Origin of the sequence: Saccharicrinis fermentans DSM 9555 = JCM 21142, assembly GCF_000517085.1 — a bacterium.
Classification (GTDB): Bacteria; Bacteroidota; Bacteroidia; order Bacteroidales; family Marinilabiliaceae; genus Saccharicrinis; species Saccharicrinis fermentans.
The window spans coordinates 2,992,447-3,107,789 of sequence record NZ_KI912107.1 but is presented as its reverse complement, the minus strand read 5'-3'; the positions used below and the strand labels follow the sequence as shown (position 1 = coordinate 3,107,789).

At 37.7% G+C, this 115,343-nt stretch carries 87 protein-coding genes (1 of these 87 running past the window's edge); 61 read left to right on the top strand and 26 right to left on the bottom strand.

Annotated elements, in window-relative coordinates; all coding sequences use genetic code 11:
• Both CYTFE_RS0112510 and CYTFE_RS0112505 read right to left on the bottom strand, forming a co-directional pair.
• On the bottom strand, positions 1-807 hold the 5' portion of the coding sequence (locus CYTFE_RS0112510) for an IS701 family transposase (RefSeq protein ID WP_027470370.1). Its footprint begins 501 nt before the window's first position; the window shows 807 of its 1,308 coding nt (coding positions 1-807); the start codon lies at positions 805-807; the stop codon falls past the left edge of the window.
• A gap of 544 nt (positions 808-1,351) precedes the next feature.
• On the bottom strand, positions 1,352-1,819 hold the full coding sequence (locus CYTFE_RS0112505) for a Dps family protein (RefSeq protein WP_027472072.1): 468 nt from the start codon (positions 1,817-1,819) through the stop codon (positions 1,352-1,354).
• A 164-nt stretch (positions 1,820-1,983) separates the two neighbouring features.
• On the opposite strand from CYTFE_RS0112505, the gene CYTFE_RS0112500 reads away from it, so the two are divergent.
• The 16 genes from CYTFE_RS0112500 (at position 1,984) to CYTFE_RS0112425 (ending at position 20,129) form a co-directional block, all read left to right on the top strand.
• The gene (locus tag CYTFE_RS0112500; RefSeq protein ID WP_027472071.1) at positions 1,984-2,931 is read left to right on the top strand and encodes a hydrogen peroxide-inducible genes activator; all 948 of its coding nucleotides are present in this window, start codon (positions 1,984-1,986) and stop codon (positions 2,929-2,931) included.
• Between the two features lie 155 nt (positions 2,932-3,086).
• Positions 3,087-3,893, top strand: coding sequence for a patatin-like phospholipase family protein (locus CYTFE_RS26335; protein ID WP_052343178.1), 807 nt, complete (start codon positions 3,087-3,089; stop codon positions 3,891-3,893).
• 52 nt (positions 3,894-3,945) lie between these two features.
• A complete protein-coding gene (locus CYTFE_RS26330) occupies positions 3,946-4,737 on the top strand; it encodes an O-methyltransferase (RefSeq protein WP_052343177.1) in 792 nt (263 codons plus the stop codon).
• Between the two features lie 63 nt (positions 4,738-4,800).
• The gene (locus CYTFE_RS0112485; RefSeq protein ID WP_027472070.1) at positions 4,801-5,511 is read left to right on the top strand and encodes an ABC transporter ATP-binding protein; all 711 of its coding nucleotides are present in this window, start codon (positions 4,801-4,803) and stop codon (positions 5,509-5,511) included.
• Positions 5,512-5,628: 117 nt separating this feature from the next.
• Entirely contained in the window at positions 5,629-6,189 is a 561-nt protein-coding gene (locus CYTFE_RS0112480; RefSeq protein WP_027472069.1) for a cob(I)yrinic acid a,c-diamide adenosyltransferase, read from the top strand.
• 70 nt (positions 6,190-6,259) lie between these two features.
• A complete protein-coding gene (locus tag CYTFE_RS0112475; protein ID WP_027472068.1) occupies positions 6,260-6,481 on the top strand; it encodes a DUF2795 domain-containing protein in 222 nt (73 codons plus the stop codon).
• Between the two features lie 68 nt (positions 6,482-6,549).
• Positions 6,550-8,448 carry a RecQ family ATP-dependent DNA helicase gene (locus CYTFE_RS0112470; RefSeq protein ID WP_027472067.1) on the top strand — a complete coding sequence of 633 codons (1,899 nt, stop codon included), beginning with the start codon at positions 6,550-6,552 and terminating at the stop codon, positions 8,446-8,448.
• A 292-nt stretch (positions 8,449-8,740) separates the two neighbouring features.
• Positions 8,741-9,364, top strand: a complete 624-nt coding sequence (locus CYTFE_RS0112465; protein WP_027472066.1) for a DUF5063 domain-containing protein — start codon at positions 8,741-8,743, stop codon at positions 9,362-9,364.
• Entirely contained in the window at positions 9,365-10,000 is a 636-nt protein-coding gene (locus CYTFE_RS0112460) for a 3'-5' exonuclease (RefSeq protein ID WP_044213916.1), read from the top strand.
• A gap of 37 nt (positions 10,001-10,037) precedes the next feature.
• Positions 10,038-11,222: a class I SAM-dependent rRNA methyltransferase gene (locus CYTFE_RS0112455; protein WP_027472064.1), complete on the top strand. Its 1,185-nt coding sequence runs from the start codon at positions 10,038-10,040 to the stop codon at positions 11,220-11,222.
• A 66-nt stretch (positions 11,223-11,288) separates the two neighbouring features.
• Positions 11,289-12,524: a DEAD/DEAH box helicase gene (locus tag CYTFE_RS0112450; RefSeq protein WP_027472063.1), complete on the top strand. Its 1,236-nt coding sequence runs from the start codon at positions 11,289-11,291 to the stop codon at positions 12,522-12,524.
• 150 nt (positions 12,525-12,674) lie between these two features.
• Complete coding sequence (locus tag CYTFE_RS0112445; protein WP_044213915.1) at positions 12,675-14,810, top strand: Tex family protein; 2,136 nt, start codon at positions 12,675-12,677, stop codon at positions 14,808-14,810.
• Positions 14,811-14,973: 163 nt separating this feature from the next.
• Positions 14,974-16,707: an alanine/glycine:cation symporter family protein gene (locus CYTFE_RS0112440; protein WP_027472061.1), complete on the top strand. Its 1,734-nt coding sequence runs from the start codon at positions 14,974-14,976 to the stop codon at positions 16,705-16,707.
• 145 nt (positions 16,708-16,852) lie between these two features.
• Positions 16,853-18,502: a tetratricopeptide repeat protein gene (locus CYTFE_RS0112435; protein WP_027472060.1), complete on the top strand. Its 1,650-nt coding sequence runs from the start codon at positions 16,853-16,855 to the stop codon at positions 18,500-18,502.
• Between the two features lie 478 nt (positions 18,503-18,980).
• Positions 18,981-19,373, top strand: coding sequence for a hypothetical protein (locus CYTFE_RS0112430; RefSeq protein ID WP_027472059.1), 393 nt, complete (start codon positions 18,981-18,983; stop codon positions 19,371-19,373).
• Positions 19,374-19,673: 300 nt separating this feature from the next.
• On the top strand, positions 19,674-20,129 hold the full coding sequence (locus tag CYTFE_RS0112425) for a hypothetical protein (RefSeq protein ID WP_027472058.1): 456 nt from the start codon (positions 19,674-19,676) through the stop codon (positions 20,127-20,129).
• 23 nt (positions 20,130-20,152) lie between these two features.
• Here CYTFE_RS0112425 and CYTFE_RS0112420 read toward each other — a convergent pair whose 3' ends face one another.
• Positions 20,153-22,072, bottom strand: a complete 1,920-nt coding sequence (locus CYTFE_RS0112420) for a beta-N-acetylhexosaminidase (RefSeq protein WP_200871405.1) — start codon at positions 22,070-22,072, stop codon at positions 20,153-20,155.
• Positions 22,073-22,087: 15 nt separating this feature from the next.
• Positions 22,088-24,286, bottom strand: a complete 2,199-nt coding sequence (locus CYTFE_RS0112415; protein WP_027472056.1) for a B12-binding domain-containing radical SAM protein — start codon at positions 24,284-24,286, stop codon at positions 22,088-22,090.
• A 630-nt stretch (positions 24,287-24,916) separates the two neighbouring features.
• Here CYTFE_RS0112415 and CYTFE_RS0112410 point away from each other — a divergent pair.
• Positions 24,917-26,224, top strand: coding sequence for a T9SS type A sorting domain-containing protein (locus CYTFE_RS0112410; protein WP_027472055.1), 1,308 nt, complete (start codon positions 24,917-24,919; stop codon positions 26,222-26,224).
• 61 nt (positions 26,225-26,285) lie between these two features.
• Here the strand turns inward: CYTFE_RS0112410 and CYTFE_RS0112405 are convergent, their stop codons facing one another.
• Positions 26,286-26,915: an NAD(P)H-dependent oxidoreductase gene (locus CYTFE_RS0112405; RefSeq protein WP_027472054.1), complete on the bottom strand. Its 630-nt coding sequence runs from the start codon at positions 26,913-26,915 to the stop codon at positions 26,286-26,288.
• Between the two features lie 473 nt (positions 26,916-27,388).
• Here CYTFE_RS0112405 and CYTFE_RS0112400 point away from each other — a divergent pair, with 473 nt between their 5' ends.
• From CYTFE_RS0112400 to CYTFE_RS0112360, 8 genes are all read left to right on the top strand, one after another.
• Positions 27,389-27,997, top strand: a complete 609-nt coding sequence (locus CYTFE_RS0112400; protein ID WP_027472053.1) for a V-type ATP synthase subunit E family protein — start codon at positions 27,389-27,391, stop codon at positions 27,995-27,997.
• A gap of 5 nt (positions 27,998-28,002) precedes the next feature.
• Positions 28,003-28,866, top strand: coding sequence for a DUF2764 family protein (locus CYTFE_RS0112395; RefSeq protein ID WP_027472052.1), 864 nt, complete (start codon positions 28,003-28,005; stop codon positions 28,864-28,866).
• Positions 28,850-30,643: a V-type ATP synthase subunit A gene (locus CYTFE_RS0112390; protein WP_027472051.1), complete on the top strand. Its 1,794-nt coding sequence runs from the start codon at positions 28,850-28,852 to the stop codon at positions 30,641-30,643. Before CYTFE_RS0112395 ends, CYTFE_RS0112390 begins: the two co-directional genes overlap by 17 nt.
• Before the next feature lie 72 nt (positions 30,644-30,715).
• Positions 30,716-32,032 (top strand): V-type ATP synthase subunit B, encoded by a 1,317-nt coding sequence (locus CYTFE_RS0112385; protein WP_027472050.1) that lies wholly within the window; start codon positions 30,716-30,718, stop codon positions 32,030-32,032.
• Between the two features lie 105 nt (positions 32,033-32,137).
• Complete coding sequence (locus CYTFE_RS0112380) at positions 32,138-32,749, top strand: V-type ATP synthase subunit D (protein ID WP_027472049.1); 612 nt, start codon at positions 32,138-32,140, stop codon at positions 32,747-32,749.
• An 8-nt stretch (positions 32,750-32,757) separates the two neighbouring features.
• Entirely contained in the window at positions 32,758-34,560 is a 1,803-nt protein-coding gene (locus CYTFE_RS0112375; protein ID WP_161636300.1) for a V-type ATP synthase subunit I, read from the top strand.
• 40 nt (positions 34,561-34,600) lie between these two features.
• The gene (locus CYTFE_RS0112370) at positions 34,601-35,047 is read left to right on the top strand and encodes a hypothetical protein (protein ID WP_027472047.1); all 447 of its coding nucleotides are present in this window, start codon (positions 34,601-34,603) and stop codon (positions 35,045-35,047) included.
• A 378-nt stretch (positions 35,048-35,425) separates the two neighbouring features.
• Positions 35,426-35,872, top strand: a complete 447-nt coding sequence (locus tag CYTFE_RS0112360; RefSeq protein WP_044262788.1) for a putative signal transducing protein — start codon at positions 35,426-35,428, stop codon at positions 35,870-35,872.
• A 427-nt stretch (positions 35,873-36,299) separates the two neighbouring features.
• Here CYTFE_RS0112360 and CYTFE_RS0112355 read toward each other — a convergent pair whose 3' ends face one another.
• Positions 36,300-38,252, bottom strand: a complete 1,953-nt coding sequence (locus CYTFE_RS0112355) for an ATP-binding protein (RefSeq protein ID WP_027472045.1) — start codon at positions 38,250-38,252, stop codon at positions 36,300-36,302.
• Between the two features lie 403 nt (positions 38,253-38,655).
• Here CYTFE_RS0112355 and CYTFE_RS0112350 point away from each other — a divergent pair, with 403 nt between their 5' ends.
• From CYTFE_RS0112350 to CYTFE_RS0112265, 18 genes are all read left to right on the top strand, one after another.
• Complete coding sequence (locus tag CYTFE_RS0112350; RefSeq protein WP_027472044.1) at positions 38,656-39,471, top strand: universal stress protein; 816 nt, start codon at positions 38,656-38,658, stop codon at positions 39,469-39,471.
• 351 nt (positions 39,472-39,822) lie between these two features.
• Complete coding sequence (locus tag CYTFE_RS26325; protein WP_044214309.1) at positions 39,823-42,300, top strand: DUF5686 and carboxypeptidase-like regulatory domain-containing protein; 2,478 nt, start codon at positions 39,823-39,825, stop codon at positions 42,298-42,300.
• Between the two features lie 442 nt (positions 42,301-42,742).
• Complete coding sequence (locus CYTFE_RS26320; protein ID WP_161636335.1) at positions 42,743-44,503, top strand: polysaccharide lyase 6 family protein; 1,761 nt, start codon at positions 42,743-42,745, stop codon at positions 44,501-44,503.
• Between the two features lie 130 nt (positions 44,504-44,633).
• Positions 44,634-45,335 carry a FadR/GntR family transcriptional regulator gene (locus CYTFE_RS0112335; protein ID WP_027472043.1) on the top strand — a complete coding sequence of 234 codons (702 nt, stop codon included), beginning with the start codon at positions 44,634-44,636 and terminating at the stop codon, positions 45,333-45,335.
• Between the two features lie 270 nt (positions 45,336-45,605).
• The gene (locus CYTFE_RS0112330) at positions 45,606-48,725 is read left to right on the top strand and encodes a SusC/RagA family TonB-linked outer membrane protein (protein WP_052343174.1); all 3,120 of its coding nucleotides are present in this window, start codon (positions 45,606-45,608) and stop codon (positions 48,723-48,725) included.
• A gap of 22 nt (positions 48,726-48,747) precedes the next feature.
• A complete protein-coding gene (locus tag CYTFE_RS0112325) occupies positions 48,748-50,298 on the top strand; it encodes a RagB/SusD family nutrient uptake outer membrane protein (RefSeq protein ID WP_052343173.1) in 1,551 nt (516 codons plus the stop codon).
• 19 nt (positions 50,299-50,317) lie between these two features.
• Positions 50,318-51,769 carry an IPT/TIG domain-containing protein gene (locus CYTFE_RS0112320; protein WP_162150089.1) on the top strand — a complete coding sequence of 484 codons (1,452 nt, stop codon included), beginning with the start codon at positions 50,318-50,320 and terminating at the stop codon, positions 51,767-51,769.
• 475 nt (positions 51,770-52,244) lie between these two features.
• Complete coding sequence (locus CYTFE_RS0112315; RefSeq protein ID WP_027472039.1) at positions 52,245-52,949, top strand: FadR/GntR family transcriptional regulator; 705 nt, start codon at positions 52,245-52,247, stop codon at positions 52,947-52,949.
• Positions 52,950-53,145: 196 nt separating this feature from the next.
• A complete protein-coding gene (locus CYTFE_RS0112310; RefSeq protein WP_052343447.1) occupies positions 53,146-56,190 on the top strand; it encodes a SusC/RagA family TonB-linked outer membrane protein in 3,045 nt (1,014 codons plus the stop codon).
• 23 nt (positions 56,191-56,213) lie between these two features.
• On the top strand, positions 56,214-57,752 hold the full coding sequence (locus tag CYTFE_RS0112305; protein ID WP_027472037.1) for a RagB/SusD family nutrient uptake outer membrane protein: 1,539 nt from the start codon (positions 56,214-56,216) through the stop codon (positions 57,750-57,752).
• Positions 57,753-57,937: 185 nt separating this feature from the next.
• On the top strand, positions 57,938-60,175 hold the full coding sequence (locus CYTFE_RS0112300) for a polysaccharide lyase 6 family protein (protein WP_027472036.1): 2,238 nt from the start codon (positions 57,938-57,940) through the stop codon (positions 60,173-60,175).
• Between the two features lie 99 nt (positions 60,176-60,274).
• Positions 60,275-62,500, top strand: coding sequence for a heparinase II/III domain-containing protein (locus CYTFE_RS0112295; protein ID WP_027472035.1), 2,226 nt, complete (start codon positions 60,275-60,277; stop codon positions 62,498-62,500).
• A 47-nt stretch (positions 62,501-62,547) separates the two neighbouring features.
• Positions 62,548-64,845 carry a chondroitinase-B domain-containing protein gene (locus tag CYTFE_RS0112290; protein ID WP_027472034.1) on the top strand — a complete coding sequence of 766 codons (2,298 nt, stop codon included), beginning with the start codon at positions 62,548-62,550 and terminating at the stop codon, positions 64,843-64,845.
• A gap of 120 nt (positions 64,846-64,965) precedes the next feature.
• Entirely contained in the window at positions 64,966-65,340 is a 375-nt protein-coding gene (locus CYTFE_RS0112285; RefSeq protein WP_027472033.1) for a cupin domain-containing protein, read from the top strand.
• 111 nt (positions 65,341-65,451) lie between these two features.
• The gene (locus CYTFE_RS0112280; protein WP_027472032.1) at positions 65,452-66,738 is read left to right on the top strand and encodes an MFS transporter; all 1,287 of its coding nucleotides are present in this window, start codon (positions 65,452-65,454) and stop codon (positions 66,736-66,738) included.
• 330 nt (positions 66,739-67,068) lie between these two features.
• A complete protein-coding gene (locus tag CYTFE_RS0112275; protein WP_027472031.1) occupies positions 67,069-67,830 on the top strand; it encodes an SDR family NAD(P)-dependent oxidoreductase in 762 nt (253 codons plus the stop codon).
• Positions 67,831-67,992: 162 nt separating this feature from the next.
• Positions 67,993-68,739: a sulfite exporter TauE/SafE family protein gene (locus CYTFE_RS0112270; protein WP_027472030.1), complete on the top strand. Its 747-nt coding sequence runs from the start codon at positions 67,993-67,995 to the stop codon at positions 68,737-68,739.
• A gap of 18 nt (positions 68,740-68,757) precedes the next feature.
• Positions 68,758-69,759, top strand: a complete 1,002-nt coding sequence (locus CYTFE_RS0112265; RefSeq protein ID WP_027472029.1) for a sugar kinase — start codon at positions 68,758-68,760, stop codon at positions 69,757-69,759.
• Between the two features lie 71 nt (positions 69,760-69,830).
• On the opposite strand, the gene CYTFE_RS0112260 is transcribed toward CYTFE_RS0112265, so the two are convergent.
• The 11 genes from CYTFE_RS0112260 to uxaC form a co-directional block, all read right to left on the bottom strand.
• Positions 69,831-70,883, bottom strand: coding sequence for a LacI family DNA-binding transcriptional regulator (locus tag CYTFE_RS0112260; RefSeq protein WP_027472028.1), 1,053 nt, complete (start codon positions 70,881-70,883; stop codon positions 69,831-69,833).
• A gap of 220 nt (positions 70,884-71,103) precedes the next feature.
• Complete coding sequence (locus tag CYTFE_RS0112255) at positions 71,104-72,564, bottom strand: TRAP transporter large permease (protein WP_027472027.1); 1,461 nt, start codon at positions 72,562-72,564, stop codon at positions 71,104-71,106.
• Positions 72,564-73,037, bottom strand: a complete 474-nt coding sequence (locus tag CYTFE_RS0112250) for a TRAP transporter small permease (RefSeq protein WP_027472026.1) — start codon at positions 73,035-73,037, stop codon at positions 72,564-72,566. Before CYTFE_RS0112250 ends, CYTFE_RS0112255 begins: the two co-directional genes overlap by 1 nt.
• Before the next feature lie 6 nt (positions 73,038-73,043).
• Positions 73,044-74,027 carry a TRAP transporter substrate-binding protein gene (locus CYTFE_RS26315; RefSeq protein WP_044214014.1) on the bottom strand — a complete coding sequence of 328 codons (984 nt, stop codon included), beginning with the start codon at positions 74,025-74,027 and terminating at the stop codon, positions 73,044-73,046.
• Positions 74,028-74,159: 132 nt separating this feature from the next.
• Positions 74,160-75,440 carry a lactate racemase domain-containing protein gene (locus CYTFE_RS0112240; RefSeq protein ID WP_027472025.1) on the bottom strand — a complete coding sequence of 427 codons (1,281 nt, stop codon included), beginning with the start codon at positions 75,438-75,440 and terminating at the stop codon, positions 74,160-74,162.
• Between the two features lie 23 nt (positions 75,441-75,463).
• Positions 75,464-76,543 carry a sugar kinase gene (locus tag CYTFE_RS0112235; RefSeq protein WP_044214015.1) on the bottom strand — a complete coding sequence of 360 codons (1,080 nt, stop codon included), beginning with the start codon at positions 76,541-76,543 and terminating at the stop codon, positions 75,464-75,466.
• A gap of 423 nt (positions 76,544-76,966) precedes the next feature.
• Positions 76,967-78,181 (bottom strand): mannonate dehydratase, encoded by a 1,215-nt coding sequence (uxuA, locus tag CYTFE_RS0112225; protein ID WP_235208367.1) that lies wholly within the window; start codon positions 78,179-78,181, stop codon positions 76,967-76,969.
• A 108-nt stretch (positions 78,182-78,289) separates the two neighbouring features.
• On the bottom strand, positions 78,290-79,132 hold the full coding sequence (locus CYTFE_RS0112220; RefSeq protein ID WP_027472022.1) for an SDR family oxidoreductase: 843 nt from the start codon (positions 79,130-79,132) through the stop codon (positions 78,290-78,292).
• Between the two features lie 11 nt (positions 79,133-79,143).
• Entirely contained in the window at positions 79,144-79,815 is a 672-nt protein-coding gene (locus CYTFE_RS0112215; protein ID WP_027472021.1) for a bifunctional 4-hydroxy-2-oxoglutarate aldolase/2-dehydro-3-deoxy-phosphogluconate aldolase, read from the bottom strand.
• 347 nt (positions 79,816-80,162) lie between these two features.
• A complete protein-coding gene (locus tag CYTFE_RS0112210) occupies positions 80,163-81,200 on the bottom strand; it encodes a sugar kinase (RefSeq protein ID WP_027472020.1) in 1,038 nt (345 codons plus the stop codon).
• Positions 81,201-81,210: 10 nt separating this feature from the next.
• On the bottom strand, positions 81,211-82,617 hold the full coding sequence (uxaC, locus tag CYTFE_RS0112205; RefSeq protein ID WP_027472019.1) for a glucuronate isomerase: 1,407 nt from the start codon (positions 82,615-82,617) through the stop codon (positions 81,211-81,213).
• Positions 82,618-82,896: 279 nt separating this feature from the next.
• Between uxaC and CYTFE_RS0112200 the strand changes: the two genes are divergently transcribed.
• The 5 genes from CYTFE_RS0112200 to CYTFE_RS26310 all read left to right on the top strand — a co-directional run bounded on the left by CYTFE_RS0112200 (position 82,897) and on the right by CYTFE_RS26310 (position 88,171).
• A complete protein-coding gene (locus tag CYTFE_RS0112200; protein WP_027472018.1) occupies positions 82,897-83,904 on the top strand; it encodes a LacI family DNA-binding transcriptional regulator in 1,008 nt (335 codons plus the stop codon).
• A 140-nt stretch (positions 83,905-84,044) separates the two neighbouring features.
• The gene (gene kduI, locus CYTFE_RS0112195; RefSeq protein ID WP_027472017.1) at positions 84,045-84,881 is read left to right on the top strand and encodes a 5-dehydro-4-deoxy-D-glucuronate isomerase; all 837 of its coding nucleotides are present in this window, start codon (positions 84,045-84,047) and stop codon (positions 84,879-84,881) included.
• 160 nt (positions 84,882-85,041) lie between these two features.
• Positions 85,042-85,842, top strand: a complete 801-nt coding sequence (locus CYTFE_RS0112190) for a gluconate 5-dehydrogenase (RefSeq protein ID WP_211238167.1) — start codon at positions 85,042-85,044, stop codon at positions 85,840-85,842.
• Positions 85,843-85,850: 8 nt separating this feature from the next.
• A complete protein-coding gene (locus CYTFE_RS0112185; protein WP_081735978.1) occupies positions 85,851-87,020 on the top strand; it encodes a DUF4861 domain-containing protein in 1,170 nt (389 codons plus the stop codon).
• Between the two features lie 305 nt (positions 87,021-87,325).
• Positions 87,326-88,171 (top strand): class I SAM-dependent methyltransferase, encoded by an 846-nt coding sequence (locus CYTFE_RS26310; RefSeq protein WP_044262785.1) that lies wholly within the window; start codon positions 87,326-87,328, stop codon positions 88,169-88,171.
• Here the strand turns inward: CYTFE_RS26310 and CYTFE_RS0112175 are convergent.
• Positions 88,160-89,467: an IS701 family transposase gene (locus tag CYTFE_RS0112175; RefSeq protein WP_027470370.1), complete on the bottom strand. Its 1,308-nt coding sequence runs from the start codon at positions 89,465-89,467 to the stop codon at positions 88,160-88,162. The two genes, CYTFE_RS26310 and CYTFE_RS0112175, sit on opposite strands and share 12 nt — an antisense overlap.
• Positions 89,468-90,367: 900 nt before the next feature.
• Between CYTFE_RS0112175 and CYTFE_RS0112165 the strand changes: the two genes are divergently transcribed.
• The 7 genes from CYTFE_RS0112165 (at position 90,368) to CYTFE_RS0112130 (ending at position 98,088) form a co-directional block, all read left to right on the top strand.
• Positions 90,368-91,654, top strand: a complete 1,287-nt coding sequence (locus CYTFE_RS0112165) for a metallophosphoesterase (RefSeq protein WP_044212593.1) — start codon at positions 90,368-90,370, stop codon at positions 91,652-91,654.
• Positions 91,655-92,812: 1,158 nt separating this feature from the next.
• On the top strand, positions 92,813-93,298 hold the full coding sequence (locus tag CYTFE_RS0112160; protein ID WP_235208107.1) for a transposase: 486 nt from the start codon (positions 92,813-92,815) through the stop codon (positions 93,296-93,298).
• Between the two features lie 211 nt (positions 93,299-93,509).
• Positions 93,510-93,875: a peptidase associated/transthyretin-like domain-containing protein gene (locus CYTFE_RS0112155; protein ID WP_027472011.1), complete on the top strand. Its 366-nt coding sequence runs from the start codon at positions 93,510-93,512 to the stop codon at positions 93,873-93,875.
• Entirely contained in the window at positions 93,875-94,951 is a 1,077-nt protein-coding gene (locus CYTFE_RS0112150; protein WP_027472010.1) for a TIGR04133 family radical SAM/SPASM protein, read from the top strand. The genes CYTFE_RS0112155 and CYTFE_RS0112150 overlap by 1 nt, the downstream gene beginning before the upstream one ends.
• A gap of 247 nt (positions 94,952-95,198) precedes the next feature.
• Positions 95,199-95,726 carry a MepB family protein gene (locus CYTFE_RS0112140; RefSeq protein ID WP_211238166.1) on the top strand — a complete coding sequence of 176 codons (528 nt, stop codon included), beginning with the start codon at positions 95,199-95,201 and terminating at the stop codon, positions 95,724-95,726.
• A 407-nt stretch (positions 95,727-96,133) separates the two neighbouring features.
• Positions 96,134-96,898, top strand: a complete 765-nt coding sequence (map, locus tag CYTFE_RS0112135) for a type I methionyl aminopeptidase (RefSeq protein ID WP_027472008.1) — start codon at positions 96,134-96,136, stop codon at positions 96,896-96,898.
• 536 nt (positions 96,899-97,434) lie between these two features.
• On the top strand, positions 97,435-98,088 hold the full coding sequence (locus CYTFE_RS0112130) for a peroxiredoxin-like family protein (protein WP_027472007.1): 654 nt from the start codon (positions 97,435-97,437) through the stop codon (positions 98,086-98,088).
• Between the two features lie 164 nt (positions 98,089-98,252).
• Here the strand turns inward: CYTFE_RS0112130 and CYTFE_RS0112125 are convergent, their stop codons facing one another.
• A complete protein-coding gene (locus CYTFE_RS0112125; protein WP_027472006.1) occupies positions 98,253-99,941 on the bottom strand; it encodes an alpha-amylase family protein in 1,689 nt (562 codons plus the stop codon).
• Positions 99,942-100,278: 337 nt separating this feature from the next.
• On the opposite strand from CYTFE_RS0112125, the gene CYTFE_RS0112120 reads away from it, so the two are divergent.
• The 5 genes from CYTFE_RS0112120 to menB all read left to right on the top strand — a co-directional run bounded on the left by CYTFE_RS0112120 (position 100,279) and on the right by menB (position 108,182).
• Positions 100,279-103,254: a TolB family protein gene (locus CYTFE_RS0112120; protein WP_152541723.1), complete on the top strand. Its 2,976-nt coding sequence runs from the start codon at positions 100,279-100,281 to the stop codon at positions 103,252-103,254.
• 74 nt (positions 103,255-103,328) lie between these two features.
• A complete protein-coding gene (locus CYTFE_RS0112115; RefSeq protein ID WP_027472004.1) occupies positions 103,329-104,378 on the top strand; it encodes a nucleoid-associated protein in 1,050 nt (349 codons plus the stop codon).
• A gap of 28 nt (positions 104,379-104,406) precedes the next feature.
• A complete protein-coding gene (locus CYTFE_RS26305; protein WP_052343170.1) occupies positions 104,407-105,510 on the top strand; it encodes a chorismate-binding protein in 1,104 nt (367 codons plus the stop codon).
• A 71-nt stretch (positions 105,511-105,581) separates the two neighbouring features.
• On the top strand, positions 105,582-107,279 hold the full coding sequence (gene menD, locus CYTFE_RS0112105) for a 2-succinyl-5-enolpyruvyl-6-hydroxy-3-cyclohexene-1-carboxylic-acid synthase (protein ID WP_027472003.1): 1,698 nt from the start codon (positions 105,582-105,584) through the stop codon (positions 107,277-107,279).
• An 81-nt stretch (positions 107,280-107,360) separates the two neighbouring features.
• Positions 107,361-108,182 (top strand): 1,4-dihydroxy-2-naphthoyl-CoA synthase, encoded by an 822-nt coding sequence (gene menB, locus CYTFE_RS0112100; protein ID WP_027472002.1) that lies wholly within the window; start codon positions 107,361-107,363, stop codon positions 108,180-108,182.
• A 224-nt stretch (positions 108,183-108,406) separates the two neighbouring features.
• Here the strand turns inward: menB and CYTFE_RS0112095 are convergent, their stop codons facing one another.
• The 4 genes from CYTFE_RS0112095 to CYTFE_RS31160 are packed head-to-tail and all read right to left on the bottom strand — an operon-like array spanning position 108,407 to position 111,963.
• On the bottom strand, positions 108,407-109,666 hold the full coding sequence (locus CYTFE_RS0112095) for an alginate export family protein (RefSeq protein WP_027472001.1): 1,260 nt from the start codon (positions 109,664-109,666) through the stop codon (positions 108,407-108,409).
• Positions 109,667-109,698: 32 nt separating this feature from the next.
• A complete protein-coding gene (locus CYTFE_RS26300) occupies positions 109,699-110,532 on the bottom strand; it encodes a phosphate ABC transporter ATP-binding protein (protein ID WP_235208108.1) in 834 nt (277 codons plus the stop codon).
• 8 nt (positions 110,533-110,540) lie between these two features.
• Positions 110,541-111,395, bottom strand: a complete 855-nt coding sequence (pstA, locus tag CYTFE_RS0112085; protein WP_027472000.1) for a phosphate ABC transporter permease PstA — start codon at positions 111,393-111,395, stop codon at positions 110,541-110,543.
• Positions 111,388-111,963, bottom strand: coding sequence for a PstC family ABC transporter permease (locus CYTFE_RS31160; RefSeq protein WP_235208110.1), 576 nt, complete (start codon positions 111,961-111,963; stop codon positions 111,388-111,390). Before CYTFE_RS31160 ends, pstA begins: the two co-directional genes overlap by 8 nt.
• A 103-nt stretch (positions 111,964-112,066) precedes the next feature.
• Here CYTFE_RS31160 and CYTFE_RS31155 point away from each other — a divergent pair, with 103 nt between their 5' ends.
• The gene (locus CYTFE_RS31155) at positions 112,067-112,360 is read left to right on the top strand and encodes a hypothetical protein (RefSeq protein ID WP_235208111.1); all 294 of its coding nucleotides are present in this window, start codon (positions 112,067-112,069) and stop codon (positions 112,358-112,360) included.
• Between the two features lie 21 nt (positions 112,361-112,381).
• Here CYTFE_RS31155 and CYTFE_RS0112075 read toward each other — a convergent pair whose 3' ends face one another.
• The 3 genes from CYTFE_RS0112075 to CYTFE_RS0112065 form a co-directional block, all read right to left on the bottom strand.
• Positions 112,382-113,329, bottom strand: coding sequence for a PstS family phosphate ABC transporter substrate-binding protein (locus CYTFE_RS0112075; RefSeq protein ID WP_027471998.1), 948 nt, complete (start codon positions 113,327-113,329; stop codon positions 112,382-112,384).
• Between the two features lie 123 nt (positions 113,330-113,452).
• Positions 113,453-114,094 carry a response regulator transcription factor gene (locus CYTFE_RS0112070; protein WP_027471997.1) on the bottom strand — a complete coding sequence of 214 codons (642 nt, stop codon included), beginning with the start codon at positions 114,092-114,094 and terminating at the stop codon, positions 113,453-113,455.
• A gap of 85 nt (positions 114,095-114,179) precedes the next feature.
• A complete protein-coding gene (locus CYTFE_RS0112065) occupies positions 114,180-115,118 on the bottom strand; it encodes a sensor histidine kinase (protein ID WP_027471996.1) in 939 nt (312 codons plus the stop codon).
• Between the last annotated feature and the right edge of the window lie 225 nt (positions 115,119-115,343).

Below are 115,343 nucleotides of genomic sequence, written 5' to 3'. Positions count from 1 at the left end.
ATCACGAATGTCAAGCTTTTTCCAGTCCTTGTTTGTAAGCGTTTCTATATATTCGTTAGCGTTTACCGATGGGGTGCTTGCCTTCGGCCTTTTGGGTGGGCGCCCACGATTGCTCTTTCGCTCTGGAATATGTAGTTCTGGTTTTTCAAGGTGGATTTTTTGATCGCTATGAATGTCAAGCATGTACACCAAACCCATATCCTCAACCGAACGGGTAAACGCAAGGTCATTGCCATAAAGTCCATCCCCCCCAACGTAATCGAACTCGATACCCATTTCCAGTTGGTGCTTCACAATATCTGTAGCCAGCTCCGGTTTTGTCTTGAAAACCCTGTCCTCTTTGGGGATGCCAGCAGTTTCACACCTGGCGTTGTTAGTACACCATGACCTTGGAAGGTACAGTCTCGTGTCGACCAACGCTGCATATTTGTCCGTGCACAAGCAACCAAAAACTGCAACCTGCGAGTTTGCAGTCTTCCCAACGTTCCCGCAATACTGGTGATCAACACCAATGCTTTTGTCACCTTTTTTCACCCATCCGCTTTCGTCTATGAGTAATCCTTTTAATTTTTGGTTTGGGAGTGATTGGTCTACCTGATTTGCTATTTGGTCGATGACAGCTCTTGCATCCCAATTGGATTCGGTGATAAAATGCTGCATCTTATGGTAGTCTGCGTTTAATGTCTCAGTGATGCGTTCGATGTTTTTCAAATCGCTTAAAGCTAGACCTTCGACGTATTGAGTAGCTTTGTCGAAGTTGGATTTTGTTCTATTTTTAAAATGGTGCTGAAATTCAGATAAATACACTTCAAGTCGGTTGTTGACCGCTAGCAGTGTTTTACCATTATTCGTATATTTTTTTAAGTTTTTCGCCCGTTACCCATTGCAAACTTGAGTTTTGTTCTTTGTTTCAATTGCAATATACTAATTTACTGTTTATTACGAAAGAAAAACAATACTAAATTATCGTTTTTTCAGTGATCATTTTAATCTGTTAAAGTAGAATTAAAAACCTCAATTAAAAGAAAAAAGATGCTATTTTTGGTGGCGTTAGACATTCTTTGAGATGCAGTTTTGGAGGTGGTAAGAGCTTGAAAAAGTAGTGAAAAGCTGGCCTAAATAGTTACGATTACGGGGTTCGGTTTTATGACCCCAGTTTGGGAAGGTGGCATGTGCAAGACCCGTTGTGCGAATACCACTATGACCTGACACCGTACCACTACGAATTAATAAAGTTGGCTGTTAGCTCGTTTTTACAAACCGTGCAATAAGCAGCATAAGCATAAAAACAACAAGCGGCACATTGAAAAAAGTGTGGCGCTTGTTTTATGTTGTGAGTGTTTGTGAGCTTTTATTTCAAGTAAGCATTAAGCATCCAGAGTGTTTTCTCTGTTTCTGAAATATAATCGCTCATTAGTGAAACGGTTCCTTCGTCGTCCGCTTCGCCTGCCAGTGATAGTATTTCACGCTCCAGGGCTACTAAAGTAGAAAAATTCTGAACCACTATCTCAACGGCTTTAGTTCCCTCACTAATGCCCTTGGCTTCTTTCAAACTGGATGTTGAAGTATAGGCACTGAAGGTGTGTAAAGGTTCTCCCTCTAGCGTTAAAATACGTTCTGCTATTTCATCTACTTTCACCACAGCGTCATTATAATACTCTTCGAATTTAGCATGTAGTTCAAAAAAAGTTTTTCCTTTAATGTTCCAGTGAAATCCTCTTAAATTTTGGTAAAAAACCTGGTAGTTGGCCAATAGCTCATTTAATTTTTCATTTAATTTTTCAGCTTTTGCTTTGTCTAATCCTATTAAATTTTTCATGATTGTTATTTTCTTAATAATTGTTATTTATTTGTTTCTATTTTGTACTTCAAAGATGGTGTAATTAATGGCATCAATCAAATCGATTGTTTATATATTTGCATAGTTATTATCTATATGTATTGATTTTATTTGATTTGTATAAAATTTAAGAAGAAAAAAGTATGATTACAATAACTCAGTTAGAATATGTGGTGGCTGTGGATACTTACCGGCATTTTGTAACAGCTAGTGAAAAGTGTTTTGTTTCGCAGCCAACCCTTAGTATGCAAATAAAAAAAATGGAAGAGGAGTTAGATGTGGTTATTTTTGACCGTTCCAAGCAGCCGGTAGTGCCTACTCAAATTGGAGAGGTAATTATTCAACAAGCGCGTAAGTCATTGGCCGAAAATAAACGCATTTATGAATTGGTTAAAGAGCACCAAAATATGGTAGAAGGCGAGTTGGTAATAGGTATTATTCCTTCCTTAGCACCTTATTTATTGCCTTTGTTCGCCGGTTCATTTTCCAGAGAATATCCCAAAGTAAAGCTGAAGATTATGGAGCTGCTTTCAGAGGATATTATTGATCAGTTAAATAAAGATAGGATTGATGTGGGCTTGTTAGTTACTCCTTTGCACGAAAAGGGAATACAAGAAAAAAGTATTTTTTATGAACGCATGTTCTTATATGTGAATAATAAACATCAGCTGGCCTCAAAATCTAAGGTAGAGCCTGCTGAAATAGCTGGCGAAGGTTTGTGGTTGCTAAGTCATGGGCACTGTTTTAGGAGTCAGGTGGTGAACCTTTATTCCTTTCATGATAAAATTAAGAATGAAATTTCTATCAATTATGAGAGTGGTTCATTGGAGACGATAAAGAAATTGGTTGAAAAGGAAGGAGGATATACCTTATTACCTGAGTTATCCATCGATGATAATGTGTTAAATAACCGTTATGCACAAGTAAAAAATATAGGAGAAAGTGATCCATTGCGCGAAGTGAGTATGGTATATTCTCGAAATTTTTCTAAAAGGCAGCTATTGAACTTGTTGTATGAGCATATCAGGATATCTATTCCGGAACATTTACTCAGTCAGGCGGATGGACATATCGTAGAATGGCGTGATTGATATGGCTGTTTAGATGTAATGGTGTTTTTGTGTGGCTATGAGTAGCATAAAGGTTGTTAAATATTTTATGGTGATAGAGGAGGGTTTTGTATAATGTAGGGTACTGAATAGATGATGGTCTTAATTTTTTAAACATATTTAAATTGGTTGAATCAATGAATAAGCAAACCATAGGCATTGCTCTCAGTGGAGGAGGAGCCAGGGGGATAGCGCATATAGGCGTTTTAAAAGCACTAGAAGAACACGGAATTTATCCGACCAATGTGGCAGGAACCAGTATGGGGGCTATCGTTGGGGTTCTTTATGCTGCCGGTTTTTCGGCAAATGAAATGGCCCGTGTGCTCAAAGATGAAAAAGTATATAAATGGTTTAAGGTGGAGTGGTTTAAACCCGGTTTGTTGAGTTTGTCGGGTGTGAAGGATCTTTTGTCCAAACAAGTGGGGCACAATGAATTTGGGAAACTAAAGCGCCCTTTTTCTGTGGTAGTGTCAAATTTAAATACTGGTAAAGGAGAGATCATTAGTAGAGGTGATATGTTAATGGAATGGGTGATAGCCAGCGCTTGCGTGCCTATTGTCTTTACTCCCATGGTAATAAATGGCTTTACATATGTGGATGGCGGATTATTTCATAACTTGCCTACAGAGGCGCTTATTGGAGAAAGTAATTATATTATCGGTTCCAATGTAAATCCAGTGAGTAGAGTTGAAGAAGTAGAATCGGCAAAGCAAGTGGGGGAGCGTGTGTTTAATTTATCCATAGCTCAAAATGTATGGCAAAGTAGAAATTATTGCGATTTCTTTATCGAAGCGAAAGATATTGTGAAATATGCTACTTGGGATTATTTTAAAGTGGATGAGTTGATAGAAGTGGGTTATAATGCAGCTAATAAAATCATTGATAAATATATCTTGCCTGAGTTGAAAGAGGCCGGCGTTATAGGTAAAAAGTTAAGCATGTAGTCTTTTTGTAACGAACCTCAATTGCCTTATCTTCGCATATAAATTTTATCAGGTGAATTGGTTTCAAGTAAAGGCTTATATAAAGCATAGATTCAGAAAAAAACAATGGAGAGCAGGTGATTTTTCTTCTCTTGTAGCAGCCGAATTGGCTAAGTATGTTATTTATAATCATCATCCTTATTATTCTTTTCAGGATGTGGATGATATAAGGCATGATTTGCAGCAGGCAAAGCAAAAGCTAGAAGTAACTGATTTTGGTGTAGGTTCTAAAAAGTTTAAAACCAATGAGCGATCTATTCGGCATCTCATTAAATATAATGCAACGCCTAAAAAACAAGGCGAGTTTATTTTTCGTTTGGTTCAATATTTAAAGCCCTGTAATATTATTGAATTGGGAACATCTCTGGGTATAGGAACCCTTTATCTGGCCTTGCCCAATTCACTTACCCAAGTATTTACAATTGAAGGTTGTCCGAAAATTTCTCAAATAGCCCAACAGAATTTTTCCATTGCAGGAGCCTTAAATATTGTTCAGCATATTGGCTCTTTTCAGGATGAATTGCCAATGATATTAGCGTCGGTTGATCAGGTTGGGATGGTTTATTTTGATGGGCACCATGCCTATCAGCCAACTATCGATTATTTTCATTTGTGTCTGAACAAAGCAAAGGGAAAAACTGTTTTTGTTTTCGATGATATATATTGGTCTAAAGGGATGGCGATGGCCTGGAATGAAATTATTGCACACCCATCTGTTTCTCTTTCTTTTGATTTTTTTAGCTTTGGAGTAGTTGTATTAAATGTTCCATATGTCAAGGAACATTATTTTATAACAAATATTTAAATCATCATCCCCAACAACTATAAAAAATTATCTTTGTTGTAAGCTAACAGAAGTATTTTGCCTATGGATGAGAATGTTATTGAAATTAGTGAGATCACCAAGCATTATCAGGTAGGAACGCAAGTTGTAAAAGCATTGCAAGGGGTTGATATGTTTATAAAAAGGGGTGAATATGTTGCCATTATGGGGCCTTCGGGATCTGGAAAGTCAACCTTAATGAATATAATTGGAGCCTTAGATACTCCAACAGGAGGTTCTTATGTGCTAAATGGTACTGATGTGAGTCGTTTGAGTGATGATAAATTAGCTGAAATTAGAAATAAGGAGATTGGTTTTGTGTTTCAAACCTTTAATTTGCTGCCTAGGTATTCGGCACTGGAGAATGTAATGCTCCCATTGATATATGCGGGATTGTCAAAACAAGAACGTTTGAAAAAAGGTGAAGAAGTGGTGAAAAGGGTTGGGCTGGAAAACAGAGCCTCGCATAAACCCAATGAATTGTCGGGAGGACAACGGCAAAGAGTAGCTGTCGCAAGAGCTTTGATCAATAATCCATCTATTATTTTGGCCGATGAACCTACGGGTAATTTGGATTCAAAAACATCGGTTGATATTATGCGCTTATTTGGAGATATTCATTCTCAGGGTAATACTATTATTTTGGTAACGCATGAAGAGGATATTGCACAGTATGCCCATCGTATTATTCGTTTACGGGATGGTGTCATTGAGTCTGATACCGTTAATCACGATATTATGGTGTTCGAAGAATGACGTGCTGAAGGGTAAGTATACCCCCCTAATGAGCTTGCCTTGAATAATGAATATAGGAGTACATCATATTTAATGTTTATGATACGTTAATAGAGTGAAATAAATAATGCACAATACATGAGTAAAAGTTTAGTTTATACAAAAACAGGCGATAAGGGTAAAACCAGTTTGATTGGAGGCACACGGGTTGCTAAAAATCACTATCGGCTCGAAGCATACGGAACGGTTGATGAGCTGAATACCTTTGTTGGAATGATTCGTTCTTATGAGGTGGATGAAAATACCGAAAGGCAAATTATTGATATTCAACACAAGCTCTTTGTGATAGGCGCTTATCTGGCAACGGATTCAAATGTAACAGATTTGAGGGATAAGCTGGACTATGATGAGGCTATTATTGAAACCTTGGAGAAGGAAATGGATAGGATGGAAAGTGATTTGCCGCCAATGAAACATTTTGTTTTGCCAGGAGGACATCCGGGAGTTAGCTATTGCCATATTTCCAGAACTGTTTGCAGAAGAGCGGAAAGACGAATTCTGGCCATGGCAGAGGAGTCTGAGGTGAATCCGTGGGTAATAAAGTACATTAATAGGCTTTCTGACTATCTGTTTGTTTTGTCACGTTATTTGTCAAAACATTACGGTGTGAATGAAATTCCTTGGGTTCCCGAGTTGTAGGTTATTACTTTTTTTTTATATTCGCACAAAATATAAAAATATATTTAACAAATAAATAAAAATTCAGGGTATGTATTGGACACTAGAGTTAGCATCTAAATTAGAGGATGCACCCTGGCCAGCATCTAAGGACGAGTTAATAGATTTCGCAATTCGTTCAGGGGCACCATTAGAAGTTATTGAAAATCTTCAGGAGATTGAGGACGAGGGGGATATTTACGAGAGTATTGAGGATATATGGCCTGATTATCCTAGTAAGGATGATTTTTTCTTTAATGAAGATGAGTACTAGACAGGGAGATTAAGAAATTGAAACGCCTTAGATTTATATCTAGGGCGTTTTTTCTTAAAAATAGCATATTGGAAAAATACCTTCAAATATTAAAAAAATACTGGGGTTTTGATGGGTTTCGGTCCATGCAAGATCAGATTGTTCGATCTATTGGAGAAGGCAAAGATACTTTGGGTTTGCTGCCAACTGGAGGTGGTAAGTCAATAACATTTCAAGTTCCGGCCATGGCCCAAGAGGGCATTTGTTTGGTGGTGACACCCTTGGTTGCATTGATGAAAGATCAGGTGGCTAATTTGCGGAAAAAGAATGTGAAGGCTATGGCTGTGTATTCAGGTCTAAGTCGTCGCGAAATTAGTATCGCCTATGATAATTGTATTTATGGAGATTATAAATTTCTTTATCTCTCGCCCGAACGCTTATCCAATGATCTTTTTTTGGACAAGCTGGTACATTTTAAGGTTAGCATGATTGTGGTGGATGAAGCTCATTGTATCAGTCAGTGGGGATACGATTTTAGGCCATCATATCTTAAGATTGCGGAGCTGCGAAAGGTGCTTCCTGATGTTCCTGTATTGGCACTGACCGCTACGGCAACACCCCAAATAGTGGAGGATATACAGGAGCGTTTGTTGTTTTCCCAGAAGAATGTGGTTCGAAAGAGCTTTGAAAGAGAGAATTTGGCTTATATCGTTCGTCAAACGGACGATAAGTTGAATCAACTGGTGAAAATAGTGAAATCCATAGATGGATGTGCTGTGGTATTTGTGCGCAATAGAAAAAAGACCAAGGAGTATGCCTTGTGGTTGCAAGACAGTGGAATTACTACCCATTATTACCATGCAGGACTCAGTAATGAGTTGAAGGATAGGCGACAAAAGGAATGGATGAACGATCAAGTGCAGGTGATGGTTTGTACCAATGCCTTTGGTATGGGTATTGATAAACCGGATGTTCGTTTAGTGGTGCATATGGATGCCCCAGATTCCATAGAAGCCTATTTTCAGGAAGCAGGTAGAGCCGGACGAGATGGAAAGAAGGCTTATGCTGTTTTGTTGTGGTCGGCAAACGATAAAACGCGTTTGAAGAAAAATGTGACCGTGTCGTTTCCTGAAAAGGAGGTTATTTTTAGAGTGTACAATGCTTTGGGTAATTTCTTTCAGTTGGCTACAGGACATGGAGAGGAGATGGTGTACGACTTTGATATGGTGCAATTCTGTAGGGCTTATCATTTTAATTTACTTACGGTTTTTAATAGCCTAAAAATTTTGCAGCGTGCTGGCTATATTGAATATAGTGAGGAGGCGAATCTGCCGTCCCGCGTCCATTTTCTGGTGCAGAAGATAGAATTGTATCATTTTCAAGTAAAGAATGAACAGTTTAATTCTTTTATAAAACTATTATTGCGTTCCTATACTGGTTTTTTTACCGAATATGTTGTGATTAATGAGCAGGTGCTGGCTCAACGTGCCAATGTGGCTGTGGATCTGGTGTATAAGTATCTCAATAAATTAAATCATCTGAAGGTGATTCATTATATTCCCGGGAAAAGAACGCCTTTGATACAATATATTCGTCCTCGTGAAGAATTGAGGCTCCTTAGGCTGCCTAATGAAGTTTATCGTGACCGTAAAAAGCAATATGAGCAAAGGATAAAAGCAGTCATTGATTATGCTGAGTTCTCTCATGTATGTCGAAGTCGTTTTTTGCTTCATTATTTTGGACAGAAAAATACAAAAGACTGTGGTCAATGTGATGTTTGTATTGAGAAAAAGAAAAGAGGGTTAGATAGCAAACAGGCTGATGAAATAGAAAATAAACTCAAGGAAATTCTATCCAGTCCGCGATCTTATCCTGAAATTGAAAATATGATAGGTGTTCCTGAAAAAAAATGGCTGGATGTTTTTAATTGGTTAGCCGACAATGATATTATTTATCCCGACACCGAAGAGAGGTGGCAGCTGAAATAGGAAGGCTGCGTTATTTAATATGGATGATGTATTAGAGCTTTGTAATTGATTTTCTAATGTATTTTCAGCTTAAGTGTTATAGATGTGTTTTAACGATTTTTTTGTGGCTCCAACACATTGTCAACCGACTAATATTTTTAGGATCCTTTATTTTCGGTTTAATTTGTTAATTTTGTCAACTATTGTATATGTCAAAAAATCTATGACATGATTATAAGGGGTTAGTTTCTTGCTGAATAAGTGTTGCGTGAATATTCCCGAAAGCAGGTAATTATATCTTAGCTCGTATAAAATGGAAGAAGAATTAAATCATATTGTCTTTTCGAAAAACGTACTCGAGTTTGTTACGGTAGGTAATGAGTACTGTAATCAACTGGAAAATGCCGAAGCTTTGTCGACACAAGAACTTTTTACGGTTTTGACCCGTATACTGCCATTGTTGTATTTAAAAGCGGTAATGTTGCCTAAAACAGAGTTTGAACTGGACGAAGTCATAGAGAAAACAGTAAGAGAAGAGGATTATGTGAGGATTCAGCATACGCTTTTAAGCAAATTAGGACAGTATGATGATTTTTTAGAAGTGTTTGTTCCTGATAATGAGCTTGACCAGAGAGAAGTAGCTTCCAGTATTTCTGAAAACCTGACCGATGTTTATCAAGATGTAAAGGATTTTCTTTTTGCATATAGAATTGGGGTAAAAGAAATCATGAATGATGCATTGGCGGAGTTGGTTGATGCATTTGAATTACACTGGGGACAAAAATTGGTAAATGTGCTAAGGGCATGTCATAATGTTTTATATGGTAATCAGAATCTAAATGAAGATGGTGGGTTCGATACAAATATTGGAGAGAGAGAGAATACTAACAGTTGGTTCAATAAATTTCAGGATCAATGGCAGGAAGGTGAGGATTAAATGGAAAAGGAAGATAATTTGATTAAAAATAAAATAACAAACGAAGCATTGAACGATTTACCCTTGAATGCATATCAAGGCGAAATTGTAGTGGTGGAGAATACAGAAGATATATCACAGGTAATTAAAGAGATGGATGGTGAAAAAGTGCTCGGTTTTGATACAGAGACCCGTCCTTCGTTTAAAAAAGGAAAAACAAACCTTATTTCTTTGATACAGCTCAGTACTGAAAAGTCTACTTATTTAATTCGTACTCATAAAACGGGCGTAACCGATGAATTACTACATTTGTTAAGTAACGAAGATGTTAAGAAAGTGGGAGTAGGCATCAGGGATGATATACGTGGACTGCAAAAATTAAAGGCGTTCACACCTGGCGGTTTTGTGGAATTACAAACGATGGCTGTGGATAAAGGGCTTAAGGATTTTTCGCTCAAAAAGTTAGCGGGTATATTATTGGAGTTCCGAGTATCGAAAAGACAGCGATTGTCCAATTGGGAAGCTGATCAGCTTACGCAAGGTCAAATGGTATACGCAGCCACCGATTCTTGGGTGGCACTTGAGATATTTAAAAAACTGAGTCAATTAGATTCTAGTAATATTGTGGATGCTGATACTACCAGTGTCAATAATTAATCATAATTCAATCGATTAAAATAATAACTATCATTTCATGTCATATATTAAAGTTGTTCTTAAATCAGGAAAGGATCAGTCTTTACGTCGATTCCACCCATGGGTTTTTAGTGGTGCCATCAAAAAGATATACGGTGAGCCTGCCGAAGGAGATATTGTTGAAGTGTTTGATAATAAAGATGAGTTTCTTGGTTTGGGACATTACCAAATAGGTTCTATTGCCATACGTATTGTTTCTTTTGAACAAATTGAGATTACGGATGATTTTTGGAAACAAAAAATAAAGCAGGCCTATACCTTGCGTAAGGATTTGGGTTTGTTGGATGACCCCAATACCGATGCATACCGATTGGTTCATGCAGAGGGGGATAATATGCCGGGACTGATTATCGATATGTATGGTGATACAGCTGTTGTTCAGATGCATTCGGTAGGTATGTTTTTGATTAGGGACAAAATTGATGAGGTGCTGAAAGAGCTATTTGGAGACGATTTAAAGTCTATTTATAATAAATCAGAAAGTACCATTCCATTCAAAGCCAAAGTACAGCCTGAAAATGGATATACATTCGGAAAGTCAAGTACGAGAATAGCCGTTGAGAATGGATTGAAATTTCGTGTGGATTGGGAGAAAGGTCAAAAGACAGGTTTTTTTGTGGATCAACGTGATAACAGGGCATTATTGGAACATTATAGTAAAGGAAAAGCAGTGTTGAATATGTTTTGTTATACGGGTGGTTTTTCGTTTTATGCAATGAGAGGAGGAGCTAAACTGGTGCACTCTGTTGATAGCTCTGAACGAGCTATTGATTTGACAAAGGAAAATGTAGAGTTGAACTTTCCAGGCGATGATCGCCACGATGCTTTTGCGTTGGATGCTTTTAAATATCTGGATGATATAAAGGATAAGTATGATTTGATTATTCTTGACCCACCGGCTTTTGCCAAGCATAATAATGTTTTGAATAATGCCTTGCAGGGGTATAAGAAGTTGAATGCGAAGGCTTTTGAGCAGATAAAACCAGGTGGTATTGTTTTTACTTTTTCCTGTTCACAGGTAGTTAGCAAAGATGCTTTCCGTAAAGCTGTTTTCTCGGCTGCGGCTCGTTCTGGAAGAAATGTGAGAATATTGAACCAGCTGACCCAACCAGCCGATCATCCCGTTAATATTTATCATCCTGAAGGTGAATACCTAAAGGGACTCGTTTTATATGTTGAATAATTAGATAGTCTGTATTTTCAATATCGGGATGTTTATATTCAGATATTTGATACTAAAATATTATACATGAAGTTTACCGAATTTGAATTTTCCAATGAAGTGCTGGACGGACTGGATGCCATGCGTTTCGAAAATGCTACACCTGTGCAGGAAAAGACGATCCCTGTTATAAAGACAGGGGCCGACCTTATTGCTTGTGCTCAGACTGGAACAGGAAAAACAGCGGCCTACCTGTTGCCGGTGCTCGATAAGATAGTGAGGGAAGGTAATTCAGGAACAACAACGCTTATTCTTGTTCCAACCCGTGAATTAGCGTTGCAAATTGATCAGCAGATAGAAGGGTTTAGTTATTTCTTGGATGTCACATCAGTATCTGTTTTTGGAGGCAATGATAAAGGTTTGTGGGATCAGCAAAAAATTGGGTTAACCAGAGGGGCAGATATTATTGTGGCCACGCCTGGTAGAATGATTCAGCACCTAACCATGGGATATGTCGATTTTAAATCGGTGAAACATTTGATTTTGGATGAGGCAGATAGAATGTTGGATATGGGATTTCTGGAGGATATTATGCAGATAGAGAGTTACTTGCCTAAAGATAATCGACAAGGCTTGCTTTTTTCAGCTACCATGCCACCCAAAATAAGAGACCTGGCTAAAAAATTATTGAATAATCCGAAAGAAATAAACATTGCCATATCAAAACCGGCAGAGGGTATTTTACAGGCGGCTTATGTGGTTCATGAACATCAAAAGATTGATTTAATCGTTGATCTGTTGAAAGACAAGGATATGCCTAGTATTATTATATTTTCGTCGCGTAAATCAAAAGTCAATGATATTGTGCGTGCCTTGAGAAAGAATAGTTTTAATGCCAGAGGTATTCATTCTGATCTGGATCAAAGTGAACGTATTGAGGTTCTGAGAGAATTTAAGAATAGAAATATCCAAATATTGGTGGCTACAGATATTGTTGCGCGCGGTATTGATATTGAGAAAATTGATTTGGTGATAAATATTGATGTACCCAATGATGCCGAAGATTATGTGCATCGCATAGGTCGTACAGCTCGTGCACAAAGCCAAGGGGTAGGAATCACTTTTATTAGTGAAGATGATCAGATTGATTTCCATAAAATTGAAAAACTGATTGAAACTGATATATATAAAATACCATTGCCACCTAATTATGAAGAAGCGCCTAAGTATGATCCGGAATCGAAGATGAAAAGAGGATGGGGAAGAAAGAAGGGGGGCGCCAAAAAAGGAGGGGCTAAAAAAACGCCTTATAAAAAGAGATAAATTACCTTTTGACGGTTATCAGGTGTGTAAAAGAATGTAGGTGAGGATGGAGTCATTTGTGTGTTTAATGCTGTGACTCTTGTGCATTGTATGATACCTTAGCCAGCCGTTTTATTTCATTCAAAAATACAAAAAATTGTCTTTGATCTCATGTCTGCTCAATTATCAAAAATCATTGCTACAGAGTTGCAACAGCAACTAAATCATGTTGTTAATACCATAGAGTTACTGGAAGAGGGCGCAACTGTACCTTTTATTAGTCGCTACCGAAAAGAGAGAACCGGAACGATGGATGAGGTGAATGTGGCACTGGTTAAAGAGCGCTATGAAAAAATTCAGGAAATCGTAAAGCGAAAGGAAGCAATCCTCAAGTCTATGGATGAGCAGGGTGTTTTAACGGCGGAATTGAAAAGTAGAATACTGGATACTTTTAATGCCAATGAACTGGAAGATATTTATCTTCCTTTTAAACCTAAACGGAAAACCCGTGCGGTAAAGGCCAAAGAGAAAGGACTGGAGCCACTGGCTAAGATATTGATGAAGCAATATGAACGCGATGTGGAAGGACGTGCTTCTCAGTTTTTGAATGATGAGGTGGATCATGTGGAAGATGCTTTGCAGGGTGCGAGAGATATTATTGCAGAATGGGTGAATGAAAATGCTGTTGCGCGCGATATTGTACGTTCGGTGTTTGAAAGGAGTGCAGTAGTGACATCATCACTGGTAAAAGGGAAAGAAGAAGAAGGTGCTAAGTATAAAGATTATTTTGAATTTAGCGAGCCTTTAAAAAAATGTCCCAGTCATCGTTTGTTAGCGATTCGACGTGGAGAAAAAGAAGGTGTACTAAAAGTGAGTATTTTGCCTGATGACGATCAAATTCATGATAGGCTGGGAAGATACTTTGTTAAAGGAAATGCAGCTGCATCAATGCAGGTTGAACTGGCGGTGAAAGATGCGTGTAAGCGATTGTTGAAACCATCTATCGAGACTGAGTTTTCTAATAGTTCTAAAGAGAAAGCGGATGCAGAAGCTATATTAGTGTTTGCGAATAATTTGAGGCAGTTATTGTTGTCTTCTCCGTTGGGGCAAAAAAGGGTTTTGGCTATTGATCCGGGTTTTAGGACGGGATGTAAGGTGGTGTGTTTGGATGCACAGGGTAATTTGCTGCATAACGAAAATATTTATCCTCACCCTCCCCAGCGCGAAACTAAACAAGCGGCCCAGAAGATCTCCTCGTTGGTGGATGCGTATAAAATTGAAGCAGTGGCCATAGGTAACGGAACGGCCTCGCGTGAAACAGAGTCTTTTATTCGTAATTTAAAGTATAGTCGTGATATTCAGGTGTTTGTTGTGAGTGAAGATGGAGCATCGGTTTATTCGGCCAGTAAGGTGGCACGAGATGAATTTCCGGATTATGATGTGACAGTTCGTGGTGCTATTTCTATTGGAAGAAGGCTAATAGATCCTCTGGCTGAACTGGTAAAGATCGATCCTAAGTCAATTGGAGTAGGACAGTATCAGCACGATGTGGATCAGTCTAGCCTTAAGTCTTCGCTTGATCGAGTGGTGGAATCTTGTGTTAATAAGGTGGGAGTGGATTTGAATACTGCCAGTATGCATTTATTGACTTATGTTTCTGGTTTGGGACCTCAGTTGGCTAAGAATATTGTTGAGTTTCGTAAGCAAAATGGTGCTTTTCAATCCAGAAGTCAGTTGAAAAAAGTGCCTCGTCTAGGAGCTAAAGCATTTGAACAGTCAGCAGGTTTTTTGAGAATTACAGACGCAAAGAATCCTTTGGATAATTCAGCAGTTCATCCAGAGTCATATGGTATTGTGCAGAAAATGGCACAGGATAAAGGCTGCCAGGTCAAGGATCTGATTGTGGATAAGGTCATGAGGGATCAGGTTAATCTGAATGATTATGTCAGTGAGGGTGTGGGGCTTCCTACGCTAAAGGATATTATGAATGAGTTGGAAAAACCAGGACGCGATCCTCGTCAAATCATTAAGGTGTTTGAGTTTGATAGAAATGTTCGTTCTGTGGAAGACCTGCACGAGGGAATGGTCTTGCCTGGAATTGTGACCAATATTACAAATTTTGGTGCATTTGTAGATGTAGGGGTGAAACAAGACGGGTTGGTACATATCTCTCAATTGGCCAATCGGTTTGTTAGTGATCCCAATGAAGTGGTGACTTTACATCAGCATGTCAGGGTAAAAGTCATGGAAGTTGATAGAGGGCGAAAAAGAATACAGTTGTCTATTAAAGAGGCTGAAAAAGAGTAGTGCCTTTGTTTTTGTGCGTGATGGTTGTATTTCGATGTGTGAGAAAAATAGATGCTCACCTTCAGTTAGGTATTCTGTAGATGGATTTGCTTGTCTTTTAATGCCCAAATATTTAACTATATTTGTAATATTTCGTTTTAATAGATATAAAATATTGGGCTAAATGCAGAAATTTAATGATTTTTTATTACTTATAGATTCTTATATAGGGAGTGGTGCTTGGTTTGTATACCTTTTGTTGGGTGTGGGGGTCTTTTTTACAATTTACCTCGGATTTCCTCAGTTAAGGTATGTGCGTTATGCCATTAAAATAGTAATGGGTAAATTCGATAGGGAAGATGATGAGGGGGATACTTCTCATTTTCAGGCATTAGCCACTGCTTTGTCAGGAACTGTTGGAACAGGAAATATTGCAGGTGTTGCTTATGCTGTTTATCTCGGTGGACCTGCAGCTCTTTTTTGGATGTTGGTTACTGCTTTAATTGGGATGACAACTAAATTTGTGGAGGTAACGCTATCTCATAAATATCGCGAGAAAGCAGAGGATGGCTCTATTACCGGAGGTCCAATGTATTTCATGAAGAAAAGGCTTGATATAAAATTGCCCTCTGGAAAAGTACTGAAAACAGGTGGTGTGATGGCTGTTGTCTTTGCGATTGCTACTGTTCTTTCTTCGTTTGGAACAGGTAACTTGCCTCAGATTAATAGTATATCTAATTCTATTAATGCAACTTTTGGCGTGCCGCATATTATAACAGGACTAGTCTTGTCTGTCTTATTGGGTATTATTATCATTGGCGGTATTAAAAGAATAGCTCAGGTAACTTCCAAACTAGTGCCTACTATGGCCATTATATATTTTATTGGAGCTATTGCGGTTATATTATATAATTACGAGAATATTATTCCTTCTGTTGTTTCTGTGTTTGCTGATGTCTTTTCTGGATCGGCTGCGAAGGGCGGGTTTTTGGGAGCAAGTATTGCCTTTGCTTTTAACCGGGGGGTGAATAGGGGCTTGTTTTCCAATGAAGCTGGACAAGGATCAGCGCCTATCGCACATTCTGCTGCCAGGGCACATGAACCAGTCTCGGAGGGTTTGGTAGCTTTATTGGAGCCTTTTATTGATACGATTATTATCTGTTCTATCACCGGACTGACTTTGCTGGCGTCTGGTGTGTGGACACAAAAACATCAAAATCATTTCCAAAGAGCTGAAATGCAGGTGCTAAGTGGTGTGTTTGATGACGAGGTGCCCGAAGACAGGGCCAGGCTTAGTGCACATGTAAATAATGAAAATACTTTGCCCTTATTTACGGGTCGCTTGGTGGTTGAAGACGGTCATATCGTGAGTGATGTATCTTTGATACATTCTCGTTCTTTGGCAGAGAAGGTGATAGTGTATTCGGCGAAAAAAATGTTTTCTGGTGAGTTAGAGGTGAAAAACGGTGTAGTGCAGGCTGCCAAAAAAATACATTTTGAAGGAAAGTCCTTGTTGCATAGTGCACCATTAACAACATTGGCATTTACAAGGAGTTGGTTTGGAGATTTTGGTAAGTATATTGTATCTATTGGTCTGTTGTTGTTTGCTTTCTCAACGGCTATCTCTTGGTCGTATTATGGCAGTAGGGCTGTTATTTTTTTAGTGGGTATGAAAGGGGTTAAATACTATCGAGTCGTTTATGTGCTCGGTTTCTTTGTGGCTTCTTTTACCGATACCACAATTATTTGGACTTTATCAGGTATCACTATTGCTTTAATGACGATACCTAATTTGATTGGTATTTTTGTGCTGCATAGAGAAATGAAAGAGGAGGTGAATGGATTTTGGCTGGAGTATAAAAGACGTTTTCCTGATGAGAAACTACCTATCTTTTGTAAAGTCGAAAAGAAAAAGTAATTTACATTGCTGTAAGTTATGTATTGTAACATAATTTATAACAATAATTAATTTTGTTATTTCCGTTCTTTTAGATTATAATGGTTTTTGTGTATGTTTGTACCTTAGATATTTGGTATGTGTAAATAACTGAAAGTTAGTAGATATGAAGGGAATAAGATTGTTTTTGGCAATAGGAGTGCTTTTTCTTACGCTAAATCAACTTTCAATTGAATCGCAGACTTCACCGAAGGGTGATATGGAAAAGGTTTTTGAACAAGTGGATTTCAACTCTATATATTATCCTGAAAGAGCCCGGGTTCAGTTTGATTCTGTTATGTATTATATGGATACGAAGCAGATGGTCGATTATGAGGGATATATAAGTTATATGAAAGCCAAGTTTTATTATAATGATATGGAGGTGGATTCTTCTCTTACTCATGTGGAAAGGGCGTTGGCTTATTTTACAAAGCGTGAAAATAAGCCATGGTCAGCCCGTTGTCAATTTATTTTGGGCAATATAGCTGAGTCGTCTGGTTTGTACGAGCAGGCAAAAATCAATTTTTACGAAGCGATTCGTTTGGGAGATGTCAATGATAAAATAACAATAGGTGCTGCGTATATTGGGATTGGTCGGTGTAAAAGGGCTTTAGAAGAATCTTTTACTGAAGAGTCAGCTATGGGAATAAGTTTGTTGAGTGAGGTCTCTCAGGTTGAGGTGAGATTGTATGCTGATTTTATGAAACAATATTTTAGGTTAAAGGAAAAGGATGCATCAGTCAAGTTAAGCTCCATTGCCAAAGAGTATGTGGAGCGGAAATTATACGATAGAGCAGTAAGTGCTTATAAAGTGTTGGCGAGTAGTTATCATGGGCGTCTACAATATGATTCTGCCCATTTTTATTGCGACAGAGCCATTGAGATTAGTGAATCCAATAATGTGGGTAAGCTTATTTTACCGGCTATGTATCAGTTTAAAGGAATGTTGTATTTTAAACAAAACAAGCTCAATACAGCAGACGCCTATTTTAGAAAGTCTCTAACCTTGTATAGGAGTAATCATCAGCCCAATCGAATGTCGTATGTGTACAATTATTTGCACCAAATAGATAAGGCTCGCGGTGATTATTTAAAAGCCTATGAGGATTTGGAAGCCTATATAGAATTGGTTGAGAAGACCAGTTCGGCCGAAAAGGTTAGGTTAGCTAAGGTGTTGGAGATTAATAATAAGGTGGAGTTGATGAAGAGTCAGTTGGTGCAGTTGAAGGTGGAAAAGAAGGCCAGTGAATTTATGTTATACCTCGTTTTGATAATTACGGTTGTGTTGTTGAGTGGAGTCGGGGTGTATGTGTATATGTATCAGAAAAGTAAGAAGGCTAAAATTGATGAATTGAATAAGGAGTTTCATAATTTATTGATTGGTATTGGTGAAAAGCAGTTGCTACAGCACCGATTGAGTAGCACAAATAAGAATAGAGTAGTGGGGAGTGGAGGTTCTGAATTATTTAGGGATATGGATGGGTATAAGAATCTGGATAATACTGGATTAAGCGATAATTTTGATTCTTGTTACCTGGAAACTATTAATTTATTTACAGAGGCATTTCCGCAGCTTACAAAAACAGAAATTCGTTATGCGGTAATGATTTGTTTGCGCCTGCCCATGGAAATTATTGCAAAGGTGCAGAGTGTACAGCCGGCATCTGTGCGTAAAGCCAAGCAAAGGATTAGGGCTAAACTTAATGTTGTAGATAGTCTCGAGGATTACCTGCAGGAGTTTAGAGAAAAACAAATTTCTAATCTGGCAGGTTAGTCTTTTGTGGCTTCAAAATAAAAATTATCTTCATTAATACTGTTCGGTACCGTTCGATTAGATAAACCATAAAAATATAATGTTTAATATAGGATTGAGATATTTCCAAATCCTACCTCTGTAATTGATTGTGTGTTAGTTTAGTGTGTTTTGTCACGCTTTTGTCACGCCTAAAATTCAGCGTTTTTGACTCATGTAAATGATATTTGTTCCAAGCAAATTTAAAAATCATTTGACATGAATACAACTAATCACAGTACTTTTTTTTATACTATTCATATTTTGTTTCTCTGCCAATTCTTCTGCGAGCGGAAAAGAGGATGCAAGTCTAATTCAATTGGACGAATTGAGTAGGGTGGATGCTTTTGTTATTCATTCAGGAGAGTTAATAAAGGAGGATCCAATTGTAATTCAATTATAATTGCTATCGGAGTAATGGTGTGATAGTGTTTGATTTATGTTTTAGTTAAGAATACGTATGGTGATGGATATTACGGTGAGAGAAGATATGATGGAGATCGAAATTGATAGGTTTGTCACAATCGAGGATATTGTAGAGGCGGTAAATAGGTATGCAGATGGTTTTGACAGGCTACCGTCCAATCATAAGTTGGTGATTAATGCCACGAAGTGCAGGTCGAATATTCGTCTGAGAGATTTAAGCAAGCTGGATGAGGTAAATCGCTTGTTGAGTGAAAGATTTGATTTGTTGAAAGTCGCTATATTACTTAGTGATCCCATGTATACTGCTATATGTATGGTTTATCAACAGTTGATAAAGTCTGACCGATATTTTGTACAGGTTTTTTCAACACGCAGTGCGGCGTATAGTTGGCTTGGGAAAGATGTGTATAGTGCGAAAGAGTGTTAGATTGTCGAAATTAAAGATATAGGTTGCTAAGTATCTTGTTTAGGGAGGTGTTTATATGTGTAATTGCTATTGATTCCCAAATTGTTGCATTCCTTTGATGCCTTTCCAACACTAAACAAGATGTAAGTCCGTTCTGGTTATGTGAATAATCAGGCGGACTTTTATCGTATTAAAAAATAAGTTAAATAAATTGATAATTCAAGAGGCCAGAGGTGGATGATAATATGATAAGTGTGTGGTGTTTTATCGAACGCCATGGTTTATGCTTGATGAAGAAGGATTGTTAAACGGGTGATTGGGATGAGTGAATTTTATAAAGTGCAGTATAGGTTTTTAAAAGATTACCATCTGGTTATAAAAAAACACATTGGTTTAATAGAGTTGGATAAATTAATTCGTTCAACGGAGATGCTTTGTTTAAAAAAGGAGTTTAGCGAGAAAACGAATTTTCTGATCGATTTAAGGGCAGCTAGGTTTTCGAAAGATGTGGAAAAAGTAAAGGATTTTGTTGTTTTTTTAAATGATTCCTTTCCTTTTGTTTTAAATAATAAAATAGCCTTTATTACGGAAGAGTCTGATCAGGTAGCAATGGCCACATTGTTTAAGATGTTTCAGAGTAAGTTAGCCAGGAATATTCAGGTATTCAATGCGCCAGAGTTTGCTTTTTTATGGCTTAATATTTTAGTGACACCTCAGCGTATTGAGGAATTAATGTATTGTACTGATATTTTAGACTATCGGGCTTTTAATCAATAGTAGTAGTGGATTGTTGCCCTTGGCTATTGAATTGTTTGGTAATATTCCAGCAAGTCGATCAGTTTTTGGCTGGAACGTTGCAGCCCTCCTTCTCTATTTCGTATCGTCCATAATTGTTGATGTTTCTCTATTAATTCCTGAAGTTCCATAGTAAGCGCAAGTATGCTTTCATGTTCAATGTTTTCGGTGGCAAATCCTCGGGCGTTTAATCGTTCCAGCCCAAGATGGATGCCGTGTTTCGCAAGCATGGCGGCTTGTTCTATTTCATCTAGTGTGATTTGTGCATCTGGGCATCTGGGCGCTGCTTTTGATAATAATGTAAGTGCAGAATCAATTTCCTGTTCGGCATTGATGAGATTTTCCTTTGTGATCATCTTTGTTTGATAATGACCTTTCATTGTCCATTTATATCTTCGTAACATCAAGTGAAATGCATTTGCATTTCCTTCAGGTATTTTACAGGCCAGGTATGCATCTCCTAATTTTAATAATGCCTCGGCTAAATAACCAGTACTATCTTTAAATACAAAGTGACTTAGCGCCAGTGGTAATTGTTTTGTAGGGTCTTTTTCTGCATTCCAGGAATACGCAGCTCCTGTAGCCATTGTAGGATAGCAGACGGATAAAGGTTGCCAATGTCCCCAATCTCCCCAATTGGTGTTTATATATCCTTTGGCGCCAAATTGTTTACCATATAGAGCTGCTCTTTTAAGGTTGACGAAAGCATCTTTGTTTCGGCCTATTTCTGAACGCCATGTTGATGTGCCTGGACATACGTAATAATCAAGGCCAGCCTCTTTGAATTTTGGTAAATTTTTTTCAAAGGGATAGTCGCTATTGTATCCCCAAACCATAGCGGTCATATTTTTGGGAATAGATGGAATTAGTTCCGGGTGTTTTAAAATAATATCTCCCCAAAATTGTGTTTTTTTTCCATGTTTGTTCGCCTCTGCGTTGAGTTTTTTTACAAAGTCTAGATAGACCTTGCCTTTGCCTTGTTTTTTACATGCTTGTTTTGATAAACCATTGCCTAATTCTACGGTTTCATCACATCCTATATTAAAATAGGGACTGCTGAAATTGGGTAGTAGTTCGGCATATAGTTCTTGCATTAAATGAAAGGATGCAGGAAGCAGTGGGTTTAGGCTGTGCCTGCTTCTGACTCCCCAAATGGTTTCACAGTCCGTCGGGCATTCTGCTAAGTGGAGGTATTCGTCATGCATTAGCCAGTTTTCCATATGTCCAAAAGAGTTCTGATTGGGCACTAAATCGATAAACTTGCTTTTGCAATATGAGTCTAGCTTTTTTATTTCTTCAGCAGTAATTGGACTGGCATCTTTCCATACTGTTGGGTGGTTTTTATAGGCAAATGTATGTTCGGTATACAGTTGCAGTTCGTTAATTTTCCATCGGCTGAGTAGATCAATTATCTGGTATAAAGTTTCCATGGTGGGTACCTTATCTCTACTGATGTCAAGCATGTAACCCCTGCGTTCAAAGTCGGGCCAGTCAGTTATGGACAGACAGGGTATGGGCATGCCAGTATCTTTGCTGTATTGAAAAATTTGTTGGAGTGTTTGTTGTCCATAATAAAGGGCTGCCTCGTCAGTGCCTGTTATTTTGATGGATATGGAATCGATGGTGAGTTGATAGGCTTGCTTTTGCGGTAAAGAGCAACTGTCTATTTCTAATGAAAATGTGTTTGTGAATAGGGGCGAATGGTAGCTGTTGATGCTGCCCGTAAATTGAAAGGAAGAAAGGTTTTTTATTAATTTAATAAAACTATCATCGTTCAGAAAAGCACCATGTATTTGGTTTAGATGTCCTTCTTTAATGCAAATTTCTTGTGGTGAGGGTAAAAGATATTGTTCTAATTTCTGTGCATGTGCCCATGTGCAGAAATTTAGAATAAATAGAGCTGTTATTTGTATGTATTTTATCATAGATCAAATATGCGATTAGATGATTAACAATCCAAATTGTTTGAGCTGTTTAAGTGTAAAACTTTGCCAAAAAATAGAGAAATCGCCTAAATTATTTTCTATAAAATCGTTTTCAACTTGATGAAACGTGGGTTGGGTTTCATTATCGATAGTGCATTTTTCTAACAAGCTTAGTATCCACTTTGCCAATGAGGCTTTTATGTTTAGGTGCGTTGTTTCAGAGCTGAGAAAAAACGTGAGTTCGCACATCTCATGTGTTTTGTTTTTCTTTTTTCGGGTGTAATATCTGGTGGTGGGTATGTTTTCTATCCATATAAGCTTGTTGTTGGGGCTAGGTGTGTGTTGTGTGTTGTTGTCTAGTGCTTTTGAAATTAAGTTGTAAGGAAGGGTGGTGTGGGGGATTTTAAAATCGAACCATTGTTGCAAGGGCAGGTCAAAGCCTACATCCTGCATGAAATTAAAAAGTGATTTTTTAAGTCCGGCGCTAAAGTTCTGATGGTGCGCACCTGTGGGATCAATATGTTCTAGGTCGTTGTTTGCAAAGGGGTTTGTTTCGGGATGCTTTATTTCAACATGAAATTTGCCGGGGTTTTTTCCAACCGGACTGTGTGCCGTCAGTGCAAATTGATGCCAAAACCCCGAATGTATTATTTGCTGTTCAAAAAGTTGTCTTACCACTTCTAGCGAATCAATGGTTTCTTGCGTCGTTTGGGTTGGGAAGCCGTACATTAGATAGGCATGTGTTAAAATACCTGCTTCGGTAAAATTTTTACATACTTGGGCTACTTTCTCAACACTAACTCCTTTGTTAATTAAAGACAGTATTCTGTTAGATGCCACCTCTAGTCCTCCGGATACAGCTATGCACCCAGACCTCTTTAGTAGAGAACAAACATCCTTGGTAAAGCTGGTTTCGAAACGTACATTCGTCCACCAGCTTACGTTTAACCTTCTGCGTATAATTTCTTTGGCTAACCCAATCATTAATGCGGGAGGCGCAGCTTCATCTACAAAATGAAAACCTGAGTGGCCTGTGGTGTTTATGATCTCTTCCATTTTGTTGCAGATAGCACTTGCGGTTGCTGGTTCAAACCTGGAAATGTAATCCAGGGTTGTGTCACAAAAAGTACACCTACCCCAATAGCATCCGTGTGCCATAGTTAATTTGTTCCAAAATCCGTCGCTCCATAGTCGGTGCATAGGATTGGTGACCTCAATCACTGAGATATATTGTCCTACGTTGATGTCGCTGTAATCTGGACATACGGACTGTCTGAATGAAATATCTTTATCCTCGGAGTTGTCAACAAATTCAACTTTATTTTTTATTGCTACAAAGGTTCTTTTGAGGGTGTCTATTGAGCGTGTGCCTTTTATATATTCTACGATGTTGTATAAAGGCATTTCGCCATCATCTAAGGTGATGAAGTCAAGGTATTCAAATATTCTGGGATCGCTTAATGAGCGCAGCTCTGTATTGGCATAGCCACCCCCTAAGCATACTTTTATGTGAGGGTAATCTTTCTTAATTAATTCACCACATTTTAGTGCAGAGAATAAGTTGCCGGGAAATGGAACTGTTAAGGCCACTAGCGTGGGGTGCTCTTTTTGAAGATGCTTTTTTAATATGTGAAGCTGAAATTCAACAATAAGAGAGTTTTCTTCGTGAAGCTCATCATAGATAGAATCGAAATAGAAGGCAGACGAGCTTAGTCTTTCTGCATACCTGCTAAAACCAAAATGGGGGTCAATATTTTCCACCATAAAATCAGAAATATCTTCCAGGAAGAGTGTGGACAAGTATCTTGCTCGGTCGCGAATGCCCATATTACCAAAGCTCCAGTCTAAATCGTCAGCCTGATCAAAACGAGAGGCCCTGGGTAAATAGTGATCCGAACATATGCGGTGAGATAGCATGTCGTTGTTGCCTTGTAAAAATGAAATTACATGGTCAATGACATGGATGTATTTGTCTTTATTGTGTAGTATCCGTTTGCTATTGTCAGATAGGGGAGCGTCTATATTGTCGGTTGTTTGAAATATTTGTGTAAGCCCTTCTTTTGAAAAAATTTTTAAAATGACTTCAAGCCCTAGGTCAACTTGATAGGATCTGATGTTTTTGCTATTTAAAAATCCTTTTAAATATGGTGCTGCCGGGTATGGCGTGTTCAACTGTGTAAAAGGGGGGCTGATAAGAAGTATGTTGGTATCCAAAATTAGTCTTGTTTGTTGTTTTTGCAAAAATATAAAATACTTACGTAGTATTCGCTTTATTCATCAGACTTCTACAAATACAATGTAAATACTTAAAAAATGTTAAAAAATGTTTCTCGATATCATAAAATATTTCTAGCCTACTAATGTTTTATACTTTTGCGATGTCTACGCTACATATTGAAATTCAATTAGAATGCAATAACTGTATAGATAATGTCGTTATTTTACCAGGCATTTCTGTATTGCATTTGCTTTTAACTATTTTGGTGATCAACTAATGAATATTAATGTTTTATTAATTTTTTACTAAAATACTGATTGTTAGTTGTTTATTGGTTATTTTTAATTTAAGTTGTTTACATATTGGCATAAGAGATGTAATTTTGAAACCTTTTATATTCTCTTTCGTTAATATTGACAGACTGTCGAAAATTAATTATTAAAGTGTAATTTGATTTGACGAATGAAAATTTAGAATGAAGTTGGAGCTGGCTTAAGTGTTTGTTTAACCGATTGTTTGATTTTGGGGAAAATTGATAGGATGTTAAATATGCAGAAGCGTTATTAAAAGGATGAAATAGAGAATTAAAATTTTCAACAACACAACAACACAACACAAATTTTGATATGTTTAAATTTACTTTATTGTCGCTTATAGTTTGGGGACTGGCGATACAAACATCACTGGCCCAGGGAGGTCAAGTGTGCGAAGAAGCAGTAATTGTGGAGCAGGGACTTAACGTCTCAGACAATTCTTTAGGAGATCAGTGGTTTAAATACACTGCCACTAGCAGTGGTAAGGTAACGGTTTCTTCTTGTGGGCAAACAAGTGCAAATACTTATCTGGAAATTTATGATGGATGCGGAACAGAAGCATTCACTTTTAGTGATGATTATTGCGAAACTCAATCAGAGGTTAACTTTGAAGTGGTTAGTGGTTTAAGTTATTGGATTTGTTGGCGGGCTAAATATACCAGTCAAATTTTTGAATGGTTTTTAACAGAATCACAAGCTGAATCAGGAGAGTTTTGTAGTGATCCAATTCCTGCTTCCGCTGGAAGTATGCAGTCTGTTGTTCCTTCAAATGACTATCGTTGGTTTCAGTATACCGCGAGTGGAGATGGGAAAATTACTATTGAAACAAATGGTGCCAATGACGCAGATTGTAAGTTTGCTGTTTTTAATGACTGTAGCTATACTTCTACATTGAATAATGATGGTAGCTGGAATCCGCATAAGATTGCAATTGAAGGACAAAGCGGAGAAACTTATCTTATTGCGATGCATAATTCAGGTTCTGATACAGATATCGACTGGAGTATTACCGAAAGTGGTTGGCAATCGGGAGAAAGATGTAGTGAAGCCATTGATGTATATAATTTGAATGAGGCACCTATTAATCATGATTCAGGAACGGATAAGTGGTTTCGTTTTGTGGCTTTTGAAGATGGAGATATTACCATAACCTCGGCACTGTTGACCAATGAAGATACTTACCTTGAGGTGTATGAAGGTTGTGATTCGGAGCGAATTGCATTTAGTGATGATGCCAATGGCTTGCAGTCTGAATTGGTTTTAAATGCAACAGCTAACAAAACATATTATATCAAGTGGAACAATATTTTTGAGCCGGAACAATATGCATGGAGCTTAAAAGCGGGAAATTTGTCTACTGCAACTCCTGAATTGAAAAATGACTTTTATGGAGTATATCCTAACCCATCGTACGGACCAGTAACCATCAATTTAAGCGGATTCGAGTCTGAAATGGTAACCGTTAAGGTGATGAGTGTATCAGGAGTAGTGGTTAAAATGTTTGAAGTGCCCGGAGGAGATGAAACGGCTTATGATTTATCTGACTTAAATAACGGACTCTATCAAATAGTATTGGAAGATTTGGTTTCTAAGAAAGTAGTTAAGTTTTTAAAGAAATAGAATACAAACACACATTTTGAATGAAGCGCTTTAGGTAATGAAGAAACCTAAAGCGCTTTTTTTATAATCTGATAACCAATTCTTCAGGATTTTTTCTGACTTTAGGTTGGTGCCGATATTTATCTTCCACTGCCCGATAGCCTACTGTTGCCATAACCACACTGCTAAGTTCTTTTTCTTTGAGGTTCAAAATATCATCAAATTTGGCAGCTTCAAATCCTTCCATTGGGCAAGCATCAATGTGCATGTTGGCACAAGCAGCCAATAAAAATCCTAAAGCAATGTAACACTGTTTGGATGCCCATATAAAACGTTCTTCTTTGCTGAAATTGTTCACTTTGCCTTTTATACCATTCCCGTATTCTGTTAACGATTGTTGGGAGACTCCTGTAACTTGTGCAATCCTATCCAGAAATTTATCTACGTCATAATTAGTTAAATTACGATGAGCAGCAAAAACAATGAGGTGCGAAGCATCTGTTACCTGTGCTTGTCCCCAGGCAGCCTGCTTTAACTTGTTTCTGAGTTCTTTATTATCAACTACTATAACTCGAAATGGTTGTAAACCATACGACGAAGGCGCTAGGTTAACGGCTTGTAATATATGTTCTAACTGTACTATAGTTAGTTGTTTAGTGGGGTCGAACTGTTTGGTAGCATACCTCCATTCTAAATTTTTTAAAAATTCCATCTTTCTTTTTTTTAATGTATTTTAATATATCTTAAACCAAAAAGCTTCTAAAGTGTTTGCTTGTTGAGTGGTAGTGTGTATTTGAAAAAATGATAATTGACTCCTTGTTTAATATGGTTAATAAGGAGAATTTGACGTTTCATCTAATTTATTAAACTTGTATTAATAAAAGAAAAGTAGTTTTATAGAGATAAATACTTAAACTGCTAATGGCGTTATCTGAAAAGTCAATTGTTTTGTGTGTCTAAAATTGGATGCACATTTTTTTAAAAACATTGTATATTATAAGTGGATTTTCTTAAAAGAAACTTTAAATTGTGCCAGGTTTTTAAAAATAATGTTGAGACTTAGGGATAAGAAGGTATGGCGATAGACAAAACGTCCTGTTTTGTAAATAAATGTAAGCGTTCTTAATAGGTAGATAATAAAAGTCTTTGAGACAAGAATATTAAAGTTAACTATAAATAAGTATCATGCAATCAAAACTTCAGGAACTGACGGATAAGCTGTATTCCGAAGGCGTTCAAAAAGCCAACGAGGAAGCTGAATCCATCATTGAAAAGGCCAGGCAAGAGGCCGAAAAGATAGTTGGAGAGGCACAGCAAACTGCTTCTGCTAAAATAGAAGAGGCAGAAAGAAAAGCTGCCGAAACCCAGCGTAATATTGAAGCAGAAATAAAATTGGCATCACAACAGGCCATTTCAACGCTTCGCCAAAAAATAGGGAAAAGTATTACTGCAGCCGTGGCTGAGCCAACGCTAAATGAGGTCTTCTCCGATAAAAAATATGTTCAGTCCTTAATCACTAAATTAGTGGAAGGTTGGACCAAGACAGGTAACTTTGATATAAATATTGTTCTTCCGGATGCAGATAAAGCAGAGTTAGATGAAAAGATTACAAAAAGTTTTGCAGCCGAGATAAACAAAGGGCTATCCTTTAAATTTGATTCGGCGGTGAAATCTGGCTTTAAAGTTGGGCCTTCAGATGGAAGTTATGTGATTAGCTTTACTGAGGAGGATTTCAAAAATTTCTTTATGTCCTTCCTTCGCCCCAAAACAAACCAATTATTATTTGAAGATTAATAAGCATGGCAAAAAATTATTATTGTCTAGTTGCCGGCTTACCTGATATTTTATTGGGTGACAAAAAAGTATTGTTCTCCTCCATTGCTCTCAGAGAAATGTTGTATGAGGAACTGACAGAACGAGACTTTAGCTTGGTGCAAGCACTGTATTTGCCTTTCGATCATTATAATCTTGTTAATTTATTATATCAGCAACAAAAAGCGTTTGATCCAAGGGGTAATTACACTGACTTGGAGCTGGAAGCCTTAACGGATAAAAAACAGCTGGAAGCACTGGAAGGTGACCATTTTCCTGCTTACCTTGTGGATTTTGCAAAGCAAATTTTATTTGCAGAAGAAAGCATAGAGAAAGTAAGTGCAGATGTGATCTTATTTAAGATGTATTCCGATTATTTAAAAAGTTTGTCCAATACATTTTTAAATGAGTTTCTAGAATTTGAAATCAACCAGAAAAATATATTCACCTCACTTACAGGACGTAAGTACGAAATGGAATATGAAAAGGAGTTGATTGGAGACGGAGATGTTGTTGAAGCTTTAGTAAAAAGCAGATCGAGAGATTTTGGCTTGGCCAATGAACTTGAATATATGGAATCATTGATTCAGATATATGAAGATGAAAATATTTTGGAACGAGAGCTTAAAATTGATCGCCTAAAATGGAACTATCTCGATGAAAGCACAGTCTTTAACTATTTTACAGTAGAAAGGGTGCTGGCATTCGTATATAAGTTATTGATCGTTGAGCGATGGACCGCCTTAAATGAGGAAGAAGGTAAAAAAATGTTCCAAAAATTATTGACTGAATTACAGAGCAGTTACGAATTTCCTGAAGAATATAAATTAAGCCATGGAAAGAAAAAATAAGACCACCGGTGTGGTAGCCGGTATTATTGCCAACCTTGTAATTGTTGAGGTTGATGGACCTGTGGCCCAAAACGAAATTTGTTTTATCCAGCATCCCGAGAATAACTTGATGGCTGAGGTAATTAAAATTATGGGCAAAAATGTTTATGTGCAGGTTTTTGAAAGTACCCGTGGTCTAAAAGTAGGAACGAAAGCTGAGTTCGAAGGTCACTTGCTTGAGGTAACATTAGGACCGGGTATCCTTTCTAGAAACTACGACGGACTTCAAAATGATTTGGATAAGATGGATGGTGTCTTCTTGAAAAGAGGAGATTACACCGATCCTTTAGACAGAGAAAAAAAGTGGGACTGGACACCTATTGCCAAAGTCGGAGATGAAGTATCTGCGGGTTCCTGGCTGGGTGAAGTACCAGAAAATAGTATGCCTCACCGTATTATGGTTCCTTTTAAATTTAAAGGATCTTATACCGTGAAAAAGGTGGTTGAACCGGGACAATATACCGTAGATGATGTTGTTGCTACAGTGACAGATGCTGATGGAAACGATATTGATTTGACCATGGTACAAAAGTGGCCGGTTAAGATGGCTGTTAAAGCATATAGTGAAAAACCACGTCCTTTTAAATTGCTTCAAACAGGGGTTAGAACATTGGATACCTTGAACCCTATTGCAGAAGGTGGAACAGGTTTTATACCTGGGCCTTTTGGTACGGGTAAAACAGTGTTACAACATGCTATTTCTAAGTTTGGAGAGGCAGATATCGTTATTATTGCAGCTTGTGGTGAGCGTGCCAACGAGGTGGTGGAGATATTTACAGAGTTTCCTGAGTTGGAAGACCCAAGAACAGGACGTAAGTTGATTGAACGTACTACCATTATTGCAAATACGTCTAATATGCCAGTGGCTGCTCGTGAGGCTTCTGTTTATACTGCTATGACACTTGGAGAGTATTATCGCTCCATGGGATTAAAAGTATTATTGATGGCTGATTCAACCTCGCGTTGGGCGCAGGCACTTCGTGAGATGAGTAACCGTCTGGAAGAACTTCCCGGACCGGATGCCTTCCCAATGGACTTGACTGCTATCATATCAAGTTTTTACGCCCGAGCAGGTTTTGTTTATCTAAACAATGGTGAGTCTGGATCTATCACTTTTATAGGTACTGTTTCACCTGCAGGAGGTAACCTTAAAGAGCCTGTTACAGAATCAACACGTAAGGCAGCGCGCTGTTTTTACGGATTGAATCAGGGGCGTGCTGATAGTAAACGGTATCCGGCTATTGATCCTATCGATAGTTACTCCAAGTACCTGGAATATCCTGAAGTAATGGATTTCTTAAAGGAAAATGTAGGAGAAAACTGGCTGAGTGATGTGAATAAGGCCAAAACTTTGCTTTTGAGAGGCCGTGAAGCACAAGAACAAATCAATATCCTTGGAGATGATGGTGTGCCACTGGAATTTCATGAGCGTTTTTGGAACTCTGAATTGATAGATGCAGTGATTCTGCAGCAGGATTCTTTTGATAAGATTGATGCCAACTGTCCGATGCCTCGTCAAAAATATATGTTAGAGAAGGTATTGGGGATAACTGATATGAAATTCAGTTTTGATAGTTTTGACGATGTGAATGCATTTTTTAAACGTATTATAAATCTGCTGAAACAAATGAACTATTCAGAGTGGGATTCAGATAAGTTTAAATCTTATGAGAATGAGTTGGAAGATATCATGAAAGGATCCTTGAAAGAGGAGGCTCTTGTGGGTAAAACTTTATAAGCGCTCTCATCTGACCATTGAAAAATAAATTTAAACAGATGAAAGAACGCTTCATTTAAAAATTATAGATGCATGGAAACGCAAGCATTTCAAAAAGTATATACTAAAATTACCAACCTTACCAAGGCCACGGTAACCATCAAAGCTAGCGATGTTGGTTACGACGAGATGGCGTTGGTGGACGGGCGTATGGCTCAGGTGGTAAAAATTATGAGGGATGAAATTGTACTGCAGGTTTTTGGTGGTACAGAGGGAATCCCAACCAATGCAGAGGTGGTTTTTCTTGGACGTCCGCCGCAATTAAAAGTGGGAGATCAATTGGCGGGTCGTTTTTTTAATGCCTTCGGCGAACCTATTGATGGTGGTCCGGAAGTGGAAGGACGAGTGGTTGAAACAGGAGGTCCTTCTGTGAATCCGGTGCGTAGAAAGCAGCCCTCGCAGTTGATAGCCACAGGTATTGCTGGTATCGACCTGAATAATACCTTGGTGACCGGACAAAAAATACCGTTTTTTGCTGACCCGGATCAACCTTATAATCAGGTGATGGCTAATGTGGCCCTGAGAGCAGAGGCCGATAAAATTATTCTAGGAGGTATGGGATTGTCAAATGATGATTATCTGTACTTTAAAAATGTATTTGATAATGCAGGAGCACTCGACCGGATCGTGAGTTTTGTGAATACCACAGAAGATCCTCCGGTGGAACGTCTTTTGATTCCGGATATGGCCCTGACAGCCGCAGAATATTTTGCTGCAGAGAAACAGCAAAAAGTATTGGTGCTTCTTACAGATATGACCCTTTATGCGGATGCTCTGTCCATTGTTTCAAACCGTATGGATCAGATCCCTTCTAAAGATAGTATGCCAGGATCTTTGTATTCTGATTTGGCAAAAATTTATGAAAAAGCAGTGCAATTTCCACATGGAGGTTCCATCACTATTATTGCTGTAACAACGCTAAATAGTGGAGATATTACCCATGCGATTCCTGATAATACAGGGTATATTACTGAAGGACAGTTGTTTTTACGTATGGATTCGGATATAGGTAAGGTGATTGTTGATCCATTCCGTAGTTTGTCGCGATTGAAACAGCTCGTGATTGGAAAACAGACCCGCGAAGATCATCCGCAGGTGATGAATGCGGCAATCCGTTTGTATGCGGATGCTGCCAATGCTAAAACCAAGCAGGAGAATGGTTTTGACCTGACGGATTATGACGTGCGTACGCTTCAATTCGCAAAAGAATATTCTAATGAGATTCTGGCGGTAGATATTAATATCGGTACAGAAAAGATGTTGGATATTACTTGGGGCTTATTTCATAAAAATTTCTCTCGCGAAGAGGTGGCTGTACGTCAGGAATTTATGGATAAATATTGGAAATAAAGTATAGGGATGAAAGTATACTGATAGTAGATTTTTTAACAAAATTGTAATAAGTAGCATAGTCTTTATTCTTTATACTTACTACTTTATACTAAATTTTATAGTATGGCCGTAAAGTTTCAATATAACAAAACCTCGCAACAGCAAATGGACAAGCAGCTCAAGATTCGTGAGAAGGCTTTGCCCACACTGCAGAATAAAGAAGCAGCGCTGCGTATTGAGGTGAAAAGAGCAAAAAAACGAGCAGATGAGCTCGGACATGAACTTGAAACCAAAATGGCTGATTTAGATAAAATATCAAGACTTTGGGGTGAGTTTGACATGCAAGCCATATCTATTGAAGATGTGGTGCTGGAAAGTAAAAAAATTGCAGGAGTTCAAACCCCGGTGCTTAAAGATGTTGTATTTAAAAAAGAGCCGTTTGCACTTTTTAGTAAGCCAGTGTGGTTTTTAGACGGAGTTAAAATTGTTGAAGATCTGGCAAAGATTGGCATAGAGCGTGAAGTGTTTATGCGAAAGATGCAATTGCTGGATGTAGCCCGTAAAAAAACAACACAAAAGGTTAACTTATACGAAAAGGTTCAAATACCCGGTTATAAAGATGCCATTAGAAAGATCAAACGATTCCTAGAGGATGAAGAAAACCTTTCAAAATCGGCACAAAAAATTGTAAAAGACCGTCAACAAAAACAGCAAGAACAGGAGGTGGAATCATGATTGAATCCATGAAGAAAGTATCATTGTTGGTTTATCATGGAGAATATACCAACGTTCTTGAAAAATTGAGGAATCTTGGAGTTCTGCATGTGGAAGTGGGTGAGAGTGAATTGAGCACAGAAAATGTGGCTAAAATCACTAAGATTAACCACCTAAAGAATTTGGTTAATGAAATGGATTCACGCAGAACCGACGAAGAGATTGCTCCTTTGATTAGTGATGGTGAAGAGTTGATGAAACGAATTGAAGACCTGAATCATCAGGTTACGATTCTTTCTCAGGATATTTCTTCGCTTGAAAAGGAAAAAGAAAGTGTTTTGCCATGGGGTAGTTTTAATCCGGAAACAATCGAGGGGATTAGAAAGGCCGGTTATCATGTGCAGTTTTTAATCTGTGAGGATAAAAATTGGGATGAGCAATGGCGTGAAGCAGCTGATATAGAATTGGTGAATCAGGAAGGAAGTGAAATGTTTCTGATGGCTGTCTCTCGTGGGGATAAGCTAACACATCCTAACCTGGATGAAGTGGAACTTGAGCATGCAGCATCTTTCTTTGAAGTACAAATTCAAGAGAAGCAAAAAGAATTGGATCGTGTTAATGCTAGCCTGGACGAAATAAGCTTATATGCCACAAAGGTGTTAGAGCAGACAATTGCGCAGCTGGAAAGTGAAATTAACTATGCCAAGGTCTTTAATAGTGGCGAAAAAGTAGCCGATGATAAATTGGTTGTTTTAACGGGATGGATCCCGGCAAAAGGGCAGGAAGACTTTACTGGAGCTTTGGATCAGGAAGCATTGGTGTATACCATTGACGCACCAACACCTGAAGATGACATGCCTATCAAGTTAAAGAATAGTAGGTTTGCTCGTTTATTTGAGTCTATTGGAGAGTTATATACACTGCCCAACCACAAAGAACTGGATTTAACCCCGTTTTTTGCACCGTTCTACATGTTGTTTTTCGGATTTTGCTTGGGCGATGCCGGATATGGGCTTCTAATTGTATTGGGTACTCTTTGGGGATTAACCAAAGCGAAGCCTAAGATAAAACCATTGTTGTGGTTAGGATTCTTTTTGGGTCTTTCTACTACCATAATGGGTATACTGGGAGGGACGTTCTTCGGAATTATGTTTGGTAAGGACGCCGTTACTGGTGAATATATACAACCTTGGTTTAAGGAATACCAAAATTATGTTTTAAATACCGATAACCTGATGGTTTTATCATTGGTGTTGGGGTATATTCAAGTGGTTTTTGGTATGATATTAAAAGCGGTTAATCTGGCTCGCGTATATGGTTTTAAATATTCCATTGCACAAATAGGATGGATCATTATTGTAGCTATCGCTATTCCGGCCTATGGACTGGGATCACAGGGTATGATTGATGTTGCTCTGGGTAATCAAATTGCTGTTGTAGCAGGTGTTATTGGGGCAATCCCCGCATTGCTTTATAATACCCCCGGAAAGAATATACTGCTGAACTTTGGTACTGGCCTTTGGGATTCTTATGGTATGGCTTCTGGATTATTGGGAGACGTGCTTTCGTATATTCGTTTGTTTGCATTAGGATTGTCTAGTGCTATCCTAGGTAGTGTGTTTAATTCGTTGGCTATGGATTTGAGTCCGGATACAGTGGTGCTTAGACAACTGGTGATGATTTTGATCTTGGCTTTTGGTCATAGCTTAAACCTGTTTATGGCACTGTTAGGATCGTTTGTGCATCCCCTGCGATTAACATTTGTAGAATTTTATAAAAATGCCGGTTTCGAAGGTGGCGGCCATAAATATGAACCCTTCTCATCAAAGTAATTACAAAAAATAAACTAATAAAATCTTAAAAATTAAAATTATGGAACCAATCGTTTTAGCTTATATTGGAATCGGATTAATGGTAGGTTTATCAGGTATCGGAAGTATTTATGGTGTGTCAATCAGTGGTAATGCCGCTATTGGAGCAATGAAAAAAGATGCTTCGGCCTTTGGTAACTATATGGTACTATCGGCACTGCCTAGTACACAAGGTCTGTATGGATTTGTGGGTTTTTTCGTGATGAGTGGATTGTTGAGTGGTACTGTGGATTGGACTGTTGCTTCTGCCATCTTTGGGGCAGGTATTGCAATGGGATTGGCAGGTTTATTCTCAGGTATCCGTCAAGGTGAGGTTTGTGCCAGTGGTATCGCTGCTATCGGTTCAGGTCATAAAGTGTTTGCAAATACGATGATTCTTGGTGTATTTCCAGAGTTGTATGCCATCTTAGGTTTGCTTGTGGTTATCCTAATTAATGGTGCATTATAGTGCTGTAACAAGAATGTTCAATAGATATAAACTTGAAAACCGATGGCGAAAGTCATCGGTTTTTTTGGTATGCAATGAAAGTTATTTGGCTCTATTACATTATTAAATTTGTATTTGTTATATGCAAGTAAAAATAAAAACGCAGCAGTTGATTTTCTTGAGAAGAACCTTTTAATAATTACAATAGAGCAAGCACTATTGACAGACCAATTAATAAAACAGGCAAAAGCTAATGAAGTATCTGAAACTTAGGAGGTTTGTTCAGTTTCTGACAAGTATGGGGTAAGTGGAGTAATCCGTCATTTTATACCGATGGTACGGTATTATTCAATACAGCGTAAAAACATAATTATATCCAAGAGACAAAAACTAGATAAAATGAAAGACTGGCAGATTCTAACAAGTTTTGTATATCCACATGAAGCTAATATGGTAAAAACATATTTGGACTCAGAAGGAATCGAAACTATTGTGAAAGATGAAATGACCGTTCAAGTAAATAATTTCTATTCGAATGCAATTGGAGGAGTGAAGTTGTTGGTTAGAACCTTAGATTATGAAAAGGGAATAGAAACCTTGGAAAAAGGTGGTTACATAGGAGATGCGCATAAAACAAAGAACCGAGTAGAAACTTTGTTTTATGAAGTGAAATCAGACAAAAAGAAATGTCCTTATTGTCGCTCTGAGAATATAGGAAAAAGAAGGAATCCTGATTATCTTGTTTTGGTTGTGTATCTTTTACTTGGAGCTATTTTTCCGATTTTCAGAAATTCTTATAAGTGTTTTGACTGTTCGAAAGAATGGAAATTCAAAAGGAAAAAATAACATCGTACAACAATAAATGGCATAGGCTTTCAGCATAACTTTGGAAGTTTTGCTCGTTTAATAAGTTCTCCGAAATTTTTGTTTTGGCTAGTGAAAAGAATAAATTTATAATGCAAACAAAAGCTCCTGCTTAGTAGGGTTTTGGGAGTTTGATTGTTCAAATAAGCATTTCTTTCTAAATGCTCCCTTTGCCTATTTTTAACGCTTTTTCATGAATGCAGGAATTCCATTTACTAAAACTATTTACGCTACACATGTAGACGCTTCATTATAGAAACACTGCTCTTAATTCTATAACAGAATACCAATGCTGCAGCAGAATTTTTCAACCCGGAATTTATATTTGCTTCGTTGTTTATGAGTTTAAAGATACAATGGTTGTTTTTTATGTTTTTATGATTACGTACCGTTTGATTAATAAATGCGGTTACGCTTTAAGTGTAAATGAAAACTTGCTCCCTTTATTTACTTCACTATCTATAAATAATTGCCCACCTTGCATCTCAACAAACTCTTTGCATAAAAAGATACCAAGTCCAGTACCTTTCTCACTTAGGGTTCCAAGGCTCGAGGAAATGAATTTGGAAGCGTAAAATTGATCTATTTTTTCCTTATGCATTCCAATGCCATCGTCTTCAATACATATGGTCAGGTATTCTTTGTTATCCTTAGTTGTCGGGTAGCAATATAACTTGATAGTGCCCTGGGAGTGTGAAAATTTAATGGCATTGGATAGGATATTTCTTAATATGGCGGAACATAATTTGGGATGGTAACAGGCCACTGTGTTTTCAGGAATGGTATTAATGATCTCAATTTGTTTTTTGTTGGTAACTAGTTTAAACTGGTTTATTACTTCTTCGCAAATTTTATGTACATTATTGATTTTTAGTTCTATTTCAGAAGAACGACTTTGGAATATTTGCCATTCCAATATATTTTCCAATAGGCCATTTACTTCTTTACTAGCATTATATATTACCTCAAGTTTTTTCTTCTTATCTTCCTCTGAAAATAGATTGTAATTAGAAATAAGTATTTCTACTACTTCCATAAATGAACCCAAAGAATTACGAAGGTCGTGCGATAAAACAGCAAAAAACTTGTCCTTCATGCCGTTTAATTTTTTTAGGTCTACTTCAGATTTTTCTAATTTTTCAATATTTCTTTTGTTTTCAGTGATGTCAATGGCGTTAAAAATAACGGAATCATTACTCTTGTAGGATATCCGGCCTTGAAACCAAAGCGTTGAATTATTAAGTAGAATAGGGTATTCCATAACTACTAACTCTTGTGTAGTAATGCAATGTTGAATAGCATCTATAATCTGTTGGGCAATTTTTTCTTCAAATACCTCTTTTACTGATTTTCCAATTAATACCTTGGCCGGTTTCAATAGTAGGCTTAGCTTTGTGGTAGCAACGTCTTTGTAGATTCCGTTTCTATTAAATTCAAAAATAAGACTGTCTAACGATTTGAATATGGCTTTTAATTTCTTCTCGCTTCTTTGTGTTCTTGAATTGTTATAGTAAACCATTCCCATAAGTATACTTATGATAAAAGAGCTTATAATAAGGTATATTTGCATAAATTTATCCTGATTGTAAAATGCATTCCAGCCAATTTTAGGAACTGCCGCCAATACCCAATGTCCATATGGTAGATTGATTTCAATACTTACCGGTTGTTTTTCAAAGATATCTTTTTTTCCGTAAAATATTTTCCCATTGTATCCTGATCCGTTGTATCCTCTTAAAGAGAATTCTATTTCATTTTCTTCCTGAATGATGCCTGATTCCATTAATAATGGTTTCATTAAAATAACGATATCAGTGAGCCCCCAAAAAACACCTTCTTTTGATTTTGTTTTGTCAAAGATGGGGGTGTAGCTAATAAAGGCTGTTCCTCCTTCTATCAGTTCTACGGGTCCGGCCACAAATGTTTGTCGGGTATCTATTGTTTTTTCTACGATCTCTTTTCTCTCTGGATGTTCCATTAAATCGAGGCCAATGGCTGCCTCGTGACCTTTGAGAGGGTAGATTGAGCCAATGATACAATCTTTAGAAAGGGACATGGAGCCGATCACATTTGTGTCCTGACTAACCAGGTCGTGGGCTAGTATATTAAATTCTTTGTCTGTAATATGAGGTTTTAACGAAACATAAGAAGCGATACCTTTGGTATAGTATATTCGAGAATATAGAGCTTTTTCTAGGTTTGATTTTTTGGAAATAAGAACCTTTTGTAAGGTATTTCTTACATCTTTTTCCCACAGTCCTTTTTGGTAATTTCCATATTTATAGGCACCTAGTATAAGTAATAGAAAACAGAGTACCGAAACCAAAATGGGACGAATGGGCACTTTTGGGATGAATATCATTAGGCGAATGTATCTTATTTATGGCCCATTGTAATAGGCTTTGTGATTTGTATGTTAGTATAACGTGTGTGTAGAGGAAAGGTTATAATATATTTGATGACAAAAAGATTATCGTTTATGAACGTGTCTAGAAAGGTATACGTATTGATATTTGTTTCGTGATGGTGTATGAACTTAGCGGCTTGTTTACTCACGGTATACTTTCATAGCCACATGTTGTATCTAATGGTAAAATTTGTTTTCAAAAACTTAACAAAAATCGTAACCTTTTGTGTGGTTTTTATCGTATAAATGGTAGTGCTTGGTTTTATTGCTGAAAAACTTTGGTTTTCAGACATTTCTCTCTTACGGTAGCTTGAAGCCGGTATGTGTAAATATTGCTTTAGATGTTAAATTTCTGGCTATGAAGAATGTATTGTTATTGACTGATTTTTCTAACACAGCCCGAAATGCCGCTCTTTATGCCTTAAAGATGTTTAAGGACGATCAAGTTCTTTTCAGTTTGTTAAATGCTTATGATTTAGAATTTAGTGGCAGCCCGTATGTAATGCAGGTGAAAGAAGAGATGGCATTCGAAAGCGAGAAGGGTTTAAAACAAGAAGTGACCCTTCTGAAACGCGTTTTCCCCGAGGTTGATGTAAAGGCTCTTTCCGTTTTTGGATCTCTGATTGATATGGTGGATCATTATGTACAGCAGCATCATCCGGATCTAATTGTGCTGGGGTGTAAAGGTGAGTCTGCCTTAGAAAACTTTTTGTTAGGATCAAATGCCTACGAAGTTATTAAAAGTATAAAAGCACCTATTCTGGTGGTACCTAAAAGTGCACAGTTTAAAAAACCGGAGAAAATTGTGTTTGCTACAGACCTGAAAGACTTGGCTAAGGATGCTGTGTTAAACCCAGTTCGTGATATTGTTGATAGGTTTAGATCGGCACTTATGTTTGTGAACGTGCTAGAAGATGAGTATGTCAATCGCTTGGATGCCGAAAGTAAAATGGCTGCACACTTTCCAAATATCGATTTAAGTTTTAATTTTATTGAAGGAGAAGATGTAGCTAAGGGTATTAGCAAGTTTATGGATGATAATGAAGCTGAGATGATTGCCATGGTTCGTCGTGATGTTAGTTTCTTTGATCGTATTTTTCATCCTAGTATTACAAAGCAGATGGTGCTAAATCCTGAACATCCAATGCTTATTTTGCACGACAAACAGGTGTAGCTGATTGGAGCGTTCAGTGGACGAAACGAGCCATGATAAAGTGTTTTTTTATATGGGAAAATTCTTTTTTGTGAGTTGTTGTGGCCTTTAAAAGATAATAGTTTCATGGTGGTTGAAGCATGGAGACGAAAATAAGTCCGTTTGGAGTTTTAGCTTTAAACGGACTTTTGTTGTCATACCCTTATATGACGTTTGAACCATAAAAATTACACATTTAGTAAGAATTAATATATAAAATAGAATAATTGTATTTTCTTTGTGGTCACCTAAACCAGAAAAATTATAACACTATGAAGACAACTATGAGAGCAACCTATTGTCTTTACTTAAATTTACTTTAGGTTGAACGCAATGATACGATTATTTATTTCGATTATTATATGTTTTTTTTGCTGGAGTATGCATGCCCAAATGCACTATTTAAAGGGAAGTGTCATGGCGGCAGATACAAAGGAGCCCATTCCTTTTGCCAGTGTCTTTGTTAAAGGAACATCTGAGGGTACCATAACAGATACAGTTGGAGTGTTTGCATTTCGTTTTTCAGGGGATTCGGTTACCGTATCTGCCATTGGATTTGAAACCAAAACCATAAGCGTTGAAAATGTATTGTCTGAATTAAACGTTCAGCTTCTTCCGGCTGTGACAGAATTGGAGGAGGTGAAGGTATTGCCTTCGGATCATCGTGTGCGGTGGATTTTAAAAAATGCCATAAAAAATAAATCAATAAATAACCCCGAACGCTACGATAGATACGCTTATCAAAAATATACTAAATGGGACTATAATCTCAATAATGCGGAAAAGAGTTTGATGAAATCGCGTGCTTTCCGAAATCATAAGCATTTGTTTAAGCAAGCCGAAGATAGCTCTTTTTACTTGCCTGTTTATTTTTCGGAACAGGTAGTATATAATGAGTTTCAGCGAAAACCATTGCAGGAGAAATCAACAGTGTTGGCCGATAAAACTTCAGGTATTGGTCTGTTGGATAACTTGGAGGTAGGGGGGTATACCAGTGGTTTAGATATTAATATTAATTACTACGATAATTACCTTAACTTCTACGAACAGAACTTTGTGAGTCCTATTGCAGATAATGGACGTTTCTATTATCGTTATTATCTGGAAGATAGTGTAAGGGTAGATGGAGATAAATATTTTAAAGTTACCTTCTATCCCAAAAGAAAAGGTGAGAATGTTTTTCGAGGCTATATGCTTATAGATGATGAGCGTTTTGCTATTCAGAAGATTGAGGCTGATGTTTCGGCGGGTAATCAACTAAATTTTATTAAGAATTTTAAAATCAAGGCGGCCTACCAATTGTTGCATGATTCTATTCCATTTTACAAATCTAGTTATACCAGTGCTGTTTTCGATTACTTGCCAGTAAGGGGTGATACTACCAAAGATAGATTGGAACTGACCTTTCAGGAATTCACGTCTTTTAGTAAGGTGCAAATTAATCCAGTGAAAGAAATTGAATTGTCAGATCGTAGTTTAAAATATGAGGCAGTTGCTTTAAATGGGGCGAAAGAAAGAGATTCTGTTTATTGGGCAAATATCAGACACCAGAAATTAACGAGGGATGATCTGGATAAATATGCAGTTATTGATTCTTTGAATGAGCTGCCGAGTGTAAAATTAGCCAATGATGTCGTAGAGATGGGGATGACAGGGTATTTTGATGTGGGTAAATTTGAGGTGGGGCCTTATACTGAATTTTTGGAATCTAATAAAATTGAAGGTACGCGTTTTTTCTTTGGTGGTAGAACTAGTTCAGAGATTAGTGAGCATTGGATGTTTTACGGCGGATTGGGGTATGGTACTAAAAATAATTTGCTGACAGGCCATGGAGGTATTGGGTATAAAATACCAACTGCAAAACGAAATGTGTTAAACTTATCTTATGATGATAGTTATATCAGAATGGGGGAGAATCGTAAAATATTATACTTGTATGAAAACATGTTAACTCCTTCAGAAACCAACCTGATTTCTACCATTTTTGCCCGTGATGAGTTCGACGAGTTATATCGTCAACAAAGTGTGAAATTTTCTTTTGAACATGAATGGCGTACGGGTTTGAGTACTACATTGATGACTGATTACATGAAGCAGTATTCGCCGGAATATTATCCTTATGTTTATCAGGGAAATGAGATCGGTTCTATATCTGCCTTCGAGGTAGGTGTCAATTTTCGTTTATCATGGAAAGAAAAATATATTGATAAAGGTTATAGAAGGTTGTATACGGGAAGTGATCATCCGATTGTGAATGTTGCATTATCTGGAGGTTATGTTTCTTTTGAAAATAAGGAGAACGGATATGCTAAGGTTCATGCAACTTTTAAGCACAAAAAATATTTCGGGCAAACCTTCTTAAATTATGCATTCGAAGTGGGAAAAATATTTGGTACACTCCCCTATACTATGCTTGAGATACCTCGGGGAAATGAAACCTATGGGTATTATAGGTACGATTTTAATATGATTAATTATTTGGAGTTTGTTCATGATCAATATTTTAATAGTTATATTGAATATCATCTGAATGGGTTCTTTTTTAATCGTATGCCCTTATTAAAACGCCTAGGTCTGCGCGAAGTACTGTCGGCCAAAACAATGATGGGTAGTTTAAGTGAGCAGCAAAAGAACGGTGTTGTTATGCCAAATTCTATTCGCTCTGTCCAAGGTGTTTATGCTGAAGTTGGTGCCGGCTTGGAAAATGTTTTTCGTTTTTTTCGTATTGAAGGTGTGTGGCGTCTGGCTCCACAATCTATCCAAGATGCTCCATCTTTTGGGGTTCGTGTTAAATTTGAGATTAAACTTTAAGGGACTTAAAGTGTGTGGAAGGACTTGTTTCTTCTTCATGTATAAACCGGTTTAGGAGTGAACTATGTACCCGGAAAATGCATTGGAAAATCTATTATCAATTTTGATTGCAATTTTAATTCGTCAAGACGAAGCTCTAATATTTCAATAAATTTATATTTTTATATGCTTTGATTTAATTGGTCGACCAATATTCTATTGAGGAAGTTGTTTTTTTCGATTTGTTATAAAATTGCCCGTATGTGTTATGTATACTTGCTTTTGAGGTTTTTGAGTGATTTTGACTCTAGGTTGAGTTAAAAAAAAAATCCTTAATATTTGTTAATTTAAAAATATACATATAAATTGGTCTACCAAATTAGTGGTAAATCAATGTCTAATTTGCTCCTGTGTTACAATTCATCAGGTATAGAGTGAGTAAAAGACTTTTTATAACATGAAAATGAAAGTTTTAAAGAGAGATATTAGAAGTGTAAATATTAGAATGGTTCGATTAGGTCTATGCTTCATCATAGCTATCACAGCTTTGTGTGGAGTGTCGGTTCATGCGACAAGCTATAGTGTTTCTTCGGCTAGCGAAATAGCTGATTTGTCGGAGCGTTTATTGGCGGGAGATACTGTGATAATGCGTTCGGGTACCTGGATAGATCAAGAAATTATATTTGAAGGAATGGGAGAAGAGGGAAAGCCCATTGTTTTACTTGTTGAGGAAAGCAATGGTGTTGTGTTGTCAGGAACTTCAACATTAAGGATAGCAGGTGAATACCTCGAGGTAAATGGATTGCGTTTTGAAAATGGTTATTCCTCTTCGGGGGCTGTTGTTGAGTTTCGAAATGGTTCGTCTGAATTGGCAAGTCATTCTAGGTTGACTAACTGTACCATTGTATCTTATAATCCAACAGACAAGGATATGGATTATAAGTGGGTGTCGGTGTATGGGGCGTATAATAGAGTGGACCATTGTTCGTTTTCAGGAAAAGAACATTCAGGAACAACACTGGTAGTATGGTTGAATGATACGCCCAATTATACACAGATAGACCATAATTATTTTGGGTCACGACCCGATTTGGGATACAATGGTGGCGAAACCATTAGAATTGGAACGAGTAGCAATAGTATGAAAGAGTCGCGCGCTATGGTAGAGTTTAATCTGTTTGAGGAATGTGATGGCGAGATTGAAATTATTTCCAATAAATCATGTTTTAACACCTATCGATATAATACTTTCAGGGATTGTGCAGGTTGTTTGACCCTTCGCCATGGCAATGATTGTTTAGTGTATGGCAACTTCTTTTTTGGAAATGAGAAATCTTCGGGTGGCGTGAGAATTATTGGAGAGAGGCATCAGGTTTATAATAATTATTTTGAAGGACTTAAAGGGGATGATTACAGATCTGCCATATGTTTGATGAATGGAGTGCCAGATTCTCCGTTGAATAGATACTTCCAAGTGCAGGATGCCGTGGTGATTTTTAATACGATAGTTGGTTGTAAAATGCCTTTGATGGTGGGTGCAGGTAAAGATGCAGAAAAGAGTTTGGCTCCTGTGAATTGTACCTTTGCGAATAATGTGATTGATAAAACCAGTGGAAGCAATCATGTAGTTATTGAGGATGCTTCAGCGCAAATCACTTGGTTGGGTAATGTGGTTAATGCAGATGAAGAAGAAGAGGAACTGAGTGATGGATTTTTATTGGCAGATCCTCATCTGGAGTATACGGAGGGTATGTGGCGTCCTGCTTCCTCTAGTCCGTTGATTGATGCTGCTCAAGGAGAGTTTCCATTATTGACTGAAGATATTGATGGCCAAAGTAGAAGTGAGAAAAAGGATATAGGGTGTGACGAATATATGGAATCAGAAATATTAATATCTCCATTGGAAAAAAATGAGGTTGGTCCTTATGCCTATCAGGAAGAACCTGTGTTGGGAATATTTAATAAAGCGTATCAAATGAAAGATATGGTGAAGTGGGTAGTGGATAGAAGAAGTATTTGTTTTAGCGTAAATGAGGCATCGTTTCTTCCGATTAATTATAGCTTGTATGATGTTTCGGGTAGGATAGTTAATAGTGGAAAAATCACTAATCTAACAACCCACATAGGTATAGAGGATAGAAATAAGATCTTGTTGGCCAGGTTCGTTTCTAAGAAACAATATTATCAGTCTTATAAATTGTTGATTAATAATGGAATGTTTTAAAGAAAAACCTGTGTAGTCTAGAATTATAAAGTAGTATGGTATAACAAAGTTTTAAGGTAGGGGAAAAAGGATTACTTTTGGTTGACCAATTATTGGGAAATCAAAAAAAATAAGCGAAAAATATTGAATTATGGAGCTATTAGAGAACTTTAAAGCGATAGAAGTAGAGACTCCGGTTGATAAAATTATCAGACAAATTAGAGAGTTGATCATAACAGGGTATCTCAGACCGGGAGATAAGTTGCCGTCAGAACGAAAGTTGTCTGAAAAATTAGGTGTTGGGAGAACTTATATTCGCGATGCCATAAAAAAACTGGAATTTGTAGGCATCTTAAATACTTTGCCACAAAGTGGGGTGGTGGTAAATGGTGTGGATATAGCAGCCATGGAGGGTTTGCTTTCTAATATCATGAAAATTGAAAAGCCAGATTTCTTTTCGTTGGTGGAAACACGTGTAATGATGGAGAAATTTGCAGTGCAACAGGCTGCTGTTCGAAGAACAGATGAAGATATTGCAGCTATACAGGAAGCGTTAGATAAATATAATGTGAGGGTAGATAGGGGCTTGCCTGCTGAAAATGAAGATTTTATATTTCATTTGCGTGTTGCGGAAGCCAGTCATAATTCGGTGATTAAAACGATGCTTTTGATTATTTTACCTGATATTCTGAAAATCTATATTGCAGAGAAAGTATGTGATAAGGAACGCAAAGCAAAGCGCGTTATGCAGCATGAAGGAATTTTGCAGGCGATTATAGATGGAGATGGGGATTTGGCTGAAAAACATATGATTGATCACTTGCATGATGTATTAGAATTCAGTAAAAAATAAACTATAAACTATCTAAAGTATAATTTAAAATGTATGAATATCATGAGAGTTGATTCAAGTTAAAAAAAATTAGTGCGTCGAAACGCACTAATTAACGAGTAGCAATACAAGTCCCTTAAAATCATTGACAAACTCATTCATCTCGACAATATTATGAGCTTGTACCAGGGGTGTATTGTATCTACAAAGCTAAATAAAAAATCTAATTGTTATAATTCTAGGGATTTATTTGTGGGAAACTTATGAATTCTTGGAAAAAATTATAATCTAATGAAAAGGAAAATCCTATTTACATTATTTTTATGTGCCGGGTTGTTTACTCATGTATTTGGACAAACATTTACAGGTTTAGTGACTGATGCGGACGATGGATCTCCTCTTGTAGGAGTGAACGTGGTTGAAAAAGGAACCACAAACGGAACAATTACTGATATTAACGGTAAATTTTCATTAACAACTAGAGGGGAAAAAGCGACACTTGTTTTTTCTTTTATAGGGTATGTGACTCAGGAAACGTTACTTGGAGATCAGGCGAATATAAATGTTGTTATGAAAGCAGATATGGCTGATTTGGGCGAAGTTGTAGTTGTAGGGTATGGTGCAATGAAGAAGTCGCACCTTACAGGAGCAATTGCCAAATTAGAGACTGCTGGATTGGAAGACATACCAGGCGGAAGAGCTGATCAATTGCTACAAGGTCGTGTGGCAGGGGTGCAAATTCAAAATACGACGTCCCAAGTTGGAGAGTCTCCCAATATTACAGTTCGGGGTAATGGCTCTATCAGTGCAAACGGGCAGCCATTGATTATTGTGGATGGTTTTCCTGTTTCGGATGGTCTTAGTTTGGTCGATGTTGCTGATATCGAATCAATGGAAGTGTTGAAAGATGCGGCCTCTGCCGCTATCTACGGTTCTCGTGCTGCCAATGGGGTTATAATCATTACTACTAAAAATGGAAATGAAGGCAAACCAACATATAATGTTCGTGCATCTTATGGAGTGAAAGATTATTATGAGTTACATCCTATGATGAGCAGGGATGAATTTATTGATATGAAGGTGAATGAAGCTAATCTTTCAGGAACGACTTTGGGTGATATGTATTTAGCCATGGCTGTATTAGAGACTGAAGATACCAACTGGCAAGAAGAAGCCCTGAGATTGGCAGGTGTATTTAATATGCAATTTAATGTGTCAGGAGGAAATAAAGGATTGAAATATTATATTTCATCTTCCTATTTAGGAGATGAAGGTATTATGCTTCAGAATAAATATGATCGTTTTAATGTTCGTTCTAAAATTGAAGCAGAATTATCGGATGCTGTAAAGATTGGTGTTTCTATGGCTCCAAGTTATACAAAAAGAAGCAAGCCAACCAACCCATTTACTGATTTTGTACGTACTCCTCGTTTTTTGCCTGTGTATCATAACGAATATACGGCAGCACTTACAGGTCAGGAAATAGGAAGCTATTCTCATGGATATCACTACAGTAATAAAACATATACAGGAATTGATCCACAAACCGGATTGGAAAGGACAGTGACGGCTTCCCCTTATAGTACTTCCAATAACAATCCACTGTCGGTTATGAATAATCAATTTTACTCTAGGAATGATTACAGGATGCAGAGTTCTTTGTTTTTAAAACTAAAATTGGCTAAAGGGCTAGCTTTTAAAACAACAAATGGTTTTAATTTGGTGTATACTCAAGAAGATACTTACGAAAATGTAAATTCCAAGACCGCTTCATCTCCCAATAGTAGTTTGTATGAGAATCAATTATTCACAGACCTGTTGTCAGAAAATATTCTGACTTATAATAAAAAATCCGGAATTCATAGTTTTGATGCCTTACTAGGTTTCTCTATTCAAAAGAGAAATACAAAAACAGCCGGTATATACGGAAATAACTTTGCTACGGATTATATACAAACACTTAATGCTGCAGGATCTATATTGCAGTATGATGATGATGAATTGGCTACAGGTACTTGGGAGGAAGAAGAAGGATTGGTATCGTTATTCTCTCGTTTTTCTTATTCCTATGCTGATAAGTATTTATTGTCAGCTAGTTTTAGGGGAGATGGTAGTTCTAAATTTGGTGAAGATAATCGTTGGGGATATTTTCCTTCCGTTTCTTTGGGATGGCGTATTTCTGAAGAGGAGTTTTTTAAGAGTAATATTTCGTGGATAGATCAGTTGAAATTACGCGCTAGTTATGGTGTTACTGGTACGGATGATATTGAAAATTATGCCAATACAAATATGCTGTCGTCTAATAGTTATGCTTTAGGAAGTTCAAATGGTTCGGTTGTTTCCGGTATTTCTAATACATCCAATGTAATTGGTAATTCCTCTCTACAATGGGAACAAACCAATGAGTTCAACTATGGTATTGATTTGACAGCCTTAAATGGACGTATTAATTTAGGGTTAGATTATTATTATGCCATTACGAAAAGCTTGTTGTATGAGCGTTCTGTTAACTCGGCTCTTGGTTTTACTGAAGCATGGAGTAATGAGGGCAAAGTTCGAAATAAAGGCCTTGAAGTAGTATTGACAACTCATAATTTTAAAAGTAGTTTGTTTTCATGGAGTACGACTTTTAACTATTCTATGAACCGAAATAAAGTGCTTGACCTGGGAGGTGAAAGTCAACAAATTACTACTGGTGAAAGAGGTGAGATGTACCTTACAAGGGTTGGAGAACCATTGGTGCAATTCTATGGTTTTAAAACACAAGGAGTATGGATATCAGAAGATGAAATTGCTAATAATCCTTCGCATATCAATGATGCAGCCGGTGGATTAAGAGCCGTTGATGTGGATAATAGTGGTGCGATTGATGCTGGTGATTATACTGCAATTGGTAATCCTTTGCCAGATTTTACTTTTGGTGTAACGAATAATTTCACATATAAAGATTTTGACCTTTCTTTTCTTTTGCAAGGTGTAGTTGGGGCAGAGGTTGTAAACGGGGATGTGTATTATGCGGAAACAGTACGGTATAATAAAAACTTTAACCAAAATCGCTGGATTGATGAAAATAATATTGGTGATGGAAAAACACCTTATGAAAGAAATGGGATCACACAAGTTCAAACTGATTATGCTGTTGAGGATGCTAGCTATTTAGCTTTGCGTGATCTTACTGTTGGTTATAGTTTGTCTAAAGATTTAGCGCGAAAAATAAGAGTTTCGAATGTGAGGTTCTATTTGAGTGGACAAAATCTTTTGTATTGGTGGTCGGATGATTATAGAGGTATCAATCCTGAGGCGCGCAAAACATCAGGCAGTAATTATGCAAGCCCATTGGTTGATGGTTATCAACGAGGTGCATTCCCGATTCAAAGGGTATATAGTGCAGGTATTGATATTAGTTTTTAATGATATAATCAAAATCAAATAGATGATGAAAAAATATATAAATTTTGCTTTAATGCTATTGGCTATTTGGGTATTCTCTTCTTGTGAAGATTATTTAGATATGGATCCTATTGATCAGTTGGGGGAAGGAAGCTTCTATAGTAACGATGAGGAACTTGAAATGGCTACGATTGCTTGTTATAGCAGTTTGAGAAGTCTGTCAAATGAAGAATGGCGTTTGACAGAGGTGCGTTCAGATAATGCGCGTTTGTATATTAAAAATACGGGAGATGCTGTAAATGTTCGTTTGAGACAGCTGGATAATTTTACGGTAGAAACAACACATGCCGAAAATCAAGCATATTGGGAGGCTGCTTATAAGGCGATCAATAATTGTAATGTAGTGCTTGAAAATATAGGTGTTGTTTCTGATGCTAATTTAAAGAATCAATTGGAAGGAGAAGTGCGATTTATCAGGGCTTATATCTATTTTAATTTAGTTCGTTTGTATGGTCCTGTTTTTTTAGTTACAGAAAGACTCAGTATTGATGAAGGAAATAATCTCTCAAGAAGCTCTGTTCAGGATGTCTACGAGGTTATCAAAAGTGACTTGGTGATGGCAGGTGGAGAATCTGGATCTACAGGTTTACTTCCTGATTCGTATGATGATGCCGATTTGGGACGTGCTACATCCTGGGCTGCAAAAACCTTGTTAGCTAAAGTTTATTTAACATTAGAAGAATATTCTAGTGCGAAAACTTTATTGACGGATGTAAAAGATAATAGTGGATATGCATTGCTTGGAGAATATGAGGATGTGTTTGATGTGAATAATGAGATGAATGAAGAGATTATATTTGCAATTCGTTATTTGTCAGGAGGGTATGGTCAAGGTTCTCCTTTTGCAAATTATTTTGCGCCGCGTGATGGTAGTTTGGTGTCAGGAAGGTCTTATAGTTACAATACGCCATCTAATGACCTGATTGAAGCTTATGATGCAGAAGGTGATGTGATTCGTAAGGATGTAGTAATGTATGATCGTTGGGTGGATGATAGTGGTAACGAGAACTTCGTTCCTTTTGTTAGTAAATACTTATCTGAATTTGAAAATGAATTAGATGCTGAAAATGATTGGATTGTTCTTCGTTATGCCGATGTTTTGTTGATGTTGGCTGAAATAGAAAACGAAACTTCAAGTGTTGCGGATGCCTTGCCATATGTAAATGAAGTGAGAAATAGGGTGGATCTTGATTCTATTGAAGTGTTAGATGTGCCTACTCAATGGGATATGAAATTAGCCATTGAAAAGGAAAGAAGGTTGGAGTTTGCCTTTGAAAACCACCGTTTTTATGACCTATTGAGAACCAATAGATTGACTGCGGTGATGGAAGCTCATTTTAATGATGAAATCATTATAAATACTATATCTGAAGAAGGAGCTGTGGATTCTGAATTATATTATGCTGGTGTGGCCAGTGATATGAGTTATTTAAGCGAGGATGGAAGAACGCTACAGGAATGGCAATTTTTACTGCCTATACCTAACAGTGTAATTACTGTAGCTACTAATGCAACGCAAAATCCAGGTTATTAATGTGCAAAAAATGGAAACTATGAAAAATGTTAGTTTATTGATATTGACGCTATTGATCGCATTTAACTACGGGTGTGATGAGGAATTAGTATATGATGCAATTGAAGAGGCGAATCCCGTAATAGAGAGTTTTGAGCCTACTTCTGGTTCTTATGGGGATGAAATTACGATTAAAGGGGATCACTTGGGTAGTGCGAATATGATCTATTTTGGTGATAGTCTTGCTACAATTAAATATCGAATCAGTAATAACGAGGTGGTGGCAAAACTTGAAAAAGGTTCTGTCTCTGGTTATATTACAGTCAGTAATACAGTGGGGTCAGTAAGCTCTGCAAGTGAATTTACAGTGGTATATGCTGTGCCTACTATTGCTGATTTTACAGATCAACAGGTACTTCCAAACAGTGTGTTTAAAATAGAAGGAGATAATTTGGAGGTTGTTTATGATGTGTATTTTGGATCTTCAAAGGCAAATATTGTCGAAAAAACTGATGATTTTTTCCTGGTAGAGGTCCCATTTTTTGAAGAGGATGAAGAACCTGCAAATGTGTCTCTTTCATACAACAATAATGGAATTCTTGAACAGGTTCAGTCAATAGGAAAAATATCTTTGTATCGTATTTTGCCATCTTTTAGTGTGATTCCTAATCAGGGAGTTACAGGTAGTGAAATAGTGTTTGAGGGTGAAAATTTAACCTTGATTGATGAAATGTTATTTAATGGTCAGTCGGCTTCATTTACGGTGAATGATGATGGAACTGAACTTGTGGTAATATTGGGTGAAGATTTGTTTTCAGTAAGCGCTAGTGAGGTGACTGTTAAAGCGAGTTATTTTGGGGGTACGCAAGAAGAGATGTTGAGTGAATCTTTCGAAGTGGTGGTACCTACTGTTAATTATTATTCAGGTATTAAATTGAACCCTCGGGGTGCTGATGGTGAGTATTTTCTTGATTTTAATACTGGTTTGGTTTATGATGCTTGTACTGATTGGAGTATTTTAGTTGAAAATATCTCAGTGATGGCCTATAGCTCCAAAAGTGGGTATTTACAGTTAAGACAATCGGGTAATGCAAGTGGTGTGGTTAAGAACTACAAGTGTAATGACTCGGGTGAAAAACTTCCAGGAGCCAATAGTGTAAAAGTATCGAAGTTTGGAGTGTTGGATGAATCTATTGAAGTACAGAAAGAATATATTGATGCGGTAAAAAATAAAACGCTGACTGATATTAATGCTGATGTGGTTGCTGATTTTGGAGCCAATACCAGTGATTTGAAAATCTATACTTCAGGTACGGATGATGAGGATGAATTTGTTCCAGGCGATGTTATTATTATAAAACAAGACTGGAATGGTACTATCAAATATGGTTTTATGGAAATTGTTGAAACCTACGCTGATGCACCCGAAAATATTGGACAGGCCAGTGGTGATGGTTCTTATATCAAGTTTAATTACTATTTCCAAAAATAGAATCAGCTACCAGGTTATTTTTATTACATTATTGAATAACTGGTTCCTGAAAGAATTAATTTAAATGTAAATGATCTGTCCTTAGCTTCTTTTATCAGAATCTAAGGGCAGATTTATTGAATGAGCTCTTTTATTATTCAAATAGTATAGATGTTTTTGCTTTTATTCTTTGTGAAAGAAAATCATTTTTTCTAAAAGTATAATTGGTCAACCAATGGCTTAAACGCTTCTGCTTTTCTTTGTTCTCTTATGTTCTCTTGTGTTATAATTGCTTTCTACTCCCAGATATATAGATATTTACTGTGTTTGTTGTAACGAATGTATGTGTAAAAAGAGTCATTAAAATTTGTTAATTAATAAAATATTTGTAAATTGGTCTACCAAACGATGGTATGTCAATGATTAGTTTGTAAGCTTGACAAAATAGTTGATAGGTGTTAATTTACATATATAGAGCAAGTATAAAAAATAGAGAATGGAGTTATTGGATAATTTTAAGGCGATTGAGGTAGAATCGACGGTAGATAAGATAATTATACAGATTCGGGGATTGATTGTGTCTGGCTATCTTAAACCTGGCGATAAGTTACCTTCGGAAAGAAAATTATCAGAGAAGTTGGGGATAGGAAGAGCCCACATTCGGGAGGCCATAAAAAAACTTGAGTATGTTGGTATTCTAGGTACTTTACCTCAAAGTGGAGTTGTTGTTACGGGTGTTGATATTGCTGCTATGGAAGGTTTGTTTTCTAATATTATGAAAATTGATAAACCGGATATCTTTTCATTGATCGAAACACGTGTGATGATGGAGCGGTTTTCTGTTCAGCAAGCTGCTATTCGTAGAACAGATGAAGATATTATTGCTATCCAGAAAGCACTGGATGAGTATAATTCAAAAAGTGAATTGGGATTACCATCAGAGAATGAGGATTTTATTTTTCATCTACGTATTGCAGAGGCATGTCATAATTCGGTGATAAAGACTATGTTACTCATTATTCTTCCGGATATAATGAACGTTTATATAACAGAAAAAGTTTGTGATGATGAACGTAAGTTAAAGCGTATCAATGAGCATGAGGCTATTTTGCAGGAGATTGTCAATAAAAATGGAAATAAGGCAGAAGAACATTTGATGGAGCATCTACATGATGTGGTAAATTTTAGTAGAAATATTTGATCTTTTAAATGAGTGAAATAATGAAAGTAGCATACTACCAATACTGCGCTTAAGCGCACTACTATAAACAGCTTCAATACAAATTCTTGAATTTAAGGTTCTTATATTTTTGCACAAGGTATGAGGGGCTAACGAGGGAATGTGTATTGTTTTTGCAGATCTAATTAAAAATCTAATTGTTATAATTTCTAATGAAATGAAGCGAAAAATCCTATTTACATTATTTTTATGTGCCGGGTTGTTCACGCAAGTACTTGCACAAACACTAACAGGTACAGTGACAGATGCCAGTGACGGATCACCTCTTATTGGTGTTAATGTGGTTGAAAAAGGAACTACAAACGGAACCATTACCGATGTTAGCGGTAACTACTCACTAAGTGTCCAAGGCGATAATGCCGTACTTATTTTCTCATTTATAGGTTATACTTCTCAGGAAGTTACCGTAGGGGATGCAAAATCGATCAATGTAGTATTAGAAATAGACGCTGCCGATTTGGACGAGGTGGTTGTTGTGGGGTATGGAGCACGTAAAAAAAGTGATGTTACAGGGTCTGTATCTTCCGTTAAATCCAGTGAGTTAACAGCATTTCCAGTATTAGATGCCATGCAGGCTGTACAGGGACGAGCTGCTGGTGTGGATATTCAATCCAACAATGGAGGTGAGCCTGGAGCTCCCATTAGTATTACTATTCGAGGCAATACCTCTATCAATGCCAGTAGTGACCCACTTATAGTGGTGGATGGTTTTGTTGGAGCAAATATGCCACAGGCAGCCGACGTAGAATCAATGCAAATATTAAAAGATGCATCGGCTACAGCTATTTATGGTTCCAGGGGATCCAATGGTGTTATTTTAGTAACAACAAAAAAAGGAAAAAGTGGTAAGTTGAATGTTGACTTTAACGCTACTTATTCTGCACAAACTACTGCCAATAAATTGGATTTGCTTAATGCGGATGATTTTGCAGATTATCAAAATCAAATACGGATTAACCAAGGTAATTCAACAGCCTATGCGCAGGGACCTTATGATACTGATTGGCAGGATTTAATTTATAGAACAGGTAGTACACAGAATTATCAATTGTCTTTTTCTGGAGGATCTGATAAGGTGAATTATTATGCTTCGGGTACTTACTTTAAACAAGAAGGAATCTTGGTGAACTCAGGGTATGAAAGAGCATCCTTTTTAACAAATTTAAATGCCCAAATAAATGATAAATTAAAGTTAGGACTTAACTTAACGGGTGGTTTAAGTAATAAAGATGGTGTTACTACTCAATCGGATGGTTCTGTAACAGTGGGTAGTGATGATGTGGTTTCTTTGGCGATGCGCTTTGCTCCGGATAAAGGAGTATATAATGACGACGGTAGCTTTACAACCAATGATAAAATCGGGGATGAGGTTGATAACCCATATGCAGTAGCCACTCAAAGAGATGATGATACCGAAATAGAAAATTTTAGGGCAAATTTTTATGCTAATTATGAAGTTTTTGAAGGTCTTACTTTTAAAACCACTTTTGGAATAAGTACTGAAAATGAATTTAGAGGTATTTACATGCCTCGCACATTGCAAGTTACAGCAGGGGGTAATACGCAAGGAAGAGCGATTATTTCGGAAGATAAAAGTAAAGATGTATTGAGTGAGAGTTACTTAACCTATAATAGAGAAATAGGAAAAGGTGATTTTACTTTATTGGCAGGTTATTCTTACCAAAAAACAACCGAAAAAGGATTTTTTAGTGAAGGTACAGGAACCATCGCGGATGCTTTTTCTTATTACGGCTTGTATACGGCTACAAATCTTATTAATGGTACTGATGGAGATATTTATTTGAACGAAACGGAAATTCAATCACAATTTGGTAGGGTGAATTACGACTGGGATGATAAATATTTAATTACAGCCACGGTGCGACGTGATGGTGCTTCTAACTTTGCGGAAAATCATAAATATGCTATTTTTCCTTCCGCAGCTATTGGATGGAAAGTGTCCAATGAAAACTTTTTACAAGGCGTTGAAAAAATTTCAAATTTGAAGTTGAGAGCCAGTTATGGTGTTACTGGTAACCCTTCTATTGATCCTTACCAATCATTAGCTAGTTATGCTAGTATCTATGGCTCTAGTAATGGTCAATCAGTGGCTGCTGTTACACCAAATCAACCTGCCAATCCTGATCTGAAATGGGAATCTTCTTATCAAACAAATTTCGGGGTGGACCTGGGCTTGTTGAATAATAAAATTTCTCTCTCGTTGGATTATTATAATATTGACACCAAGGACCTTATAATGGCCGATAATAGTATTCCTTGGTATTTTGGATATTATAATCCCGAAATACTAACCAATGTGGGAGAGGTAAATAATGAAGGAATTGAAATTTCTTTGAATACTAGGAATATTACCAAAGAGAACTTTTTGTGGACTACAGATTTTGTTTTCTCAAAGAATAAAAATTCTGTAGTTACCTTGGTGAATGGTGCCGATTATTTTGGTAATGGTGCACCTAGTTATTTTAGTGTGAGTAATACATATATCTTGAGAGAGGGTGAAGAAGTAGGTCTTTTTTGGGGATATGATTATGCCGGTGTTTATCAGGGAGGTGCGATGCCAGAAGGTACGGCTACTCTAACTGATGGAGTTGCCGGAGATCCTCTTTTTATGGATTTGGATGGAAGTGGAGATATTGGGGAAAGTGATAAAACAATCATTGGTAATCCAAACCCCGATTTTACTTGGGGAATCACCAATAATTTTACTTATAAAAACTTTGATTTAAGTATCTTTTTTCAAGGCTCACAGGGTGGCGAGATTTTTAATATGACCAATGTACAGTTGTATAATGGAGATGCTAATACTACCCAGGAATATTTTGAGAAAGCCTGGACATCTAACAATACAAATACAGATCAACCCCGTGTTGGAAATAATAGTTTCAGAGAGATGTCTTCTAGATTTGTAGAAGATGGAAGTTATATACGACTAAAAAATGTGGCCTTGGGCTATAATTTGCCTTCTAGTTATGCAGCAAAAATTGGTGCAGAAAGAGTTAGATTATCAGTGAGTGCACAAAACTTGTTAACCATTACTGATTACTCTGGTTTGGATCCTGAAGTGAATTATTTTGGTTCAGATGGAGATAATGACACATCGAGCAATACTGTTCGTGGCTTTGACTTCGGAAACTACCCCACTGTAAGGTCTGTCAGCTTTAGTCTTAATTTAACTTTTTAAAAATTTCTTAAATAGCATATACAATGAAAGAATTTAAATATTTATTCATATTGTTGATGGGATTATCAATAATGGGATGCTCAGATTTGGAAGAAGAGCCCGTGGGTGTATTGTCTCCAGATGGTTTTTTTACCTCTGTAGATGATATTCAAACGGCTGTGAATGGTTCTTTAACTCATGCAATTAACGAAGAGATATGGGGAAGGAAGCTTTCCATTGCATTGATGCTACGTTCTGATATGGTGAACCTACAGTCTTCTCAAACACACAGGGTGGAAATGAATGAACATACTATTACTGGTAATAATGAAATGGTGTATGACCCTTGGGTGAGAATTTATCTGGGAATTACGGCTGCTAACAATGCCATTGCAGGGGCTGAAGAAGTGGAGGCCGATGACGAAGTTAAAAATCCGGTTACTGCACAAGCTTATTTTGCAAGAGCTTTTTATTATTTTCATTTGGTGAGATTATTTGGGGATATCCCTTATATAACTGAGGTTATTCCGGGCGAGGAAGCGGAATCATATCGTTCCATTGGTATCACCACAGAGGCCGATGTGTACCAAAATATTATTGCCGACCTGAAGTATGCCAAAACTTGGTTGCCCAATACAGTAGAGTCTAGATCAATACCATCGAAAGCTGCAGCTAGTTCTTATTTAGCTTTGGTATATTTAACCATGGCAGGAAATGATGCAGGAAGTGAGTATTGGCAAATGGCATTTGATGAAGCCAAAGAAGTGATAGATAATGTAGGTGTTTATGAGTTGGAACTGGATGATGATTTTCAGACTCTATTTAATGCCAATAAAATAGATGCTTCTAGAGAACCTATTTTTGCATTGGATTATAATAATGTTGAGGCAGATGATAATGCCTACGACCAAACAGCTCCCATGACAGGGATACGGGGAGATGATGATGACCAAGGTTGGTCTGTGGCTGTGCCTACCATGGCTGTGTATGAATCGTTTGATCCGGATGATTACAGAACGCGTGTTAGTTTTCAAACAGAAGCAACTATCGGCGGTGTAACTGTTGATTATACACGGTTTGACATTAGTGGTCATGAACATGCTGGTAATATGCCATATATTGCCAAGTATACCCGATATCCAGGACCGTATGCTAAAAGTAATAAAAGGGCCACAAGCCATAATTATTCAATGATACGTTATGCTGAAGTGTTGCTAATTGCGGCAGAAGCAGCTGTGGAATTGGGGGATAATGCCTCAGCGCTTACTTATATTAATCGGGTAAGAGAAAGAGCAAGAATGGGTGGACAATCAACCAATGGAGGTTATGTGGAAGAAACAATTCCCGCTAGTGCAGTGCCTGCTGACCTTAGTGGTACCGTGACTGTGGAAGATGTGCTGGAGGAACGTAGAATAGAACTGGCCTTTGAAGGTAAGAGATGGTATGATATTAAAAGAAGACAATTGGGTGATGTCGTTTTTAGTGCTTCTGGCTATGAGGGTGAAAAGCCCAACTGGGATGGATCGATTGATTATTATACACCAATACCTGAGGAAGAATTGGATAGGAACCCTAATTTGTAAAAATAAAATGATGGTTGGCATTATCCAGCCGCTAAGGGTCAATGACCTGTAGCTATTATTAAAATTGAGTTTTGTAGTTTTTTTGGAAGTAAGAGTAACCCGCCGAAATGATTAGGGCACGTTGAGGTGGGTTACTATTCTTCTTGTTATTAGGTAATTATACCTGTATATTATTATGAATTGAAATGACTTCATTATATAAAATATTGGTGTGTGTGGTTTTGACATTGCTTTATTCTTGTGTAAATTCAGGAGTAATTAAAGTAGCAAATGTTGAAGAATTTAATCATGCAGTTAAAATGGCTTTGCCTGGGGATATTATTCAGCTATCTAATGGTATATGGAGCAATGCTGAACTTATGTTTGATGCTAAAGGGACTGCTGATAAACCGATTAAACTTACTGTAGAACAGAAGGCTAAGGTGACATTGGAGGGGCAATCACGTCTTGTGATAAGTGGTGAATATCTGATAGTAGAGGGGTTGGTGTTTACCAATGGTTATTCGCCTGTGGGTGAGGTTATCTCATTTAAAAAGAAAAAAGGTGAGTATGCTAATCACTGTCGTCTTACTGAATGCGTGATTGATAATTATAATCCTGCAGAAAGAATGAAGTTGTCATACTGGATCTCATTATATGGCAAGAATAATAGGGTAGATCATTGTTACCTGGTTGATAAACGAAATAGAGGTGTAACCATGGCGGTGCGTATGATTGATGAGGATTGTCTGGAAAATAACCATCGTATCGACCATAATTATTTTGGTTACAGACAAAATTTAGGTGCTAATGGTGGAGAAACCTTACGCTTGGGTACTTCTCGCTATTCTCTTTCTACATGTGGAACTCAAGTAGATAGTAATTATTTTGAAAGTTGCGATGGTGAACATGAGATCATATCAAACAAATCGTGTGGAAATAAATTTCTAGACAATACTTTCTATGAATGTAAGGGAACACTCACCTATCGGCATGGAAATGATAATATAGCAGAAGGAAATTTTTTCATAGGTAATAATAAAGATTATACAGGTGGAATAAGAATCATCAATAAAAGAAATAAGGCGATTAATAATTATTTCAGTGATTTAAAGGGATATCGTTTTAGAGGTGCTTTAGTTATTATGAACGGCGTTCCTAATTCGGTCATTAATCGTTATCACCAGGTAGATGGGGGGGTGTTTGCGAATAATACCTTTGTGAACTGCGATCATATTCAACTGTGCGCAGGTAGTGATGAAGAGCGTTCTGCTATACCGATTAACACAACGATTGTGAGCAATGTGTTTTACCATGATAGTCGTAATGCTATTTTTACTGTGTATGACGATATATCTGGTATTACCTTTAAAAATAACGTAATAGGTGATAATATTGAAAATATCAATAACAAATTACAGGCTATAAAGCTGAAAGTGGTTGAAAATGAATTCGGATTTAAGATGCCTCAAACGGATGAAGGACTGGGTTGTTCTTTGGCTAAGCCGGCTGTTTGTGCTGACAATACTGGTGTGAATTGGTATCCGAAGAAAGCTAAAGCGATGCAGTTTGACACCGGAAGAACGATAGCGGTTAAGCCGGGACAGAATACCTTATTTGAAGCTATCGCATCAAGCCATAAAGGAGATATTTTGAGTTTGTCAGAGTCTGGTGACTATTTGATGAATAAGAGTATGATAATTGATCATCCACTTACCATAATTAGTGCGAATGAAGATATTAAACCCGTGATTAAATCCAATTCGGCTCATATGTTTGTGCTAAGTAATGGAGGAAGTTTAAAACTTAAGGGGATAGAAATTAACGGAAATGAAGGTCCGAATCATCCGGGAAACAGTATTATTAGCACCAGTGATCGTTCGATGAATTGTAATTATAAGTTACGGGTAGAAGACTGTCGGGTGAGTAACCTGGATGTTGAGCAGTCCTTCGACTTTTTTAAAATATATAAAAACACCATGGCCGATTCAATTCTTATTCGCAATTGTCAGTTTTCTAATATAAGTGGAAACATTATGTTGTTGGACAAAGAAAATGATGACCGCGGTATTTACAATGCAGAATATGTGATTATTGAGCATTCGGAATTTAAAGATATTCAGGGAGCATTGGTGCATTTATACCGTGGAGGAACCGATGAGAGTACCTTTGGGCCGTCTTTACATATGGAGACATGTACATTAACCAATGTGGCTAACGGAGACGGGGATAATACTATTTGGGCCATTTATACCCATGGTGTTCAGGTGAATCATATTTCGAAACTGAAAATGGAGCATTGTGGTTATCTGAATTTACATATGAGCAATGGAGAACCTATTACAAGTTTAAGTGATATTAATATGATAGATTCAAAGGGAATAAAATACAATAATAAGTCCTTTACAGCTTCCAATGTAATGGTAAACGGAGTTGAACTGTAACACTGTTTTGCGATAAGTGTGGTTGTTTAAGGCTGAACGAAAAGTAAAATTTACACGCAATTTCTATGAATTAAAAAATGCATCAAAACGAATCATCTAATGAAACAAAAAGTATTAAATATCATTGGGATTGTCACCTTGGGTGTTATTCTAAGCTTTTGTGCTCCAAATCAAACTGGAGAAATGAATCCTCATGTTGTTTTAACAGCACAAGGCGTAAGTAGTATCAAAAAAGAATTAGGCAGACTGCCGCTCTTGGATAAGTCGGTTGAGTTACTAAAGGCTGAAACCGAGGGCGATATGGAATTGGGAATCCAGGTTCCTGTACCTAAGGATCCAGCTGGTGGCTATACACATAATAGGCATAAGCAGAATTATACCACTATGTATGGAGCGGGTGTTCTTTGGCAGCTTACCGGTGAAGAGCGATATGCGGAGTTTGTAAAAAATATGTTGTTAAAGTATGCTGAGATGTATCCTACATTGGGAGATCATCCGGTGAATAAATCCTATGCGCCCGGACGTATCTTTTGGCAGCAGTTAAACGATGCGGTTTGGTTGGTTTATACCTCACAGGCGTATGATTGTATTAAAAATTATCTGACGGTGGATGATCGTCAAGTTATTGAAAGCCAGCTGTTAATTCCTTATGCCGATTTTTTATCTATTAAGTCTACTCATGTGTTTAACCGTGTTCATAACCACGGTGTATGGGCTGCGGCAGCAGTAGGTATGGTAGGCTATGCCATGGATGAGGATGAGTTGGTGCAGCGCGCCTTGTATGGAGTAAAAACCGAGTCTTATGATGGGAAACCACAGGGGTTTTATGCACAACTGGATCTGCTTTTTTCTCCAGATGGATATTATACAGAGGGGCCTTATTATCAGCGTTATGCTTTATTACCTTATATGTTGTTTTCACAAGCAATAGAAAATAATAATCCAGAATATAAAATCTTTGAATATCGGAACCAGATTCTTAAAAAAGCTGTATTGGCGACGCTTCAGATGACCAATACGGATGGAAAGTTTTTTCCGTTTAATGATGCGCTAAAGTATATGAGTTACAATGCACCTGAACTTGTTAATGCGGTAGACATTGTTTACAACGCTTTTCCGGAGTCCAAGGAGCTTTTAAGTATTGTAAAAGAACAGGGAGAAGTAGTGATTTCTCCAGCGGGCTTAAAAGTGGCCCAAGATATTGCTAAGGGGCAAGCTAAACCATTTCAGTGGTTGTCGATGGAACTGAGAGATGGAGCAGATGGTATGCAAGGTGCGGTTGGTATTTTAAGAGGGAATCCGTATAAAAATGCACCTTGTGTTACAATGAAATATGCATCGCAAGGAATGGGACATGGACATTATGATCGATTGGGTATTATGTTGTATGATAATGGAAATGAAATACTTTCGGATTATGGTGCGGCAAGATATGTAAACGTGGTCTATAAAAATGGAGGCAGGTATTTGCCCGAAAATAGTTCGTGGGCCAAACAAACAGTGGCGCACAATACCTTGGTGATGGATCAAATGAGTCAGTTTGGAGGTGATTTAAAAAAGGCTGAAAAAACAGCTGCGCAGCGTTGGTTTTTTAATGCTGGTAATGACCACATATCGATTATGAGTGCCAAGGAAAATCATGCCTATGGAAGTGCTAAGGCACAGAGAACCGTTGCCCTCATTAAAGATAATAAACATAACTCGTCCTCCTTCGTCATTGATGTGTTTAGAATAGAGGATGATGAAAAGCATAGCTATGACCTGCCTTTTTATTATAAGGGTCAGTTGTTATATACCAATGCAGATTATTTAAGTTATACGGATCAACGCGGAACCATGGGGAAGGATTTTGGCTATCAGCATCTTTGGAAAGAGGCTGAAGGGAAACCTTCAGTGGAAAATTTTCAATCGGTATGGTACAATAATGGACGTTTCTACACGATGACTAGTGAGGCAATGCCGGATGATGCCATATTTTTTACGAGGATAGGAGCCAATGATCCTGATTTTTCATTGAGAAACGAACCCGGCTTTATGTTTCGTCGAGAAAATTCAGCGGCTACCTGCTTTGTGAATGTGATAGAGATTCATGGAAATAAGAATTTTAATACGGAGGTGGTAGAAAGTCAACAAGGAAGTGTTAAAAGTGTCCATACTTTATTGAACAACCAAGATTACACGATTATAGAGATAAAAACAGTTAAAACAAGTTCCATAGTATTGGCAATTGCCAATGCAAAAAGTGACCCTTCCGAGGAACATTCAACTAATATTGCGGGCAAACAATATTCTTGGAAGGGACCTTTTTTCTTGTTCGAAAATTAAATAGATAGCTATAGAATTTAGGATTATCAAAGGTAAAATACAGATACATGAAGAATTTATTATTTTTTGTTATTTCGTTAGTGCTGGTTTCATGCTCAGCAAATAATGTGGAGGAAATATTGGTTTCAAACCCAGAAGAATTAGCTAAAAGCATCCAGGAATCGAAACCGGGTGATGTTATAGTTATGAAAAATGGTGTCTGGAAAGATGTGGGGATCAAATTTAAAGCCAATGGAGAGCGCAGTCGTCCTATTATTTTAAGAGCCGAAACTCCTGGAGAAGTGTTTATAGAAGGGCAATCGTACCTGAAAATTGCAGGGCATTTTTTAGAAGTACATGATCTGTATTTTAGAAATGGATATACCCCTATCAATAGTGTAGTATTGTTTAAAGATGATAAAGAAAATGCCGCCTATGATTGTAAGGTGGTGGGGTGCGTGATGGATAATTTTACCCAACTCGACAGGACTAAGAAAGATCATTGGGTTGAGTTTTGGGGACAGCGTAATGAGTTGAGGTCTTGTTATATAGCGGGAAAATCGAATGATGGGCCTACCGTTAGGGTCGAACTAAAAGGAAATGAGCATGCAAATTGTTATCATGTTATTGCTAATAATTATTTTGGACCACGTCCTAGAAGAGGAGGGCCACATGGAGAAACCATGCAACTTGGCGATAGTTATACCTCTATGGTTCCGGCTTTTATTCAGGTAAAGAATAATTTCTTGAACAGTTGTAATGGTGAGGTTGAGGTGATCTCTAGTAAATCAAATTATAATAATTTTAGTAACAATGTTTTTTATAAGTGCGAGGGATCTTTGGTTTTAAGACATGGAAATTATGCAACCATTGACTCAAATTGGTTTATTGGAGATGATAATTCAGACAATATTGGAGGAATAAGGGTTATTAACACCGGCCATTGGATAACAAATAACTATTTCTATAAATTAAAGGGTAACGAGTTCCGAAGTTCAGTTGCAGTGATGAATGGTATTCCTAAATCACCTTTAAATCGTTATAATCAAGTAACTGACGTGGTTATTGCGCATAATAGCTGGATTGATTGTATCGCACCTCTTCAGTTTAGTGTGGGTTCTAATGTGAAAAAACAAGGTATTCTACCAAAAACTGAGATTAGATCGGCTTTGCCTATTAGAACAACTGTTGCCAATAATATTATATACAACAGTAATCCAGTGAAAACCGAAATCGTTAAGTATTACGATAAGCCCGGAGATATTAATTTTCAAAATAATTATGTTCAGGGGGTAGAAAGTAAAGCCGCAGGTTTTATTTCAACTGAAATGAAGGTTCTTAATAAGCAATGGGAAATACCATTGGTTGCAATGGGGGATCATGTAGCCCTTTTTGATGGATTTGACTTTGATAAAATTACAAAGGATATTTTCATGAATGAGAGAAAACCCAATCAGGCTGGTGCCATCTCTTCTAGTGTTGGTGAATTAGCAAGTTTGTTTGATTTCAATATGTACGGTCCTTCTTGGTTTTCCTGGCAAGCGCATAAGCCTGATAACAAGCGTATAAGTGTAAAATCTAGTGACGAATTTATTGCTTCATTAAAAGAAATGAATGCCGGAGATACAATCATTATTGCCACTGATTTGTTGAAATTAGAGGAGCTGGTTAAAATTCAAAAAAGCGTATGTATTAAGTCCCTCTCCAAAGATAAGGCTGCTACTATTCAATTTGTGGGTGGGGATTACGCAACAGCTTTTGAATTAGGACCAGATGTAAACTTCTTGATGCAACATATTTCTTTGGAGGGAGATCCATCCTTAAATTTTATTGCCCCAGATAAAAGCAATATGTCCATTGCATCCAATGTATATATTGATGATTGCAAGATTAGAGATTTTAAGTCTGTATACCATTCTATAAAAGGTTCTTTTGCTGATACAATAAAAGTAGTTAATTCATCGATGAATGAACTGGTTCGGGGGTTTGTAATAAACTCAGAAGATGATGCCAAGGGAGATTACAATGCTGAATTTGTGATCTTAGAAAATAATCAGGTAGCAGGTATACAACAGGATTTTGTGGATTATTATAGAGGTGGTTATGATGAGTCAACGGTTGGCGGAAATTTTATTTTCAAAGGTAATATCGTTGAAAATGCAGGGAAAAGAGGAAGTCAGGAGGTTTTGTTGAAAACCCATGGAATCGTTCATGTGACCATCAACGATAATACATTTAAGTCCATTAAATCGGGTTTGATAGCCAGACTATGGGGAGAGAAGAATAATGTAGAAAGCGGAAATGTTATTGCAGGAAGTTCTAAAATTATTACAGAAGAATTCTTGGCGCAACGGTTAATGTATTAGGAGTAAGTTTTTGTTAAGGAGGGGCAAACATACTTGCTTGCCGACAAAAGATGAGGTACGGCATTGCATATTGAGTAAAGAATGACTTATTAAAATTTATATAATTAAAAGGTAAATACTATGAAACGATCAAGCGAAAAATTTATTACCACTGCCGGTATGGAGTGGGAAGAACTAGGAGGTGGTGTAAGCCGTAAGTTTTTAGGCTGGGATAACCAAATTATGATGGTTCAAGTGAAATTTGAAAAAGGGGCCGAAGGAACTCCGCATCAGCATTTTCATACACAGGCTACCTACTGTGCAAGTGGTAAATTTGAATTTGATATTGATGGAGAAAAGAAAATAGTGGAAGGAGGAGATGGTGTGTATATTGAACCCAATCTTATCCATGGAGCCCTTTGTCTTGAAGCTGGTATACTGATCGATGTATTTGCACCAGTACGCGAAGATTTTCTTGATGGTAGCGGAGTGTCCTATTTCGGTAATAAAAAATAATTAGTCCTTGCAAGAAAACGCCAAATACTGCGTTATTCTCATTTTTGAAATGAAATTGCAATGGTTATTCAGGTTTTGCAAAATTATAAAATGGAATAAAAATTTAATTATATGAAAATTAAAGGATTACGTTGGGTGATTATAGGGCTTATTTTTTTGGCTACTGTAATTAACTATATAGATAGAAGTGCTCTTTCTATTATGTGGGGCAATGAAAATGTAGAAGGTTCCATTGCACAGTCTTTAGATTTGACAAAGGATGACTATGGAAATATATTAAATATTTTTATGGTATTTTACGCTTTAGGGCAGTTGTTCACAGGTAAGATATTTGATAAAGTTGGAACACGAATAGGTTATGTCTTATCAATTGGAATATGGGGATTATCTTCTTTCTTGCATTCTACAGTACGCGGTTTTTTGTCTATTAGTATATTTCGCAGTTTGTTGGGGTTTTCTGAAGCTGGTAATTGGCCCGGAGCTGTAAAAAGTAACGCAGAGTGGTTCCCAATAAAAGAGAGGGCCATTGCGCAGGGTTTGTTTAATGCAGGTGCTTCCATTGGATCCGTCATAGCGCCCATATTTATTGCAACCTTGTTTGTGGCTTATGGATGGAGAACTACATTTATGGTAGTGGGTTCTTTTGGTATTTTATGGATCATACCTTGGCTATTGATTAATAAAGCAGGTCCTAAAAAGCATCCTTGGATGACAGATGAGGAACGTGATTATATCTTAAAGGGACAAAGCGAAGCAGACCAGAAAGATACCAGTGATTCGAAGGGGAAAAGCTTAAGAGAGATTCTGAGCTTCAGAGAATCATGGGCCATCGTTATTGGACGTTTTTTCCTGGAACCAATTTGGTGGTTGTTTGTAGGATGGATGCCCATTTATTTGTTTGATGTGTATGGTTTTGATGTAAAGCAAGTGGGTATGTTTGCTTGGGTTCCTTATGTTGGGGCAGCCTTGGGTAGTATTGCCGGAGGATGGGTTTCAGGACGTATTATTTCAAAATCAAATTCTATTAACAAAGGGCGTAAAGTAACCATTTTAATAGGAGGTATTATTATGTTTTTGGGACTTGTTGCCACCGTGCTTTTTGGAAATACCCCCATTGTATTTGTTTCCATTGTTTTCTTTGTGCTGTTTGGCTTCCAGTTTTCAATCGGTAATGTTCAAACTCTCCCCAGTGATTTCTTTAGTGGTAAATCGGTGGGTTCATTGGCAGGATTAGGTGGCATGGTAGGGGTTTTCTCTGTAATAATTATGAACAAAGTGGTGCCCATAATAGCAGAGATATCTTATACTCCTATTTTTATTGCTATTGCTATATTTGTTCCGCTTGGTATTGGTGCCATCTACTTCTTTGCACGCCAAATTGGACCAGTAGAAAAATAGTTTAATATAATATATAATAATTGAATTATGGAAAGTTTAGAAACCTTAACTCCTCACGATAGAGGGGCACCTTTTGTTAGATACTGCTTTGGTATAAGGTGTTTATGTTGTTAAGTGAATACTTGTTTACCAGCAGATGCTCTTACGAAAGAGCTGAGATACCCTTTTAATTATAGGGATATCTATTTGTATGAAAAAGAATAATAATACGTTTGATGTGTTTCTCAATTACCTGCCGGTAGGTCATTATTGGTAGTAATTGTACCGGCAGGTGTTGAGTTTACCATCTATATAGATATAGATTTTTTGAATTTTAAAATTATAAATAAAATGGATTTAAAAGGAAAAGTGGCAGTAATAACTGGTGCAACTGGAGGTATTGGCTTTGAAGTAGCCAAAAGATTGGGTAAAGATGGATATACTGTTGTTTTAAATGGTATTGAGGATGAACAAGGTGCTAAAAGAGTAGAAGAGCTTGTTGAAGCAGGTATTACAGCGGAGTATTATGGTTTCGATGTAACCAATGAAGAGGAGGTGACTTCTAATATAAAAGCCATAGGTGAGAAATATGGAAAGATTGATCTTTTGGTAAATAATGCTGGAGGATTAGGCGGAAGACAAAGGTTTGAAGAGATGACCACTGAATTTTATAGATTTGTGATGGCGCTCAACCTTGATTCTGTATTTTTTGCTTCAAGAGCGGCTATTCCCTTCCTAAAAAAGGGTGAAAATGCTTCTATTATTAATTATACCTCAAATGCAGCATGGAATGCAGGAGGTCCAGGGGCTGGAGTTTATGGTACATCTAAAGCTGGAGTGCACGCTATTACAAGAGCTTTGGCTAAGGATTTAGCTGAATACGGAATTCGCGTGAATGCTGTATCTCCAGGTACTATTGATACGCCGTTTCATGCACAAATTAAATCAACCAAACCCGAAGTGTTTGCTTCATGGAAAAATAGTATTTTGCTAGGTAGGATTGGTGAACCACAGGAAGTTGCGTCTGTGGTGTCTTTCTTGGCGAGTGATGATGCATCTTTCATTACGGCTGAAACGATTCAGATTGGTGGTGGTCAGGCTTTGGGTATCTAAGCTGATCTAAACACCTGGCCAGGTGTATATTTTTTGATTAAAATAAGTGTAAGAATAATTACTTGTTTTTTGAATAGGGCATGTCGGGGTATGACTCAATTATAAGTCGTGCCCCGATTTTTTTGGAGATCATTCATTATAAAATTTAGATTCAATATACGAATGACAATTTTAGACTATCTATTACTCGTTATAGCGGGCGTTGCTGCTGGGTTTATTAATGTAATTGCCGGTGGTGGTTCATTGATCACCTTACCATTAATGATATTTATGGGGGTGCCATCTGTAGTGGCCAATGCATCTAATAGAGTAGCGTTGTTGGCCCAGAATATAGTTTCTGTTTCTAATTTTAAGAAAAATAAGGTGATATCTGGAGGGTATCCTGTGTATTTGGGATTGTCTGCCTTATTGGGAGCTGCACTGGGGGCATATGTGGCGGTTGATATACCTGATAAATTGCTCAATAGAATTTTATCTATTGTTATGGTGGTAGTGGCAATATTGATACTCACCAGTCCAAATTTCAAAACGGATCAAGAAGAACGTTTAAGTTTTAAAAATAGGTTAACGGGAGTTATTGTTTTCTTTTTTATTGGAATATATGGGGGCTTTCTTCACGCGGGTATTGGTTTTATCATGATTTTGTCACTTGTTAAGATTAATCGTTTTAGTTTGCTGAAAACCAATGCGGTTAAAGTGGTGGTGGCCCTTATTTATACCACTTCGGCTTTAGCAATTTTTATTTGGCAGGATGTAATTGATTGGAAAATAGGTCTTATTGTTGCCATTGGTAGTTCAGTTGGGGGCTGGCTAGGGAGCCATCTTTCCATTAAAAAGGGCGATGTTTGGATCAAAAGAATATTGTTGATAGTCATTGTATTAATGGCTGTTAAACTTTGGTTGTTTTAATTTTTTAAAGAGTATATAATGGGAAAAGTTGTTGTGTTTGGTGAGGTAATGATGCGCTTATCTACCGAAGAACATCTTAGGTTTTGTCAAGCAGATAAATTGCAGGTAACTTACGGAGGTGGCGAAGCGAATGTGGCTATTTCACTTTCAAATTTTAATATAAAGACAGCTATTGTGAGTCGGTTTCCTAATAATGATATGGGGGATGCTTGTATTAAATCGCTCCGAAAATTTGGGGTGGATACGAGCCATGTATTGTTGGGGGGACAACGGTTAGGAATCTATTTTTTAGAAACAGGAGCAGACCAAAGAGGCTCGAAAGTGGTTTATGATAGAGATAACTCTTCGTTTGCCACGATGACGCCAGGTATGGTTGATTGGGATCGTGTACTGGAAGGTGCAACTTGGTTTCATTGGTCGGGTTTGAGTGCTGCCATTGGAGAGAATCCAACGAAGGTTTTAGCAGAGGGTGTACAGGAAGCGCATAAAAGAGGAATCACCATTTCTTGTGATGTGAATCTACGGTCTAATTTATGGAACTATGGTAAACAACCGAACCAGGTGATGCCTCCATTGGTTGCCATGTGCGATGTTATTTTTGGCAACGAATATGATGCAGAGCATGCTATGGAAATTGATGTTGGAAGGGATAATAGAGGTAAATTTTCTAACGAATCTTTTATCAATACCTCAGGTATGGTTATGCGGAAATATCCACGTGTTAAAAGTATCGTAACTACCCGAAGAGGTAGTATTAATGCCAGTCATAATACACTGCGAGCACTCATGTTTGATGGCACCATGCTTCATGAGACTTCTACTTACTCCATAACGCATATTGTGGATAGGGTAGGAGGAGGCGATGCTTTTACTGCCGGTGTGATATTTGGAATGCTTCAATGGCCTGCTAATTATGAAAAAATTATAAATTTTGGTATAGCAGCGTCTAGCCTGAAACATACGATTATGGGAGATGCAAACTTGGTAAGCCTTCAGGAGGTTGAGGATTTTATGAAATAAGTAGCCGTAAGGATACTTCTTACTCTGAGAATGATTTGCATGTTTGGGCTGTTATGGCCGTTTAAAATGGCTTATTTAAGTAGTCCCATATTTTCAGCATTAATAATGTCAATGGGCTGATAATCTTTTTTATTGGGGATTGTATTGTGTGCCAGGTAATCAAATAGTTTTTTGAATGTTTTTTCGGCTTGCTCAATGGGGCGTTGACCGATTAGGAAGTTGATGGTGCGGTGTTGAAGAAAATCGCTGTTTTTACCAAATAATTCGTATCCTACTAAAAATAGGTTTTGTTTTTGGTGCTTTTGTAAATACTCGGCCACGGCGAATGTGCGGGAGCTAGAAACGAATACACCTCCAATATTGGGGTTATTCTCAAAAACCTTGTCAAGTATTGATTTCACTTCCTGTGGTTCTGTATTAGGAATTTCAACACTTATTTTAAGTGCGTTGTTATTACCGGCATCCATAAAGTAGCTTAAAAAACCCTGATTACGGTGTTGTAGGTGTTGGATGTTTTCAAGGTTTTTGGCAATGTTGACTATCAGTATGTCTTTGTCGGGAGAAATTCCTGAGTCAATCAAACTGGCAGCAACACGACCCGCTTGGTAGGCATCCTCCCCAATAAAAGTTAAGCTGTTGGTATCATCAATATTGGTATCAATGAAAACGTACGGAACCTCCAAATCATCCAGTTTATGACAGAGCTCTACTGATTCATTCTTTAATATGGGAGCCATAATAACACCGTTGGGCTGCCATTGTACCAAGGCTGATGCCTGCCGCATAAAATCATTGGGGTTGTGCATCTCATAATAAAAGAATTCCAGCGTTGCTTTAAAGGGATATATGGCTTCTTTTCCGTTTTCAATCCCAATGGGGTGCATCTTCCAAAATTGATTGTCTCCCTGGCAAAGAGGAATTAAGATGGCAATCTTATAGGTGGTGGGCGACTTTAACGCCCGTGCGGCAATATTTGGTTTGTAGTTCAGTTTTTCAGCAATGGCCATTACTTTTTCTTTGGTAGTTGCCTTTACTTCACCGCGGTTGTGCAGTACCCGATCAACTGTACCAATTGAAACGCCTGCTTTTTGGGCTATGTCTTTTATTCTTACTGTTTTACTCATTTAATAAATTGCTGCGCAATGGTCTGTTAATCTGGAAAATAAGCAGATTACCTTACTTGAAGAACTTTCATTCGAGTAAGATAATCTGCCGTTGTTTTTTGTCCATGATAATCGCCTACTTATAGAGGCGTTTAGGACAATATTTTCCGTATTTTTTTAGTTACCAATAACAGAATAAAATACCCTGCAATGTGGTGTTTGTAGGTTACTGACTCAATGATTAAAAATCAAACAATCGGGGTAACCACAAGCTAATTTCCGGTATGTATGTTACCATCATTAACACTGCTACCATGGCCAAGAACATAGGCAGCAGGGGTTTTATTACTTTATCAATTTTTATGTTGGCCACGCTACACCCAATAAATAACACCGAACCTACCGGAGGTGTACATAGTCCTACACTTAAATTTAACACCATGATGATACCGAAGTGTGTTGGGTCAACACCCATGTTGGTAACAATGGGCAAAAATATGGGTGTAAAGATAAGAACCGCTGGCGTCATATCCATAAACACACCAACAATTAATAAAATTAGGTTGATAATTAATAAAATAATGATGGGATTGTTACTGATTCCCAGCAGACCCGAACTAACATTTTGTGGTATGTTTTCGTAGGCCATAATCCACGATAGTCCAATACATGTGGACACCAATAAAAGTACAATTGCTGTTGTTTTAACAGATCTTAATATGATATCTGGTAAATCAGAAATGGAAATTTCTTTATAAATTAATGACAAGACCAGCGCATAAAGCACTGCTATTGCGGAGGCTTCGGTAGCTGTAAATAATCCGCCCACAATACCACCAATGACAACTATCAGTAGAAATAGACTAGGAACAGCATCCCATAGTACTTTTAACCCTCTTCTGACGGAAGCGGGACGTTTGACGGAGAATCTTACTATGAAAAATAACAACAAAGCACCAATGCCTGCCCACACCAGATTGTAGCTTAAAGCCGATTGTGCTTTGATGGCTATCATTCCAGCAATAAATCCAAAGGTAGCTGCAGCGCCTATTAATACTTTTAAAACAGCTAACATAGATGCTTTTGTTCCTTTTTTATGACCAATCACCAATGCCATGGATGTTAACATGATGGCTAAACCGGTTAATATGCCGGGTATGTATCCTGCCAAGAAAAGAGCTGTAATAGAAACACCTCCACTAGCCAATGAATATACGATGAGGATATTACTGGGTGGAATAGAAAGGCCTGTAGTAGCTGATGAAATATTGACTGCAGCACTGAAACTTTCGTCGTATCCGTCTCTCTTCATTTCTGGTCCCATAATAGAGCCAATAGCGGAAGCAGAAGCTGCCGCTGAACCTGAGATGGCACCGAAAAGCATATTGGCAAATACGTTTACATAGGCGAGTCCGGCAGGCCATTTGCCCACCATAATTTTAGCCAGGTTGATAAGTCGTACTGCAATACCTCCACTGTTCATTATGTTGCCGGCCAGTATAAAAAATGGAATGGCCAGTAGTGCAAAACTGTCCAGTCCGGTAGCCATTCGTTGTGCATAGGTTGTAAAAGCAGGTAAGGAATCGATGCTTACCAGCATGGTAAGTATCCCGGAAATACCAATACTAAAGGCGATGGGCACTCCGGATACCAATAAAAATATAAAGGAAAATATAAGAACAAATATACCTAGGTAGTCCATTATTGTAGATTTTCTTTTGGATGAATAATAAGATAAATTGAATAGTATAGGATGAGCAAGCCACTTAATGGCATTACCAGGTAAACGTATCCCAAAGGAATACGCAATGCCGCAGAAGTTACATCAAACTGGAAGCGGGTAATGGCCAGCCAGGCACCGCCAATCATCATTACAGCAACGGCAAATAGTGCAATACATATATTGATGAATAGATACAGCTTTGCTCTGTTGGTTTCTGATGATTTTTGTATTAATAAATCAATGGCCAAGTGTTGTCTTTGTCCGGCCACATAAGCGGCTCCCAAAATGCCCACCCATATTAATAAAAATCCGGCCAATTCATCGGTAAATGAACTGGGAGAAGAAAGAATATATCGGCTTAATACTTGCCATAACACATCAATTACAAGGATGCTCATGATCAATATTAAGGTTTTCTCCAGTATCTTATCCAGCGATTTTTTAAATTTCATGATTCCTTATTTGAAGTTTCTGATTCGTTGAATTAGGTTATAAATTTCAGGTTGCGACTTGTAACCTTCAAAAATGCTTTCTACTGCTTTCATAAATGGCGCTTTGTCGGGACGAATAATTTCAACACCGGCTTTTTGTACTTCTTCTAATGCCAACTGTTCGGCTTCCGCCCATAGTTTACGTTCTTCAGGTACGGAAGCATCGGCAGCAGCCTGTAACCATTTTTTTTCTTGTTCTGTTAGCTTATTCCATACCACTGTACTTATTATCAGTACGTCAGGCACTGCTGTATGTTCGTTCAGTGTGTATTTTTTACAGACCTCGTAGTGGCGTGAGGTGTATAAACTAGGAGGGTTGTTCTCTGCACCATCCACAACGCCACTTTGAAGTGCTGTGTATAGTTCACCCCATGATATGGGTGTTGGAGAGCCTCCCATTGCCTTGACCATGTTCATGGCCGTCTGGCTCTTCATTACCCTGATTTTCATTCCGCTTAAATCTTCCGGACTGTTGATGGCCTTATCAATGGTATAAAAACTACGGAAGCCGGCATCGTAGAAACAAAGTCCTTTCATGTTGAACTTTTCCGTGGAGTTAAGGAACTCCTTGCCTATTTCTCCATCCAATACCGAAAAGGCATGTTCTTTGGATCTGAAAATATAGGGGAGTCCAAGTACCTGATAGTTGGGGGTGAAACTTTCCATGATGGCGGAGGATACTTTGGTAATAGCCAGACTACCTATTTGCAATAATTCAACACACTGCTGTTCTCCTCCAAGCTGTCCGCTGGGGTATATTTCCAGTTTCATTTTTCCACCCGACTCTTCTTTAAGTTGGGCGGCCATATAAACCATGGCTTTATGCACCGGATGTGTAGGATCCAGTCCATGCGCCAATTTTAGGGTAGTTGGTTTGTTGGTGCTCTCACATCCTGCTAAAAATAGAAGCAAGCCAACTAATAATACGGATGCTGATAATTTAATACGCATAGATTTCTTATAGTTTAAATAAGTACAACTGTGTGACAATAATCTGATTCTTCGCCATCACAATTTCAGTAATTTTATTTTTCGTTTGTTTGTGCAAACGTTTGTATTTTTACAAATATAGTATTTTGCTGTTTATTTTTTTATAAATCTTTCTTTATATGCCCAAAGGCCAACTGCGGGGTTGGAGATATAATATATTTCTTCTCCGTCGGGCATGGTGTTGTATCCATCTTTTAAGCTATTGGGATTATATTTTTCAAGCATCTGACCTAAATCAGCATACTTAAAATTGACCGATTCAATTTCTTTTCTGCTTAGGTATCCAGGGCAGTATGTTATATTAAATCGGTCTTCGGAACTCCCGTGTATAAGGTGAGCTGCTGCACTCAGGTTATCTTCAAGTTCTGTATTTTCCTTTAGCATTTTCAAGGTGTGAGGAGTTCCTCGGTACCCATATTTTCTAATCAATCGGTCTATCTCTTTGTCTTCGCCAAATTCTTTCAATCCAGGCGCCATTACAATTAGTTCTCCATGATCAGCCATGGCCATACGAGTACGATATATGCTTTTGTTACCTAGCCAGGTACTCTTAAATTCAGATGGATCCAGGTATACCACTGCTTTTTTAATGGGTTGATCGAGCATGGTGAAATTCACCTTCAGAGATAGCTCGGCTGCTTTGGTAAAAACAGAGTAATCATCACCAATAAATAAACCTCGTGTTACCAAATGTCCCGATTTTTGATCTCGCCCCACAACGGTATGTACATACACGATGGGCAGGTGCTTGATAAAGTTTTCTGAAGCATAGTTGAGGATTTCTCGAACCGGGTTATCGGCTCTTCCCATGACTTTTTCCATACCATGAACTGCTCCAACGAAATGACTTTTATTGATGCCTTGTGAACCGCCTGTTCCAACCAGAATATTTTTGTTATAGTTAGCCATTCCAATTACTTCGTGGGGAACTACTTGACCGATAGATAATATGAGGTCATGCTGGCCTTCCCATAATAGTTTGTTTATTTGTGCAGGCCATTCGTAGTCTAAGGCACCATGGGTTATCTCAGCCACCTTTTTCCCGGGTATGGTTCCAACGGTGAGCACATCATTTCTCCAGTTATGCACTCTAAATAATTCGTGCGGGATACCGGGAAACATTGTGTTTAATTCCTCATTGGTCATGGGAGCATGGGTCCCTAAAGCCGGTAAGATATCTTTTACCTTTGTGTTGTAATAGTGATATGCATACGTGGTTAGCTCACCTGCCCGGGAGTGGAAGCGTGTGAAATCAGGAGGAATGATCAAAACATTAGTTCTATTTCCTAATTTTTCCAGGGCAATTTCAATTCCTCGCCGGAGATCTTCCTTTGTTAATATTTCATCAGAAGCTCCTTTTTCGTAATAAATCATAACAGCTATTTTGGGGATGAAAACTATCTTTTGACTCTGGCATTACCATGCCAGATACTCCACACCATTTCTTCGTCGGCAGGTTGTGCGTAGTCGCTTAAAAAAGTGGTAGCCATAGCGCCTGTTGCCCAACCGAATTGTGCCCATTTTTCACTTTCCCATTCTTGGAGGATAGCATATAATAAGCCTCCCACAAAACCATCTCCACCTCCAATGCGGTCGAGTACATGTATAGGGCGAGGTTTGATGACCTGCCATTGATCATCTACCAAAGTAATGGCTCCCCATAGATGTTCGTTGGCGTTGATAACCTCGCGTAAGGTGGTGGCAAAAACAGATGCATTGGAAAAGTTTTCTTTTACACTCTTTATCATTCCCTTAAAGCCTTCTATCTTGTTATCGATTGCCTTTCCTCCGGCATCGGGTCCTTTGATACCTAAACAAAGTTGAAAATCTTCTTCGTTACCTATTAGAATATCTGAAACAGAGGCTATCTCAGTAAAAATATTACGTAGTTCTTCTTCTCTGTTTGCCCAAAAAGAAGCCCTGTGGTTTAAGTCGAAGGATACGCTGGTTCCGTATTTTCGTGCGGTACGTGCTATTTCTAAACAAAATTGGCCGGAATCAGGTGATAGTGCAGCCACAAGACCAGATAGATGGACCACTGTCACCCCTTCTTTTTCAAATATGCGTTGCAGGTCAAAATCTTTGACGTTTAATGTACGTCCCACTTCACCAGCCCTATCGTTCCATACACGAGGTCCTCTCGAACCATAACCACTATCTGCCATATTGATCTGGTGACGATATCCCCAAGGATCACCTTGTTCAACTTCGGGTCCTTCGTAATCCATATGACGTGCTTTTAGATTACTTTTGATGAATTGTGCGATGGGGCTTCCTTTGACAAAGGAGGTGAGTACTTTCACCGGTAATCCTAAATAAGATGAGATGCTGGCAACGTTTGTTTCGGCACTGGTGGCCTGCATTTTAAAAGTGTCGCTGGCGTGTACTGGTTGACCGTTTGCTGGTGTAATACGGATGCCCATGCTAGTGGGAACAAGAAGCGCATATTTGCAATTTTTTTTTAGTTGGATTGACATGTGTAGATTTTTATTGTTAAGAGCGACTTTGTTATGTATGAAAGTTTTTTAGAGCTTTGGGGTCTGTTTCTGATAACCCAGGAGATTGCTTTTATCAAACGTATTTTTCATGAAATAGCATGGTGAAATACTAAGAAAGCAATTTGAGAACCTTTTTCTACGTACTAGCTTTATTACTTCCCTCTAACCTGAGGTTAAAGGGAAGTCTTAATCAATATAATAGCGTAGGAGCCAATATGCTTATGCAGGATAAATGAGTTTTATCTAGTCTTTGCAAGAAAACTCCAAATACTGCGTTATTCTCATTTTTGAAACAGTCATTTACAATCAGTAAACTCCTTGGTTTCAAAAATATCGAAAGCCTTGTCTTTGAAGCTTTCTTATCAAAGACAAAAAAAACAGTAGTTTTCTTGCAGCCACTACCTACTTGTAAATTACACCACTCTTTTCAATCCCCATTTCCAATCCCCGTAATTCGGCCTGTCCTCTTAATAAGCCAAGGGCAGAATATCCTGGGTTGGTTTTCTTTCTAAGATCATCCAGAATGGTATGTCCATGATCGGCGCGCATAGGAATTTGATCATCGCGCCTATTGGCTGCTGTTCGTTTCTTCTGTTCCTTTAATACCGCTACAATTACGTTATACATATCCACATTTCCTTGTAGATGACTTGCCTCATGAAAACTTCCGTCGGCATCGCGTTGGGTACTTCTTAAATGTAAAAAGTTAATTTTATCACCTAAGCGGGTAATGATTCCAGGTAGATCATTGTCTGCACGAACACCCAAAGAGCCTGTACAAACACATAAGCCATTATAAATGCTGTCGATAATATTTACGATAAATTGCAAGTCGCTTTCAGTGCTTACCACGCGTGGTAGTCCAAAAAGAGAAACCGGTGGATCATCGGGGTGTATGGCCAAACGAACACCCGATTCTATGGCCACGGGAACGATCTGTTCTAAGAAGTATTTTAGATTTTGACGGTACTGATCGGAATTAATACCATCGTATTCAGCTAAACGTTCTCTAAACTCTTCGATGGAATAACCTTCTTGACCACCAGGTAGTCCGGCAATGATGTTTTTTTCCAGGATGTATCTTTTTTCTGCATCCATGGACTCGAATTTTCTCTTAGCTGCTTCAATTTGTTCCGGAGTATATTCTTTTTCGGCATTTTTACGTTGAAGCATATAAAGGTCAAACGCAATATATTCATGGATGTCAAATTGTAGAGCTTTTGCTCCGTCATCCAATTCCATTTCTAGATTGGTTCGTGTCCAGTCAACAACAGGCATCCAGTTGTATGTCAATACCGGAATACCAACTTTACCTACATTGCGTATGCTTTCTTTGTATTTTTCAATCCATTCGTCACGTTGAGGTTTTCCTTGTTTGATATCTTCATGAACAGGAATACTTTCAATAACACTCCAGTTTAATCCCCTAGGTTTAGGAGGGGTAACAGTATCATCGAATTCGATGTGTCTTTTACGTGCTGCAATAGCTTCTTCCGTCCATACCTCTCCGATGGGCACTTCGTGTAGTGCCGTTACAATTCCTGTTGCGCCAGCTTGGCGTATATCTGCCAATGTTACTGGGTCTGTTGGGCCATACCAGCGCCAAGTTTGTTCCATAGCCATAGTCATTCAGCTTTCTACTATAGCTTGTAAGGCAATGCCTTATAAAACCATAGTCTGTTGTTTTGTAGTTTTTTATTGAAAATATATTGAGCAATCGTTTATTTATACTCCGGAATAGGCACTAAAACCACCATCAACGGGTACTACAACTCCTGTAATAAAGGTAGCCCAGTCTGACAGTAGATATAGCATGGTGCCTGTTAACTCCTCTGGTTCTCCGTAGCGCTCCATTGGAGTGTTTCTTATGATTTTTTCACCACGGGCTGTTGCTTCACCGGTTTTTTCATCAATCAATAAAAAGCGATTTTGATTGGTTAATAGAAACCCGGGAGCAATAGCATTGACCCTAATTCCTGTTTTTGCAAAATGAACGGCCAACCATTGTGTAAAATTGTTGATAGCTGCTTTTGCTGCAGAGTAGGCCGGTATTTTGGTGAGGGGAGTGTATGCGTTCATCGATGATACATTGATGATTGAACCTTGCTTTTTGTCTAGCATATCTTTGGCAAATACCATGGATGGCAGTAGGGTTCCTTGAAAGTTGAGTGCGAAAACCTTATCAAATCCATCTGCCTCTAAACCGAAGAAGGTGTCGTCCAAGTTATTTAATACATCATCGGTAATGAATTCAGCTTTTGTTGTTGCTGAGGCCGCATTACCTCCAGCTCCATTTACCAAGTAATCTATTGTTCCTAATTTTTCGTTGATAACCAGCTTGGCTGCTTCCAGCGATTTTTTATCCAGAACGCTGGCCGAAATGCCCATGGAGGGCGTATGGTACTGTTCTGTAATCTCTTTAGCTACTTTTTCTGCAGCTTCCAGATTTAAGTCTAAAATAGCTGTTTTAACACCGTGAGAGGCGAGTGCTTTGGCCATTGTAGAGCAAAGAACTCCACCGCCTCCTGTGATCACAGCTACTTTGTCTTTTAAATTTAAGGGCATCATTGTTATTGTTTTTATTTACGTACAGCTTTAATATCGCTCATTAACTGTTTTACCATTTGCGTAAGAGCATTCCAGTCTTTATTGGCCATGATATCTTTGGGGAAAAGAGCGGAACCCATACCTACACATGTTACACCGGCAGCAAACCATTTTTCGAGGTTCTCTTTTGAGGTGTTTACACCACCTGTTGGCATGATGTCGGTCCACGGCATAGGTGCTTTTACTGCTTTCACAAAAGAAGGTCCACCTACTTCAGAAGCAGGGAAACATTTTACCAAATCAGAACCAAGCTCTTGTGCCTTATTGATCTCAGAGATAGTGCCACATCCTGGTGACCACATTACTTTTCTGCGGTTGCATATTTTAGCCATATTCTCATTCAGTAAGGGGGAAACGATGAAGTTTGCACCTAGTTGGATGTAAAGTGCCGTGGTGGCTTCTTCAACGATGGAGCCGGCACCTAAAATCATTCCAGGTAGATTTTCTATCGCATATTTGTTTAATTCACCAAAAACTTCATGGGCGAAATCACCTCGGTTAACGAATTCGAAAACACGTATTCCACCTTCATAACATGATTTTACAACTGCTTTACAAACCTCAATGTCTGAGTGAAAAAATACAGGAATTACGCCTGTTTCTTTCATTGCTTGAAAAACCTCTAATTTTGAATATTTAGCCATTTTATATTTGTTTTCTTTTTTTTAATTTAAAAGTGATGATAGATTGCTGTGAATATTTTACCCCTTGAGGCGTTGATGAAAAAATCTTTTTGCCCGAAAGACTTCGTTGATTTTATTCCAACAATCTATCATCGTTATTTAGTTGTAAATGTAAAAGTTGCTTACCAAAACCCTATACTGCTATGTTCTGTTTGGTTTTGGCTTAAAACAGATGATGCAAGTTAATGTGGATTTTATCTGATTCGTTAACCTAGAAAAATCCGGTCTCTAAATTATTTCAAAAACTATATTCTTGACCACCAATTTGATGAAGGAATATGCAACTGATCTGTTTTAATGCAAACTTTTTATCGTGATACACGGCCTGATGCATCTCCACCCATCAGTTTTTCAACTTCCTCAACGGTTACCAGGTTGTAATCACCGTGAATGGTATGTTTCAAACACGATGCGGCAGTTGCAAAATTTAATGCTTTTTGGTCGTCGTCCGTGTATGTTAATAGTCCGTAAATAAGTCCACCCATAAAAGAATCGCCACCACCTACGCGGTCAACAATATGTGTGATTTGATAAGTTGGAGCTTGGAATAAAGTTTTGCCATCGTAAAGTACGCCTGACCAGGAATTATGGTTGGCATTAACTGAGCCTCTTAATGTGGTAATTACCTTTTTAACACGTGGATACTTAGCCATAATTTGTTGAGATACACTTCTGTATGCCTCGGCTTCAACATGGCCACCTGTTACGTCGATACCTTCAGGATGGATACCTAACATCATAGCGGCATCCTCTTCGTTTCCTAAAACAATATCACATCCAGCTACTAATTCAGGCATTACCTCACCACCTGTTTTGCCGTATTTCCATAGGTTTTTACGGTAGTTAAGATCCGTTGAAACTGTTACGCCCATTTTGTTGGCTACTTTGATGGCCTCCAAACATGCATCCGCTGCACCCTGAGAAACGGCTGGGGTAATTCCTGTCCAATGAAAGAAATCCACATCTTTAAATACCTCTTCCCAATTTACCATACCGGGTTTAATTTCAGAGAAAGCGGAGTTGGCTCTGTCATATACCACTTTACTTGCGCGGGCTACCGCTCCAGTTTCTAAATAATAAGTTCCCAATCTGTCGCCACCGTAAACAATGCGATCGGTATTAACAGAGTGTTTTTTAAGTTCCATTTCGCAAGCTTTTGCAATGTCGTTTTTAGGTAAACGAGTTACAAATGAAACGTCAATTCCATAGTTTGCCAATGAAACAGCTACGTTAGCTTCGCCACCACCGTATGAAGCATTAAATGAGGTTGCCTGCGAAAAACGCTGGTATTGTGGAGTTACAAAACGGAGCATAATTTCTCCAAAGGTTACTACTTTCTTTGCCATGGTATTATAATTAAAATTTAAAGTATGATTTTGCGTTGTTATATGAAATTCCTTCAATGACATTTTTTAATATCTCTTCATCGTCGGGAATCAATCCTTTTTCCACTTCTTTTCCCACATAGTTGCATACGATTCTGCGGAAATATTCGTGGCGAGGGTATGAAAGAAAACTTCTGGAATCGGTTACCATTCCTACGAATCTACTTAATAAGCTAAGTGCTGATAAATCTTCTAGATGGCGTTCCATACCTACTTTTTGATCTAAAAACCACCAGGCTGCACCATAGGTTACTTTTGAAACACTTGAACCACCAGCGAAGTTTCCACACATGGTCAGTAGCATTTGATTGTCGGCCGGATTTAGATTATAAAGTATGGTTTGTGCCAATTGATCGGTACTATCTAGGAGATTCAGGAATTGTGACATCTTTAAGCTGGGTTGTGAATCATGTATAGAGTCAAAACCAGTGTCAGCTCCTAGTATATTGAACATACGACTGTTATTGTTGCGTAATGCCCCCACATGAAATTGTTGTGTCCAACCTCTTTTGTGGTTCATCCTGGCTAGGTCGGCCATCACCGCGGTGTTGTATTTTTCTTTTTCTTCTGACGAAATAGCTTTCCCGTCCATTAACTTCTCAAAAATGGCAGATACTTCTTTGTAGGTATAGGGAGCATAGAAGAAGCGGTCTGGTCCGCTATCAGAAATACGGGCTCCCATACGGTGGAAGAAAGCATGTCTCTCATCTAGTGCATCTATTAGATTGGTATAGCTAGTGATGGAAATGTTGGCAGCCTTGCCTAGTTTCTCAATGTAAGCGATAAATGATAAGACATCGTCTGTTTTTAGTACGTTGTCGGCTCTGAACGAGGGTAGAACTTTTACTTCAAAGCCATCATTGATTAGTTGTTGATGATATTCCAATGAGTCGGCCGGATCATCCGTTGTACCAATCATTTCAACATTCATGCGTTTGATGAAATTTTTGGTGCTGAACTCAGGAGATTTTAGCATCTCGACAGTTTGATGATATATTTTTTCTGCTGTTTTGGGTGATAGCAACTCATGGATACCAAAACATCGCGCCAATTCTAAATGTGTCCAGTGATAAAGAGGATTGGAAACGGTATAGGGTACTGTTTCGGCCCACTTCATAAATTTCTCTTTATCGCTAACTTCGCCTGTGATAAATTTCTCGTTGATGCCATTGATGCGCATCGCTCTCCATTTGTAATGGTCGCCACCCAACCACATGTCGCCCAAATTGTCATAGCGGTAATCTTCAGCAATTGCTTTTGGATCTAAATGACAATGGAAATCAATAATGGGTTTATTGGCCGAATAATTATGGTATAACTGATGAGCTGTGTCGTTTTCTAAAACAAAGTCATCATGTATAAACGTTTTGTAAATCATGATGTATTTTTCTATTTATTATTCAATACCGTTAACGAACACGAATTTACATACATTTTTTTTACTTACAAATTTTTTAACATTTTATTTTCCCGCAGTTTGTGTTTGTGATCTACTTAAAGTATACTGGGATAGGCCTTGGTAGAAGCTTTTGTATTGCTGTGGTTTGTAATGTTAAATTTAAGGGCATATTTATTTTTGCATTTTATCAATAAAATTGCGTTGTTATTGTTGGATATTGTGCAAACGTTTGTATTTTTGTATTGAAATAAAGAGTGGATGAAAAGAATAACGATAAATGATATTGCCAAAGAGTTGAATGTGACACCTTCAACCGTTTCTCGGGCTTTGTCGGGAAATACGCGAGTGAGTATAAAAACAAGGGAGTTGGTTGCTAATAAAGCCAAGGAGTTGGGATATCAGCAAAATGTGATTGCAGCATCATTGCGCAAGGGAAGGAGTGATACCATCGGAATGGTAGTGCCAAGGATTAATCGTCATTTTTTTAGCAATGTAATAAGTGGTGTGGAGGAGATATTGAATCCTGCAGGATATACCTTGTTAATAGTGCAAAGTGGTGAAAATTTTATCAAAGAACAAAAGGCTATTGGAATGTTGATGGCCAATCATGTGGGGGGTATCATTATTTCGCTTTCGGTGCAGACAAAAACATATGATCATATTAATGGAGTGGTTAAACGTGGTATTCCATTGGTGCAATTTGATCGTGTAAATCCCGACATAGAAAGTTCTAAAATACTCAATGATAATTTTACAGGCGCTTATTTGGCCACCAAACATTTGATAAAAAGTGGTTATCAACGCATAGGTCATTTGGCCGGCACAAGAAGTCTTAAGGCTTATGAAGAGAGATACAGAGGTTTTGTGAAAGCCATTGAAGAAGAGGGTAGAAATGTGGAAGATTGTTTGGTATATGAGAATACAATTACGCGCGAGGCTGGATATAATAGCATTAAAAAAGCGTATGCACATAACAGTCGGCCTGATGCTGTTTTTTGTGCTGGTGATTATGCTGCGCTCGGGGTATTGGATGGATTAAAGGAGTTGGGGGTGAGCGTTCCTGAAGAGTTTGGTGTGGTTGGCTTTGCCAATGAACCTTTTTCAGAATTGATTCATCCTACATTGAGTACGGTGGAGCAAAATGCCTTTGAAATGGGAACGCGAGTGGCCACTGCGATGATTAAAAATCTGGAGGGCAAACATTGGGAAAAGGAAGAGGTGATTCCTACTCGCTTGATTGTGAGAAATTCTTCGTGGAAAAAGTAGCGTTGTGCCAGAGGTTTGATGAAGGGTGTTTATGATATAACTATATAACCATGTTTTTTGGGGCAATGGGACACACAAAATATAAGGGGTATGCACATAAGAAGAATATAAAGTTTATTAACATATAAAAATTAGTAGCTATGAATTTTGAAATAAGGTATGCAGTTCATCCTGAGGATATGAAGAGTTATGATACAACACGTATTCGTAAGGAGTTTTTGATTGAAAAAGTAATGATTCCAGGAGAGGTGACAATGGTATATTCATTTTACGATCGATATATCGTGGGTGGTATTGTTCCAACAAATGCGCCCATTAAATTAGAAGCGCATGATGAGTTAAAGGCTGCGTATTTTTTAGAACGTCGTGAAATGGGAATCGTAAATGTAGGGGGTGATGCTAAAATTGTAGCTGATGGAACTGAATATATTTTAAAATACAAAGAAGCTTTGTATTTGGGTAGAGGTATTAAGGATGTTGTTTTTGAGTCTGCTGATGCTAGTAAACCAGCACATCTATATATGAATTCTGCTCCTGCTCATAAGGAATTGCCGTCTCGTCATGTTACCTTGGCCGATGCCAATGTATTGCAATTGGGTAGTTTGGAGACTTCGAATGAGCGACAAATTAATCAATTGTTGGTCAAAGAGGTAGTGGAGACTTGTCAATTGCAAATGGGAATGACCGAATTAAAGCCGGGAAGTGTATGGAATACTATGCCATCTCATACGCACAACCGTAGAATGGAAGCTTACTTTTATTTTGAGGTGCCACAGCGTCAGGCTGTTTGTCACTTCATGGGCGATCCAGATGAAACTCGTCATATCTGGATGAAAAATGAAGAGGCTGTGCTATCTCCATCTTGGAGTATTCATAGTGCTGCAGGTACCTCTAATTATATATTTATATGGGGTATGGCTGGAGAAAATCTGGATTATACAGATATGGATATTCGCCAGGCTGATGAATTAAGATAGTGTTGAATTACTGTATAAAGCCAAAACATTAGAGTTTCTGATGTCTTGGTTTTATCTGATTGAAAAAAAATAACGTAATGATATATTTTTTGTGAATTTGTGCAATCGATTGTGCAAGTGCTTTTTTACAAGAAATGGTATTGTTGATTAAAAATAAAAAATGATGGTAAACGAATTATTTGATTTAACAGGAAAAGTTGCTTTAGTAACTGGAGGAACGCATGGTATTGGAATGGCTTGTGGTAAGGTGTTGGCAAAGGCTGGTGCTAAGCTTTGTGTAAATGATATCAATGATGAAAAATTAGAAGAGTGTAAGGTAGAATATGCCAAGGATGGTATTGATGTATATACGGTTAACTTTAATGTAACCAGTGAGCAAGATGTGGATAAAGGAATCAGCCAAATAGAAAAAGAGGTGGGACCTATTGATATCTTGGTTAACAATGCCGGTATCATTAAGCGTGTACCTATTTTAGATATGCCTATCAGCGATTTTGAGCAAGTGATTGATGTTGATTTAGTGGCTCCTTTGATTGTTGCTAAAAGAATTGCTCCTGGAATGATTGAACGACGTCAAGGGAAAATAATTAACATGTGTTCTATGATGAGCGTGTACGGACGTCAGAATGTTTCTGCGTATGCGGCAGCTAAAGGAGGACTGAAATTACTAACGGAAAATATGACTTGCGAGTGGGCTAAGTACAATGTGCAAATTAATGGTATAGGACCTGGATATATTGCGACTTCTCAAACAGCTCCTATACGTGTTGGGGGTCATCCTTTCAATGACTTGGTAATGACACGTACGCCTGCAGGACGATGGGGAGAGCCTGAGGACGTGGGTAATGCATGTTTATTTCTTTCTTCAAAAGCAGCCAATTTTGTGAATGGTCATATCTTATATGTTGATGGAGGTATTTTGGCTAATTTTGGTTACGTAAAAGGCGAGAACGAAATTTAAAATATTACATGATGAAGATGTCTCTTAAGTTGAATGGTTTGATGTCGCTATTGCTCTTTGTTGGGCTATGCGGTTGTAATCAGAAGCAAATTAAAGTGAGCGTTACCAATCCTTTAGATCAGGACAGAATAATGGAAACTGTGGAGGTTGGTCTGGGGGAACTGAACGTTGATAATGGAATTGTTGTGTTAGATGAAAAGAGTGGGAAGGAAGTGCAAAGCCAATTGTTGGATATGAACCAGGATGATGTATTTGAATCGGTTATTTTTCAGACAAAAATAGGCGCATCCGAAACTAAAAATTTTGTAGTCAAAGAAGGAAAATCAACTCTTGAACCTACCGAAGTGAAGACTTTTGCTCGTTTTGTTCCGGAACGTACAGACGATTTTACTTGGGAAAATGATCGCGTGGCTTTCCGTGTTTATGGCCCTGAGGCCCAAAGAATGGTAGAGGAAGGAATAGCTGGAGGAACATTGTCTGGTGGAGTGGATTGCTGGTTGAAAAAGGTGGATTACTCTATCATTGATAAATGGTACAAAGGAAATACAGAGAAAGCGGGTTATTATCATATTGACCATGGTGAAGGGTTGGATAACTATCATGTTGGACCCAGTTGTGGATGTGGTGGAACAGGTGTAATGGTAGATGGAGAATTGTTTCCTCACTTGAATTATACTGGATATAAGGTGTTGACAAATGGTCCTATCAGAACTTCTTTTGATTTGGACTACGCACCGTATGTGGCAGGTGCAAGTACTATTCAGGAAAAGAAAAACGTGTCCATCGACTTGGGAAATAACCTGACTAAATTTGTGATTAATGTGGAGGGTACCGATACCTTAACAGCTGGTATTACTTTACATGATAATTTGGGAGAAACTTCAGTGAATGACGAAAATGGATGGGCAAACTATTGGGCACCTCATTTTGGAGAGGAACTTGGAACTGCGATTTTGGCAAGTCCTGACTATTTTGCAGGAACATCTAAGATAGTGACTGAGGAGGCAGACCGAAGTCATGTATTGGTTCATTTGAAAGTGATGGATGGAAAAGTGGAATTCTACTCTGGTTTTGCGTGGAGTGGAAGTAAGCAATTTAAGGATAAACAGCACTGGGAAGAATATTTATCGGATTTTTCTAAAAGATTGAATAATCCTTTAGTTGTTGTGGTAAACTAAATGTAATTGGTTTATAGTTTAGTTTTCTTGATTTAGAATAGGGCAGCTCCGGAGTGTTATACTCCGGAGTTTTTTTTGCCACGTTTGGTATATGTTGTTGGTGCATAAATGTTGAAGTTGGTAAACCCGGAAAATGTACTAGTAATTCTATTAGGCCTTTAAATGGCTTTAAAAGAAGTTACTTTGTTTCTTTTCTTTAGCTCACCTTAGTGGGTGTTATGCCTTATATTGCACATGACTAACCGCGAGGGTTTTAGTTCAACAAAGTGTATACGTAGGTTGTTATTAAAAAAACGAAAGCGAAAATGACACTTGAAAATAACTACATAGACATTAATAGAAACTCATGGAATAACAGAACGGAGACGCACTTGAAGTCAGAGTTTTATGACCTCGACGGTTTTTTGAAAGGAAGGAACTCTCTAAATGATATTGAATTAAACTTGCTTGGAGACATAAAAGGAAAATCAATTCTACATTTGCAATGTCATTTTGGACAAGATACTATTTCATTGAGCCGACTTGGTGCAAATGTAACAGGTATTGACTTATCAGATAAGGCTATTGAAAGTGCAGAACAAATTGCAAAGGACACCAATTCCAGTGCAAGGTTCATTTGTTGCGACATCTACAATCTACCAAACTATTTAGATGAAAAGTTCGATGTTGTTTTTACAAGTTATGGTACAATAGGTTGGCTTCCTGATTTAGATAAGTGGGCTAAAATTATTTCAAGGTTTTTAAAGCCAAACGGACAATTTGTATTTGTTGAGTTTCATCCTGTTGTATGGATGTTTGATGACAATTTTGAGAAAATCGCTTACAGGTATTTTAACTCAGGTGCAATTTTGGAAATAGAGAGCGGAACTTACGCAGATAAAACAGCAAAAATATCACAGCAATATGTTATGTGGAATCACGCATTGAGTGAAGTACTGAATAGTTTATTGAAGAATGGACTAGAAATAAGATCTGTGGACGAGTTTGATTATTCGCCTTATAATTGTTTCAATAAGACCGTAGAATTTGAACAAGGGAAATACAGAATAGAACATTTAGATAATAAAATTCCAATGGTGTATTCGATTAATGCAAAAAGGAAAAATAAATTTAAACACATTAATTCTACTTTAACAGATTTATTGCTTTGAATAACAGAGGTCTATGTCACGCTGTCGCTTTTCATGTCGCTGCTGCAGTTTTTCCAGCATCCGTTCATCGGTCATTTCACGATAAAATTTGTATACCATAAAATCCATAATGTCTCTTGCCGACAACAATGGGACTTCGTCTTGATTCAATAGTTTTTCTTTCAGCATAAAGCTGCCCACCATTAAGTTGAGGGCTACTTGGTGATGCCATGACAGCCATTTGCGGGTTTGGAACTGATCCAAGCCTACTATCTGTTTTTGCTCTTTGAAGCTATGCTCAATGAAAAAGCGTTGTGCCTGCATGTATGCCAGCGCCTGATGCGTGTATTGAGCAAGTTCTGCGTTAGTGAACGAATATTTTATTTCTACTCCCTGCTTTGTCTTTCTTTTCGAAATGACCAGCAACCGTTTCTCAACAATGTTCTGAACCTTATCCCAAATGTAAACTGTCTTAAAATGGAACAATCCCTTCAGCTTTCCCTTGGCAGAATCACGAATGTCAAGCTTTTTCCAGTCCTTGTTTGTAAGCGTTTCTATATATTCGTTAGCGTTTACCGATGGGGTGCTTGCCTTCGGCCTTTTGGGTGGGCGCCCACGATTGCTCTTTCGCTCTGGAATATGTAGTTCTGGTTTTTCAAGGTGGATTTTTTGATCGCTATGAATGTCAAGCATGTACACCAAACCCATATCCTCAACCGAACGGGTAAACGCAAGGTCATTGCCATAAAGTCCATCCCCCCCAACGTAATCGAACTCGATACCCATTTCCAGTTGGTGCTTCACAATATCTGTAGCCAGCTCCGGTTTTGTCTTGAAAACCCTGTCCTCTTTGGGGATGCCAGCAGTTTCACACCTGGCGTTGTTAGTACACCATGACCTTGGAAGGTACAGTCTCGTGTCGACCAACGCTGCATATTTGTCCGTGCACAAGCAACCAAAAACTGCAACCTGCGAGTTTGCAGTCTTCCCAACGTTCCCGCAATACTGGTGATCAACACCAATGCTTTTGTCACCTTTTTTCACCCATCCGCTTTCGTCTATGAGTAATCCTTTTAATTTTTGGTTTGGGAGTGATTGGTCTACCTGATTTGCTATTTGGTCGATGACAGCTCTTGCATCCCAATTGGATTCGGTGATAAAATGCTGCATCTTATGGTAGTCTGCGTTTAATGTCTCAGTGATGCGTTCGATGTTTTTCAAATCGCTTAAAGCTAGACCTTCGACGTATTGAGTAGCTTTGTCGAAGTTGGATTTTGTTCTATTTTTAAAATGGTGCTGAAATTCAGATAAATACACTTCAAGTCGGTTGTTGACCGCTAGCAGTGTTTTACCATTATTCGTATATTTTTTTAAGTTTTTCGCCCGTTACCCATTGCAAACTTGAGTTTTGTTCTTTGTTTCAATTGCAATATACTAATTTACTGTTTATTACGAAAGAAAAACAATACTAAATTATCGTTTTTTCAGTGATCATTTTAATCTGTTAAAGTAGAATTAAATAATTAGAGTAAAACTCCGTTTAAAATTAACCAGACAAAAGAACTTGTAATAAAGGTATTTTATTTGCCAGTAATTTTCAATCAAGAGTGGGGGAGAAGGTTGGAAGAGGGAGCTTTAAATGTATACTGCTTTTGGCTGTTTATGAGAAACGATGTTTAAAGGGTGGTTAATATAGTAAATTCTTAGACTAAGCGTCTTGGATGATTGAATTATTCCTTATAATTTAGCAAAAGTTAATACACAGGGGGTTAGGGTTGGTTTTTGCTGAGTAACCTTCTTTTTGTCAATAGGGATGAATGGTATAAATCACAAGGTAATGGATTATACGGGGTTGTTGTTTGATTGTCCACTAAAAGAACAGACATGTGACTGTGCATTTAGTGAGATAAGGAAGCTTGATCTGAAGGAGAGGTTTGAGCTATGGAAAAGTTTGTCGGAGAATGAGAGAAATAATTTGATTAGCCGTCATCATATATGTATCTACGAAAGGGAGCAAACTAATTTTGCAGAGGTAAAGCCAGCGCCTTTTGCGAAACACCCGAAGTAGTCTTTCTATATTAGTATATATTGCAGCATTAAATACTACACTTTAACCTTTGTTAATAAACAATTTAATGATTATTCCGTATTATTAAGAACCTTCGTTGAATAAGAAGTTTTTGATAGGAGATGAGGGGGTAATTGGTTAATGTTGGTATGAAGATAACGATATCGGTTTTTTGGGGGCTTGCAGTTTTTATTGCAATAGTTGACTTATTGGGTTTCTGGGTGTGGAAAAGGGAGCGAGAGGAGTATAGTGGTAAGCTGTATTGGTGGTTAGGTGTTGTGTTGCTCGGCGCAGTTCCTGTATTGGAAATGTTCATTTATTTATTTTTTTCTCTTCAAATACGTTCGGCTGATGTATCACAATTTTATTTGTGGTTTATGGTGGTAAATATTGTGTTTGCAATGATTTATGTGCCCAAAGTATTCTTCTTATTTTATTATTTCGTGTTTTTATTGTCTTCAAGGATCATTCAAACGGTCAAGAATAAAAGATATTCCAAAGAACAAACAACCATCAGATATCCTAAAATAAGCAGAAATAAATTTTTAAGCCAGCTAGGAATTATATTTGCGACGGCGCCCTTTGTTTCGTTGTTATTTGGTATGCATAAAGGACGTTTTAATTTTTTTACGCGTCATCAACATTTAAATTTTCCCAATCTTCCATCTGCCTTTGATGGATTTAAGGTTATTCAGATATCAGATATTCATCTAGGATCTTTTGCTAGTAATTACCATAAGTTGGAAGGTATTGTGGACCTTATTAATAACGAACGAGCCGATGTTATTTTTTTTACGGGTGATTTGGTGAATAACTTCTATGAAGAAACATTGGGGTGGGAAAAGGTGTTTGGTCAATTGAAAGCTAAATACGGTAAGTTTTCAATTTTGGGTAATCACGATTATGGAGATTATAGTGATTGGGACAATCCAAAAGAGAAGGAAAAGAATTTTGAAGGTATTATCAGTGCTCATGAAAAATTTGGATTTAGGTTATTAAGAGACCAATCGCTTGCGCTGAATATTGAAGGGGAGGAGATCGTTGTTACAGGAGTGGAAAATTGGGGACATGATCCCTTTCCACGCTATGGTGATTTGAAAAAGGCGATGAAAGGAACTGAAAATTACCCTTTTAAAGTATTGTTGTCACATGATCCGGACCACTGGGATGCGGAGGTGATCGATCAAACAGATTTTGATTTGATGTTGGCCGGACATACGCATGGAATGCAGTTTGGTATCGATTGGAAGGGATTCAAATGGAGTCCTGCCAAATATAAATTTAAGCGGTGGGACGGCCTTTATCAGCATAAAAAGCAATATTTATATGTGAATCGGGGTTTGGGCTTTTTGGGTATGCCGGCACGTATTGGTATGCCGCCAGAGATTACCGTGATCCATCTAGGGAAGGGGGCCAATAGTAGCGAACCTATGTAGTTAGGTGCAAGAAAAGGACTGTTTTTCAGTCTTTGATAAGAAAGCTTCAAAGACAAGGCTTTCGATAATTTTCATTCAATGAGTGATTCTCATTTAAATACACAACTATCAGTAAAAAGACTGCGGGGATAGCCAGAACAATAGGAAAAAAGAAAGTAGCTTAAAACATAAGTTAGTAACTTTACTTAATTTCGCGATGTTTATTATGGTAAATATGCTAGCCGCAATAAAGGCTACTAATTTAAGTGAAAAAATAAAACCATATTTCATGGCATTTCCTGCAGCATCTCCATGATAACCAGCTATGTTAAAGTAAAAGATTAAAATGAAGGAGTTCGATTAATTTCTACGTAGTTAATATATGTATGTTAAGATTACCTTTCAATGCATTGTGTGTCAGTAGTAAATATAAATGAAGCGCCATCAATAGTCTATTTGCATGATTTCACGATTTTGGATATTTATCGAATATCACCTACATGCTTTTTGTCGAATAGTACCTATAACGTACAGTAATTTTTTTAAAGTAAAAGACTGTTAGGCTTAGTAAAGTGTGCACGTTTGAAAGCCCTTTCGAATTGAAAATCATAAGCACACAAAGGTATTTAACTACGGCGAATAAAACTTCATGTGCCCTTTGATGAAAGGGGTGCTGTTAGTTTACTTATTATTGTTACTTTTATGGTTGATGTTATTGAGTAAGCCATCAGACTTTACTCTACGCACCGATTTTGAACAGAATGCATGTAAATCAGTAAATGCCGTATAAAAATCGCTATAAATTGAGGACTTGATAAATATTTCTACCTCAAAAATTAAGTTTTAAGAAGGAAATTGGAAAAAGAATAAAAGAAAGAAGATAAAAAAAATTTTTTTTCAGGATGATGTAGCGGAACAAGCAAAAGTTAATTTGAGAACAATTCAGCGAATAGAAAATAATGAAACTACACTAAGAAGAAAAATTTGTAACTTAGTATTTGAAGTTTTAGATATTGAAGTTAATGAGGTGTTAGTAGCATAATGGATTTATACCAAAATAAATATAGAATACCATCAACCAGATTACAAAATTGGGATTATGGTTGGAATGCCCTTTATTTTGTAACTATTTGCACCGCAAACAGAGAATGTTTTTTCGGAAAAATTCGTGACGGAAAAATGATTACATCCAAAATTGGGGAATTGGCACAAAAATATTGGTTTGAAATACCGGAACATTTTCCATTTGTAAAATTGGATGAATTTGTGGTTATGCCCAATCATATTCACGGAATAATTGAAATTGCCAAAACCAATGATGAACGGGGAAATGTAACAGGACGTGATGACGACGGTAGAGACGCAAAATTTTGCGTCTCTACGCCGTCCCCCCAACCGCCGTCCCCCCAACCGCCGTCCCCATCACGATTATCATCCCCATCATCCCCAAAAAATAAATTTGGGCCACAATCACAAAATTTGGCATCTATAATTCGTGGATATAAAATAGGGGTAACCAAATTGGCAAAAATGATTGATTACAATTGGGGATGGCAACCCCGTTATTACGACCATATCATCCGTGATGATATATCGTACCAACGAATAAAAAACTATATTAAAAACAATCCCAAAAAATGGAATGAAGATAAATTTCACACATAAAAAATGCGCAGACGCAAAATTTTGCGTCTCATTTGAAAATGATAGGGACAAAATTATAATGAATTGAACAAGGTATGAATGGCGTAATGAAAGAAGATTGGATTGAATGTGAATTGGGAGATTTGCTGAACTACGAGCAACCAACAAAAAATAGTAGTTAAAAGCTCTGTTTTAACAGTTGGTAAATTTTTTTTTATTAAAGCTTAAACAAATGAATAAAAAAATTATTAGAAAAATTTTGGGAGCATTGAGTTTTACTTCAGTTATGTTTGTGTTTCAGGCTTGTTACGGGACGCCTCAAGACTATGGACTTGATGTTCGTTTAGAGGGAAAGGTGAAATCAGCTAAAACAGGTTTGCCAATAAAAGGGATTCAAGTTTCAGTAAACGAAGAATACCAATATACTGTAACTGATGATAGCGGATTTTATTCTTTCTACGTTCCATTTTTAGATAGTCTAACTGTTAGCTTCAAGGACATTGACTCATTAGAGAATGGAAGTTATTTGCCAAAGGACACCATTTTAAATGCAAGGGAAGAAGAGATGGTATTGAATATTAGTTTAAATGAAGAATAATGTTTAATGCGCTTAAAAATCTCACATTCAGCGTGTATAAAAAAGTAGAAACTTCTTTGCACGAACTGAACTATCTTTTTTGGGAATGCACTACGCGATGTAATCTTAACTGCTTGCATTGTGGTAGTGATTGTTCTAAAAACAGTCAGTTTCAGGATATGCCTTTAACCGATTTATTATCAGCACTGGATACTATAGATAAACCAGCATCAAAACTTTTAGTAGTAATAACAGGCGGAGAACCTCTTGTTCGTAAAGATTTAGAGGAATGTGGAATGGCAATTCGTAAAAAAGGTTTTCGGTGGTCTATTGTTTCCAATGGATATCTTTATACCAAAGAACGACACGTTTCGTTATTAAATGCAGGTATGGGTGCTTTAACAATGAGTTTAGATGGTCTTAACAATACTCATAATTGGCTACGAAATAATCATAAAAGTTTTGAGAGAGTATCAAATGCTATTGATTTAGCTCAAAGCGCTACTCGTCTTAATTTTGACATTGTTACGTGTGTTCATAAACGAAATTTGAATGAATTGCCCGAATTAATGAAATTTCTCATTTCGAAAGGAGTAAAATCTTGGCGATTATTTACGATAATTCCAATTGGTAGAGCTGTTCACAATCAAGAATTACATTTAAGTAATAATGAATTTGTGCAATTAATGGAATTTATAAAATCAGCTCGTAGAGAAAATGCGCTTGATGTAAAATTTAGTTGTGAAGGCTATGTTGGTAAATATGAAAATAGCGTAAGAGATACACCCTTCTTTTGTAGAGCTGGTATAAATATTGGTTCTGTATTAATAGATGGATCTATATCAGCTTGTCCAAATATTGACAGATCATTTACACAAGGAAATATCTATAAAGACAACTTTTCGGAAGTTTGGGAAAATAAATTCCATAAATTTCGAAATAGAAATTGGACAAAGGCTGGACAGTGTAAAAATTGTAAGGATTATAATAAGTGTCAAGGAAATGGACTTCATAATTGGCACGGTGACAAAGAAAATGTACTTGTTTGTCACAATATGAAACAAATCAGGGGAACAGATTCATGCATAGGAAAATGATTCATTTGGGCAGAACCCATATGGCCATTGAAAATTTAATTGTAATCATGATAATAAAAGAAACGAAATATGAATGGACTAGCGTAGATGGTTTGGCAATGAGATTATTACCTGGTTTTTGAGCGTTCAAAGCCTTTTGTCATGCAGTTAAACCGCGTACGGTAGCCTCTGCGCTCAAATTTGCGAGGGGATAGGTGGAGTAATCTGCTATTCTAGCTCGATTGTATGTAATGCGTGAAAAGCAGTAATGGAAATTGGGAAAAGCGAATTTAAAGAAAAAATGGACAGAAATCTGAATCAAATTAAAATGGAAATTTACGACAAATGTTCTCTTAATATTTCGGATTTCAAAGCTGAACCTGAAAGTAAAGAATACAATGCTTGTCAATTTCAACTGAACGGACTAAATATTAGGAGTAGAAATGCAAAAATAACTCCCAAAAAAATCGGACAATTTGTGACATTTTGGAAACGAAATGGAAACGGACTGATTGAGCCATTTAACGAAAATGACCGGATTGACTTCTATACTGTGAATGTGCGGAATGAAAATGAATTTGGACAATTTGTCTTTCCCAAATCTGTACTGATTAAACAAGGAATTATATCAACAGAAAAGAAAGAAGGCAAACGAGGGTTTCGGGTTTATCCGAAATGGGATAATGTGAAGAATAAGCAAGCTGAGCGGACTCAAAAATGGCAACTAAAATATTTCTATGTAATAAGTAGTTCGACAGATTTGCAGAAAGTGGATGATTTATATAATAGGAAATAAATAAATTTCCAGTTTCCATCTGTTGCAAGTGTGCTTGTGGGACTTACTTTTTGATTAGTTGTACCAATTTTATTCATTGACCTAACAAACAGAGGTTCCGACAATGAAAAGCAGACAATAATCTTACTAATATTTGCAGGATTAGTATTGATTTTAATAATATTTAAAACATCAGACATGGGATTTTTTAATAAACTATTCGGAAAAGCAAATGAAGAACTCTATCGGTAAGCCGTATGAGGGAATTGGAAATCATGAGCATTTATGATATTTGTCTACGGCGAATAAAACTTCATGTACGGTTTGATGAAGGGGACGCTGGTAGTTTACTTATTATTGTTACTTTTACTCACCGTAAAAGGGTAAGCTATCAGGCTCTACTCTACTAGCCAATCAAAAAAAACGAAATGTCAATAACAAAAGAATCTGAATTAATCGGAATGAAGAAAATTAGTGAAGTGGTTGGAACTACACTAAAATTAATGCGAGAATATGCTAAAGTTGGAATGTCAACTAAAGAACTTGATGAATATGGAGGTGAAATTTTAGAGAGTTATGGAGCTAAATCTGCACCTTATGAGACTTATGGATTTCCTGGTTATTCTTGTATAAGTATAAACAAAGAAGCGGCACACGGAATACCATCAAATAAAAAAATATTGAAAGAAGGAGATTTAATTAATATTGATGTTTCTGCCGAACTTAACGGATTTTGGTCTGACAATGGTGGCTCTTTTGTTCTTGGAAAGGACATTCATAATCACCAACCTCTTGTAGATGCTTCTAAAAATATTTTACGTAAAGCTATAGACAATATCAAAGGTGGAGTGAAAATTTCCGAAATAGGATATTTAATAGAAACTGAAGCAAAAAAGTCAGGGTTTAAAGTTATTAAAAATCTGGCTGGTCATGGAGTTGGTAGGAGTTTACACGAAGAGCCTGAAAATATTTTAAATTACAGAGTTAAAAGTAACAAAGAAAGATTCAAAAAGAACACAACAGTTGCAATAGAAACTTTTATTTCAACAAATTCAACTGTTGCTGTAGAATTGAATGACGGTTGGACTTTAGTCGGAAATAAAGGTGGATATGTAACCCAACACGAACAAACAATACTTGTAACTGATAAATATCCTGTGATTTTAACAGAATCGAATGAAATTTGGAATTAAATAACTGGCTACAGTATATTTATTAGAGTATATGAGTGTTCGGCACGACCTAGCGATTTCTCTAGGTTGAACCGTAAATATGCGGTAAAAGATCAGCCAAGTTTAAATCATAATTACTGTTGAATAGCCTCGTCTCAGAAAAGCCTTTTTTTATGGCCATTTCAATGCTCATGACGAAGCTCTGATACATCATTGGGGTTGGTTGGATAATCCTGCTTAGGTAGTGATCTATTGTTTTAGACTTTTTGATGAGTTGTTAAACTGTTGATTTAAAAGGTGTAGAGTTTAGAGTGTGAGCTGGTGTGGTTTATTTTTTTAATCTATAGAGCATATTTAATTAAAAAAAGTAGTTACAATTAAAAACACTGCTAGTCAGCAATAAATCAAATTTGCGACAAGTGTCTTCAAGCCCATTCTGCCCAAACACACGGACAGAGGGGTGTAGGGAACATGAGAATAACGCAGTGGTTGGTGTTTTCTTGCAAAGGTTAAGCAACTAATAACATATATTAAAATCACATATAATTAGAAGAATAATGAAAAGACTAAGAGATCTAACTGATGCTAAAATTGCCTTTGGAAGAAAAAAAAATCCCGAATTTATGAAAGGCGTTGATGAAGTCATCAAAGAAGCAAAAGTTTTTCAAAAAGGAAAAAATGCTATTAAAATAGGTGATAAAGCACCAAATTTTGAATTACCCAATCCATTAGGGAAACCAATAGAATTATTCAAATTATTAAGTGTAGGTCCGGTAGTTATTACATTCTATCGTGGCAGTTGGTGTCCGTATTGCAATTTACAGTTACGTGCTTTGCAAGATAAATTAAAAGATATTCATCAGCTAGGAGCCACGTTGGTTGCCATAAGTCCTGAAGTACCTGATGCATCGATGACAAAAAAGGAAATGGATGAAATGGAATTTATTGTGTTGTCTGACCAAGACGCTAAAGTAGCTACGCAATATGGAGTTGCCTGGACAGTTCCAGAATTTTTATTGGAACATATGCGAATAGACCGCAACCTTGATTTAACAAAAATAAATAACGGAAACAGCACTGTTTTACCAATTCCGGCGACTTTTATATTGGGTTCTGACGGCCTAGTCAAATGGAATTATGTGAATGTTGATTATAGAACTCGTTCTGAACCTGATGAGATAATAGAAGCTCTGAAAAATATATCTAAGTAGACTATCTCTAATAAATGCGGATCTGCGAAGTATGCCGATGATGCAGAGTTACACTGCAAGAGCATGGTAAAGAGAGATTATGTATCGCGTAATCTCGAAGAACAAAAGCAAGCATGTGGTCAGGAACTACATCTCGAAAAGATAAAGAAATACCTTACTTGTTTTTATTCCAGTTCGTATATTCTGCCGGAATAGGCTTGTATTTTAAAACCAGCACCGTTGGTGATGGCAACTTCCTGAGGGAAGCTTATTTTGTTTTTTTTGCTTAGTATATCGAAGCCCCGAAAAAACTTTTGACTCTCTACGCCCATAGTAAAAAAAGCATGGGCAGGGATTTTAACTCTGCCTTCAAATTTGCTGTCAGAAAAATTGACGATAATTAGTAGTATTTTCTTGTTGTAATACCTTAAAAAGGCATAAAGTTTAGAGCTGTCAAAAGCATTGTTATCTTCATTGGACCACATTAAATCGTAAAACTCACCTTGTCTGATGACATCGTGTTTTAAAATGATATTTAAAAAGTTCTGGTACCAGTTTCTTAGCTCAAGTGTCTCTTGCGTAAGTAGGGCGCCATCAAAATTACCATCGTTCACCCAATCTTGGAATACTTGAATCCCCCAGTAATCAAATATGGATGTTCTTCCGTCCTGACCACTATATCCCTCATTATCCATACCATCCACACCCAATTCTTGTCCAAAATAAAGCATAAGTGGGTTGGAGTAAATAGCTCCGGAGACGACCATGGCTGGAATTGCTTTTTTTGCATCTCCGGCAAAGAATGGGGAGGCAATACGTTGTTCGTCATGGTTTTCTAAAAAGAACAGCATGTGTTGATGTATGCCGTTGAGCACGTCCCATGTTTTGGTGATAGCTGAGGGGCGTTGCTGTCCTTGAATAATTGCCTTGAGTGTGTCGTACATACCCACTTTGTCATATAAATAGTCAAAGCCACCATAAGTAATGTATTGGCGGTATAATTCTGGATTGTATACCTCTGCGATGAAAACTATATGAGGATATTTATCTTTGACCTTGGGAATGACCCAGTTCCAGAATTCCACAGGAACCATCTCTGCCATATCGCATCGAAAGCCATCTATTTTTTTTGCAGACCAATACAATAGTATATCCAGCATTTTGTGCCAGGTATCTGGTATGGGATCAAAGTGTTTTTCGCCATGATTAAAAATGTCGATTCCATAGTTGAGTTTTACCGTTTCGTACCAATCGTTGATTCCAGGTTTGGCAGATATGCAGTCATTACCAGTTACTTTGGCTGGCTTTTCTACAAAGTATTGACCGCTTCGGGCAGTCACTGGGCCGTTAAATTGCTCTCCGGGTAGATAATAGAAGTTATTGTTGCTATCAAAGTGAACGTTTATATTGTCACCTTCACCAAAAGATTTGCTGTCTGTTGGTTGAGCGTCAGACACATAGTTCCGGGCCAGGTGATTAGGTACAAAGTCAATAATCACTTTTAGCATTTCCTGATGGCTTCTGTTTACCAACTCTTCAAATTCCAGTATGCGGTTATTAACATCAACTGCTAGATCCGGATTTACATCGTAGTAATCTTTGATGGCGTAAGGCGATCCCGCTTTTCCTTTTACTACCTCATGGTAGTCTAGGGCTATGTTATATTGGCTATAGTTGGTGGTGATGGCATGTTCAATGATACCAGTATACCAAATATGTGTGGTTCCAAGCTTTTTGATCTCTTGTAATGCCTTGGATGTAAAATCATTCATCTTGCCACAGCCATTATCTTCAATGCTTCCATTTTCTTTACAGGTGCGGTTTGTGTTTCCAAAAATTCGAGTGAGTGCTTGGTATATGACTATCTTATTCATGCGTTTATAAGTTTTATTGGCAGCATGAAACTTTCAAGAAAATTTTAATAATTCTCCAGCGTGAAAAATTGAATAATTAAAACTTTACATGATCGTTTCATAAGGTTGGTTTATTTAATCCTGATGGATGTATTATTTAAAGATTCATAATCCGTTAGTAAAAATACATTTTTTAATGCATTGTTGTGTTTTATTTTTGATTGAACACACTAAATTTGGCGTTGGTTGACTGGAGTAACTATGTTTAACCCGGATTTGGAATTAATGTTTTTTTGTTATTTGTATAATGGATATATTGCGTTGTAAGCGCAAAACCGAGAAGCTTAAAATTGACAAGATGTATATTTGTAAAAAGTTGTTTTTTCTCATAGTCCTATGTTTACTTCCCTTTTTATTGAGGTCGCAATATTATTCTTCAGGTGCAGATCCTTCGGGTATTCGGTGGTGTCGAATTGAAACGGATAACTTTAATGTGGTGTTTCCCCGAGAGTATAGTGTAAGAGGGCAGTATGTGGCTAAGTTATTAGAAGAAGTATATAAATACGGAACGAACTCATTAAAACATAAACCTAGAAAGATAGATGTACTGGTGCATAGTGAAACGGCCTATTCCAATGGATTTGTAAGTTGGGCACCTAAGCGAATGGAGCTGTATAATAATCCCAACCAGCATATGTATGCCCAGGATTGGCTTCAGCAATTGACATTGCATGAGTTTAGACATGTGGTGCAGCTGGATAAGCTGAACAATGGTTTTACAAAAATGCTGTCGTATATACTAGGAGAGCAGGCCGTGGGGGCCGTGTTGGGCTTGTATGTGCCTATGTGGTTTTTGGAGGGGGATGCTGTTGCAACAGAAACTGCCTTGTCACAGTCGGGAAGAGGACGCTCGCCATGGTTTGAGCAGGGAATAAGGGCGCAGGTGATGGATAAAGGGCTTTTTTCATATGAGAAGGCTATGTTTGGTTCTTACAAGGATTATGTGCCTAACCACTATGAGATGGGATACCAGCTGGTGGCAGGAGCACGGGGTAAATATGGAAGTGATATTTGGGAGAAAGCGATGTACAATACAGCTCGAAATCCATTATCTATTACTCCTTTTAATCAAGGACAGAAGAAGGTGAGTGGATTGAATAAGGTGGATTTATACAAAAATACCTTTCTGGATTTACAACAAAAGTGGGAGCGGCAGAATGAGCAGACGAACAAAACCCTGTTTGAGGCGATTACACCCGTGTCTATGGATTATTTAAATTACAAATATCCAGTACGGATGGATGAGGGTAGTTATGTAGCTGCTCTTTCAGGTCCCGGGGTGCTTAGTAGTTTTGTGCGTGTTAGTAACGATGGAGAAGTGACAAAATTGTTTGTGCCGGGCAGTCGTAATGATGAGCCTTTTTCATATGCCAGTCAAACACTGTGTTGGGCAGAACTGGAACCGGATACTCGTTGGGAAAACCGGATGTTCTCAGTTATTAAGTGTTACCATTTGCCCAGTGGAAAGTTGAGCAAAATCACCCATAAATCGCGTTTGTTTTCTCCTACATTAAGTCCGGATGGACAGGAAATTGCTGCTGTTAGTGTTGATCATCAGAATAATTACAGATTGGTGGTTTTGGATAGAAACACTGGGAAGATACAGAAAAGCTACCAGTACGGCCATAATAATTATCTGTTTACTCCATCCTGGAATAAGGAGGGCACTAAAATTGTTTGTGTGGCCTTGTCGGATAAGGGAAAGGAGATAGCTCTATTGGATATGGAGCAAGAGAAGTGGTTAAGGATGACTGAACCTACAATGGTGGATATATCCTTACCTAAGTGGGGATTGGATCAAGAAATATTATTTACCGCAGGCTATGGAGGAACAGAGGAAATTTATGGTGTGAGAGACCATGAGATAACACAGCGTACACAATCAGAATATGGAGCCAATGGAGCTATTGTGGATGGGAATATCTTGGTTTATTCTCATTACACAGCCAGTGGATATCAGTTGGTGCGAGCCATAGTAAACGAAGATTCAAATAAGACATTAGATGAGGTCGAAGACTATTCCGTAAAATTATACCGCGAAATAGCAAATCAGGAAATAGCTTATCCTGATTTTTCTGCGGTGGATACGATTTCTGACTATGCGGTAAAGAAATATTCCAAATGGAATATTTTTCACATACATAGCTGGGCGCCGGGGTTCGTAAATGTCAAAGAAGGAGAGTTAGGCATGGGTGCTTCGGCTTTATCTCAGAATTTATTAGGTACCGCTAGCACTGTAATGGGCTATCGCGCCGACTCGCAAAAAAGCCTGGAAAAATATTATTTTAATTTTAGGTATCAAGGATGGTATCCTGTTTTTGATCTGGAGCTGAAGCATGGTGATGATAGAATCAGGTATGATTCGGACCTTCTTTATGTCAGTAGTACCGATACTTTTTCATACAGTGCCAATGAAAAAATAGTTCAGACAGAGCTTAACCTGGATGTTTCTTTGCCCCTTAACTTAACACGTGGCAAGTATTATACCTATTTACAACCTCAGATAGAATATGGTATGGTGCAGCGTGAAGGTTATGATGTGGCATTGACAACTTATACACAAAATAACAGAGGTAGGCTGGTAGAGAAGGAAACGAATATAAGGACGGTTTCAGAGTTGAACTATCAGACCTTGGAGTATTCACTGTATTTTCACCGTCTGTTACGCCAGTCGGAACGAGATGTGGCAAGTAGATGGGGACAGATAGTAGAGATAATGTATCAAAGTACTCCCTGGGGTAATATAGATGCCGGTAGCATTCTTGGCTTGTATTCCAGATCGTATGTACCAGGCTTTATGAAGCATCATTCCGTTAGGATTGACCATGCTTACCAGTATAAAACAATGGGGGATGAATATGAGAATGATGGATTAATAGGGCATCAGACCCTGGGGAATTATTTTACTACTCCCCGTGGATATGATACCCGACCCAATGATCGTATGTATTCACTGAAGGGGGATTATATTTTTCCGCTTTGCAATCCTGATTTGAATTTACCGGGCGTATTTTACCTCAAAAGGGTGACCGCTAACTTGTTTTATGACTATTCCCGTACATATCAGGAATTTAAATATACTTCGGGAGAGATAATAAAAGCCAAGCGTAATTATAGTTCCAGCGGATTTGAACTAAGGGGAGAAATACATGCTTTTAGGTTTCTGTTTCCGCTAACACTTGGATACCGCTACGCCCGTCTTATTGAACAAAAGCAACATAAGCATGAATTGTTGATGGGGATTAATATTTCCGGATTTTCAATAGGAAAATAAAATCTCTTGACATAGAAACGTGGGGTTCATCCCGAATTATTATATTTGTAGGCTGTTAAAAAAAATGATAAGCAATGATTGATTTTTCACAAGCTACCATCGACAAAATGGTGGTACACCAAGTGGGTTGCAGAGCAGAGGCAGAACCTATGCGCTTTTCAAAAGACTTGATGCATCTGCAGGACGATGAAATTGTTTCGGATGTATTACTGAACTATTTCTTCAAGCCATTTAAGGATGATGCTTATTATAATTTCTTTCATCCCGAAGATATTCGCAATAACCCGGTTTATTCCACAAGCCAAATGTTGTTTGAAGATGCTTCAAAGTTCTACGACTCATCTGTCCATTTGGCTGAGTATTTGTATGAGAACTCCAATCACCCCAAAATCCGGGGCGGTGAATTTTACATGGCTATGTTTAGTAATGTAGTGGTGGATGGAGAGTTGGTGAATGCCATAGGTATCTTTAAATCGGAAAATAAAGAAATCTTTTTGAAGGTTTACCTGAAAGACCAGAATTTTGAGCTAGGCACACAGGAGGGAATTAATATCAAGAAACTGGATAAAGGATGTTTGATCTTTAATACAGAACAGGAACAAGGTTATAAGATTTGCTCAATTGACAATATTAACAAAGGTAACGAAGCCCGCTTTTGGGTAGATGACTTTCTGGGACTTCAACCTCGGGAGGATAATTATTATTTTACCCGCAACTATATGGAGATGTGCCGAGGTTTTGTGGATGATGTGTATAATAAAGATAATGAGGTGGCTCGTGCCGATCAGATTGATATGCTGAACAAATCTATGGAGTTTTTTAATAGCAAAGATAATTTTAATGAGGCTAATTTTGAACATGAGGTGATTGGTCAGCCTGAAGTGATAGAGGCTTTTAAAGATTATAAAGAAAGTTATCAGCAAGAATCGAGTGTACCTTTAAAGGAGGAGTTTGATATATCAAAAAGTGCCGTTAAAGGCCAAAAAAGTACATTTAAATCCATTTTGAAGTTGGATAAAAATTTTCATGTGTACATTCATGGACGCAGAGATTATGTGGAACGAGGGTATGACCAAAATAAAGGACTGAATTACTATACCCTCTATTACGAAATAGAAAGCTAGGATTGATAAATAAGAAAGGAAACAAAGCGTGGAAAAGGACGATCAATCGGAGCTGCTGAAATATTGTATTGCGCATTATATACCCTTTGCTATTTATAACTTACCCCATTCAGGTGAGGATGTTTTAGTGATATCCAAGAAAGTGATAGAAAAGGATTTGAATGATGTTTTTTCAAATGACGATACCTTTGTTATTGCTCCATTTTCGTTGCAGCAATCAAAAATAATATGTTTGAACATAGATCTTCAAATTACTTCTTCTAAGGTAAATAAGAGCGTTTGGGATGAAATAAAGCAGATTAGTGCTTGCCCTGAAACGAATAGTGTGGATTCTTTTTATGCCGATTATGTCGATTATACCCATCAGTTTTCTCGTTTGTATGAGTATATTGAATCGGGTGCAATTTCAAAAGCTATTTTATCCAGAATAAAGCGGTATAGTGCATTGGATAGAGAGAAGGCTTCAGCGTTTTATGATACCTTGAGTCAGACATACCCGGGAGCCTATACTTTTATGTTTTATACGCCACAAACTGGATTGTGGACCGGAGCGAGTCCTGAGATACTTTTTAAGGCAGAACAAGGACAGGGGACCACGGTTGCCCTTGCCGGTACTAGAAAAGATAATGGTCAAGTAAATCGTAATTGGGACAAAAAGGAAATGGATGAACAGCAGATTGTTACCGATTTTGTAACAGGTGTTTTGTCTAAATATGGAATTGAGAATGCCCAGGTCAAAGGACCCGAGACTATTGTGGCCGGAAAGATGTCACATCTAAAAACGCAATATGCTTTTCCCACAGATTCGTTGACGACTAGGATGGGCGCTTTTATTAATGACTTACATCCTACACCGGCAGTATGTGGATTGCCCAAAGCTCTATCCATGAAAGTGATTCATGAGGTTGAACAACATGAACGTTCTTTTTATGCCGGTTTCGTGGGGAGAATACAGGCTCATGATATCAAGTTGTTTGTTAATATAAGAAGTATGAAGTTTGTGCAGGATGGTGTAGATTTATATTTGGGAGGAGGAATTACATCCGGTTCAGAAGTAAAAAAAGAATGGCAGGAGACGGAGCTAAAAGCAGAAACGATGTTAAACGTTATCCGTAAGGTGAACGAAGTGTAAATGTGTAATTTTTATATTCCAGGATCATGCTTTTGTAGTGAAGGTGATAGGCCATATTATTAAGATAAGAGATGACAAAAACAATATCAGATAAATCAATAGTACAAATATTAGTACAACAATGTGTAAAGCTAGGATTAAAAGAATTGGTGATCTCTCCGGGATCACGTAATGCTCCGCTTATTATTTCCTTTCATGCAATGGATGAAATAAAGTGTTATACCGTTGTTGATGAACGGAGTGCTGGTTTTTTTGCCCTGGGAATGGCCCAACAGCTTAGACGTCCGGTTGCCTTGGCATGTACAAGTGGTTCGGCTGTGTTAAATTATGCACCTGCAATAGCTGAAGCTTTTTACCAGGAGTTACCCTTGGTGGTATTAACGGCTGATAGACCACCCGAATGGGTTGGACAGGCGGACGGGCAAACTATCAATCAATCTTCGGTTTTTGCTAATTTTATTAAATATGGAGTGGATTTGCCAGTTAGTGCAGATCATCCCGATGATCAGTGGTATGCAGAGCGGTGTATTGCAGAGGCTTTTCATAAATCCAATCATCCGGTAATGGGGCCTGTTCATATTAATATTCCCTTGAGGGAGCCATTGTATGGGCGTACATCTGCCACGAACTTAAAGAGAGCAGCTTTTCGAAACTTAATGCCAGATGCAGTGCTGTCAGAAAATCAGTTGATTGGTCTGGCAGAGCAGTGGAATAAGGCAGAGTCGGTAATGTTATTAACTGGGGTGCTTCCTCCCAATGAGGAGTTGAATAAAGTATTAAATAGACTAGCGGAAAATGCAAATACAGTTGTGCTTACCGAAACTACTTCTAATTTAAAGGGAGAAAAGTTTGTTGGGTGTATTGATCGGCAGATATTTAGTATAAATGAATATGAAACGGCACTGTTTAAGCCATCAATGCTTATTACTTTTGGTGGACAAATAGTGAGTAAGCAAATAAAAAATATACTAAGAGAGAATCCCCCCAAAACGCATTGGCACATTGCTTTAAATGACCATGTCATTGATACTTTTCAGCATTTAAGTCTTTCCGTTAAAATGATGCCGTTGAACTTTTTTATGCAAATTGCTGATAGGGTTGATAATAAGAAAAGCCGGTATCAGGAAATGTGGCACCAAAGACGAGAAAAGAACAGAAAGGCGCACCTTACGTATGTGGATGAGGTGCAGTGGAGTGATCTTAAAGCCTTGTCTCATATATTTTGTCAATTACCCCAGGATACGGATTTGCAATTGGCCAATAGCACTCCTGTGCGATATGCCCAGCTTTTTCAGGATGAGATCAAAGTAAATACCTTTGCCAATAGAGGAACTAGTGGAATTGATGGTTGTGTCAGTACGGCCGTTGGAGCTGCATTTGTTCAGCGTAAACCAACCATGTTGATTACAGGAGATTTGTCTTTTTTCTATGATTCCAATGCTTTGTGGAATAAATATCTAAAGCCTAATTTCAAAATTGTTGTGATGAATAATGGTGGAGGTGGCATATTTAGGTTTATACCGGGACCTTCAGAAACAGAAGAGCTGGAGGAGTTTTTTGAGGCGAAGCATCACCAGTCGGCCGAATATTTGGCCCGGGCCTATGGTTTAAAATATCTTTCTTGTGCCAGTGAAGAAGAATTGAGTGTTGTATATCAGGAGTTTGTAGAAGAAAATGAACAAGCTACTTTGTTAGAGGTTTTTACTTCTGGAGAGAAGAATGGAAAAATATTAAGGAAATATTTTAAGAGTCTACAATCTAATTCTTAATAAGAAGTATTGTAGTCTGCTGAGAGAAAATAAAATATATATCACCTAAATCTATCATCAACTATCTAAAATAAATAGAATATGAGCAAATATAGTTGGGAAACCATAAAAGAGTATACCGACATTAAATTTGATTTTTTTGAAGGGATAGCCAAAGTAACCATAAACCGTCCGGAAGTATACAACGCCTTTCGTCCGGAAACGAACATGGAGATGTTGGATGCCTTTGAAATATGCCGTGAGCGTCAGGATATTAATGTAGTGGTATTAACCGGAACTGGCGATAAAGCATTCTGTTCTGGTGGAGATCAAAAAGTAAAAGGAATAGGGGGATATATTGATCAGGAAGGTGTTCCTCGTTTAAATGTATTGGATCTGCATAAAAAAATTCGTTCGCTACCTAAACCTGTTATCGCCATGGTTAATGGTTATGCTATTGGAGGCGGGCATGTGTTACATGTGGTGTGCGACCTGACGATTGCATCTGAGAATGCTCGCTTTGGACAAACAGGACCAAAGGTGGGGAGTTTTGATGCCGGTTTTGGTTCGTCTTACTTGGCGCGTCAGGTAGGACAAAAGAAAGCACGTGAGATATGGTTCTTATGTGAACAATATACGGCTGAGGAAGCTGAAAAAATGGGTATGGTAAATAAGGTGGTGCCCTTTGATATGTTAGAAGAAACTACTGTTCAGTGGTGTAGAACCATCATGAAGCGTAGTCCCTTGGCATTGAGGATGATTAAGCGAGGATTAAATGCTGAGCTGGACGGACAGCACGGCATCATGGAGATGGCAGGTGATGCTACTTTGATGTATTATCTGATGGAGGAAGCGCAAGAGGGTAAAAATGCCTTTTTAGAGAAGAGAGATCCGGATTTTGGACAGTTTCCTAAATTTCCGTAAATATAACATGGATATACGATAGAAGTAATACATTCTCTTCCTTCAAGTGGGGAGGAGAATGTTATCATTAAAATGTTGGTGGTTTTGTGGTGTGTTTGTAAATGGGGATGTCCGATGGGTTGATATCAGCTTGTCTTATTGGATAGACAGGTGTTGTGATTGCTTTATTCAATCTAAAAAATGCACCGGAAAATCTATTACACGTTGAAATGGCTTCAAAAGACTTAGTGCTGAATCCATATGGAGGGCTTGATCGTGCACATTATATAGCAGAAATGGGGCGTTTTAATTTTCTCTTCATGTATTGTTTTGAGTTGCTTCAAAGTGTTTGTGGGGCTGAATAACGAATAGCCAAATTCCAGTGTAGTGGCATCCTGAATTTTATACTTTAAATGAAAATCAAGCTCTTGACCAAGTCGTTTGTTTATCTTTTTGTGAATATTATTGTGCATATGGGTTGCCAGTAGAAAGTAATGATAATGAAGTGAGATATTTGTTTTTTTGTCCGTATTATAGGTCGCTCTTGCCAATATGTCCTGCAGTCCTTGCTGTGGTGTTGTACTGAAGTAGTCCATATATCCATACCAACCATGTCTGCGACCGTATAAAAGGTCGAACTGCTGATTGGTTGATGTGGAGCTGTTATCACCTGAAATTAAATCATAGCCTATACCTAGTATTGTTTTCCTGGTTATTTTATGGGCTGCATATGCCGAAACACAAAAGGCCGAGAGAGGGTTTGCATGATTGTTTAGCTTATGTTGGTAATAGGCCGATAGGCGTATGTTTCTTTGTGGGTTTTTGTATTTCATATTTGCGCCATATGTTGCTCTATAGTAAACCTGCTCTGTTGTGTCTGTCAGCGTGTTTCCGGTTATGACTGCAATGCCCGATAACGATAGCGCGTCTGCATTATGTTTGTAGTGAATGAAACTGTAAGTTTTGAATAGCTTTGCGGGGTAGGTCTGGTCACTTTTGTGATTCGCATTATAACTAAATGCTAGGTGTACTCTGTGTTGGTTCTTTTTATATTCAGCAAGGACGGCATCGTATGTGACCTGATAATTGTTCCAATTTCTGGCAGACAAAATTCGTTGGTCATCGTAGGAAAAAATTTGCCTTCCTACTTTTAAAGATAAAGATTTCATAAGTGTAAGTTTTACCCAGCCTTGATGTAAACATAGGCTTTGAGTGTTTCCGTAACTACCGTTGCTACTGAAGTTGTCATCATCACCCCATATTCTTATATCTTGTATGGATAAGTAAGTCTGAATTTTTGTATTAATAAACAGGGTGTTAAATCTGGTTCGTTGCGTTGAGTAGAAGGTGGTACTGTGGTTTTTCATTTGGGGCGATTGGTATCCATGGTCCAGAATGATTCGGGAACGGAACTCAGCACTTAATTGTAATTTATTTGTTTGGGCCGACAGGAGTATGGGCAAAACAAATATCTCTCCGAAAAATAGTAGTTTTAACAGTCGCATGTAGGTGTTTGTATTTGTGTTTGTTTATTTAGCTAGTTTCCATCCACCATATATTCTTTTAGTTGTTTGGATTGGGGAATGTTAAATACTTTTTCAGGATGACCATGTTCTATGATTTTACCATCTGACATAAATACCACATTATCAGCTAGGCGTATTGCTTGTCGCAATACATGAGTTACAAGGACAATGGTGTAATGCTTTTTTAGTTTCCTAAATAGCTCTTCTATTGTTTTGCTCGAAATAGGATCAAGTGCAGAGGTGGGTTCATCTGCTAAGATAATTCGCGGTTTTACCGCCAAACCGCGTGCCAGACATAAACGTTGTTGCTGTCCAATGGAAAGACTAGTAGGCGAACAGTTAAGTCTGTCTTTTACTTCTTCCCATAGGCCCACTTCTTTTAGGTGTTTTTCAATGTAATAGTCTATCAGTTTTTTGTCCCGGATACCTTTGAGTTTAATTCCGTAGGCTACATTCTTGTATATGGACATGGGCAGCGGGTAGGGGCGTTGACCCAATAATCCCATTTTTTGGCGAATAGAAGGAACATTCTTGTTGGTATTTAAGATGTCATCTTTTTCTATAAAAATATGCCCCATTACTTTTAGTTCTTTATTGATGTCTGTTAGTTTGTTCATGCTTTTGAGTAGTGTTGTTTTTCCACAGCCGGAAGGTCCAAGTAGCACTGTTATTTTATTCTTAGGTATTTTTAGATTTATATTTTTTAGTATATGGTGATCAGCAGCCCATACATTCAAGTTTTTTATTTGAAGTATTGAATCACTTTCGGGGAAAGTATTTCCACTGTTGATTAGAGTTTTTTGATCTAGATTCATCATTTCTTCTTTAATCGTGTAAGTAGTCATTGCGAAGCTTATTTTATGTTGGTTTTAGTATGTGCTTTTGATAGGTATCTGGCAGTAAGGCTTATTGTTAAAATAATTAATGTGAGTATAATGGCAGCTGCATAAGCACGCTCCCGGACTTCCAAAATAGGAGATCCTAGCTGAAAGAATATGGATAAGGGCAAGGTAGCGGCGGGCTCATCCAGATGAATAGGAATAAGGTCGGTATATCCCGCCGTAAAAATTACTGAAGCAGCATCACCTATGCCACGTCCAAAAGCCAATAATAAGGCTGTAATAAAACCAGGAAATCCTTGTTTAAAAATGACTTTAAATGCCGTTTCGCTTCTGGTAGAACCCAATGCCAAAGAAGCTTCGTACAAGCCTTTGGGGATATTACATAGTGCCTCATCAAAGGTTCTTACAACGATGGGAGTGATCAGGAGAGCAACGGTTATGATTCCGGCCAGTAGTGAGGCATTTATGCCAATCAACAACATGAGGGCAAAACCAAAGGCTCCATATACGATAGATGGAACACCCCAAAGCGCATCTAATACATAGCGTATGATATTTTGCGTTTTCTTATATCGGGATAAATAAACGTTGATATATAATGCAGATGGAACCCCCATGATGGTTGCGAGGATGGTTGCTCCAAAAGAAATATATAAGGAACCAATGAGGGCGTTTAAAACCCCACCCTCACCACCGTAGTAATATCCACCACGGGGTGTCATGAAAAGCATGGTCCATGACAAGGCATGAAGCCCTTTCATAAAAATGATAACTATAATAAAAATGAGTGTTGTAACAAGCGAAAGTGTTGCAAGTCCTGATAGCAGGCGTACGATCTTTTCTTCAAATTGTTTTCGGTTATTCATATTTGTTGGTTTTGTAAATGAAATACCTAAAAATAAGGTTGATTATAAGTATGATGGTAAAGAGTAGGAGTGCCGCAAACATTAATGCGGAGTCATACAATGGAATGGATAACATTTCACCATAATTGTTGGCGATAAGGGCAGGTAGGGGGTATCCTGCATCGAATAAGTGAGGTTTTGTTTGAATAAGGTTTCCAACCACCATCATCACCGCCATTGTTTCGCCAAAAGCTTTGGCAATCCCCAGTCCAAATGCCGAGATGATACCAGGAATTCCCTTTCGTATTACCACATGTTTTACCATCTCCCAATAGGTGGCTCCCAGCGAAAGAGAAGCTTCTTTTAATCCTGTTGGAATGGTGTTGAATACCTCAATAAGCATGTTCAATATGTACGGTATGCACATGACAGCCAGTACAATCCCTCCAGCCAGTATGGTGTAGCCCGAAGACTTAATACCTAAAAGAGGCGCCAAATGGTTGGATATGAAAGGAACGATAACTAAGATGCCCCACATGCCATATATGACAGATGGTAACCCTGCCAGTATATCAATTACAGGGTGCATGAATCGCATGATGTTTTGCGATGAAACCAATCGTGATAAAATGTTTTTTACACCAGGGAATTTCTTTGGGGTGAGTTTCGTGTGGCCATAAAAAGAAAAATTATTGGCACATGAAAATTGTGTTAAAAATAGAGCGGCCAATAAGCAAACAGGTGCAGAAAGGCAGAAAGCGATGAATGTGACATATAACGATCCTAAAATAAAAGGGAGAAAGCCAAATTCTTTTTGGTGTGGTAGCCATATGGAGGATGTGATCAATTCATTCAAAGACTTTAGTTCCATTAGGGGGTGGGCCTTTAAGTATAGTCCTGTTCCAATTGCCAGTGGTAGCGCAAGGATGGTTATGATAGAGATTATCATCCATGATGTTGTTATCTTGGACAAGAGGCTTCTTTGATAGTGCATAGGAAAAAGGTAATTATTGGGCATTCAGTTTTTTAAGGGATTGTTTAACGAGGATATCGCTCATGGGAACATAGCCGGCTTCTTTTACATAAGCCTGTCCTTCGGTAAGTGTCCATTTAATGAAGTCGCAGGTTGTCTTTTCGGGTGGTTTTCCATTTGCTACAAAGTAAAGTTGGCGTGCTGGAGGTGCAGGGTAAATGCCATTGGCAATGGCCTGTAGTATATCGCAGAATGTGTTGTAGCAGTCTTCTTCAGCATCTATTTTTCCATTTTCATTGATGTCAATGGGGATGAGTTCAATTCCTGGTTGTTTTTTGCCTGTATTTATATTATAGGCGAAAATAGTATTGTTAAATGCGATGCCAGCAGGATCCTTACTTACGGCTTCGGCTAATCCCGGATCTCCATAGATTCCGATCCCCTTTATGTTTTCTTGATGTGTGCCCAGGTATTTTGCCCATGTTTCGGCAGCACCGCAAGCATCGGATCGTGTATAAACTGAGATTTCATGTTGCGAGGGTTTTGCCAACAATGCATCCCACGAAGAGATGGATTTGGTAATAAATATGGCTTTAAACTCAGCTTTGGTAAGGCCTCTTTTCTTCAATGAATCAAGGTATGGGTTACGTTTGCTGATGGTTGGTACCACTGCGTCAGTGCATAGACTTACCCACCATACCCCCTTCTCCATTTCGGAGGGTGTAATCTCACGAGAAAACATACCCAGATCTACAGCTCCGGACAGTGCATCGGCCATGCCTTTGCCAGCTCCTCCACCAGAAATATTAAAACGGATATCAGGATGGGTCTTTTGGTATTCTTCTGACCATTTTACAACCAAGGGGTATAAGGCAAAAGCACCGGAAATATTTATGGTGTTGTTTTTGCTTGATTGGGATGAGCATGCGCTTATCAAGATAAGTGATAATAGTGTAATTGATATTGACTTTGTCTTTTTCATTGTACTGTAATTTTTATTGGTACAGTACAAAAGTCAATACAAACTAACAGATATAAAACAGCCTTATATCGTATTTTTTATATACGTTTTTTTACGTAAAAGAGGCTTTGTATTATCAAGGAATTATATTTCGAAATATCCTTCTTTGATGGCATAAACCACTAACTCAGCTGTGTTCTTGCAATTGGTCTTTAGCATGATGTTTTCCCTGTGTTTATCTACCGTTCTTTTGCTGATGAAGAGTTGTTCCGAAATCTCCTGATTGGACAGTCCTTGGCAGATGTTTAGAAGTACTTCTAATTCTCGTTTTGTTAGTTTTTCATTTTTTAATGGTTCAGACTTGCGGTTCAGACCAGCAACAATGGAACTGAGTATTTCGGGAGAAAAGAAATTGCGGTTATTGTATGCCTCTAGTATGGCTGTTTGTACATCATCAAACTGTGAGTTCTTTAACAAAAATCCCACTGCTCCAGCTTCTATCATTTCAGTGTAAAACATTTCGTCTGAGTACATGGATAAGGCAATGATTTTAAGTTCAGGAAATTGTTTGATTGCTTCTTTGGTAGCTTCAATGCCGTTTATTTTAGGCATGTCAATATCCATTAAAACAACGTCAGGCATAAAGTTGGTTACCTGGTCAAGAAACTGTCTGCCATTTGCAGCTTCTTTTATTTCAGAAATATATTTACTGTTTTGTAGTAAAAATCGTAATCCTTCACGAAATAAGGAGTGATCATCTACGATATGTATTTTAAATTTTTTCATGATTATAATTAAATTTTCAAAGGCCATATGGAATTCGCCGAAATTAATCATCTCCCTGTGTGCGCAACAACTCTCATGACTCGTTTCATTGGGGTAATTTTATGTAAGCGTAAAAGCCATTTGATGGTGAGCTGTTCATTTTAAAATAGCCATTTAAGGAGGTTACTCTAGATTTTATATTTGTTAAGCCCATGCCACTATCTTGTTCTCGTTCCAAATCAAAGCCAATGCCATTATCTCTGTAGGTGAATTCCAATAGGCTGTTCTTTTCGTATAGTAGAATATTAATGTTATCAGCTTGAGCATATTTTAAAGTATTATTGACCAATTCGCAAAAAATACGGTAGAGAATAACTTCTATGTTATAAGAAAAACGCTTTTTTTCAATATTACTGGATATTTCAATACGGATGGTTTCTTTAAGGGATGAATTTCGGATAAAGATTTCAATTGCCTTTTTGAGGCCATAGCGTTCTAAAACATGAGGTGTAAGATGATTTGAAATCTCTCGGGTGCTTGTTATTGCGTTGTCTACAAGACTTTCTATTTTCTCAAGTAGCTCAGTGGTGTGGGGTGATGTGTTTTTTTTGTGAATGGCCGAAATCGTCATTTTGGTGGAAGATAGTAGTGGCCCTAAGCCATCATGTAATTCTTTAGAAAAGTACTTTCTTTCTCTTTCCTCAGTGGATATCACAGCCGATAGTAGTTTTGCTTCATTTTCTTTTTGAAGTTGATGAATTCTGGATAAGACTTCAAATATTTTACGAATATAAATAGAAGAAATTAACATGGCTATTGAAATTATAATAGCTATCCAGCCATTTATGATTGAGATGGTTTCGGGTATTCCAGCTTCAAAAATTGAGAATACCTCAAATAGTCTGCGTACAGCCATCAAAAGAAAACCTATTGAAATACTGATCCATGCAACATTAAATTTTGTTTTGGGAATGAGGCTGATAGTAATGATAAATGCGATTACTTGCAGAAGGGCCGAGAATATGAGAGCAATCTGTAATTCCATTTTGTAAAAATACGAGATTAATAGCTTGGACTAAAATAATTTATAAGGATATTATATACGTATTTAATCGTATTTTAAGCCGAATGATGTATGAGAGAATTTTACGCATCAGTCAGATTAAGTGAGTTTTTCATATTAAACTTGATTGGTCTTTGCTTTGAATTATAGTGATGGTTTTATACTTTTGTGGCCTGATTTATCTATCCAAAAATTCTACGATAATAT

Coding starts and splice junctions, on each gene's coding strand:
- CYTFE_RS0112460 (WP_044213916.1), top strand. CDS start 9,365: ATGGAAAAGGAAGATAATTTGATTAAAAATAAAATAACAAACGAAGCA.
- CYTFE_RS0112475 (WP_027472068.1), top strand. CDS start 6,260: ATGTATTGGACACTAGAGTTAGCATCTAAATTAGAGGATGCACCCTGG.
- CYTFE_RS0112290 (WP_027472034.1), top strand. CDS start 62,548: ATGAAGAATTTATTATTTTTTGTTATTTCGTTAGTGCTGGTTTCATGC.
- CYTFE_RS0112335 (WP_027472043.1), top strand. CDS start 44,634: ATGGAGCTATTAGAGAACTTTAAAGCGATAGAAGTAGAGACTCCGGTT.
- CYTFE_RS0112185 (WP_081735978.1), top strand. CDS start 85,851: ATGATGAAGATGTCTCTTAAGTTGAATGGTTTGATGTCGCTATTGCTC.
- CYTFE_RS26325 (WP_044214309.1), top strand. CDS start 39,823: ATGATACGATTATTTATTTCGATTATTATATGTTTTTTTTGCTGGAGT.
- CYTFE_RS0112260 (WP_027472028.1), bottom strand. CDS start 70,883: ATGAGTAAAACAGTAAGAATAAAAGACATAGCCCAAAAAGCAGGCGTT.
- CYTFE_RS0112155 (WP_027472011.1), top strand. CDS start 93,510: ATGAATAAAAAAATTATTAGAAAAATTTTGGGAGCATTGAGTTTTACT.
- pstA (WP_027472000.1), bottom strand. CDS start 111,395: ATGAATAACCGAAAACAATTTGAAGAAAAGATCGTACGCCTGCTATCA.
- CYTFE_RS0112375 (WP_161636300.1), top strand. CDS start 32,758: ATGAAGAAAGTATCATTGTTGGTTTATCATGGAGAATATACCAACGTT.
- CYTFE_RS0112240 (WP_027472025.1), bottom strand. CDS start 75,440: ATGATTTATTACGAAAAAGGAGCTTCTGATGAAATATTAACAAAGGAA.
- CYTFE_RS0112065 (WP_027471996.1), bottom strand. CDS start 115,118: ATGGAATTACAGATTGCTCTCATATTCTCGGCCCTTCTGCAAGTAATC.
- CYTFE_RS0112425 (WP_027472058.1), top strand. CDS start 19,674: ATGAGTGAATTTTATAAAGTGCAGTATAGGTTTTTAAAAGATTACCAT.
- CYTFE_RS26315 (WP_044214014.1), bottom strand. CDS start 74,027: ATGCGTATTAAATTATCAGCATCCGTATTATTAGTTGGCTTGCTTCTA.
- CYTFE_RS0112350 (WP_027472044.1), top strand. CDS start 38,656: ATGAAGAATGTATTGTTATTGACTGATTTTTCTAACACAGCCCGAAAT.
- CYTFE_RS0112120 (WP_152541723.1), top strand. CDS start 100,279: ATGTATATTTGTAAAAAGTTGTTTTTTCTCATAGTCCTATGTTTACTT.
- CYTFE_RS0112485 (WP_027472070.1), top strand. CDS start 4,801: ATGGATGAGAATGTTATTGAAATTAGTGAGATCACCAAGCATTATCAG.
- CYTFE_RS0112370 (WP_027472047.1), top strand. CDS start 34,601: ATGGAACCAATCGTTTTAGCTTATATTGGAATCGGATTAATGGTAGGT.
- CYTFE_RS0112115 (WP_027472004.1), top strand. CDS start 103,329: ATGATTGATTTTTCACAAGCTACCATCGACAAAATGGTGGTACACCAA.
- uxaC (WP_027472019.1), bottom strand. CDS start 82,617: ATGATTTACAAAACGTTTATACATGATGACTTTGTTTTAGAAAACGAC.
- CYTFE_RS0112255 (WP_027472027.1), bottom strand. CDS start 72,564: ATGGACTACCTAGGTATATTTGTTCTTATATTTTCCTTTATATTTTTA.
- CYTFE_RS0112430 (WP_027472059.1), top strand. CDS start 18,981: ATGGTGATGGATATTACGGTGAGAGAAGATATGATGGAGATCGAAATT.
- CYTFE_RS26300 (WP_235208108.1), bottom strand. CDS start 110,532: ATGACTACTTACACGATTAAAGAAGAAATGATGAATCTAGATCAAAAA.
- CYTFE_RS0112500 (WP_027472071.1), top strand. CDS start 1,984: ATGATTACAATAACTCAGTTAGAATATGTGGTGGCTGTGGATACTTAC.
- CYTFE_RS0112320 (WP_162150089.1), top strand. CDS start 50,318: ATGAAAAATGTTAGTTTATTGATATTGACGCTATTGATCGCATTTAAC.
- CYTFE_RS0112270 (WP_027472030.1), top strand. CDS start 67,993: ATGACAATTTTAGACTATCTATTACTCGTTATAGCGGGCGTTGCTGCT.
- CYTFE_RS0112300 (WP_027472036.1), top strand. CDS start 57,938: ATGACTTCATTATATAAAATATTGGTGTGTGTGGTTTTGACATTGCTT.
- CYTFE_RS0112315 (WP_027472039.1), top strand. CDS start 52,245: ATGGAGTTATTGGATAATTTTAAGGCGATTGAGGTAGAATCGACGGTA.
- CYTFE_RS0112275 (WP_027472031.1), top strand. CDS start 67,069: ATGGATTTAAAAGGAAAAGTGGCAGTAATAACTGGTGCAACTGGAGGT.
- CYTFE_RS0112360 (WP_044262788.1), top strand. CDS start 35,426: ATGAAAGACTGGCAGATTCTAACAAGTTTTGTATATCCACATGAAGCT.
- CYTFE_RS26335 (WP_052343178.1), top strand. CDS start 3,087: ATGAATAAGCAAACCATAGGCATTGCTCTCAGTGGAGGAGGAGCCAGG.
- CYTFE_RS0112130 (WP_027472007.1), top strand. CDS start 97,435: ATGAAAAGACTAAGAGATCTAACTGATGCTAAAATTGCCTTTGGAAGA.
- map (WP_027472008.1), top strand. CDS start 96,134: ATGTCAATAACAAAAGAATCTGAATTAATCGGAATGAAGAAAATTAGT.
- CYTFE_RS0112330 (WP_052343174.1), top strand. CDS start 45,606: ATGAAAAGGAAAATCCTATTTACATTATTTTTATGTGCCGGGTTGTTT.
- CYTFE_RS0112215 (WP_027472021.1), bottom strand. CDS start 79,815: ATGGCTAAATATTCAAAATTAGAGGTTTTTCAAGCAATGAAAGAAACA.
- CYTFE_RS26310 (WP_044262785.1), top strand. CDS start 87,326: ATGACACTTGAAAATAACTACATAGACATTAATAGAAACTCATGGAAT.
- CYTFE_RS0112125 (WP_027472006.1), bottom strand. CDS start 99,941: ATGAATAAGATAGTCATATACCAAGCACTCACTCGAATTTTTGGAAAC.
- CYTFE_RS0112140 (WP_211238166.1), top strand. CDS start 95,199: ATGGAAATTGGGAAAAGCGAATTTAAAGAAAAAATGGACAGAAATCTG.
- CYTFE_RS0112160 (WP_235208107.1), top strand. CDS start 92,813: ATGATTACATCCAAAATTGGGGAATTGGCACAAAAATATTGGTTTGAA.
- CYTFE_RS0112165 (WP_044212593.1), top strand. CDS start 90,368: ATGAAGATAACGATATCGGTTTTTTGGGGGCTTGCAGTTTTTATTGCA.
- CYTFE_RS0112410 (WP_027472055.1), top strand. CDS start 24,917: ATGTTTAAATTTACTTTATTGTCGCTTATAGTTTGGGGACTGGCGATA.
- CYTFE_RS0112265 (WP_027472029.1), top strand. CDS start 68,758: ATGGGAAAAGTTGTTGTGTTTGGTGAGGTAATGATGCGCTTATCTACC.
- CYTFE_RS26320 (WP_161636335.1), top strand. CDS start 42,743: ATGAAAGTTTTAAAGAGAGATATTAGAAGTGTAAATATTAGAATGGTT.
- CYTFE_RS0112295 (WP_027472035.1), top strand. CDS start 60,275: ATGAAACAAAAAGTATTAAATATCATTGGGATTGTCACCTTGGGTGTT.
- CYTFE_RS0112385 (WP_027472050.1), top strand. CDS start 30,716: ATGGAAACGCAAGCATTTCAAAAAGTATATACTAAAATTACCAACCTT.
- CYTFE_RS0112390 (WP_027472051.1), top strand. CDS start 28,850: ATGGAAAGAAAAAATAAGACCACCGGTGTGGTAGCCGGTATTATTGCC.
- CYTFE_RS0112505 (WP_027472072.1), bottom strand. CDS start 1,819: ATGAAAAATTTAATAGGATTAGACAAAGCAAAAGCTGAAAAATTAAAT.
- CYTFE_RS0112325 (WP_052343173.1), top strand. CDS start 48,748: ATGATGAAAAAATATATAAATTTTGCTTTAATGCTATTGGCTATTTGG.
- CYTFE_RS0112435 (WP_027472060.1), top strand. CDS start 16,853: ATGAAGGGAATAAGATTGTTTTTGGCAATAGGAGTGCTTTTTCTTACG.
- uxuA (WP_235208367.1), bottom strand. CDS start 78,181: ATGGAACAAACTTGGCGCTGGTATGGCCCAACAGACCCAGTAACATTG.
- CYTFE_RS0112075 (WP_027471998.1), bottom strand. CDS start 113,329: ATGAAAAAGACAAAGTCAATATCAATTACACTATTATCACTTATCTTG.
- CYTFE_RS0112200 (WP_027472018.1), top strand. CDS start 82,897: ATGAAAAGAATAACGATAAATGATATTGCCAAAGAGTTGAATGTGACA.
- CYTFE_RS0112235 (WP_044214015.1), bottom strand. CDS start 76,543: ATGTCAATCCAACTAAAAAAAAATTGCAAATATGCGCTTCTTGTTCCC.
- CYTFE_RS0112450 (WP_027472063.1), top strand. CDS start 11,289: ATGAAGTTTACCGAATTTGAATTTTCCAATGAAGTGCTGGACGGACTG.
- CYTFE_RS0112465 (WP_027472066.1), top strand. CDS start 8,741: ATGGAAGAAGAATTAAATCATATTGTCTTTTCGAAAAACGTACTCGAG.
- CYTFE_RS0112220 (WP_027472022.1), bottom strand. CDS start 79,132: ATGATGCCCTTAAATTTAAAAGACAAAGTAGCTGTGATCACAGGAGGC.
- CYTFE_RS0112480 (WP_027472069.1), top strand. CDS start 5,629: ATGAGTAAAAGTTTAGTTTATACAAAAACAGGCGATAAGGGTAAAACC.
- CYTFE_RS0112355 (WP_027472045.1), bottom strand. CDS start 38,252: ATGATATTCATCCCAAAAGTGCCCATTCGTCCCATTTTGGTTTCGGTA.
- CYTFE_RS0112070 (WP_027471997.1), bottom strand. CDS start 114,094: ATGAAAAAATTTAAAATACATATCGTAGATGATCACTCCTTATTTCGT.
- CYTFE_RS31160 (WP_235208110.1), bottom strand. CDS start 111,963: ATGCACCCTGTAATTGATATACTGGCAGGGTTACCATCTGTCATATAT.
- CYTFE_RS0112095 (WP_027472001.1), bottom strand. CDS start 109,666: ATGCGACTGTTAAAACTACTATTTTTCGGAGAGATATTTGTTTTGCCC.
- CYTFE_RS0112405 (WP_027472054.1), bottom strand. CDS start 26,915: ATGGAATTTTTAAAAAATTTAGAATGGAGGTATGCTACCAAACAGTTC.
- kduI (WP_027472017.1), top strand. CDS start 84,045: ATGAATTTTGAAATAAGGTATGCAGTTCATCCTGAGGATATGAAGAGT.
- menD (WP_027472003.1), top strand. CDS start 105,582: ATGACAAAAACAATATCAGATAAATCAATAGTACAAATATTAGTACAA.
- CYTFE_RS0112250 (WP_027472026.1), bottom strand. CDS start 73,037: ATGAAATTTAAAAAATCGCTGGATAAGATACTGGAGAAAACCTTAATA.
- CYTFE_RS0112280 (WP_027472032.1), top strand. CDS start 65,452: ATGAAAATTAAAGGATTACGTTGGGTGATTATAGGGCTTATTTTTTTG.
- CYTFE_RS0112380 (WP_027472049.1), top strand. CDS start 32,138: ATGGCCGTAAAGTTTCAATATAACAAAACCTCGCAACAGCAAATGGAC.
- CYTFE_RS0112285 (WP_027472033.1), top strand. CDS start 64,966: ATGAAACGATCAAGCGAAAAATTTATTACCACTGCCGGTATGGAGTGG.
- CYTFE_RS0112310 (WP_052343447.1), top strand. CDS start 53,146: ATGAAGCGAAAAATCCTATTTACATTATTTTTATGTGCCGGGTTGTTC.
- CYTFE_RS0112210 (WP_027472020.1), bottom strand. CDS start 81,200: ATGGCAAAGAAAGTAGTAACCTTTGGAGAAATTATGCTCCGTTTTGTA.
- CYTFE_RS0112420 (WP_200871405.1), bottom strand. CDS start 22,072: ATGATAAAATACATACAAATAACAGCTCTATTTATTCTAAATTTCTGC.
- CYTFE_RS0112445 (WP_044213915.1), top strand. CDS start 12,675: ATGTCTGCTCAATTATCAAAAATCATTGCTACAGAGTTGCAACAGCAA.
- CYTFE_RS0112455 (WP_027472064.1), top strand. CDS start 10,038: ATGTCATATATTAAAGTTGTTCTTAAATCAGGAAAGGATCAGTCTTTA.
- CYTFE_RS0112400 (WP_027472053.1), top strand. CDS start 27,389: ATGCAATCAAAACTTCAGGAACTGACGGATAAGCTGTATTCCGAAGGC.
- CYTFE_RS0112190 (WP_211238167.1), top strand. CDS start 85,042: ATGATGGTAAACGAATTATTTGATTTAACAGGAAAAGTTGCTTTAGTA.
- CYTFE_RS0112150 (WP_027472010.1), top strand. CDS start 93,875: ATGTTTAATGCGCTTAAAAATCTCACATTCAGCGTGTATAAAAAAGTA.
- menB (WP_027472002.1), top strand. CDS start 107,361: ATGAGCAAATATAGTTGGGAAACCATAAAAGAGTATACCGACATTAAA.
- CYTFE_RS0112395 (WP_027472052.1), top strand. CDS start 28,003: ATGGCAAAAAATTATTATTGTCTAGTTGCCGGCTTACCTGATATTTTA.
- CYTFE_RS0112305 (WP_027472037.1), top strand. CDS start 56,214: ATGAAAGAATTTAAATATTTATTCATATTGTTGATGGGATTATCAATA.
- CYTFE_RS0112440 (WP_027472061.1), top strand. CDS start 14,974: ATGCAGAAATTTAATGATTTTTTATTACTTATAGATTCTTATATAGGG.